The sequence below is a fragment of the Halobacillus sp. SY10 genome, assembly GCF_045401165.1.
Taxonomy (GTDB): Bacteria; Bacillota; Bacilli; order Bacillales; family Halobacillaceae; genus Halobacillus; species Halobacillus aidingensis.
This window is the reverse complement of the sequence record NZ_CP174345.1, coordinates 3,780,749-3,896,091: the sequence shown is the minus strand read 5'-3', so window position 1 is coordinate 3,896,091 and position 115,343 is coordinate 3,780,749. Positions and strand designations below refer to the sequence as shown.

Annotated in this window: 111 protein-coding genes (2 of these 111 running past the window's edge); 94 read left to right on the top strand and 17 right to left on the bottom strand. The window is 45.0% G+C overall.

Going from position 1 to position 115,343, the window contains the following annotated elements:
• The 9 genes from ribD to ACJA3J_RS19645 all read left to right on the top strand — a co-directional run.
• On the top strand, positions 1 to 635 hold the 3' portion of the coding sequence (gene ribD, locus ACJA3J_RS19685) for a bifunctional diaminohydroxyphosphoribosylaminopyrimidine deaminase/5-amino-6-(5-phosphoribosylamino)uracil reductase RibD (RefSeq protein WP_406946335.1). 442 nt of this gene lie to the left of the window's left edge; only the last 635 of its 1,077 coding nucleotides appear in the window; its start codon lies beyond the left edge, outside the window; the stop codon is at positions 633 to 635.
• On the top strand, positions 635 to 1,285 hold the full coding sequence (gene ribE / locus ACJA3J_RS19680; protein WP_089653602.1) for a riboflavin synthase: 651 nt from the start codon (positions 635 to 637) through the stop codon (positions 1,283 to 1,285). Before ribD ends, ribE (ACJA3J_RS19680) begins: the two co-directional genes overlap by 1 nt.
• Before the next feature lie 12 nt (positions 1,286 to 1,297).
• Positions 1,298 to 2,491: a bifunctional 3,4-dihydroxy-2-butanone-4-phosphate synthase/GTP cyclohydrolase II gene (locus ACJA3J_RS19675; RefSeq protein WP_089653599.1), complete on the top strand. Its 1,194-nt coding sequence runs from the start codon at positions 1,298 to 1,300 to the stop codon at positions 2,489 to 2,491.
• Between the two features lie 16 nt (positions 2,492 to 2,507).
• The gene (gene ribE, locus ACJA3J_RS19670) at positions 2,508 to 2,975 is read left to right on the top strand and encodes a 6,7-dimethyl-8-ribityllumazine synthase (RefSeq protein WP_089653596.1); all 468 of its coding nucleotides are present in this window, start codon (positions 2,508 to 2,510) and stop codon (positions 2,973 to 2,975) included.
• Positions 2,976 to 3,163: 188 nt separating this feature from the next.
• Positions 3,164 to 4,588: a cryptochrome/photolyase family protein gene (locus tag ACJA3J_RS19665; RefSeq protein WP_406945066.1), complete on the top strand. Its 1,425-nt coding sequence runs from the start codon at positions 3,164 to 3,166 to the stop codon at positions 4,586 to 4,588.
• Positions 4,589 to 4,662: 74 nt separating this feature from the next.
• Positions 4,663 to 5,904, top strand: coding sequence for an aminopeptidase (locus tag ACJA3J_RS19660; RefSeq protein WP_089653591.1), 1,242 nt, complete (start codon positions 4,663 to 4,665; stop codon positions 5,902 to 5,904).
• A gap of 170 nt (positions 5,905 to 6,074) precedes the next feature.
• Positions 6,075 to 7,091 (top strand): acyltransferase family protein, encoded by a 1,017-nt coding sequence (locus tag ACJA3J_RS19655; protein ID WP_089653589.1) that lies wholly within the window; start codon positions 6,075 to 6,077, stop codon positions 7,089 to 7,091.
• A 59-nt stretch (positions 7,092 to 7,150) separates the two neighbouring features.
• Complete coding sequence (locus ACJA3J_RS19650; RefSeq protein WP_089653586.1) at positions 7,151 to 7,972, top strand: GNAT family N-acetyltransferase; 822 nt, start codon at positions 7,151 to 7,153, stop codon at positions 7,970 to 7,972.
• Positions 7,973 to 8,020: 48 nt separating this feature from the next.
• Positions 8,021 to 8,686 carry a type 1 glutamine amidotransferase domain-containing protein gene (locus ACJA3J_RS19645; RefSeq protein ID WP_406945065.1) on the top strand — a complete coding sequence of 222 codons (666 nt, stop codon included), beginning with the start codon at positions 8,021 to 8,023 and terminating at the stop codon, positions 8,684 to 8,686.
• Positions 8,687 to 9,336: 650 nt separating this feature from the next.
• Here ACJA3J_RS19645 and ACJA3J_RS19640 read toward each other — a convergent pair.
• Positions 9,337 to 10,689: a YjiH family protein gene (locus ACJA3J_RS19640; RefSeq protein ID WP_406945064.1), complete on the bottom strand. Its 1,353-nt coding sequence runs from the start codon at positions 10,687 to 10,689 to the stop codon at positions 9,337 to 9,339.
• Positions 10,690 to 10,885: 196 nt separating this feature from the next.
• On the opposite strand from ACJA3J_RS19640, the gene ACJA3J_RS19635 reads away from it, so the two are divergent.
• Positions 10,886 to 11,854: a YbgA family protein gene (locus ACJA3J_RS19635; protein WP_406945063.1), complete on the top strand. Its 969-nt coding sequence runs from the start codon at positions 10,886 to 10,888 to the stop codon at positions 11,852 to 11,854.
• Between the two features lies 1 nt (position 11,855).
• Here ACJA3J_RS19635 and ACJA3J_RS19630 read toward each other — a convergent pair whose 3' ends face one another.
• The 3 genes from ACJA3J_RS19630 to ACJA3J_RS19620 all read right to left on the bottom strand — a co-directional run bounded on the left by ACJA3J_RS19630 (position 11,856) and on the right by ACJA3J_RS19620 (position 15,982).
• On the bottom strand, positions 11,856 to 12,722 hold the full coding sequence (locus ACJA3J_RS19630; RefSeq protein WP_406945062.1) for a fructosamine kinase family protein: 867 nt from the start codon (positions 12,720 to 12,722) through the stop codon (positions 11,856 to 11,858).
• 15 nt (positions 12,723 to 12,737) lie between these two features.
• A complete protein-coding gene (locus tag ACJA3J_RS19625; protein WP_406945061.1) occupies positions 12,738 to 13,637 on the bottom strand; it encodes a GNAT family N-acetyltransferase in 900 nt (299 codons plus the stop codon).
• 227 nt (positions 13,638 to 13,864) lie between these two features.
• Entirely contained in the window at positions 13,865 to 15,982 is a 2,118-nt protein-coding gene (locus ACJA3J_RS19620; RefSeq protein ID WP_406945060.1) for a choice-of-anchor J domain-containing protein, read from the bottom strand.
• A gap of 224 nt (positions 15,983 to 16,206) precedes the next feature.
• Here ACJA3J_RS19620 and ACJA3J_RS19615 point away from each other — a divergent pair, with 224 nt between their 5' ends.
• From ACJA3J_RS19615 to ACJA3J_RS19595, 5 genes are all read left to right on the top strand, one after another.
• A complete protein-coding gene (locus ACJA3J_RS19615; RefSeq protein WP_406945059.1) occupies positions 16,207 to 17,871 on the top strand; it encodes an ABC1 kinase family protein in 1,665 nt (554 codons plus the stop codon).
• Entirely contained in the window at positions 17,868 to 18,176 is a 309-nt protein-coding gene (locus tag ACJA3J_RS19610) for a phasin family protein (RefSeq protein ID WP_089653560.1), read from the top strand. The genes ACJA3J_RS19615 and ACJA3J_RS19610 overlap by 4 nt, the downstream gene beginning before the upstream one ends.
• A 314-nt stretch (positions 18,177 to 18,490) precedes the next feature.
• The gene (gene coxB, locus ACJA3J_RS19605) at positions 18,491 to 19,189 is read left to right on the top strand and encodes a cytochrome c oxidase subunit II (protein WP_089653557.1); all 699 of its coding nucleotides are present in this window, start codon (positions 18,491 to 18,493) and stop codon (positions 19,187 to 19,189) included.
• Positions 19,190 to 19,213: 24 nt separating this feature from the next.
• Complete coding sequence (ctaD, locus tag ACJA3J_RS19600; protein ID WP_406945058.1) at positions 19,214 to 21,121, top strand: cytochrome c oxidase subunit I; 1,908 nt, start codon at positions 19,214 to 19,216, stop codon at positions 21,119 to 21,121.
• Positions 21,118 to 21,690 carry a cytochrome c oxidase subunit 3 gene (locus tag ACJA3J_RS19595; protein ID WP_406945057.1) on the top strand — a complete coding sequence of 191 codons (573 nt, stop codon included), beginning with the start codon at positions 21,118 to 21,120 and terminating at the stop codon, positions 21,688 to 21,690. The genes ctaD and ACJA3J_RS19595 overlap by 4 nt, the downstream gene beginning before the upstream one ends.
• A 750-nt stretch (positions 21,691 to 22,440) precedes the next feature.
• Here ACJA3J_RS19595 and ACJA3J_RS19590 read toward each other — a convergent pair.
• Entirely contained in the window at positions 22,441 to 23,157 is a 717-nt protein-coding gene (locus ACJA3J_RS19590; protein WP_406945056.1) for a TIGR02206 family membrane protein, read from the bottom strand.
• A 73-nt stretch (positions 23,158 to 23,230) separates the two neighbouring features.
• On the opposite strand from ACJA3J_RS19590, the gene ACJA3J_RS19585 reads away from it, so the two are divergent.
• The 4 genes from ACJA3J_RS19585 to ACJA3J_RS19570 all read left to right on the top strand — a co-directional run bounded on the left by ACJA3J_RS19585 (position 23,231) and on the right by ACJA3J_RS19570 (position 26,349).
• On the top strand, positions 23,231 to 23,449 hold the full coding sequence (locus ACJA3J_RS19585; RefSeq protein WP_406945055.1) for a uracil-DNA glycosylase: 219 nt from the start codon (positions 23,231 to 23,233) through the stop codon (positions 23,447 to 23,449).
• Between the two features lie 129 nt (positions 23,450 to 23,578).
• Positions 23,579 to 24,922, top strand: coding sequence for a sodium-dependent transporter (locus ACJA3J_RS19580; protein ID WP_406945054.1), 1,344 nt, complete (start codon positions 23,579 to 23,581; stop codon positions 24,920 to 24,922).
• Positions 24,923 to 25,668: 746 nt separating this feature from the next.
• Positions 25,669 to 25,968, top strand: a complete 300-nt coding sequence (locus ACJA3J_RS19575) for a YwdI family protein (RefSeq protein ID WP_406945053.1) — start codon at positions 25,669 to 25,671, stop codon at positions 25,966 to 25,968.
• 12 nt (positions 25,969 to 25,980) lie between these two features.
• Positions 25,981 to 26,349, top strand: coding sequence for a DUF423 domain-containing protein (locus ACJA3J_RS19570; RefSeq protein WP_406945052.1), 369 nt, complete (start codon positions 25,981 to 25,983; stop codon positions 26,347 to 26,349).
• A gap of 2 nt (positions 26,350 to 26,351) precedes the next feature.
• On the opposite strand, the gene ACJA3J_RS19565 is transcribed toward ACJA3J_RS19570, so the two are convergent.
• From ACJA3J_RS19565 to hemQ, 4 genes are all read right to left on the bottom strand, one after another.
• Entirely contained in the window at positions 26,352 to 26,600 is a 249-nt protein-coding gene (locus ACJA3J_RS19565; protein ID WP_115823551.1) for a hypothetical protein, read from the bottom strand.
• Positions 26,601 to 26,689: 89 nt separating this feature from the next.
• Positions 26,690 to 27,145, bottom strand: a complete 456-nt coding sequence (gene gerQ, locus ACJA3J_RS19560) for a spore coat protein GerQ (RefSeq protein WP_406946334.1) — start codon at positions 27,143 to 27,145, stop codon at positions 26,690 to 26,692.
• A gap of 81 nt (positions 27,146 to 27,226) precedes the next feature.
• Complete coding sequence (locus ACJA3J_RS19555; protein ID WP_089654939.1) at positions 27,227 to 27,649, bottom strand: cell wall hydrolase; 423 nt, start codon at positions 27,647 to 27,649, stop codon at positions 27,227 to 27,229.
• A gap of 763 nt (positions 27,650 to 28,412) precedes the next feature.
• Positions 28,413 to 29,150: a hydrogen peroxide-dependent heme synthase gene (gene hemQ, locus ACJA3J_RS19550; protein WP_406946333.1), complete on the bottom strand. Its 738-nt coding sequence runs from the start codon at positions 29,148 to 29,150 to the stop codon at positions 28,413 to 28,415.
• 256 nt (positions 29,151 to 29,406) lie between these two features.
• On the opposite strand from hemQ, the gene pta reads away from it, so the two are divergent.
• Positions 29,407 to 30,378 (top strand): phosphate acetyltransferase, encoded by a 972-nt coding sequence (gene pta, locus ACJA3J_RS19545; RefSeq protein ID WP_089654941.1) that lies wholly within the window; start codon positions 29,407 to 29,409, stop codon positions 30,376 to 30,378.
• A 103-nt stretch (positions 30,379 to 30,481) separates the two neighbouring features.
• On the opposite strand, the gene ACJA3J_RS19540 is transcribed toward pta, so the two are convergent.
• Positions 30,482 to 31,324: a biotin/lipoate A/B protein ligase family protein gene (locus tag ACJA3J_RS19540; protein WP_406945051.1), complete on the bottom strand. Its 843-nt coding sequence runs from the start codon at positions 31,322 to 31,324 to the stop codon at positions 30,482 to 30,484.
• A gap of 232 nt (positions 31,325 to 31,556) precedes the next feature.
• Here ACJA3J_RS19540 and ACJA3J_RS19535 point away from each other — a divergent pair, with 232 nt between their 5' ends.
• The 7 genes from ACJA3J_RS19535 (at position 31,557) to ACJA3J_RS19505 (ending at position 37,484) form a co-directional block, all read left to right on the top strand.
• Entirely contained in the window at positions 31,557 to 32,852 is a 1,296-nt protein-coding gene (locus ACJA3J_RS19535) for an HD domain-containing protein (RefSeq protein WP_406945050.1), read from the top strand.
• Positions 32,853 to 32,865: 13 nt separating this feature from the next.
• The gene (locus tag ACJA3J_RS19530; RefSeq protein ID WP_089654944.1) at positions 32,866 to 33,366 is read left to right on the top strand and encodes a YwgA family protein; all 501 of its coding nucleotides are present in this window, start codon (positions 32,866 to 32,868) and stop codon (positions 33,364 to 33,366) included.
• A gap of 102 nt (positions 33,367 to 33,468) precedes the next feature.
• On the top strand, positions 33,469 to 35,496 hold the full coding sequence (locus ACJA3J_RS19525; protein WP_406945049.1) for an ABC transporter permease subunit: 2,028 nt from the start codon (positions 33,469 to 33,471) through the stop codon (positions 35,494 to 35,496).
• Complete coding sequence (locus ACJA3J_RS19520) at positions 35,493 to 36,056, top strand: GNAT family N-acetyltransferase (RefSeq protein ID WP_406945048.1); 564 nt, start codon at positions 35,493 to 35,495, stop codon at positions 36,054 to 36,056. Before ACJA3J_RS19525 ends, ACJA3J_RS19520 begins: the two co-directional genes overlap by 4 nt.
• Positions 36,057 to 36,142: 86 nt before the next feature.
• Positions 36,143 to 36,685, top strand: coding sequence for a YwhD family protein (locus ACJA3J_RS19515; protein ID WP_089654947.1), 543 nt, complete (start codon positions 36,143 to 36,145; stop codon positions 36,683 to 36,685).
• A 102-nt stretch (positions 36,686 to 36,787) separates the two neighbouring features.
• Positions 36,788 to 37,015 (top strand): hypothetical protein, encoded by a 228-nt coding sequence (locus ACJA3J_RS19510; RefSeq protein WP_089654948.1) that lies wholly within the window; start codon positions 36,788 to 36,790, stop codon positions 37,013 to 37,015.
• 124 nt (positions 37,016 to 37,139) lie between these two features.
• Positions 37,140 to 37,484: a YolD-like family protein gene (locus ACJA3J_RS19505; RefSeq protein WP_244199402.1), complete on the top strand. Its 345-nt coding sequence runs from the start codon at positions 37,140 to 37,142 to the stop codon at positions 37,482 to 37,484.
• A gap of 442 nt (positions 37,485 to 37,926) precedes the next feature.
• Here ACJA3J_RS19505 and ACJA3J_RS19500 read toward each other — a convergent pair whose 3' ends face one another.
• Positions 37,927 to 39,978, bottom strand: a complete 2,052-nt coding sequence (locus ACJA3J_RS19500; RefSeq protein WP_406945047.1) for a transglycosylase domain-containing protein — start codon at positions 39,976 to 39,978, stop codon at positions 37,927 to 37,929.
• Positions 39,979 to 40,115: 137 nt separating this feature from the next.
• Between ACJA3J_RS19500 and speE the strand changes: the two genes are divergently transcribed.
• From speE to ACJA3J_RS19470, 6 genes are all read left to right on the top strand, one after another.
• On the top strand, positions 40,116 to 40,946 hold the full coding sequence (speE, locus tag ACJA3J_RS19495; protein ID WP_406945046.1) for a spermidine synthase: 831 nt from the start codon (positions 40,116 to 40,118) through the stop codon (positions 40,944 to 40,946).
• Between the two features lie 5 nt (positions 40,947 to 40,951).
• Positions 40,952 to 41,824: an agmatinase gene (speB, locus tag ACJA3J_RS19490; protein ID WP_406945045.1), complete on the top strand. Its 873-nt coding sequence runs from the start codon at positions 40,952 to 40,954 to the stop codon at positions 41,822 to 41,824.
• A gap of 97 nt (positions 41,825 to 41,921) precedes the next feature.
• A complete protein-coding gene (locus tag ACJA3J_RS19485) occupies positions 41,922 to 42,368 on the top strand; it encodes a hypothetical protein (protein ID WP_115893408.1) in 447 nt (148 codons plus the stop codon).
• A gap of 84 nt (positions 42,369 to 42,452) precedes the next feature.
• Positions 42,453 to 42,893, top strand: coding sequence for a DUF1934 domain-containing protein (locus ACJA3J_RS19480; RefSeq protein ID WP_115893407.1), 441 nt, complete (start codon positions 42,453 to 42,455; stop codon positions 42,891 to 42,893).
• Entirely contained in the window at positions 42,890 to 44,557 is a 1,668-nt protein-coding gene (argS, locus tag ACJA3J_RS19475; protein WP_406945044.1) for an arginine--tRNA ligase, read from the top strand. The genes ACJA3J_RS19480 and argS overlap by 4 nt, the downstream gene beginning before the upstream one ends.
• Positions 44,558 to 45,317: 760 nt before the next feature.
• The gene (locus ACJA3J_RS19470) at positions 45,318 to 45,497 is read left to right on the top strand and encodes a XapX domain-containing protein (protein ID WP_089654841.1); all 180 of its coding nucleotides are present in this window, start codon (positions 45,318 to 45,320) and stop codon (positions 45,495 to 45,497) included.
• Positions 45,498 to 45,502: 5 nt separating this feature from the next.
• On the opposite strand, the gene cls is transcribed toward ACJA3J_RS19470, so the two are convergent.
• On the bottom strand, positions 45,503 to 46,687 hold the full coding sequence (cls, locus tag ACJA3J_RS19465; protein ID WP_089654842.1) for a cardiolipin synthase: 1,185 nt from the start codon (positions 46,685 to 46,687) through the stop codon (positions 45,503 to 45,505).
• 210 nt (positions 46,688 to 46,897) lie between these two features.
• Between cls and ACJA3J_RS19460 the strand changes: the two genes are divergently transcribed.
• The 8 genes from ACJA3J_RS19460 to icmF all read left to right on the top strand — a co-directional run bounded on the left by ACJA3J_RS19460 (position 46,898) and on the right by icmF (position 58,414).
• Positions 46,898 to 49,030 carry a heterodisulfide reductase-related iron-sulfur binding cluster gene (locus tag ACJA3J_RS19460; protein WP_406945043.1) on the top strand — a complete coding sequence of 711 codons (2,133 nt, stop codon included), beginning with the start codon at positions 46,898 to 46,900 and terminating at the stop codon, positions 49,028 to 49,030.
• 171 nt (positions 49,031 to 49,201) lie between these two features.
• Entirely contained in the window at positions 49,202 to 50,389 is a 1,188-nt protein-coding gene (locus ACJA3J_RS19455; RefSeq protein ID WP_406945042.1) for an acetyl-CoA C-acetyltransferase, read from the top strand.
• Between the two features lie 13 nt (positions 50,390 to 50,402).
• Positions 50,403 to 51,254, top strand: coding sequence for a 3-hydroxybutyryl-CoA dehydrogenase (locus tag ACJA3J_RS19450; protein WP_406945041.1), 852 nt, complete (start codon positions 50,403 to 50,405; stop codon positions 51,252 to 51,254).
• Between the two features lie 21 nt (positions 51,255 to 51,275).
• Positions 51,276 to 52,421 carry an acyl-CoA dehydrogenase gene (locus tag ACJA3J_RS19445; protein WP_406945040.1) on the top strand — a complete coding sequence of 382 codons (1,146 nt, stop codon included), beginning with the start codon at positions 51,276 to 51,278 and terminating at the stop codon, positions 52,419 to 52,421.
• 12 nt (positions 52,422 to 52,433) lie between these two features.
• Positions 52,434 to 53,573 carry an acyl-CoA dehydrogenase gene (locus tag ACJA3J_RS19440; RefSeq protein WP_406945039.1) on the top strand — a complete coding sequence of 380 codons (1,140 nt, stop codon included), beginning with the start codon at positions 52,434 to 52,436 and terminating at the stop codon, positions 53,571 to 53,573.
• Between the two features lie 12 nt (positions 53,574 to 53,585).
• On the top strand, positions 53,586 to 54,524 hold the full coding sequence (gene meaB / locus ACJA3J_RS19435; protein ID WP_406945038.1) for a methylmalonyl Co-A mutase-associated GTPase MeaB: 939 nt from the start codon (positions 53,586 to 53,588) through the stop codon (positions 54,522 to 54,524).
• A gap of 2 nt (positions 54,525 to 54,526) precedes the next feature.
• On the top strand, positions 54,527 to 55,153 hold the full coding sequence (locus tag ACJA3J_RS19430) for a TetR/AcrR family transcriptional regulator (protein WP_089654849.1): 627 nt from the start codon (positions 54,527 to 54,529) through the stop codon (positions 55,151 to 55,153).
• 15 nt (positions 55,154 to 55,168) lie between these two features.
• Complete coding sequence (gene icmF / locus ACJA3J_RS19425) at positions 55,169 to 58,414, top strand: fused isobutyryl-CoA mutase/GTPase IcmF (RefSeq protein ID WP_406945037.1); 3,246 nt, start codon at positions 55,169 to 55,171, stop codon at positions 58,412 to 58,414.
• Positions 58,415 to 58,579: 165 nt separating this feature from the next.
• Here the strand turns inward: icmF and ACJA3J_RS19420 are convergent, their stop codons facing one another.
• A complete protein-coding gene (locus tag ACJA3J_RS19420) occupies positions 58,580 to 58,894 on the bottom strand; it encodes a hypothetical protein (protein WP_089654851.1) in 315 nt (104 codons plus the stop codon).
• A 251-nt stretch (positions 58,895 to 59,145) separates the two neighbouring features.
• On the opposite strand from ACJA3J_RS19420, the gene rpoE reads away from it, so the two are divergent.
• The 48 genes from rpoE (at position 59,146) to ACJA3J_RS19180 (ending at position 106,533) form a co-directional block, all read left to right on the top strand.
• Positions 59,146 to 59,691 (top strand): DNA-directed RNA polymerase subunit delta, encoded by a 546-nt coding sequence (gene rpoE / locus ACJA3J_RS19415; protein WP_089654852.1) that lies wholly within the window; start codon positions 59,146 to 59,148, stop codon positions 59,689 to 59,691.
• Between the two features lie 309 nt (positions 59,692 to 60,000).
• Positions 60,001 to 61,605 (top strand): CTP synthase, encoded by a 1,605-nt coding sequence (locus ACJA3J_RS19410; RefSeq protein ID WP_089654853.1) that lies wholly within the window; start codon positions 60,001 to 60,003, stop codon positions 61,603 to 61,605.
• A 917-nt stretch (positions 61,606 to 62,522) separates the two neighbouring features.
• The gene (locus tag ACJA3J_RS19405) at positions 62,523 to 62,894 is read left to right on the top strand and encodes a response regulator (protein ID WP_089654863.1); all 372 of its coding nucleotides are present in this window, start codon (positions 62,523 to 62,525) and stop codon (positions 62,892 to 62,894) included.
• Positions 62,895 to 63,052: 158 nt separating this feature from the next.
• Positions 63,053 to 63,916, top strand: coding sequence for a class II fructose-1,6-bisphosphate aldolase (gene fba / locus ACJA3J_RS19400; protein ID WP_075037173.1), 864 nt, complete (start codon positions 63,053 to 63,055; stop codon positions 63,914 to 63,916).
• A gap of 121 nt (positions 63,917 to 64,037) precedes the next feature.
• Positions 64,038 to 64,679, top strand: a complete 642-nt coding sequence (gene fsa, locus ACJA3J_RS19395; RefSeq protein WP_115893401.1) for a fructose-6-phosphate aldolase — start codon at positions 64,038 to 64,040, stop codon at positions 64,677 to 64,679.
• Between the two features lie 67 nt (positions 64,680 to 64,746).
• The gene (locus ACJA3J_RS19390) at positions 64,747 to 66,033 is read left to right on the top strand and encodes a UDP-N-acetylglucosamine 1-carboxyvinyltransferase (protein WP_115823374.1); all 1,287 of its coding nucleotides are present in this window, start codon (positions 64,747 to 64,749) and stop codon (positions 66,031 to 66,033) included.
• A gap of 57 nt (positions 66,034 to 66,090) precedes the next feature.
• On the top strand, positions 66,091 to 67,059 hold the full coding sequence (glpX, locus tag ACJA3J_RS19385; RefSeq protein ID WP_406945036.1) for a class II fructose-bisphosphatase: 969 nt from the start codon (positions 66,091 to 66,093) through the stop codon (positions 67,057 to 67,059).
• Between the two features lie 461 nt (positions 67,060 to 67,520).
• Complete coding sequence (rho, locus tag ACJA3J_RS19380; RefSeq protein ID WP_089654858.1) at positions 67,521 to 68,807, top strand: transcription termination factor Rho; 1,287 nt, start codon at positions 67,521 to 67,523, stop codon at positions 68,805 to 68,807.
• Between the two features lie 177 nt (positions 68,808 to 68,984).
• On the top strand, positions 68,985 to 69,230 hold the full coding sequence (locus tag ACJA3J_RS19375) for a type B 50S ribosomal protein L31 (RefSeq protein ID WP_089654859.1): 246 nt from the start codon (positions 68,985 to 68,987) through the stop codon (positions 69,228 to 69,230).
• A 297-nt stretch (positions 69,231 to 69,527) separates the two neighbouring features.
• Complete coding sequence (locus ACJA3J_RS19370) at positions 69,528 to 70,151, top strand: thymidine kinase (protein WP_089654860.1); 624 nt, start codon at positions 69,528 to 69,530, stop codon at positions 70,149 to 70,151.
• 377 nt (positions 70,152 to 70,528) lie between these two features.
• Positions 70,529 to 71,212 carry a DUF2294 domain-containing protein gene (locus tag ACJA3J_RS19365; protein WP_406945035.1) on the top strand — a complete coding sequence of 228 codons (684 nt, stop codon included), beginning with the start codon at positions 70,529 to 70,531 and terminating at the stop codon, positions 71,210 to 71,212.
• Positions 71,213 to 71,227: 15 nt separating this feature from the next.
• Positions 71,228 to 71,518: a hypothetical protein gene (locus tag ACJA3J_RS19360; protein ID WP_406945034.1), complete on the top strand. Its 291-nt coding sequence runs from the start codon at positions 71,228 to 71,230 to the stop codon at positions 71,516 to 71,518.
• Positions 71,519 to 72,599: 1,081 nt separating this feature from the next.
• Positions 72,600 to 73,001 carry a lipoprotein gene (locus ACJA3J_RS19355; protein ID WP_115893399.1) on the top strand — a complete coding sequence of 134 codons (402 nt, stop codon included), beginning with the start codon at positions 72,600 to 72,602 and terminating at the stop codon, positions 72,999 to 73,001.
• Between the two features lie 222 nt (positions 73,002 to 73,223).
• The gene (prfA, locus tag ACJA3J_RS19350) at positions 73,224 to 74,294 is read left to right on the top strand and encodes a peptide chain release factor 1 (protein WP_406945033.1); all 1,071 of its coding nucleotides are present in this window, start codon (positions 73,224 to 73,226) and stop codon (positions 74,292 to 74,294) included.
• A gap of 1 nt (position 74,295) precedes the next feature.
• Positions 74,296 to 75,159, top strand: a complete 864-nt coding sequence (gene prmC / locus ACJA3J_RS19345) for a peptide chain release factor N(5)-glutamine methyltransferase (protein WP_406946332.1) — start codon at positions 74,296 to 74,298, stop codon at positions 75,157 to 75,159.
• An 84-nt stretch (positions 75,160 to 75,243) separates the two neighbouring features.
• Positions 75,244 to 75,840, top strand: coding sequence for a stage II sporulation protein R (spoIIR, locus tag ACJA3J_RS19340; protein WP_089654977.1), 597 nt, complete (start codon positions 75,244 to 75,246; stop codon positions 75,838 to 75,840).
• A 54-nt stretch (positions 75,841 to 75,894) separates the two neighbouring features.
• Entirely contained in the window at positions 75,895 to 76,206 is a 312-nt protein-coding gene (locus ACJA3J_RS19335; RefSeq protein ID WP_089654978.1) for a hypothetical protein, read from the top strand.
• Between the two features lie 223 nt (positions 76,207 to 76,429).
• On the top strand, positions 76,430 to 77,470 hold the full coding sequence (locus tag ACJA3J_RS19330) for an L-threonylcarbamoyladenylate synthase (RefSeq protein WP_406945032.1): 1,041 nt from the start codon (positions 76,430 to 76,432) through the stop codon (positions 77,468 to 77,470).
• Positions 77,471 to 77,539: 69 nt separating this feature from the next.
• A complete protein-coding gene (locus tag ACJA3J_RS19325; protein WP_309545144.1) occupies positions 77,540 to 78,067 on the top strand; it encodes a manganese efflux pump MntP family protein in 528 nt (175 codons plus the stop codon).
• Positions 78,068 to 78,138: 71 nt separating this feature from the next.
• Positions 78,139 to 78,747: a low molecular weight protein arginine phosphatase gene (locus ACJA3J_RS19320; RefSeq protein WP_089654981.1), complete on the top strand. Its 609-nt coding sequence runs from the start codon at positions 78,139 to 78,141 to the stop codon at positions 78,745 to 78,747.
• 713 nt (positions 78,748 to 79,460) lie between these two features.
• Positions 79,461 to 79,901, top strand: coding sequence for a ribose 5-phosphate isomerase B (gene rpiB / locus ACJA3J_RS19315; RefSeq protein ID WP_160913978.1), 441 nt, complete (start codon positions 79,461 to 79,463; stop codon positions 79,899 to 79,901).
• A gap of 156 nt (positions 79,902 to 80,057) precedes the next feature.
• Complete coding sequence (locus ACJA3J_RS19310; protein WP_406946331.1) at positions 80,058 to 80,621, top strand: TIGR01440 family protein; 564 nt, start codon at positions 80,058 to 80,060, stop codon at positions 80,619 to 80,621.
• 23 nt (positions 80,622 to 80,644) lie between these two features.
• Complete coding sequence (gene glyA / locus ACJA3J_RS19305) at positions 80,645 to 81,901, top strand: serine hydroxymethyltransferase (protein ID WP_089654984.1); 1,257 nt, start codon at positions 80,645 to 80,647, stop codon at positions 81,899 to 81,901.
• Positions 81,902 to 82,601: 700 nt separating this feature from the next.
• Complete coding sequence (gene upp, locus ACJA3J_RS19300; RefSeq protein WP_089654985.1) at positions 82,602 to 83,234, top strand: uracil phosphoribosyltransferase; 633 nt, start codon at positions 82,602 to 82,604, stop codon at positions 83,232 to 83,234.
• Between the two features lie 30 nt (positions 83,235 to 83,264).
• Positions 83,265 to 84,413: a non-hydrolyzing UDP-N-acetylglucosamine 2-epimerase gene (gene wecB, locus ACJA3J_RS19295; protein WP_115825170.1), complete on the top strand. Its 1,149-nt coding sequence runs from the start codon at positions 83,265 to 83,267 to the stop codon at positions 84,411 to 84,413.
• Positions 84,414 to 85,115: 702 nt separating this feature from the next.
• Entirely contained in the window at positions 85,116 to 87,275 is a 2,160-nt protein-coding gene (locus ACJA3J_RS19290) for a S8 family serine peptidase (RefSeq protein ID WP_406945031.1), read from the top strand.
• A 292-nt stretch (positions 87,276 to 87,567) separates the two neighbouring features.
• On the top strand, positions 87,568 to 87,786 hold the full coding sequence (locus ACJA3J_RS19285) for an AtpZ/AtpI family protein (protein ID WP_089652065.1): 219 nt from the start codon (positions 87,568 to 87,570) through the stop codon (positions 87,784 to 87,786).
• Between the two features lies 1 nt (position 87,787).
• Positions 87,788 to 88,156, top strand: a complete 369-nt coding sequence (locus ACJA3J_RS19280) for an ATP synthase subunit I (RefSeq protein WP_089652064.1) — start codon at positions 87,788 to 87,790, stop codon at positions 88,154 to 88,156.
• 24 nt (positions 88,157 to 88,180) lie between these two features.
• On the top strand, positions 88,181 to 88,903 hold the full coding sequence (atpB, locus tag ACJA3J_RS19275; RefSeq protein WP_089652063.1) for a F0F1 ATP synthase subunit A: 723 nt from the start codon (positions 88,181 to 88,183) through the stop codon (positions 88,901 to 88,903).
• A gap of 50 nt (positions 88,904 to 88,953) precedes the next feature.
• Positions 88,954 to 89,166 (top strand): F0F1 ATP synthase subunit C, encoded by a 213-nt coding sequence (atpE, locus tag ACJA3J_RS19270; RefSeq protein ID WP_014644824.1) that lies wholly within the window; start codon positions 88,954 to 88,956, stop codon positions 89,164 to 89,166.
• A 232-nt stretch (positions 89,167 to 89,398) separates the two neighbouring features.
• Positions 89,399 to 89,920 (top strand): F0F1 ATP synthase subunit B, encoded by a 522-nt coding sequence (gene atpF / locus ACJA3J_RS19265; protein ID WP_089652062.1) that lies wholly within the window; start codon positions 89,399 to 89,401, stop codon positions 89,918 to 89,920.
• Positions 89,917 to 90,465 carry a F0F1 ATP synthase subunit delta gene (locus tag ACJA3J_RS19260; protein ID WP_406945030.1) on the top strand — a complete coding sequence of 183 codons (549 nt, stop codon included), beginning with the start codon at positions 89,917 to 89,919 and terminating at the stop codon, positions 90,463 to 90,465. Before atpF ends, ACJA3J_RS19260 begins: the two co-directional genes overlap by 4 nt.
• A 15-nt stretch (positions 90,466 to 90,480) precedes the next feature.
• Positions 90,481 to 91,989: a F0F1 ATP synthase subunit alpha gene (gene atpA, locus ACJA3J_RS19255; protein WP_089652060.1), complete on the top strand. Its 1,509-nt coding sequence runs from the start codon at positions 90,481 to 90,483 to the stop codon at positions 91,987 to 91,989.
• Between the two features lie 33 nt (positions 91,990 to 92,022).
• Positions 92,023 to 92,886: a F0F1 ATP synthase subunit gamma gene (locus tag ACJA3J_RS19250; protein WP_089652059.1), complete on the top strand. Its 864-nt coding sequence runs from the start codon at positions 92,023 to 92,025 to the stop codon at positions 92,884 to 92,886.
• Between the two features lie 41 nt (positions 92,887 to 92,927).
• Positions 92,928 to 94,337 carry a F0F1 ATP synthase subunit beta gene (gene atpD, locus ACJA3J_RS19245; protein WP_089652058.1) on the top strand — a complete coding sequence of 470 codons (1,410 nt, stop codon included), beginning with the start codon at positions 92,928 to 92,930 and terminating at the stop codon, positions 94,335 to 94,337.
• A gap of 72 nt (positions 94,338 to 94,409) precedes the next feature.
• Positions 94,410 to 94,814: a F0F1 ATP synthase subunit epsilon gene (locus ACJA3J_RS19240; RefSeq protein WP_089652057.1), complete on the top strand. Its 405-nt coding sequence runs from the start codon at positions 94,410 to 94,412 to the stop codon at positions 94,812 to 94,814.
• Positions 94,815 to 95,019: 205 nt separating this feature from the next.
• Positions 95,020 to 95,253: a DUF1146 family protein gene (locus ACJA3J_RS19235; protein WP_115893391.1), complete on the top strand. Its 234-nt coding sequence runs from the start codon at positions 95,020 to 95,022 to the stop codon at positions 95,251 to 95,253.
• A gap of 102 nt (positions 95,254 to 95,355) precedes the next feature.
• Positions 95,356 to 96,063, top strand: a complete 708-nt coding sequence (locus ACJA3J_RS19230) for a YwmB family TATA-box binding protein (protein WP_167356045.1) — start codon at positions 95,356 to 95,358, stop codon at positions 96,061 to 96,063.
• Between the two features lie 34 nt (positions 96,064 to 96,097).
• Complete coding sequence (murA, locus tag ACJA3J_RS19225) at positions 96,098 to 97,408, top strand: UDP-N-acetylglucosamine 1-carboxyvinyltransferase (protein WP_406945029.1); 1,311 nt, start codon at positions 96,098 to 96,100, stop codon at positions 97,406 to 97,408.
• A gap of 127 nt (positions 97,409 to 97,535) precedes the next feature.
• Complete coding sequence (gene spoIID, locus ACJA3J_RS19220; RefSeq protein ID WP_115893388.1) at positions 97,536 to 98,561, top strand: stage II sporulation protein D; 1,026 nt, start codon at positions 97,536 to 97,538, stop codon at positions 98,559 to 98,561.
• A gap of 373 nt (positions 98,562 to 98,934) precedes the next feature.
• A complete protein-coding gene (locus ACJA3J_RS19215; protein ID WP_244199424.1) occupies positions 98,935 to 99,831 on the top strand; it encodes a M23 family metallopeptidase in 897 nt (298 codons plus the stop codon).
• A gap of 355 nt (positions 99,832 to 100,186) precedes the next feature.
• The gene (spoIIID, locus tag ACJA3J_RS19210; RefSeq protein WP_089652051.1) at positions 100,187 to 100,468 is read left to right on the top strand and encodes a sporulation transcriptional regulator SpoIIID; all 282 of its coding nucleotides are present in this window, start codon (positions 100,187 to 100,189) and stop codon (positions 100,466 to 100,468) included.
• Between the two features lie 254 nt (positions 100,469 to 100,722).
• Positions 100,723 to 101,721: a rod shape-determining protein gene (locus ACJA3J_RS19205; RefSeq protein WP_089652050.1), complete on the top strand. Its 999-nt coding sequence runs from the start codon at positions 100,723 to 100,725 to the stop codon at positions 101,719 to 101,721.
• 31 nt (positions 101,722 to 101,752) lie between these two features.
• Positions 101,753 to 102,577 (top strand): flagellar hook-basal body protein, encoded by an 825-nt coding sequence (locus tag ACJA3J_RS19200; protein WP_406945028.1) that lies wholly within the window; start codon positions 101,753 to 101,755, stop codon positions 102,575 to 102,577.
• A 17-nt stretch (positions 102,578 to 102,594) separates the two neighbouring features.
• On the top strand, positions 102,595 to 103,416 hold the full coding sequence (locus tag ACJA3J_RS19195) for a flagellar hook-basal body protein (RefSeq protein ID WP_406945027.1): 822 nt from the start codon (positions 102,595 to 102,597) through the stop codon (positions 103,414 to 103,416).
• A gap of 21 nt (positions 103,417 to 103,437) precedes the next feature.
• Positions 103,438 to 103,773, top strand: a complete 336-nt coding sequence (locus ACJA3J_RS19190; protein WP_089652047.1) for a DNA-directed RNA polymerase subunit beta — start codon at positions 103,438 to 103,440, stop codon at positions 103,771 to 103,773.
• Between the two features lie 337 nt (positions 103,774 to 104,110).
• Positions 104,111 to 105,442: an FAD-dependent oxidoreductase gene (locus ACJA3J_RS19185; RefSeq protein ID WP_406945026.1), complete on the top strand. Its 1,332-nt coding sequence runs from the start codon at positions 104,111 to 104,113 to the stop codon at positions 105,440 to 105,442.
• Positions 105,439 to 106,533, top strand: coding sequence for a class I SAM-dependent methyltransferase (locus ACJA3J_RS19180; RefSeq protein WP_115893384.1), 1,095 nt, complete (start codon positions 105,439 to 105,441; stop codon positions 106,531 to 106,533). The genes ACJA3J_RS19185 and ACJA3J_RS19180 overlap by 4 nt, the downstream gene beginning before the upstream one ends.
• Before the next feature lie 45 nt (positions 106,534 to 106,578).
• Here the strand turns inward: ACJA3J_RS19180 and ACJA3J_RS19175 are convergent, their stop codons facing one another.
• The gene (locus tag ACJA3J_RS19175; RefSeq protein WP_115823967.1) at positions 106,579 to 106,725 is read right to left on the bottom strand and encodes a lmo0937 family membrane protein; all 147 of its coding nucleotides are present in this window, start codon (positions 106,723 to 106,725) and stop codon (positions 106,579 to 106,581) included.
• Positions 106,726 to 106,871: 146 nt separating this feature from the next.
• On the opposite strand from ACJA3J_RS19175, the gene fabZ reads away from it, so the two are divergent.
• Positions 106,872 to 107,294, top strand: a complete 423-nt coding sequence (gene fabZ, locus ACJA3J_RS19170; RefSeq protein ID WP_089652044.1) for a 3-hydroxyacyl-ACP dehydratase FabZ — start codon at positions 106,872 to 106,874, stop codon at positions 107,292 to 107,294.
• An 848-nt stretch (positions 107,295 to 108,142) separates the two neighbouring features.
• Positions 108,143 to 108,448: a hypothetical protein gene (locus ACJA3J_RS19165; protein ID WP_406945025.1), complete on the top strand. Its 306-nt coding sequence runs from the start codon at positions 108,143 to 108,145 to the stop codon at positions 108,446 to 108,448.
• Positions 108,449 to 108,689: 241 nt separating this feature from the next.
• On the opposite strand, the gene ACJA3J_RS19160 is transcribed toward ACJA3J_RS19165, so the two are convergent.
• Positions 108,690 to 108,869, bottom strand: coding sequence for a YjfB family protein (locus ACJA3J_RS19160; protein ID WP_089652042.1), 180 nt, complete (start codon positions 108,867 to 108,869; stop codon positions 108,690 to 108,692).
• A gap of 209 nt (positions 108,870 to 109,078) precedes the next feature.
• Here ACJA3J_RS19160 and ACJA3J_RS19155 point away from each other — a divergent pair, with 209 nt between their 5' ends.
• The 3 genes from ACJA3J_RS19155 to ACJA3J_RS19145 all read left to right on the top strand — a co-directional run bounded on the left by ACJA3J_RS19155 (position 109,079) and on the right by ACJA3J_RS19145 (position 114,509).
• Positions 109,079 to 109,699, top strand: a complete 621-nt coding sequence (locus tag ACJA3J_RS19155; RefSeq protein ID WP_406945024.1) for a hypothetical protein — start codon at positions 109,079 to 109,081, stop codon at positions 109,697 to 109,699.
• A 398-nt stretch (positions 109,700 to 110,097) separates the two neighbouring features.
• Positions 110,098 to 111,432: an efflux RND transporter periplasmic adaptor subunit gene (locus ACJA3J_RS19150; RefSeq protein WP_406945023.1), complete on the top strand. Its 1,335-nt coding sequence runs from the start codon at positions 110,098 to 110,100 to the stop codon at positions 111,430 to 111,432.
• Positions 111,432 to 114,509 (top strand): efflux RND transporter permease subunit, encoded by a 3,078-nt coding sequence (locus ACJA3J_RS19145; protein ID WP_406945022.1) that lies wholly within the window; start codon positions 111,432 to 111,434, stop codon positions 114,507 to 114,509. The genes ACJA3J_RS19150 and ACJA3J_RS19145 overlap by 1 nt, the downstream gene beginning before the upstream one ends.
• 148 nt (positions 114,510 to 114,657) lie before the next feature.
• Here ACJA3J_RS19145 and ACJA3J_RS19140 read toward each other — a convergent pair whose 3' ends face one another.
• Positions 114,658 to 115,029, bottom strand: a complete 372-nt coding sequence (locus ACJA3J_RS19140) for a PilZ domain-containing protein (protein WP_406945021.1) — start codon at positions 115,027 to 115,029, stop codon at positions 114,658 to 114,660.
• Positions 115,030 to 115,121: 92 nt separating this feature from the next.
• Positions 115,122 to 115,343, bottom strand: partial view of a CBS domain-containing protein gene (locus ACJA3J_RS19135; protein ID WP_406945020.1) — the end only. It continues 501 nt past the right edge of the window; 222 of the gene's 723 nt are visible here — the last part of the coding sequence; its start codon lies off the right edge, out of view; the stop codon is at positions 115,122 to 115,124.

Sequence of the window (115,343 nt, the reverse complement as noted above, 5' to 3'; positions counted from 1 at the left end):
CTATGAGCCTTGATGGGAAAATTGCAACCTCTACAGGTGAGAGTCAGTGGATTACAGGTGAAGAAGCACGCCTGGATGGTCACCATTATAGACACCGCTCAGATGCGATCTTAGTCGGAATCAACACGGTGCTGATGGATAACCCTAAATTGACGACACGAATAGAGGGGGAAGGCCACCACCCGATAAGGGTCGTGCTTGATACCCATCTCAGAATGCCGCCTTCCTCTCAATTGATCCAGGACGACTCGGCACCAACATGGATCTTCGTAGGGGATCATGTGAAGAAAGAAGCTATGGATACCTTTGAAAACTATCAACATGTCACCATCATCCCGCTTCATGGTGAACAAGTTTCCATAGAAGAAGTTCTCCGTTATTTAGGAGAACAAAAAGTCACTTCTTTGCTAGTTGAAGGAGGAGCGACGATTGCTGATGCGTTCGTACGCGCGGGGAAAGTCGATGAAACCGTGACGTATATGGCACCTAAGTTAATCGGTGGAAAAGAAGCCTTGACGCCTGTGGGCGGAAAAGGAATACAACAGCTAAAGAATGTAAGCTCCTTTGAAATCGTCTCGATTGAAAAAATAGGGGATGACATTAAAATTGTTTCCGTTAAAAAAGGAGAATCTTAATGTTTACTGGGATTGTTGAAGAAATAGGAACATTAAAGTCAGTGAAAAATAAAACAGAAGCACTCGAAGTGAACCTTTCAGCTAAAGAAATATTAACAGATGTCAAATTAGGCGACAGTATATCCGTCAATGGCGTGTGTTTGACTGTAACAAACTTTACGGGAGAAACCGTCTCTTTTGACGTCATGCCTGAAACTTACAGAGCTACGAACATTCATGAACTACAGCAGGGGGACCCGGTGAACTTAGAACGGGCGATGGCTGCAGGCGGGCGGTTCGGTGGCCATTTAGTATCCGGGCATATTGATGGAACCGGTAAAATCGTTTCAAAAAAGCCTGAATCCAATGCCGTTTATTATGAAATTGAACTACCTGAAGAACTTATCCAATATTTCGTTTATAAAGGTTCCATCGCTGTGGACGGCACTTCCCTGACTGTGTTTGGTGTCGATGACTCCAGAGTGACAATTTCACTTATTCCTCATACGATGGAGCACACGGTGCTCGGCGCAAAAGGACCTGGAGACAGTGTCAATATTGAGTGCGACATGATCGGGAAATACGTAGCTCATTTTTTGAGCGGACAAAATAAAGAAGAGCCGAAGTCGAGATTGTCCAAACAGTTTCTTTCCGACAACGGCTTTGCATAAGAGGGTGAAATGATGTTTGATTCAGTTGAAAAAGCGATTGAAGATTTAAAACAGGGGAAACTCGTCATTGTATGTGATGACGAAGATCGTGAAAATGAAGGAGATTTAATAGGGATTGCTGAGTATGCTTCCGCTGAAATGATCAATTTCATGATCAAGCATGGTCGAGGGCTTGTCTGCGCTCCCATTACGAACGACCTTGCACAGGACTTAGAACTTGTACCTATGGTCGATAACAATTCGGATCCCAATCAGACGGCCTTTACCGTAAGTATCGATCACAAGGATACAACGACGGGGATCTCTGCAGACGAAAGGGCATTGACGATTAAGGAAATGTTGAATCCGGAAACGACGGCTGCGGACTTTCAGAAACCTGGACATATCTTTCCTTTAATTGCGAAAGAAGGCGGCGTCCTGCGTCGAGCAGGGCATACAGAAGCGTCTGTAGATCTTGCTCAACTTGCTGGAGCACGTCCGGCTGGTGTCATTTGTGAAATCATCAAAGACGATGGAACGATGGCGCGTGTGCCTGACCTTAGGAAAATGGCGGATGAGTTTGATCTTCCAATGATCACGATTGCAGACCTTATCCAATACCGTCATAAAAAAGAGAACCATGTCAAACGCGAAGTGGAAGTGAAAATGCCCACCGAATACGGTGATTTCCGTGCGATCGGTTTTTCCAACGATATTGATTTCAAAGATCATATCGCGCTGGTCAAAGGGGAAATCAACCCGGATGAACCGATGCTTGTCCGTGTCCACTCTGAATGTTTGACAGGAGATGTGTTCGGTTCTTACCGATGTGACTGTGGTCCGCAGCTCCATAATGCGCTGAGACAAATCTCTGAGAACGGAAGCGGCGTCCTTTTGTATATGAGACAGGAAGGTCGTGGCATCGGACTCATGAACAAACTTCAAGCATACAAACTTCAGGAAGAAGGTTTAGATACGGTAGAAGCGAATGAAAAGCTGGGCTTCGGTCCTGATTTAAGAGATTACGGAGTAGGAGCACAAATTCTCAAAGATCTCGGAATTACAAAGCTTCGTCTTCTCACAAACAATCCGAAAAAGATCTCCGGTCTAGGAGGTTTTGGATTGGAAGTCGTGGATCGCGTTCCAATCCAAATGGAATCCAGAGAAGAAAATGAAAGATATTTAAAAACAAAGCAATCGAAAATGGGACACTTATTTCACTACTAGAAGGGATGAATAAAACATGGTAAAAACGCTAGAAGGTAATCTCGTAGGCACAGGATTAAAAGTTGGGATCGTTGTAGGTCGTTTCAACGATTTCATTACAGGAAAGTTATATGAAGGGGCAGTTGATGCTTTCAAGCGTCATGGTATTGAATTGAATGACGTTGAAGTTGCTTATGTACCAGGAGCTTTCGAAATACCACTGGTGGCGAGCAAAATGGCGAACTCAGGAAAATACGATGCTGTCGTTACACTTGGAGCGGTGATTCGCGGCTCTACCCCACACTTCGATTATGTATGTAATGAAGCGGCCAAAGGTGTATCGCAGGCCTCACAACAAAGTGGCATTCCGGTCATCTTCGGAGTCATCACGACAGACACCATCGAGCAAGCGATTGAGCGCGCGGGTACGAAGGCAGGGAACAAGGGCTGGGAAGCAGCTACTGCAGCCATCGAAATGGCAACCCTACTCAAAAACTTCGAATAAATGAGGAGGAGCTGACCAGGATGCTGGTCAGCTCTTTTTTGAGCGAAGGGGGATCCGATTTAAGGATGCCTTTCGCTGATAAAAGAGCATAAGACTTCACGGGAAATTGTCCACATGTGGATAAGTGGTTATCGGTAGTTTATATCCACAAGTAAAAAGGAAGGGTAAGGAATGAAGGAGGGGGAAAGATGACAAGGAGAGCTGTATGGTTTAGGAGAGATTTAAGGTTGAATGACCACACCGCTTTAGCCAAAGCGTTGGAACATACAAAAGACGACGATCAAATCGTGCTGTTTTTTCATATCCATCCATCATTGAATGAATCATTTACATCGAGACATGATTATTTTTTCCAAACTTTAAAGAGTCACGTAGACAGGGCAGAGGAATTGAAGGCTCCTATCCATTTCATTCATGGAGAGACGGAAGAAGCGTTCCGCCATCTTATCGACGATTTGAATGTGGAGATGGTTTATTTTAATAGAGATGAAGTCGGATTTGGAAAAGAGCGCGATGAATCGATGACCGAATACTTAAGTGATCATGAAGTGGAAGTCTATTCTTACATCGATCATCATCTTCACGGGGCCGATGAAGTGAAGAAAAACGATGGAGGGTTCTACAAAGTTTTTTCCCCATATCTTAAAAAATGGAAGCAGCTTCAGATGCCGGCCATTCAACGGGTGGATCTCGATAAATTATCACTTGTAGCCATTGATGAGCGGGAGGCATTTTCTAATGGCCAGAAAGCATATGATGATTTGATCAAAAAAACAGGTGAAGCGTATGAACGCGTCGGAGAGAAAGATGCGTTAAAACGACTGGAACATTTTCTGGATGAGGACATTTACGACTATGATGAGCGTAGAGATTTTCCTGCCATCGATGGGACGAGTCTGATGTCTCGTTTTCTACGTACAGGGGCGATATCCATCAGAACCATCTATCACAAAATAGAAGAGGAAGTCGATTTTAGGAAAAACACGTCCGGGGTGGATACGTACATCTCGGAGCTTGCCTGGCGGGATTTTTACAACATGATTTACCATTACTTTCCTGATGCTAATTCTACAGAAATGGTGGAAAAATACAGAGGGATTCCGTGGAACAATGATGATGAATTGCTTGAAAAATGGAAAGAGGGTCAGACAGGATTTCCGCTTATCGATGCAGCCATGCGTCAATTGAACGAAACAGGATGGATGCATAATCGCCTGCGCATGGCGGTCGCTTCATTTTTAACGAAAGACCTGCTTATGGATTGGCGGGAAGGGGAACGATACTTTTCAGAACGGCTCGTGGATTATGATCCCGCTTCAAATATTGGGGGATGGCAATGGGCTGCCTCTACGGGCACCGATCCTGTCCCGTACTTCCGGGTTTTCAACCCGACGCGGCAGTCCGAGCGTTTCGACCCCCATGGTCGTTTTATAAAAGAATGGCTTCCTGAACTTGAAAACGTGAAAAAGAAACACATACATGAACCATCTAAAATGACAGAAGAAGAGCAGCAGGAAGCGGGATGTATCATCGGAGAAGACTATCCAGAACCGATCGTCGACCATAAAACGATGAGAGAACGAGCAATTGAAATGTTCAAAGATAAATCATGAAGACGTTCGTTCTAGGAAACAAGACCAGGATATGAAATAATAGACAGATAATGAAGAAGTTGGAGGGTTAGACATTGAGTAAACATCAGAAACAATTAGAAAAGTATGCAGATCTTGCTTTAAAAAAAGGTGTGAATCTCCAAAGAGGACAAGGATTAATCATCAATGCTCCCATTGAAGCGGCTGAGCTCGTCCGCACCATCTCAGCTAAAGCTTATGGCAGAGGAGCGAAGAATGTCCACTTGGAATGGAATGATGAAGTTCTCAGTTTCATGAAAATGAAGAACGCTCCTATGGAAGTGCTTGAGAATTTCCCTAAGTGGAAAGCAGAAGGCCTGGAAGAGATGGTCAAGGATGGGTATGCGCTTTTATCCATTTATGGCCCGAATCCTGATTTATTCAAGGGCATCGATTCGGAGCGGATTGCGAAGGCGAATAAAGCAAGTGGAGAAGCTCTCACGAAGTATAGAGACTATATTATGAACGATAAAACCACATGGTCGATCATTGCCTACCCGCAGGAAGCATGGGCTCAAAAAGTATTTCCAGATCATTCGCCTGAAGAAGCGCAGGATAAATTATGGGAACAAATTTTCCATATCACTCGCATCGATCAGGAAGATCCGATCAAAGCATGGGAAGATCATAACGAAAAGCTTCGGCAGGCTCGAGAATACTTGAATCAGAAACAATACAAAAAGCTTCACTATAAGGCACCAGGCACAGAGTTGTCGATCGAACTCGTCCAGAACCACATTTGGCATGGTGGTTCAACGACTTCAGAGAAAGGGACGGAATTCAATCCGAACATTCCGACCGAAGAAGTGTTCACAATGCCTCACAAAACAGGGGTCCAAGGAAAAGTCACAAGTACGAAACCTCTCAATTATGGAGGGAACCTGATTGAAAACTTCACACTGACGTTTGAAAATGGAAAAGTCGTTGACTATCAAGCTGAATCTGGAGAAGAGACTTTAAAACATCTGCTTGAAAGTGATGATGGAGCCAAACGTCTTGGAGAGGTTGCTCTTGTTCCGAATGAATCTCCAATTTCTAAGTCAGGGCACATTTTTTACAACACGCTTTATGATGAAAATGCTTCCTGTCATCTGGCTTTAGGAAAAGCTTACCCGACCAATATCCGTGGGGGATCTTCCTTTAATAAAGAACAGATGGAGTCCCATGGGGTCAATGACAGCTTGATTCATGAAGATTTTATGATGGGTTCCAAGGAGTTGGACATTGACGGTGAAACAAAAGAAGGGGAATTTGAAGCGATCTTCCGTAAAGGTTCATGGGCCATCGACTTTAAATGATTGTAGTGAGGCATCCGTAGAGGGTGTCTCTTTTTCAGCCATAACAATTCATAACAAAAGATAACAATTGGTTTACATATGGTTTAAAAATGAATAAAAGTGCCTTAAAAAGCACAGGAATGTGGTAAACATGAGGTAGAGGTTTAATCGATAATGAAGGGTGAGACAACATGAAACGTGATGCCTTTTTTGATAATGCCAAGCTCGTACTGATTTTTCTCGTCGTCTTTGGTCACATCATTCAGCCGTTTACAGACGGATCAAGGCCGATGTACACATTATATACTTGGATTTATACGTTCCACATGCCTGCATTCATCTTTCTTGCTGGGTTCTTTGCGAAAGGATCAGGGGAAAAAGACTACATCTTACAATTAGCTAAAAAATTGATCTTGCCTTATCTCATTTTTCAACTCGTTTATACGGGATACTATTTCTTCATCGGAAAAGGAGCGACCTTAAGCGGGATCTTCTATCCACACTGGTCTCTATGGTTTCTGTTCAGTTTGTTCTGCTGGCATATCCTGCTTTATTGGTTCAAAAAGATTCCTCCATTCCTTGGAGTGGCCATAGCCGTGCAAATCGGGGTGCTCGTCGGGTACTTCAGTGACATCGGGCATCATTTCAGTTTGTCCCGGACGTTCGTTTTCTTCCCATTTTTCCTTGTGGGTTATTGGTTGACGAAAGAACATGTACACAAATGGAGAACACGTCGGGTGAAAGAAGCAAGCCTTGTCGTGATGGCGATCGTTGCCTCCGTCATCGCTCTATTTCCAGAATTCAGCTCAGGCTGGCTGCTCGGATCTAAATCGTATGAGGTGCTTGGGAGCCCTGAAATGGGAGGCGTGTTCCGTCTAGGTGTTTATGTGCTTGCAGCCGTTATGACTATTAGTGTTTTTGCATGGGTTCCGAATACCCAATACCGGTTAACATACCTTGGTGGAAGGACATTATATGTTTACTTGCTGCATGGGTTCTTCATCCAGTTTTTCCGCCAGGCCGATTGGTTCAAAGTCGACCACGTGTTTGATGTCTTAGGTCTTGCTATCGTAGCTGCGGCGATTGTGTATGTGTTATCGAGCGGAATCATCCGCACGTTGACGCAGCCATTTATAGAGGGGCGCATACAGCTCTTGAAAAAATGGTGGCACCGGGTCAATCATAAAGATTCTTCCTTTCAGTCTTAAGAAGGGATTCTCTCCTCTATAGAGAATGTTTAAGTAGAAATAATAGGAGGGGAAGCCTTATGGAAATCATCTCTATGAAGAATTGTTCGTTTGAAGATGCTCTTACATCATGGAATGAGGGGTTTCAAGATTACTCGGTCCAAATTCAAATGGAGTTGGATGGATTTTTAAAAATGATGAGCTCTAAACGATTGTCTCCGGCTTATTCATTTATCGTGTACGATAGGGAAAAGCCTGTAGGGATCGTTTTGAATGGCATCCAAGAAATCGACGGAATAAAAACGGCATACAACGGAGGGACAGCTGTACACCCTTCGTATCGTAAAAGAGGAGTGGGGCGCTTGCTGGTTCACTCCTCTTTATCTATGTATGAAAAAGAAAACGCCTCTGTAGCTACATTAGAAGCGCTATCAGAAAACCAATCCGCTATTGCTTTATACGAAGCGTATGGATATCAGATCGTGGATCATTTACATATTATGAGATCCACACCTGGAGGCAACAGAGGAGAACGCCTGAACCGTTTAGAATCCATGGATGAACGTGAATGGAAGGAGCAAATGTCCAAAGGGGGATACCCGTGGCAGAATCAACCTTTCTCCATCGAAAAGGGGGAATTTTTCAAAGTCACGGATGGTGAAGCAACCTTCGGGGGCTTGGTCTTCACTCGGAATGATAAGGGGCGGATCACATTATTTCAGCTACAGTCTGAAAACAAGGGGAGGCAATGTCTGAAAACCCTTCGTTCAAGTTGTCCGAATGCCATCATCACTGCTTTCAATATACCTGAAATAAGCCCAGCCTATGAAGCATTGAAGCAAGAAGGGTTCGAAACTCAATTGCAGCAGGTTTGGATGAAGAAAGTATTGGGATTGAAATGACTTCATTTGTAAATAATAGGAGGGATATGTACAAGGAGGTTGCTGATCATGGATCAAAAGATATTAATGATTGTGACGAATGCGGACCAATTGGACGGAAAACATGAAACAGGATTGTGGCTTCAAGAATTTGTCGAGCCTGCAACCGAATTCCAGGAAGCAGGTTATGAAGTCATAGCAGCAAGTCCCGAAGGAGGTCGTCCTCCCATCGACCCGAACAGCTATAGCAATAGACTGCCAAAGGTTTGGGACGGGGTCATGGAACCAATAAATAAAACGGTCCCCCTAGCCGAAGTAGACCCAACAGAATTTGCAGGGATTTTTCTTTGCGGAGGACACGGAACGATGGTCGACTTCCCGGAAAATGATGAACTGGAAGAATTACTCCGACACTTTTTAACAGAAGGAAAAGTCATAGGTGCTGTATGTCATGGGCCTGCTGGTTTTGTAGGAGTAGAAGACCATAATGGCCGCCCCCTCGTAGAAGGTAAGAAAATCACCGGCTTTACGAATGAAGAAGAAAAAGATACCGGACTCGATTCCATCGTTCCTTTTATGCTCGAAGATCGGTTGAAGGATGCGGGGGCAGAGTTTGATCCTGGTGAGGCCTACTCTGATCACGTCATCAGCGACGATCCCTTCGTCACCGGACAAAACCCACAGTCCAGCCTGTCAACCGCACAAAAAATGCTCGAACTCCTAAAAAACCGCTAAGCCCCCCAAAGCTTAGCGGTTTTTCCATATAAGCTCCCGTTTGTGAAAAACTCAGTTTCGAGATAATCCGGGGTTCGTTTGCCGTATTTGGAGGCAGGGGTGGTCGGGAAGCCACTCGCTTTCCTGTGGGGGAGTGGCGAGCTTCCTCGGGCTACCGCCCTGTGGGATCTCGCCTATCTCCTTTCTCCCACGGGAGTCTCGCAACTTCCCAACCACCCCATTCGATGTATGTGAGAAACGAACCCCTTTACCAAGTTGGATTGTCTTCCACCATCCCACTTTTAGAAGTATAAAGCGCTCTACATCAAGCTTTCATGCTCGAAATGATCACTGGGAATCGTTTATATTATCCCATTGACTTGCATACAAGCAGAGTTTCTGAGAGGTGGTTTCGAGACACTCACAAGGTAAAGGGCGGAGGGGAATGGGGAGACTCCTGCGGGAAAAAAGTGCATGGTGAGACCCCGCAGGACGCAGTCCGAGGAGGCTCACCGCGCTCCCGCGGAAAGCGAGCCATTCCCCGCAGCCCCATCCACTTACACAAAAGTCTCGAAACTGAGTCTTCCACAATCCTGCCATTTACTACAATAAGGGATGGGGATTTGATTGGATATAAAAAGCACTTCCTCGTTGGAGGAAGTGCTTTTGCTTTAGAACAATAGATGAGCGATTAGCGTAATGATCGGCAACGTGATGATTGTCCTTAGAAGGAAGATGATGAAAAGGTCTTTGATATTGACTGGAACTTTAGACCCTAGCAATAGACCACCGACTTCAGACATATAAATCAACTGAGTTACAGATAGAGATGCAATGATAAAACGGGTCATTTCACTTTCGATAGAGGATCCGATAATCGCAGGAAGGAACATGTCCGCGAAACCAACAAGGATGGTTTCAGATGCTTCCTGTGCATAAGGCACCTGCATCAGTTCAAGAAGTGGAATGAACGGCATGCCGATCCATGTGAAAAATGGAGTGAATTCGGCAATGACGAGTGCAATGGTACCCAGCGCCATAACGATTGGAGCTACACCCATCCACATATCCAGGATGTTCTGGGTTCCCTGCTTTAGGAAGTTCCCGATTCCGCTAGCTTTGCTGCCTCGTTCGACGGCTTTTGTATAGCCGTAGGTAATCAAGTTGTGGTGTTCTGGCACTTCTTCTTTTTGATCGCTTGGTTCTTCCGTTACATACGTATCTGCTTTTCTAGAAAGAGGGGGGATTCTCGGCATGATCAAAGCGGCAATGAAGCCTGCAATCGCTACGGTTAAGTAAAACTGACCGAACATATCTCCAAGACCGACCTCTTGAATAACTACGAGGCTGAAGGTAATGGATACAACGGAAAAGGTTGTCCCGATAACAGCTGCTTCACGCTTTGTATAGTAACCCTCTTCGTATTGTTTACTTGTAAGAAGGACACCGATGGTTCCATCCCCTAACCAGGAGGCTAAGGAATCGATGGAAGAACGTCCCGGCAATCGGAAAAGGGGACGCATGATTTTTGTTAAGATGACTCCGAACAGTTCCAGAAGTCCGTAGTTCAAAAGCAATGGTAAAAACAAGCCTGCAAATAGAAAAACGGCAAAGAGAACATGGAGTAGGGAATCAAGAAGCAAGCCGCCTGTATTTGCACTTGTGATCGCTTCAGGTCCAATTTGGAAGTAAACCATGATGGCAAAAATCATACCTAAAAGGCGAGTAATCACCCATACCGGTGGAACATTAAATAAAGATTGGAAAAATGGTGAACCATTCAGAGCTTCTTTGCCAGCTGCTTTTGCTATGACCGTCCCAATGGCTGTAATCGAAATAATGATCGTCATGATCAAGGATAAATAGTCGGCAAGCCATGTCTCAACCCAACCGGCAAGAATTGCAATTGGAATGGTTACGGCCCCGTCATCTCCGAAGATCGGAAACATAAATAGGAATATTCCGATCAAGGATGGAATTATGAACTTTAAGTGTGATGATGCTTTGAAGTCTTTCGCTCTCATCCAAAATCTCTCCTGACGTTGTCTGATTTTTTTATTTATAAATACTTGAGAATAATTATGCAACACTATTTATTCTATTACGTTTTCGGTAAAAAACCAATAGGAAATTTGTAGATGATAGGCGGATTGTGTTTATGGAAGTAGAAATTGAGGAAAGTTTGCTAGTACTTGCATTTGTCAGAAAGGGGAGAAGGAAATGCGGCATTTCCCTACACCGAAAGTTGTTGTCAGCCGTTGTTTGGAATTTGCAGAAGTCCGCTATAATGGAGCCGTGATTCCAGATAAGGCTGTTCAGCGTATGCAGTCCCATGTGGAATTCATACCCGTTTGTCCAGAGGTTGAAATCGGGCTTGGAGTCCCACGGGAAGTCATTCGTATTGTGGATGGGGAAGAAGAACAACTCGTCCAACCAAAAACAGGGGAGAACCTTACGGACACTATGAAGGAGTTTTCTCAAGGGTTCCTTGATCACTTGACTGACGTGGATGGTTTCTTATTGAAAAACCGTTCTCCCACGTGCGGCATGCATGACGTAAAAGTTTATCATAGTGAAGGAAACTCTCAAGTGGTAGGAAAGACGTCAGGTTTTTTCGCAAAAGAAATCCTTGATCGCCATGGGGGTCTGGCCATAGAAGAAGAAGGCAGGTTGAAGAACTTCACTTTGAGGCATCATTTTTTAACGAAGTTGTTTACTTTAGCTGATTTCCGCGAGGTGAAGAAGATAGAAGGAATGAAAGGGTTGCAGCAATTCCATGCCCGTAACAAATACCTATTCATGGCTTATCATCCGGGTACGCTCAAGAAAATGGGACAAACGGTCGCGAATCATGATCACCTTGATTTTGAACAGGTCATGGAGAGCTATGAACCGTTGCTGCATAAACTCATGAGCAAGCCTGCAAAACCGAGTGCCCACGTGAACGTATGTCAGCATATTGCAGGATACTTCAAAAAGGATTTATCCAAAGAGGAGAAAGAAAGTTTCCAAAGCCTCCTGGAACAATATAAAGAAGAGAAACTCCCCTTGAGTGCTGTGTTGAGTGTGTTAAATTGCTGGGTTGCACGTTTTCAAAGTGAGTATCTTAAACAGCAGACCTACTTTGAACCCTATCCGCTTGAGTTGGTGGAAATATCGGATTCAGGAAAGGGGAGGGCCTACTCCTGAATCAACCGACATGGGTTTTCAATATCCGGTCCACCTGCGATCCATACATTTCCCCGAAGATATTAAGGTGGACAAGCAAATAGAAAAGCTGGTAGATGGGTTTGGTATCCTGATAATCATCGGGAAGCTCAAAATACGCGTTGTACTGATCTAAAAAGTTTGATGGGAATCCCCCAAACAGCTCGGTGAAGGCAAGTTCAAACGCATGGTCTCCGTACAGGATAGACGGATCGATTAAAACAGGTTCACCTTCACGGGAGACCATCCAATTCCCACCCCATAAATCGCCGTGTAGGAGAGAGGCTTTTGGTTTTTCTGGAATGAACTCCTCAATTCGGTCCATCAGTCTTTTCAACCGTTCTTCGCGATGGCCTGAAATTGTGCCTTTCGCTGTTCCGGTTTCCAGTTGTCCCCCTAACCGATAACGGCGGTAATACTCGGTCCAAGCTGTACACCACTCATTCGGTTGATTCAGCTCACCCACGAACGTCGGTTTTCCATATCCGTACTTCTCGGATGTATGCTGATGCATGTGAGCTAAGCTCTTTCCGAGGGAATGGGAAGCATCTGAAGAACCTTTTTCGATCCATTCCATGACAAGAGCTGCTTTTTCATCACCTTCAGGGCGGTCATAATGGTAAACGTCAGGCACACGTATGGCTGCCGTATCCTTGATCAGTCGTAATCCCTCGGCTTCTGCCTGGAAAAAGTGGCTCGCGACCTTTTCGTTGATTTTAATAAAATAAGGACGATGGTCCGTTTCTACATAAAACGATTGATTGATATCTCCTCCGCTGACAGGCTTGATGGAGTTTACGGTGGTGGTGTCGTTGACTTTTTCTAATGTCTCACGAATGAAAAGCTCCATGGGATCCCTCCTTAATTAATGGATGGTTGTGGAAAGCGGCGTTTCTGGTTTCATTTCTTTTTGATAGGCATAAATGGTGTGAATTTCTCTAAACCCGAATTGTTTATACAAGGCTTCTGCCTGTTGATTCTCTGTTCTGACTGAGAGAGTGACAACATCCAGTTCAAGGGCATAGAACGCATACTGCAACGCATGATGGATGAGCTCTGAACCGACACCACTGCTCCGGTGATCAGCGTCTACATTCACAAAGCAAATTTCTCCCTCATGGCCGGAGATGATGGTTTCGAAGTAAATGTACCCAATTAACTCTCCATTTTGCTGGTAGCCCCAAAGATAATTGCCCTCATCTCTGGATAGATACAGCATTTCCTTTGTCGTGTAATAAGCGGCTGAAGGATGGATGTCATCCAAAGCCTCATAATCTTCCTCACTCAGACCGACAATCGGCGTGTCTTTAGTCTCATTGGCTTCATAAGAGGATTTATGGACAGCTAACGTCCGTTCCACATTGTACATTTGAAACTGATGTCTCTCTGAAAAGGAAACGAGTGCTTCATTTGCAGCAAAACAGGCCACCTTCACGACATCAAAGTGCAACTGCGCCGTTAAAGAAGCTTTGTCCCATAAACATTCAATGACTTCCTCCTGATCCTTGATAGCGAAAGGCCCTAGCAGGCGGCATAGTTTCTGTTCGAAAAACGGGAGGATACCAAGGAAACCGATGATCTCGTCCCCTTCCCAGGCGACATAGGCAAGAGGTTCTTTGAACTGCGTCAACGTCCAAATCTGTTCGAAGATCTCATTTTGTTCAGAAGCCATCCAGGCCACATAATGGTGATCTTGTTCGTTCACTTTAAACAGCCATTCGGCAACGGTATGTAACTCTTTGACTTCCAATTCACGAACATGCATGAGCAACACTCCTTTGTATAGTAAATTTTCACACAGTTGGTATAGAAGGCGCAACTATTAGGAAAACGTGTGAGGGGGAATCTTTCATATGGAATAGAGAATCTCCCAAATTGCTTGAGTTTTCTATCCAATCCAGTTGGAAATCACTCAAAGGGAGAAGAGAATCAAATAAACTTTAAATCTAACCATAAAAAGAGCCCCCAATCATCCGATTGGGGAGAAGAAGTTTATTTATTCTTTTTTGGACCTTTTTCTTTGTATTCCACTTCATATTCGAATTCAACAGGGTTCAAGCTGTCCTGAGGAGCCGCATAGTAAGTCGTCATGTACGTCTTACCAGGGCGGAACACTTGTTGAAGCTCCAATGCATCCTCTTCTGTAATATTGAATGGATCGACCTCAACCACTTGGTACTTCCCATTGTTCTTCTCTTTAATGAACGTAACACCATAGTCTACATAATTTCCAAGGAGTTCCGCTTTGGACATGAACGGTTCTTTTGTACTTCCATCATAACTTAAACCGATTTCCGGAACTTCGATGTTATCAATGAACCAGCCCGCGTCGTTGTAACCCCAGTCCGTCAAGTAACGGAAAGAAATGTGGACTTCCTGTCCTGCATACTCAGAAAGGTCGAAGCTCTCAGACTGATAATCCTCAAAGTGTCCAGTAAAACCAGGGACATTTTCTTTGATTTTCGGATAACCTTCTTCAACGACATCAGAACGAGTATTTTCATTTTCAAGGGATGTCCATGTTTGTCCATCGTCTGTGGAAACTTGAACGACACCATAGTCCCAGCTCTCTTCAATGTCCACATAATGGTCGAAGTTCAATGTCGCATCCTCAACATCTGTTAAGTCCGCTTTAAAGATCAAATTGTTGTCCAATTCGTCTCCTTCGCCTGCCCAAAGAACTTCATTATCACTTCCTAAAGGATCAGTTAAGCTTTCCCAAGTGTTATCTTCAAAATCTACGCCATTAAACTTGAAGGATTCTACGTTTTCACCTGGTTCAAATTCGAACTCTTTAAAGTCTGTACCCCAGGCAGGGACACCTTCTTTTTCATAGTCTTTCGCTTTTTCGAAATTGACGGTTTTCCCGCGTGTTTCCCCATCCCCGACAGGAAGGTTGCGAAGATCAATGTTTTCAAAACCATATTTTCCGCCTTTGAATTTCGGATCATCAACAACTAAGGCTGTAGAGAAGTCCTGATATACCTCATTGAATGTCACGTTTAATCCAAAGTCTTTATAAGCTTGTTCGAAGCTTTCAATACTGTTCAGCTCATCTTTGGCTATATGACGAATGAATTCCTGTCCAAATCTTTCATAGTTATAAAGCGTAAACAATTGAACCAGACCATAGTCGGCAATCGTTTCAGGACCAGTTTCCGCATTGCGATGGTCATCCCAATTTGTCAACGAGTTTTCCGGGTGATCGAGCAGGAAGTTGATCGATCCAGAATCCAGTCCATAGCCGCCTAAGTATTCAGAGAAAGTCGACATTCCTTCATTTAACCAGGAAGTTTCGTCACCGTCGTTATCTGCGTGGATCAAGTGTTGCAACTCATGGATGGTTGTTCCAAAGAACGTGCTTTCCAGGCGTGTATCCCAGTCTCTTGAATCAATGGTGATGATGTTACGGTCCATATAATTTTCTAATGTCTGCCAGAAGAATCCAGCAACAAAGAATGGATAAGTTGGATCTGTATAATTGTCATCTTGCACGTTATCGACAAGGATGATGACCTTGTCTCCATCTCCCTGATAATAACCCTCAGGAACAATTCCCAAATCTTCAAGTTGAGCATTTGTTCCGTCCAATGTATCTGGAGAGCCAAAGAAATCAGTGGCTACAGGATACATGTTTTCATCGAATTCTTTCGCCATTATGTCTGCTTGCTCTGGTGTGACTACATGAGCCGGACGCTCATCCCCTTCAGGGAAAGATAGGTCATTGGCTACCCATACTTCCGCATGTTCTCCTACGCTTTGAAGAGTGAACTCTTTAAAAGCTAAATCCCGAGTGAGGAATTGTTTCGTTTCACCGGTGGCAGAAGTACTTGAAGCTTCTTCGTTTGATTCAGATTCGCTTCCTTCATCTCCATTAAAGTTTACTTTAGACGCATTATCCTTAATGGTTTGTTTCGCTTGGCGCTGGAAGCTTTCGCTTTCATCCAAGCGCTGCAATTGACCATCAATATCTATCTTTTCGCTATACCGTTCAACATTCCAATTTTCCTGTACTTTGCTTGCGCTTACTTCCGTCACCGCAGCTGGAGAAAGCAATGACAGGGTCAAAGCCCCTGCTGAAAGTAAAGCTGTTAGTTTCTTATTCTTCAAAATATGATCCCCCTAATGAAAAAAATGTAAAAACACCTAAGTATTATTATGTAGAATATTCTAAAAAATTAGAATAGTCATTTCGTATGGAGTTTCGGAACCCGAAACAAATAATTTGAGTAAAAAGTTTTAGGTCTATTTTCCTTAAGGGCTTAAAAATTTTCATGATTGACGAGAATAAGAGAAGGGAAGAATAAAGTACAGAAGTATGGAGGGGGAGGAAAATGGGAAAACGGTTGAAATACATATCTATATACAGAATTTCTATCATCGTCTGGATGGCGTTGAAATTTCTTATACAAATTTTCTGGTTTGAAAAAAGACACCGGATCTGGGATCAGGATACAAAACGGAAATGGGAGGAGATGCTGGCAGGGCAAGCGGAAGAGTATCGGAAAAAGGCGGTCTTGTTAGGTGGTCTTCTGATCAAATTCGGGCAATTCTTAAGCTCAAGAGGAGATTTATTGCCACAGTCGTTCATTAAAGAATTAGAGGGACTCGTCGACAGAGTCGAACCGGTTCCTTTCCAGTATTCTAAACAGACCATAGAGGAAGATTGGAATGCATCCCTCGATGAACACCTTTCAGACATCAATGAAAATTCCGTTGCTTCAGCTTCTATCGGAGAAGTCTATAAAGCTCATTTAAAAGACGGTACACCCGTAGCGGTCAAAGTCCAACGATACCGGGTTCGCGATACATTCCGGATGGACTTCAAAGCATTGAAAATTGTATTTTGGATGCTGGATAAGCTTACTGTTTACGGAAAAAAAGCAGATTTGCCCGCTTTGTATCGGGAAGTCGTCCGAGTGATCAGCAACGAATTGGATTTCACCATGGAGCTTGAAAACGGTAATCATTTCAAAAAGAGGTTTGCAGATTTTGATGATGTTTACATTCCTGATTATTATTCAGATTTATCGACGAAACGTGTCCTTGTCATGGAATGGATTGAAGGAACAAAAATTACGGACTTATCTTTTATTAAAAATCATGGCATCGACCGGGAAGGAATCGCTCGGACGTTGTTTGATTTGTGTGTCGAACAGTTTCTATATGCAGGAATGTTCCACTCCGATCCTCACCCCGGAAATCTGATGTTAAAAGAAGATGGTACGGTGGTTGTGATCGATTTCGGGATGGTCGGGGAAATCAAAAATGAAGATGCGAATTCAATCCGGAAAATGATTCAAGGCTTCATATTAGATGATTACGACAGAGTGATTGAATCGCTGCAGGAAATGGATTTCTTACTTCCTGATGCGGATACAGAAAAAGTGAAGAAACTGTTGAAGCAGACGACGGACATGTACTTGGATGGGAACTTTGACAAGTTGGATGCGCATATGATGAATGATATGCTGGGCGATTTGCAAGAGTTTGTGAAAGAACAGCCGATTCAGCTCCCTGCCGATTATGCCTTTTTGGGACGTGCGACTTCAATCATCGTAGGGGTTCTCACAAGTGTGTATCCTCAAATCGATTTAATCCGGTGGGGCAGACCAGTGATCAAAGAATGGATGTCAGGAGAAGCTTCCAGTTTTTCTCTATATAAAGAAATCGCGAAAGAGACAGCTCGACCGCTCCTTTCCTTACCGAGAGCATTGGTCGAGTATCTCGAAGATGGAGATAAAGAGAGGGAATGGAAGAGTTATCATCAAAAAAACCATTTATTTCATCAATACTATTTATTTTATACGTTCTTTTCTCTCGTCATCGCAGGAATCGGTGCAGCCGCTTTATATTACACATTCATCGTTCCTGTCCTTCCGACTGTATGGATCGGGGGTGTCCTATCAGGAGTCGGTGTACTTGGGTTTCTCGTAAGTTCGTTCAATCATTTGAGGATGTTAAAACGCATCCATCACAATAGGAGGAATGAAGGATGAGTGATTTATTGAAGAAAGGATTCCATCTTGGTTTAGGCGCTGCCATCAGTGGCAAGGAACGTTTTGAAAAAATGGTCAACGAAATGGTGAAGCGCGGGGAAATCAGCCCTTCACAAGCAAAGACAATGGTCAACAATTGGATGAACCAATGGATTTCCAAAGGACAAAGCAAAGACAAAGAATGGAATGAACAAGCGAAAGCCAGATTCCAGGATCAAATGAAAGAACTGGGCTTCGTTTCAAAAGAAGAATATGAAAAGCTAGAAGCCCGCATCGAAAGGCTTGAAAATCTTCATGGAAGATAACAAATAAGCCCCCGTATCTGATTCCATCAGAAACGGGGGCTTTTCCTTGCTATATTATTGAACAAAAATTTGCGAATATTGGATGGATTGTAGAAGACTCTGTTTCGAGACTATTGTGTAGAAGATGGGGCGTCGGGGAATGGCTCGCTTTCCCGACCACCATTCCCTCACACAAACATCTAAACGAAGTCTTAAAGATAAGGTGCTTTTGTGGGAGGAAAAGAAGGAGTTTTGTTCTGTAAGGATTAGGTAATAGAGCATTACTAGACAGTCCTATAACTACAGATATCCAACTGGACGGGAGGGAAGAGTCGGTGAAGAAACTAGTTTTGTTCTTTTTCGTAATCGCTTTCTTATCTGGGTGCCAAATGAGAGTTCTTAATCCAAAAAGCGATACAGCTGATACATTGACGAACTTAATCTATCTTAGTTTCGGCATTATGATGCTTGTGCTGATCGTCGTATTTGTTTTATTCGTCGCCTTTCTTAGGAAGTTTCGGGAAAGAGGGAAGGCGAAATTCGATATTCCCCCAGATGAGAAGGAGAACAAATGGCTGGAAATCACATGGACGCTCGTTCCTCTTTTATTGATTGCAATCTTAGCTGTTCCGACGGTAAAGGCTACATATGATTTAACCTCGAAAGTGTCAGGTTCAGCAGAAGGATCTCAGGGAGACGCCATGACCGTTGAAGTGGTAGGCCAGCAATTTAACTGGAAGTTCACTTATGAGAACGGAAAAGAATCTTATGATGAGCTCGTTTTACCTGTAGATCAGGAAGTAGAATTCCGCCTCACTTCTAATGATGTCATCCATTCCTTCTGGATTCCGAATTTATCAGGGAAAATTGATGTTCTCCCTGGTGAAGAGACAAGGTTATCGTTTGAGCCACGTGAAGAGGGGACATATCAGGGGAAATGCGCAGAATTTTGTGGAGCGGAGCATACTTTGATGAGGTTTGAAACGAAAGTGGTGAGTCAGGAAGCATTTGAAAGCTGGTTGGAAAAAGAATAAACATGGGGAGAAGAGGTGAATGGGATGTATGTACCTTTCGTAGGGGAAGTACCTTCAGATATCGTTGTGGCCTGGATTGTATCCATTCTGTTGGGTGCCGCCTTATTATGGTGGATGACAACGAGAAAGAAATGGCCATTGGTTTGGGATTACATAACAACTACAGACAATCGGAAAATTGGAACGATGTACATTTTTCTTGCTATGGTTTTCTTTATCCGTGGCGGCATCGACGCGATGTTCATCAGGACGCAGCTGGCCATACCGGAAAATGATTTCTGGGTCTTCCAATCTCAAAAGTATAATGAAGTTTTTACGACGCACGGGACAGTGATGATTTTTTTCGTTGCCATGCCTCTTTTGATTGGCTTGATGAATATTGCTGTGCCTCTTCAGTTGGGGGCCAATGACCTTGCTTTTCCTTATTTGAATTCGATCAGCTTTTGGTTGTTTGTATCCGGCGGCATCATTTTCAATATGGCCTTTTTCTTCAATGCTGCCCCGAACGCAGGGTGGACATCCTATGCTCCACTCGCCACAGATACATTTACCACAGGCCCAAATAACAACTATTACATATTCGGTCTTCAAGTCTCAGGCCTTGGTACCATTTTTACTGCGATCAATATGATTGTCACCATCATCCGTCTTCGTGCGCCAGGGATGAAGATGACAAGGATGCCCTTATTCTCCTGGGCTACCCTCGTTACATCTTTTCTTATCCTGATTGCTTTTCCGGTCTTAACGGTAGCCCTATTGTTATTGATGTTCGACCGGATTTATGGAACGAGCTTCTTTCTTGGGGAATACGGCGATCCTGTGTACTGGCAGCACTTATTTTGGATTTTCGGTCACCCAGAAGTGTACATTTTGATCCTTCCTGCCTTCGGTATCTTTTCTGATGTGATTTCCACATTTTCAAGGAAAAGAGTGTATGGGTACACATCCATGGTCATTGCGATTGCTTTAATCGGACTTCTAGGGTTTATGGTATGGGCGCATCACATGTTTACAGTTGGACTAGGGGCTCTGGCCAATTCGGTCTTTGCCATCACTACGATGTTAATTGCCGTTCCGACCGGGATCAAGGTATTCAACTGGTTGTTTACGATGCGAAAAGGGGTTGTCCGGATTACGACTCCTATGCTGTTTTCATTAGGGTTCATTCCTACATTCGTCATTGGAGGAGTGACAGGTGTCATGCTCGCTGTAGCAGCGGCTGACTACCAGTATCATGATTCATATTTCGTCGTGGCCCATTTTCACTATACGATGATTGGTGGAACGATTCTTGGGGCATTTGCAGGCATTTATTATTGGTACCCGAAAATGACAGGGAAGATGCTTGATGAAAAACTAGGCAAATGGCATTTCTGGCTTTTCATCATCGGTTTTCATTTGACGTTCATGCCCCAGCACTTTGCTGGATTAAACGGGATGCCACGCCGCGTGTACACCTACACGTGGGAAGATGGTGTATTCCTATTGAATTTCGTCAGTACGATTGGAGCATTTTTGATGGGGGCGAGTATGCTTATTGTCTTATTGAATTTATATAAGACTCACCGTCTTACCGACCCCGTGGGTGCCGATCCGTGGGATGGGCGGACTCTGGAATGGACCGTCGGATCCCCAGCGCCTGAGCATCCTTTCCAACCTATTCCAAAAATAAATTCCATCGATCCTTACTGGTACAGCAAAGTGGAGAGAAAGAAGCTTCCAGAATCCGATGAGCCAAGACCTTCTCCAATCGCTATTCAAACGGTCGCTCCCGTCCTGCTAGCGGGTGTCTTGATTGTCATGAGTATCGGCTTTATATATGGATGGGTTTGGATACAGGTAATGGGTGGAATCGCTGCGCTAGGTTTCTTCATCTACCGTGTGTTTAATGATGAAAGGAAAGCTGTGTACCGAAAGGAGGAAGAATCATGAAACAGACATCAGAGGTTTTATTCAATGACAAACGACTCGGTTTCTTCCTCTATTTAGTCGTTGAAGCCATCATGTTTGCGACGTTGTTCGCCACCTATATCCTTTACACCCCTTCACCGCGGGGAGCCGATCCTACAGAAGTCTACGAGCTGCGAACCGTCGTATTGACATCCGTTTTCCTTCTTTCAAGCAGCGGTACCTTACTAATAGCGGAGAGTGGGTTGGGAAATTGGAATCGTCTCAAGATCTGGATCGGACTGGGGACGACTTTCCTGCTCGGGAGCATTTTTATGGGATTGGAAGTTCATGAGTTCTACAAGTACTGGAGTGAAGGCTACACCCTTACGATGAACAATTTCCTCGCTTCCTTTTATGTACTTGTTGGACTTCATGCGTCACACGTTGCGTTTGGGCTGGTGTGGATGATTCTTTTGATGGTCCAGTTCAAGCAGACGATGCCGAAGTCCTTGTTCATAGAAAAGCAAAAAATCTTCAATTATTACTGGCATTTCGTCGATGTCATCTGGGTACTGATCATTCTAATCGTATACGCACCCTATCTATTGTGATATCGAATCATTTCTTGTAGATAAGCTCCCTTTTCTGGAAGACTCAGTTTCGAGATGTTTCCAGGGTTCGTTGCATGGTTGAGCGTTAGGGGTGGCTGGGAAGCAACTCGCTTTCCTGTGGGGGAGTGGCGAGCCTCCTCGGGCTAACCGCCCTGCGGGATCTCGCCTATCTCCTTTCTCCCACGGGAGTCTCGCAGCTTCCCAACCACCCCATTCCATGTGAAAGAGATACGAACCCCTATACCGAGAGTGGATGTCTTCCAATCATCATGGGATGTAGGTAGAACCGCCCTATATCAGCAATAGGGAAATAAATACCTGGCACAGGTGCTCCAATTAAAAACCTACATCCAGTTGGAAATGAGATGATTCTTGAAGTGGTTTCGAGAGACTAATACGGCAAAAGGGGCGGAGGGGAATGGGGAGACTCCTACTTTAAGTGTGCAGGCGCCTCGATCAGCGGCGTATGGACAAGCCTTGAGCTGGCGGAGATAAAGGAAACACGAAGGACGGAGTGATTCGATGTTGACTTATCGTACAGAAGCGAGGGAAGTCTCACTAGCCGCTAGGCGCCGAAACCGGATATAGAAGAGGAAAAAAGTGATTGGTGAGACCCCACAGGACGCAGTCCGAGGAGGCTAACCTCGCTCCCACGGAAAGCGAGTCATTCCCCGCAGCCCCCATCCACTCTACAAAAGTCTCGAAACTGAGTCTTCAAGAATCCTGCCCTTATATTGAATAACAAGGGGACTACCTAGTTTTTTTGATGAGCTTGTAAAGGAAATACATAAGGGAAAAAACAAAAAGTGCTGTTAAAACTAGACTGATATAATACATAGCACCTTCCCCCATCCAGTCAAGAGGGGTACCTGCAATGGGAGGTCCATTCAAATACAAATAATTGGTCTCGAAGTAAATATTGAAAATGAAGATGAACACACTGTAAATGATCAAATAGAAGAATGTTTCCAACAAGTCTTTTCCTTTAATCGTGACTTTTGTCGATATGATTAAAAAAAGACTGGTCCAGGAGATGGCCATGTGATGCACAAAAAACTTCCAAAAGCGGAAGTGCTCATATCCATGAGGGATATCGGGAGTGATCAAGGCAATGGCTGCGGGCAGAATACCTATAAAAAAAGTGATCTTAATCAGTTTAGGGTGATAGGTAATGAGCGCGGCAACACCTAATAAAGAAGCGATCCCGCATAAATGGAGGGGGAGGTGGCTCCCTTCCATCCAGAGACCGTGCATGATTGTCCATGTTTGATAGCTGATTTCCGATATAATTAACAGAAATAATAGACTGTAGCGCACAATGTTATGCAGTACGCTGGAATTTTTCAAGGTTTGATGCATCAAAAGGATTACTAAAGAAACAACCAAGTAAATAGAGAGCATCCATGTATGGCTGGTACCGAATGTAGTAAAAGTTTGGTCAATTTGTTCACTAAACCATGCTTCCATAATAGCCTCCTAGAGAACGGGCTTTAGCTGTGCTATGATTCTACCATATCATTTGGCAGGAGAGAGGGTCGATATGAAAAAGGTCAACTGCTTCCGTTGCAAGCATTTTCGTACAACATGGAACCCAGCTTTTCCGAGAGCGTGCGAGGCTTACGGGTTCAAAACGAAAGAAATACCTTCTGCATTCGTTTTGAAATCTACAGGCACAGAATGCTTGCAATTTGCTGAAAAGAAGCAAATAAAGAAGAATAATCAATCTGGAACTTCTTCCATGATCGATTACCGACTGTAAATTAAATGAAATTTCAGAATATGTATTTACACTCGCTCATTCTATGGTATGCTGATGAATATTTCACTAAGCCGAATAAAAAAAGAGAGCGGCTGAATTAGATGAATGAGTGAGAGGAGTGTAGTGAGTATGGCGAGAGAACAGTGGGGGACGAAGCTGGGCTTTATGCTTGCCGCAATGGGGTCAGCTGTCGGACTAGGAAATATATGGAGGTTCTCCTTCGTAGCAGGTAATAATGGCGGAGGCGCCTTTTTAATCTTGTATTTATTATTCGTACTTTTAATTGGAGTACCCCTGTTATTGACTGAAGTCAGTATCGGAAGGAAAGCGCAAAGTGATGTTGTGGGTTCATTTCAGAAGTTGGCTCCTAAGACGCCTTGGTATTTGACGGGATTCTTTGGTATTGCCAGTGCTTTCTTAATTTTAGGGTTTTATGCTGTGGTAGCTGGATGGGCGATCTTTTATTTCTGGAATTATATTAATGGATCATTCTTTACTTCGCCTGAAGTTGGTTATGAAGGGGCGTTTGGCCAATTTATCAGCCACTCTTGGCATCCGATTGCCTGGACAGCACTATTCATGATCTTAACCATTGTGATTGTGTTGAGTGGTGTTAAGAAAGGGATTGAAGCAGCAAACAAAATTTTCATGCCATTGCTTGCCATCATTTTGATCGGTCTTGCGTTCTTCAGTCTTTCCCTGGAGGGAGCTTCAGAAGGTTTGAAATTTTTGTTCCAACCTGATTGGACAGCGTTTAGTAAACCGTCCATTTATATAGCAGCCCTGGGTCAAGCCTTTTTCTCCTTGAGCCTTGGAATGGGAGCCATGTTGACGTACGGCAGTTATTTGAAAAAAGAAAACAAACTGCCGAGTGCGACGCTTGGGATCGGCATCATGGATACATTTTTCGCCATCATCTCAGGTGTTGTGATTTTTCCGGCTGTGTTTGCGTTTGGAATTGATCCAAGTTCAGGCCCGCCACTTGTGTTCATTACACTTCCAAGTATTTTTGAGCAGATGCCATTTGGAGGAATCATCGGACTGGTGTTCTTCTTCGCCTTAATTCTGGCATCCTTATCATCATCTGTATCTATACTGGAAGTACCGACAGCTTACTTTATGAGAGCTTTCGGTTGGACGCGTTTTGCCACGAGTGTGTTGGTGGGCTCCATTATGTTTGTACTCGGAATTGGCGTTTCCCTTGGCTTTGGCTTATGGTCCGGCGTCACCCCGATTGGAGACTTGAATATTCTCGACTCAATGGATTATATCGCCTCCAACATCTTGCTTCCACTTGGAGGTCTGTCTATGGCCCTTCTTGTAGGATGGTACTTCAAGAAATCCGAAGCATTGGAAGCCACCGATATGAAAAAAGGGCTGCTTGGCAACGTATGGTTTACAATCGTTAAGTTCATTGCCCCAGTCATGATTGTTTTGATCTTCTTAAACCAAATCGGTGTCATCTCTCTATAAATTTAGAACCCAAGAACCCCGACCATTTGTCGGGGTTCTTTTTTACATGTTGGAATTTTTAGAGTGGATATTAAAGATATGGCAGGTTTGTTGAAGACTCGATTTCGAGACTTTTTGGGGTTCGTTTGCCTTGTTGAGCGTTAGGGGGTGGCTGGGAAGCTACTCGCTTTCCTGTGGGGGAGTGGCAAGCTTCCTGGGAATTCGTCCTGCGGGATCTCGCCTATCTTCTTTCTCCCACGGGAGTCTCGCAGCTTCCCAACCACCCCCTTTACTGTGGGAGGGGGACTTCCACTATCCTTGTGTTATATGCATAAAGCGCTACATAACAAGCTTTCCGCACCCAGAATAGAGTGCCTTCAAGTTCGTACCCTCCATTAAATCTGTGCATAAAAGCAGCTTATTCTGGAAGTGGTTTCGAGACACTTATATGGCAAAGGGGCGGAGGGAAACGGTGAGACTCCTATGGGACGTGTGGGACAGGTGAGACCCCGGAAGGCGTAGCCTGAGGAGGCTCACCGACCGCCCCATGGAAAGCGAACCTTTTCCCGCAGTCCCTAAACTCACACAAAAGTCTCGAAAGTGATTCTTCCAGAAAAGGGAGCTTATCTGGAATAGTGGGTAATTGAATTCAGCGAGGTAACTTTTTAACATTTGTTGAAACTGCTGGAGAGAAAAGGACAGGGGAGAGGGGAACGTGTTAAACTACGACAGAGAACCATCTTATATCGAAAAGGAGAAAACGATCTATGGCAATTACCAACAAAACGGTCTTGAAAAAGATGTCCAGTGAGATACAGGAAGCGATGCTGCAGCATGGAAATGAGCAAAAAGTGAGGGAGCATGTGCGTTCTGTGAAATTGCTTGCTGACTTACTGTTAGAGGAAGATACCAGTCCGCAAAGTTCACCGGCTGCGGTCCAAGAACCAACAGTCGAAGAAATTAGCAAGATGATGGGAGCAGGCAACCCTGAGCCCGTCCAGAAAGAGGATAAAGAAACGAAAATTGACCATGATGAAGCCAATGGGTCTTCTATTTTCGATTTTTAAGGGGGAGAAAAAATGAAGCTTTTTTTAATTTTAGCCGTAATCAATGGATTTTTATCCGTCGCTTTAGGTGCGTTCGGTGCTCATGGACTTGAAGGCAAGGTCTCCGAAAAAGGACTGGATCAATGGGGGAAAGCCGTTGATTATCAAATGTTCCATACGATGGCTTTATTTGTCACAGCTCTATTGATGAGCAAAATCCAGACCGGTGCGATGACAGGTGCAGGTTGGTTTTTCTTAATTGGAATCCTGCTTTTTTCCGGAAGTCTTTACATCTATGCTACGTCTGGAATCAAAGTGTTTGCTATGATCACTCCACTCGGAGGTCTGTCATTTTTGATCGGCTGGATTTTGCTGGGTTACGCTGTCATTAAATCTATTTAATACTAAAAGTAAAGGATCGTCGTGAAAAACAGAAGAATGACCGCCCTAACCAGTTGAATGATGGCATTCACTTTTTGCTGGCGTTTCATCTCGACCATACCTTCTAGGGCAAAGCTCGCCGCTAGAACATAAAACATGAGTAAGATGATCCATTGGTGTTCGAGCTGGAATAAACCGACCACGGCAAGAACTACAGCTAACAAAAGGGCACCTAACTGGGCTCTCTGGTAACTCTCATATGGAGGTCGCATTTGTACACCCTTTTCTTTTGGCGTATAGCCAGTAATTTTGAATATGGAAATGAAAAACTCGCTACCGAAATAGCGAGTTTTTTGCTTCATTAGCGGGGTTGATAATTGCCCATTCCCTGTCCGCCGCCATACGGGTAGTTATAGTTGATTTCTTCGTCGAATGTAATGTAATCAAGATAGACCATCAAGAGTAAATAACGTTTCCCTGTTTGAGGATCGCTGAGAATGATATGGTCTCTTCCTGCGGCTTCAACGATTCCTTTGAAAACTTTGGCGTTCCACTGGTCGTTGTTTTCAAAAGTCATATACACTGTGGCAGGTTTTCCTGCATTCAACCGTAAAATGTTTTCAATGTATGATTCTTCGGAAGGAAGCATATTCGGAGGGTTTACTCCTTTTGATTGGGCTTGCTGCATTTGCGGCACTTGTAGACCACCTTGCTGACCTTGCGGCGGCTGGGTTCCTTGGATTGGCATCTGTGCACTTGGGTAGTATTGCATATACGGGTTTTGGCCGTAATAGGGGGAGGATTGGCTGCCGTACATCGGCTGTCCTTGACCTTGCCCCTGACCCTGTCCGCCCATTTGCGGTTTCTTTTGTGCCAATTGAATCACTCCTTATTGGAATTAATAAACACTAGGACAGTCAGACCGAATCGGAGAATAGAAGCAGTGGGATTTGAACCTGCCCGTATTCCATTGGCCGAACCATTGAGCTGGACAGTCTCCAGAAGGCTTGAAAAACCAAAGTGAATTTGTGGCAGGGTGGAACCGCTCACCGTTGATCGTCCTTCTTGCAAGCCGTTTGTCTTTTTCCCGTGCCCTTTGGTAGAAGTATCCCTTTTGAGTAGCCTCAAAGCCGCCGGGACTCTGGAACACCATCTTACGAATCGTATCGATCTCCGTAAAATCGATGCAATTCCCTCGCACACGGTTGACTCCTGTATTTCCGACCATAAGCATGCCTAGTTTACCTTCTCCTTCAGCCTCTGCTCTCATAAGCCTCGCTAATAATTTGACATCGGCCTGATTGAAGGGGACAACAGCCATGCGGTCACCTCACTTTAATAAAGGCATGATTGCATGTTCTTTAACACTATATGTTGGACGCCTATGGAGATATGATTAAAAATATTTTCTGATGGACAACAAAAAGGACTTCCCAAGAAGGGATAGTCCTTTTACTGTTCCTAAACAATATGGCAGGATTGTGGGAGACTTGATTTCGAGATGTTTGTGGGATTCTAGGGGCTCCGGGAAAAGGTTCGCTTTCCGTGGGCGAGTGATGAGCCTCCTCGAGCTAACGCTCTGCGGGGTCTCATCTACCACGCACTTCCCACAGGAGTCTCACCGTTTCCCTCCGCCCCTTTACCATATGAGCTTCTCGAGATCCCCCTACCAGTAACCTGCCGAGCTCTGAAATAAAGGCATATTCACCCACGCCGTTATAGAGTCTTTTTAACCATTCTGCACGAATAAGGCGTGGGAGCAGGGTCTGGGAAACGTCCGCATGAAAAACGAATGGAGACACGAACGTGGGTGTTTTTCTCCTGACTGAACCAAAACACCGCAAATCATCGTTTCCCTGACCCCGTATCCATGGCCAGGAATGGTCATTTATTATTTCAACTAGGCAAGGCTTCCTTTAAGGATGCGTGGTATGTGCTCCTTGCTCTCCCATGGAAAGCGAGTCATCCCCCTCAGCCCCTATCCACTTAACAAAAGTCTCGAAACTGAGTCTTCCATAAACGGGAGCGTTAGTGAAAGAAAGGGGATATAAAAAAGCTGCCAGATCATCTGGCAGCTTTCTTATTTATACTTGTAAAAATTGTTCGACAGCATCTGGCTTGAGGATGTTTCCGATATAGAAAGATCCGAAATCGCCATAACGTGAAGTTACTTCATCAAAGCGCATTTCATAAACGAGCTTTTTGAATTGAAGAACATCATGAGCAAATAGTGTAACGCCCCATTCCCAGTCATCAAAACCGATGGAACCGGTAATGATCTGACGGATCTTGCCGGCGTATTGACGGCCTGTCATCCCGTGGGCATACATGAGTTTGGCACGTTCATCTTTTTCAAGGACATACCAGTTGTCATTTCCTTGCCTGCGCTTGTCCATCGGATAGAAGCAAATGTGGTTCCACTTCGGAAGGGTAGGGCGTAAGCGTGCCTGAATTTCAGGATCATCCTCATTCGTACTCCCCATGTAATTGGAAAGCTCAACGACAGAGACATACGAATAGGAAGGCTTCGTGAATTCTGCCAGCTTGGATTTATTGAAGGCCGTTTCAATTTCGTTCAGCTCTTCCATTGTCGGACGTAAAATCATCATCATGAAATCTGCTTTTTGACCGACAATTGTATATAAAGCATGACTACCTTCTTTGCTGCGTTCTGTTTCTTCCCATTGACCGATCAATTCTTTGAATTCATTGATCGCTTCTTCACGGTCTTCGTTTGATGCATACTTCCATGCTGTCCAGTCGACAGAACGAAAATCATGCAGACAATACCAACCGTCCATGGTAACTACTGCTTCTGGCATGGGATCGATCGCTCCTTTTACATTGAAGTATTGTACTAATAAAACATCCTCCATAAATATAACACATTTACATTTGGATAGATAACGATGCGGGTATGACAAAAGAGTGAACAGTTGGAGAAGTATCATCTGTAGAGAAATAGGGTAAAGTTATAAAATGAAATCGCTTCAAACGGAAAACTTGATTCGAACCACTTTCATTTGAACACAAAAGGTCTTATCATGTATAACAGAATGAAAAAATGGAGGGTTAATCATGAGTAACCTATTTGATACTTTGAAGTCTAAAATTGATGGAAAAGGCAAGAAAGTCGTATTTCCAGAAGCATTAGATGAAAGAATCCTAACAGCAGTGAGTCAATTGGGTGCTGACGGAATGTTGACACCTGTATTAGTCGGTAATAAAGAAAAAGTAGAACAGAAAGCATCTGAATTGAATGTAGATATTTCCGCTGCAGAAATTCTTGATCCTGCAAACTACGATGAGTTTGATGAAATGGTCGCAAGCTTTGTCGAGCGCCGTAAAGGAAAAGCGACAGAAGAAAAAGCACGTGAAATCCTGCAGGGCGGAAATTACTTCGGTACAATGCTTGTCTACATGGGTAAAGCAGACGGGCTTGTCAGTGGTGCCGCTCACTCTACAGCAGACACTGTGCGTCCAGCTCTTCAAATCATTAAAACGAAGCCCGGTATTAAGAAAACTTCTGGCGTGTTCATCATGGTCCGTGATGAAGAGAAATATGTATTTGCTGACTGTGCTATCAACATCAACCCTGACAGCCAGGACTTAGCAGAGATCGCTTTGGCAAGTGCAGAAACAGCCCAGCTATTCGATATCCATCCAAAAGTCGCTATGTTAAGCTTCTCAACGAAAGGGTCCGCCCAGTCCCCTGAAACGGAGAAAGTGACACAAGCACTTGAGATTGCCCAAGAACAAAACAAAGATCTATTAATTGATGGCGAATTCCAGTTTGATGCGGCGTTCGTGCCATCTGTAGCTGAGAAAAAAGCTCCGGATTCTCCACTAATGGGTGAAGCGAACACGTTCGTATTCCCAAGCCTTGAAGCAGGAAACATCGGTTATAAAATTGCCCAGCGCCTGGGTAACTTTGACGCCGTCGGTCCGATTCTGCAAGGTTTGAACCAGCCGGTAAACGATCTATCCCGCGGCTGTAATTCTGATGACGTGTACAAGCTCGCCATCATCACTGCTGCTCAAGCTCTATAAAGAAGTGAAAAAGCTCGCGGACAACGTCCAGCGAGCTTTTTTACTCAAACCCGGAGAAGAATCGCTCAAACCCGGAGAAGAAATAGAAAAGCGCTCGACAACCTTATTCCAGGTTGTCGAGCGCTTTTTCGTTTCGTTTGATCATTTGCTCAAACCGCTTATGAAACCAGTCGATTTCGTCCCCTTCTAAAGCATGGGTGACAAGGTGACCCGAGAGTTCATGTAGTTTCATCAATATACGGTCACGTACGTCGGCAACACTGAGGTTAGTGCCCAGTAATTCGTTTAAAGATGCCATGACGCTTGGATCGATATCAGGATAGCTGAAGCGGGTCTCTTCGTCGCGTTTGCCCAGTTCATAAAACCGCTTCAAAAGCGCCGCACGTTCTGCGCCGCTTCCACTTACGTCAAGATAGATCTGTACAGCGGAACCGTTTTTAACCCGGCGTTGTGAGATGCCGGCGAATTTTTTGCCATTGATACTCAAATCATATGTCCCTGGACAATAGGATTGGGTGATTTCATAAGCTTCAATGCCGTTCGTCAAATCGGAAAAGAGTTGGCGGATAAACGAAACCATCGCCTCATAACCGTCATGGATATTTACCTGTTTAGAATCAGGGAAGATGAGGGAAAGGTTCAAAACACCGTCATCCAACACGACGGCGAGACCACCGGAATTACGGACGATCACATTGTAACCGTTCGACTTCAAATGTTGGATGGCTTGTTTTATATAAGGAAGGCGGGCATCCGGAATCCCGAGTACAATCGTATCGTGGTGGACCCAGAGTCTTGCCGTTGTCGGGCTCATACGTTCACCGACACTTATGGATAACGCATCGTCCATAGCAAAAGACTGTAAAGCCGAAAATCCAGGGCCTAAATTGCTTTGGTCGATGAAGCGATACGTTTCTGGTTTTAATAATGGATGTAGTTCATTCATAGCATTCGTTCTCCTTTTCGGTAGCAACGTCCATTATACCAAAACTCGCCTCTTGCATGAATGGAAGATCGATTGTAAAATTCTCTGATGGATAAAAAATCATATCGAAAGTTAGAGCGCTTATAGACAGGTTTCTCGGAGAACACCTGTCAATTTCTGTCTGTCAAGATGTTTTTTTGTCGGAATTTAAGGTATATAATAGATAAAAATGTCGTGTAGAAAGGACAAACTGATGGCCTATCGTGATGAGAAGTTAAGTGAAGAAAAGGTTTTTAAAGACCCCGTACATCGTTATGTCCACGTTCGAGAACGGGTGATTTGGGATTTGATCGGGACCGCTGAATTTCAGAGGCTCCGTAGAATCAAACAGCTCGGCACATCTTATTTGACGTTCCATGGAGCTGAACACAGCCGTTTCAACCACTCTTTAGGTGTTTATGAAATCGTGAGAAGGATCATCGAGAACTTCAAGGACCGTCCGAACTGGAATCAGGAGGAGCGGTTGCTTTGTCTTTGTGCTGCGCTATTGCATGATCTTGGTCATGGACCTTTTTCGCATTCCTTTGAAAAAGTGTTCAAGCTGGATCACGAAGATTTCACTCAGGCAATCTTACTTGGAGATACCGAAGTGAACAAGGTACTCAGCAAAGTGGAAAAAGGCTTTCCTAAAAAAGTATCCGACGTTATTAATAAGACGTATGAAAACAAGCTCGTCGTCAGCTTGATATCCAGTCAAATTGATGCGGACCGAATGGATTACTTGCAGCGGGATGCTTATTTCACAGGAGTCAGCTATGGTCATTTCGACATGGAAAGAATTCTTCGAGTGATGCGGCCGATGGAAGATCAGGTCGTTGTCAAAGAGAGTGGCATGCATGCCGTCGAAGATTATATTATGAGTCGTTACCAAATGTACTGGCAGGTGTATTTCCATCCTGTAACGAGAAGTGCAGAAGTCATTTTAACTAAAATTCTCCACCGTGCGAAGGAACTGTACGAAGAAGGGTACAACTTTGAGCTGAAACCGGTGCATTTTCTGTCCTTCTTTTCTGGTGAGCCTACCCTTGAAGAATATTTGGCGCTGGATGAAGCGGTCGTTCTCTACTATTTCCAGACGTGGATGAAAGAAGAAGACGCGGTACTGAGTGATTTATGTCAGCGTTTCGTAAACCGTAAACTTTTCAAATATATCGAGTTCAATCCGAATTCCCAGATGAATGAATGGATGGAACTCTATAAACTGTTCACTAAAGCTGGTTTGAACCCTGATTATTATTTAGTCGTCGACTCAAGTTCGGACCTTCCGTATGACTTTTATCGCCCGGGTGAAGAAGGGGAGAGGCTGCCCATTCACCTTCTGCAGCCAAATGACGAGTTGAAGGAACTGTCCAGGCTTTCCGATATTGTCGAATCGATTTCGGGAAAAAAACGGACGGATCATAAATTGTACATTCCTCTTGATCGCCTCGAGGAAATGTCGAATCGAAGTAAAACGAAGAAGCGGATTATGGAAATTTTGTTTGGATAAGGAGTGAACCTCCATGTTGGAGAATCATGCGAAGTTGATGCAGTTTTTCTCAAGCACCGATGAAATTGTAGGCCGAAAGAAGTTGCAGAAGATGATTTACATACTGAAAAAGTGTGAAATCCCTTTTGAAGAGCGTTACCAGTTTCATTTTTATGGTCCCTATTCAGAGGAACTGACACTGAGAGTCGAAGAAATGTGTAATCTTGGTTTCATTAGTGAAACGAAAGAAGAAAAGAAGAATTATTATCAATACCGTTATCAACTAACCGATAGCGGCAGAAATTTCCTGACCCATTATGAGATGGACCTCCCCCCATTGAATGTCCACATTGAAGAAATGAATGGACGTAGTTCACGTTTCCTTGAGCTCGTTTCTACGATGCTTTTCTTTGAGCACTTACCGAAAGAAGAAATTGCTGAAAAAGTGTTCACGGTTAAAAGCGCTCAAAATTACACACAAGAAGATATCGATGAAGGATGGAAATTTATTGAACATTTGCGTTCCATTCATTAAGATAAAATGTAGGTGTACGACGATGTACACCTTTTTTCTTGTGTATTTATGTCAGATAATTGAAAAAACGTAAATCGAAAGTAGAGTGGGGGGTCAATACACGTGCGTTTCATTAAATTTTTCGCTTATTATGTGTTCGGTGTCGTTGGTATTCTATTGGTTAGTACTACGCCGGCTTTGTTCAGGCAAGGAGCATTTTTAGATCTGGGAAATTACATAAAAGAGTTGAATCATTTGCTTGCCTCCGTAGTGAATCCGGGAGAGTGGACCTATTTATTCAAGGGACGCCCTGTACCAATTCTGGAATACTTATGGGACCCTTATCAATACTCTATGACCGTCTTCTTTGGTGGTATTTTATTAGGTTTCGTTCTCGCATTTGCAGGTGCATTCTTCACTGTTTTTTTACCGAAGTGGCTGCGTTCAGTCGTCGACCGTATTCTTGGCTTGCTCGAGAGCGTACCCGATTTATTGTTGGCTTTTTCTTTACAGTTGTTCATCGTTTGGTTTTATAAACAGACGGAAATCCTGCTTATTTCCTTTGCATCTCTCGGACAGGATAAAGTCTACCTGCTTCCGATGTTTGCCATTGCTGTCCTGCCTATGGTGACGATGTACAAAATCATCCTCGCATTGATCGAAGAAGAATGGACGAAGTCTTATATACAAATGGCCAAGGGAAAAGGGTTGGAGAAAGCGGCCATTTTGTGTGTACATACCCTTCGGAACATCGGGAAAAGTACGTTCTACCATTCGAAAATCATTGTATGGGGGGCGTTGTCGAGTCTGTTAATCATTGAATATATCTTCAATATGAATGGGATTACGACGGCATTTCTCGATGATTTTCGGCCGATCGTTTCAAGTTTTATCCTTTTCATGCTATTTACACCTTTTTATATCATCTATCAAGGCACAGAACTGTTCCTTTTTAAGGATGAAAAGAAGTCCGTAGAAGTCGCTACACGTATGAACAGTTTTGTAGGAGGCGTCTCTTTCAAAGGGGGCAGAGGGTGGCTTTCTCATGCGTTGTCAGAAATCGGGGCTCATTTTAAAAATATAAAGTTTCTCTTAGGTTTTACAGTCATTACGGGAGCTATCATTATCAGTATCGCTTATACCATGACCGCAGAGCCGCTGATCGATCAGCATCGACTGATCTACGATGATGAAGGGACATTAGTCAGTTCGATGCCCCACACGCCGGAGTATGTATTTTTGGGTACCGATGCTCTTGGTTTTAGCGTGTTTGACCAAATCATTGTCGGTGCGAAATACACGATCATTTTCGGTCTTGTGATTGCTTTCTTACGAATGGGTATTGGCTTCCTTTTAGCTATTCCTTATGCTTTCTTTCTACCGAAAAGGGTACAGCTGGTTTTTGAAAAATTCGTAGACAGCATGCATTTTTTACCGATGACCATCATTGCCTTTTTGCTATTGAAGCCGGTGTTATGGATGCCTCCTGGTGGGTTTACGACGACAGAAATAGAGAGGATCCTTTATCAGGGGATCATTTTGACACTTTTAGCTGTTCCGCTTGTGATAACGTTGTTCGGCAATGAAATGAAGTTGATTATGAAAGAAGAGTTCGTAACAAGTACAAAGGTGCTTGGAGGCAGTTCTGTTCATCTGTTGTGGAAGCATTTGATGCCGCATTTAAGTGCCAGAATGGGGATTATTTTTGGCCAGCAGTTTATCCAAACGTTGCTTATTTTCATTCACCTTGGCGTATTTGACATTTATTTTGGAGGGACAAAAGTAAGCTATGATTTTGTGGCAGACCCACCAACGAGTACCACCTATGAATGGTCCGGGATGATCGGAGCAGCCAAAGATTCGTTGATGACAGGGCGTTGGTGGCTCATTATCCCTACACTTCTTTGTTTCATGGCAATCATTGTCTCGATGCAGTTGATCATCCAGGGGATTAAGGAAGTGCAGCAACGTCGTGTGGGAGTACCTGTAGAACAGAACACATGGCTCAAGAGGGTGTTCCGTAGAAAAGAAACGCATAGAGAAAAAGATGATTCACTCAAGGAAGCGGATTTTGTCTTCGTTCAAAGTTCGAAACAAACAGGCGGATCTGATTCCCGAGACGATCACAGGGACAGGAGAAAGTCTATATGAATCATATTCCTGTGTTTGTAATGGAAAAGATAAAGATGAGAGGTTTAAAAATATCCGACGCACCCTCCTTGTTCCAATTCATGAGCCGGCCGGATACGATGAAATACATCACTCCTCACCCCGTTCTGTTTTTGAAGGAGATGGAAGTTTACGTAGAAGAAAGACTGGCTGGCTTTCGTAAGCATAAAGAAATACCATGGGTGATTGAGAACGAAGAAGGGGAATGTATTGGCTTTTTCCGTTTTCACAAATGGAATCTTTGGCATAGGAAAGCAGAAATGGGAGCGGTCATTCATCCAAAGTACCAAAAGGCAGGCATCATGACAGAAGTTTTACTTAATGTTCTCCCCTATGCGTTCGACACACTGAATCTGAACCGGATTGTCGGAGACATTTTTGCTGAAAATGAGGGATCACGCAGGCTCTTGAATAAGTTTGGCTTCCGGGAAGAGGGAGTATTAAGGGAAACAGATTTTGATGGAGAGAGATTTCAGGATACCGTCGTGTTTTCCATGCTGAAAAAGGAATACGAGCAGGTTAAACAAACGTTTGACCAATGAATCATGAAGCATCTCTTCTAACAAGAACTGTTTTGTATGTTAAAATGGGACAAAATAAGAGGACGATTGAAGAGGAGGATCGCTTTATGAAAGAGTTCGATCAATTTAAAAACAAAGGTGAAAGCAACGATAAAAAGAAGAACCAATTCACAATCATTAAAGATGATTCGACCGATGGTCATGGAGGATATGGTGTCGGTTCCATCAGTTTGGAGAACATGACCCCGGTCATTGTGGACCCGAATGAAGACGAAGCTTATGTCGATATGGGTGCGCTTCACGCGCGTAGTAAAGTAGAAAAACGGATCAAGTTCATTACCGACCGTGAAGTCGTTAAAAACGGACTGAAATATTGGATCGCATGGGTAACGGTGGATTACCAGGAAGGAAGACCGTGTTACCACGGCGTAGCTGCCAGTGAGATTGTCGTGGACAGGTCCATCAAGCGCGGATACAAATTGATGCCTGAACACGTGAACCACATGGATAAATCCTTGAAGGGTCGCTTTGTCGTCGATCATCTTGATGAAAAGTCGAAAAAGCTGCTCGGAGGATATTTGCGTGATTTCAAACCAGAACTATGGGAGAACACAGCACAGGAATTGAAAGACTCTCTAGGTGTACAATAATTCATGATTGCAAGCTCATAGCATCGTTATGAAGAGAGGGGAATCTGCTGGGTTTCCCTCTTTCTCATTTGATTTTTTTTGTAAAAGAAAGGAGTGGATCCTATGAAAAGGATTTTAGAAGATGATGTAGTATTTCACTTTGTGATTGCTCTTGTGGGGTTGATTTCAGGAATTCTTCATTTCCTGTTTAAATGGTCTTTTTATGCAGAACATGAGTATTTAACATCAGGGTTATGGTTTGTTTCAGGCGCGTTCGTGATCTATGTGAGTTGTATTTTTGTGTTCGGTTATCAGAAGAAGGCAAACGCAGGTAACAAAGAAATGGAGTAGGATAAAGCGTACACTCCTTTTTCTAGACAAGAGAGACGCCCATTTAGCTAAGTATGAAAATTCCAGTTTACGATTCCCTCTTTTATGATAGAATAAGAACAAACGTTCGTGGTGGAGGGAGCCAATGATGGATAACCGGAATCGTGATCGCGGGACGATCAAGTGGACATCGCTCATGTTACCGGAGCATGTAGAGATGGTGAAAAAACTTTGGAAAGAAGATCAGCGGGTAGAAAAAGGAATTATGGATGAGCAGAAAGCTGTCGAGATTGACTTTCTTTTGCAGAGGGCACTAACGGACAATCTTACTGTCCAGGTTAGAGTCCACAATGGTTTCGAGTATGAAGATATAAGGATGAAGGTGACCCATGTGAACCGTAATAATCACACCGTATCAGGGGTTGATGGACAGACGAAAGAGAAGATCCGCATTCCCCTGGATGATATCGCTGACCTTGCCATTTTGTAAGGTGTTCACGATTTGTTCACAAAATGTTCATGAAAAAAGTGTAAGAATTCAGACGCCCAATCTTGACGAATCAGCGATTAGGGTAATATATTAAGTAACACATGGATTATACATGTTTACTAGGACAGAGAAAGCGACCGGTTCCCCCGGTCGTTTTCTCTGTCTTTTTTTATTGTGTGATAAAGCAGTTAAAAAAAGCGAAAGGTCATCCGTTGTGAGGATGACCTTTCGCGCCAAAGAGAGCATGAATCGCGCCAAAGAGAGCATGAATCGCGCCAAAGAGAGCATGAATCGCGCCAAAGAGAGCATGAATCGCGCCAAAGAGAGCATGAATCGCGCCAAAGAGAGCATGAATCGCGCCAAAGAGAGCATGAATCGCGCCAAAGAGAGCATGAATCGCGCCAAAGAGAGCATGAATCGCACCAAAGAACCGAGAATCGCATTAAAAGAACCAGTCCACTACATCTTTGAACCAAGGATCATCTTTGAATTCATCATCAACATCCTTGCTTTCGTCTCCGCCACAAACATCCTCAGGAATATCAGATTCTTCCATGTAAACTAACCGTTCCTGCGGACAGTTGGGACCTGCGACATAGCCGGTTTCCGGGTCGATGTAGACCCCTTTCACCCCTGGGGGCGGGATGAAGGCTGCTGTAGGTTCTGTCTCGTGTATTTTCTCCATCGTATCGGCCCAGATGGCTTTCGCATACCGATGGTCGTTGAAGTCTTTGAGCGGCTTACTGCCTTCATCATATCCGACCCATACACCGGAGACGTACTGAGGGCTGAATCCGATCATCCAGCTATCATTGTCGGTGGTTCCGGATTTCCCTCCATACATGCGTGTCAGCTTCCCTTTAATTGGAGTACCTGTAACCGATGCATAATCGGCATCTAAGATCGGATCGAACATCCCTGTCATCATATGGGTCACAGTGAACGCCCGTACTCGATCGACAGCATCGTCTTTATTGTAAGCCGGTTGGTATTCATACAGAACATTCCCGTGTCGGTCGGTAATTTTAGCGATTGTATGGCCCTCGATGGATTCTGTTCCTTTCACCATTTTCCCATAGGCACTGACCATATCGAAAAGGGATATGGAGGAGTATCCTAAGGCAAGGGAAGGATGGGGCTTGAACGTTTCTTCTACACCGAACGTCTTCATCGTTTTCCCGAGCTTTTCCGGTCCGATATCCATGTGGGTTTTCACCGCATAAATATTATCGGAAACGGCAAGGGCTTGAGCCATGGAAATCGGTTCTTCTGCATATTGGCCATTGAAATTGGATGGAACATAGGGTTCCGTTTTACCTTCTACCTCAATTTCAACAGGCTGCGTCTCTTTCATCGTGACAGGGGAGTACCCTTCCGCGAGCGCTGCATAATACAGAAAAGGTTTGATGGTTGAACCGACGGAACGTTTCGCCTGAGTGGCTCTATTGAACGGACTTTCTCCATAATCTTTACCACCGACAAGGGCCGTAATTGCTCCAGAATGGCTGTTCATAACAGCAGATGCGACTTGGATTTCTTCACTCCCTGGAATGTTTCTTTTCACCTGCTCTTCCAAAATCCGTTGATGCTCTTCAATCAGCGTGGTGTGAATATGATAGCCGCCTGTCTGGACACTTTCTCTGTCTACTTCAAGCAGCTGAGCCGCTTCTGTAACGACTTGGTCCTGAAAATAGGGAGCAATCTCCTGGGTGGCATCTTCTTCACCGTCAGCATAGGAGATGCTCGCTTCTACGGCTGCTCTTTTTTCAGAGGAAGTGATATAGCCGTTCTGTTCCATTTCAGCTAAGATTTGTTGTTGTCTTGCTTCTGCTCGTTCAGCGTTCGCCAGTGGTGAATAATAGGTTGGGCCTTTAGGAATGCCTGCTAACATGGAAGCTTCTGTCAAAGTAAGATCAGCCGCGTGTTTATTGAAATATTGCCGGCTGGCAGCTTCAATTCCATAAGCCCCGTGGCCGTAATAGATGGTGTTCAAATAACCTTCCAATATTTCATCTTTGTTATAAAAAATTTCTAATCGTAGGGCATAGAGAGCTTCGTTTAGTTTCCGCTTCCATGTTTTATCATGGGAAAGGTATAAGTTTCTTGCATACTGCTGGGTGATGGTGCTGGCCCCCTCGGCCATTCTCATCTGCTTAAGATCCGTAAGTGCCGCTGCTGCAATTCGCTTCACATCGAAACCGAAGTGGTTATAGAAACGCCGGTCTTCAATGGCAAGGGTAGCGTCTTTGATAGATTCGGGCATTTCCTCTATGTTAATCCAGTAACGTTCTTCGGCCCCTTGCTCTTCTCCTATGATTTCCCCGTCTGTCCCATAGAAGACGGTATTCTGTTCAGTCATCAACGATGGAGGTCCCTGAGTGATGGCATAGATCAACACGCCGATAATTCCGACAATCCCTACGATTGTCCCGAAGACGGCGAGTTTCATACCGCGGATCGTCCATCGATAAGTCGTTCTGAAAAATGATCGCATCCTTTTATACTCCTAACTGTTACGAATGTATAAAGACTGCTATTATTATGTGAGAATACGTAGTAAAATAAACTTCTTGAGTGAAACAATCGTATAGAATGAAAGTTATTTCATAGATGAAAAAGGAGAAATGCAGCATGGGTACATGGTTTACTGAAAAACAGACCGATCATTTCGGGATTACAGCGAAGGTCAATCGCTCCCTCCATAGTGAGAAAACAGACTTTCAAGATTTAGAGATGCTGGAAACAGCGGAGTGGGGGAATATGCTCGTCCTTGATGACATGGTCATGACGACAGAGAAGGATGAATTTGTCTATCACGAAATGGTTGCCCATGTTCCATTGTTTACCCACCCGAATCCGAAAAACGTTCTTGTCGTGGGTGGCGGTGACGGTGGCGTCATTCGTGAAGTGTTGAAACATGAAAGCGTAGAAAAAGCAACGCTTGTGGAAATCGACGGGAAAGTCATCGAGTATTCGAAGAAGTATTTACCTTCTATTGCCGGAGCTCTTGAGGATAACCGTGTCGAAGTGAAGGTGGGCGACGGTTTCATGCACATCGCAAAAAGTGAAAACGAGTATGATGTCATCATGGTCGATTCCACCGAACCCGTAGGTCCTGCTGTCAATCTTTTTTCCAAAGGTTTCTATGAGGGCATTGCCAAAGCATTGAAAGAGGACGGTATTTTCGTTGCCCAAACGGATAACCCATGGTTTAAAGCAGATCTTATCCGCCAGGTGTATAGCGATGTGAAAGAAACCTTCCCGATCACAAAAGTGTACACAGCGAACATCCCGACTTATCCAAGCGGGCTTTGGACATTCACAATGGGAAGTAAAGTCCACGATCCACTCAAAGTCAACGAGGAACGGTTTACAGATATCGACACCAAATATTACACAGACGAAATTCATCAGGCGTGCTTTGCACTGCCGAAGTTCGTCAAAGATCTCACGAAGGAGTGACCATCATGCGTTTCGATGAATCCTACTCTGGAAAAGTATTTATCATGAGCCGGGCGACGGAGGAGGAAGCGGATGCTGTCATTTACGGCATGCCGATGGACTGGACCGTCAGCTTCCGCCCGGGATCACGCTTCGGGCCGAACCGTATTCGTGAAGCTTCCATCGGACTGGAAGAGTACAGCCCGTACCTTGATCGACACTTGGAAGAAGTGAACTATCATGATGCCGGCGATTTGATGCTGCCATTCGGAAATGCGGCGCGTAGTCTTGATATCATCGAAGGATATTTGGATGAACTGCTTGAAAAAGGAAAATTCCCCCTCGGTCTTGGAGGAGAGCATCTCGTCACATGGCCTGTCATTCAGGCCATGTACAAAAAACACCCGGACCTCGCTATTATTCATATCGATGCCCACGCGGACCTTCGTGAAGAGTATGAAGGAGAAGTGTTGTCCCACTCGACGCCGATTCGTAAATCGTGTGAGCTGCTAGGAGCAGAAAATGTCTACTCATTCGGCATCCGCTCCGGCATGCGTGAAGAATTTCAATATGCAGAAGAATCCGGTATGCATATGGCCAAGTTCGAAGTGTTGGAACCTTTGAAAAAAGTGCTGCCTGAGCTTGCCGGCCGTCCAGTGTATGTCACCATTGATATAGATGTCCTCGATCCTGCCTTCGCACCTGGAACAGGGACGGCAGAAGCGGGCGGCATCTCGTCGAAAGAACTGCTCGCAAGTATCCAGGCCATAGCCGGCAGTGATTTGAACGTTGTAGGCGCGGACCTTGTTGAAGTCGCTCCAGCGTATGACCCGACAGAGAAGACACAGATTGCGGCGAGCAAGTTCATCCGCGAAATGCTTTTAGGGTTCGTCAAATAAATGATAGAATGGAACAAGCCACTGTGAGAGTCTTCATAGTGGCTTTTCTATATGGATAGAGCTATAAGAAAAGACACGATACAAAGGAGCTTTTGTTTTGGATAAAAAGACGATGGGAGTGGCGGGGATCTATGTATTGATCATGCTCCCCCTGCTGCTTCTCACTTACGGAGCAAACTGGAACCCTTCCAACATCTCGTATGAGTTGAATGGAGACACACTTGTGATTAACGAAGGAATAGGGAAAGAGGAAGTCGCTGAGGTGAATGTGGAAGACCGAATGAACGACCTTCTGCAGTTCACTTTGGCTATCTCTGTGGAAAATAAACAGTGGGGGACAGATGTATGGGTGATCGGCCTCCTGCTTCCATTTTTACTTTTCGCGATTGTCCCGGACCGCCGTCCGTTTAAAAAAAATCTATCATTCAAGTGGTACTTGACGATTGTTTTGGCTATCCTAGTTCTATACGCGGCTTATTCTATTCCGAATCATGTCGCCCAAGTGAAGGAAGTGCACGAATACGTTGACCTTCTTATTGAATGACGCTTGCGTTTTTCTGTTCGAATTCTTATAATATATTAGTTATATCTTGTACGTAAAAATGGCGATAGAAAAGGTGGAGGGAAGATGCCAAGTAACGCAAAAGATGTCCAGGTGCAGCTTGTTACGGAAATACAGGATGGGGATCGTAAAGAGACGATGAAGATCCACGAACCGGGACAGTTTTTCAAACGAGGCGATACGCAAGTGCTCACCTTTATCGAGCACCCGGAAGATGGAGAACCGGTCAATACGATGGTGACAATCAAGCCCGAACATGTCAGCATCAAACGGAGCGGTGGCGTGGAAATGCGCCAGGTTTTCCAGACATCCACGGAAACGGAAAATTTATATCATCATACGTATGGTGATTTTCATATGAGAACATTTACAGATAAAGTGGATTTTCGTTCTTTGGAAGAATCCACACAGGGCCGACTGTATTTAAGTTATACCATGACTTTAAACCATGAAGTGACTCAAGCCCACCGCTTGACGTTGACGTTTGAGGAGGAGAGCGATTCATGAATATCGTTGAACAAATGGAACAGAAACTGAAGGATGAAATCGTACGCTCAGTCCTGGCTGCTGAACTTGCATCCGAGGATGAGATGCCGGAAGTAATCCTTGAGCAGCCAAAAGACAAAGCGCACGGAGATTATGCTACTAACATGGCGATGCAGTTGGCGCGCGTAGCCAAAAAGAACCCACGTGCCATCGCGACTGATCTTGTGGAGCAGTTCGACAAGTCCAAAGCATCCATCGAGAAAATTGAAATCGCTGGACCGGGGTTCATTAACTTTTACATGAACAATCAGTATTTGACTGAATTGGTACCTACGATTCTGAATGCTGGAGAAGAGTATGGACGCGGTAAAAGTGGAGAAGGGCACAAAATCCAGGTAGAGTTCGTTTCTGCCAACCCTACAGGTACGCTTCACCTAGGGCACGCACGTGGCGCGGCTGTCGGTGACTCCTTATGCAACGTTTTGGATGCCGCAGGATATGATGTGTCCCGTGAATACTATATCAATGATGCCGGAAATCAAATGGCGAATCTCGCAAAATCTCTGGAAGCCCGCTACATGCAAAATCTCGGAAAAGAGTGGAGCATGCCGGAAGATGGCTATCATGGTCAGGATATCATCGGTTTAGCTGAAAAGCTCGTCAGTCAAGATGGGGAGAAATGGGTCGATGTTGCGGAAGAAGAGCGCCTTCAGTTTTTCCGTGAGTACGGATTGAAGTTCCTATTGGATAAAATCAAAACAGACCTGGAAGAATTCCGTGTTCCATTTGATGAATGGTTCTCTGAAACTTCTCTGTACAACGATGACCAGATTACAGACGCCCTTGCCGTTTTGAAAAACCAAGGCTATGTATTCGAAAAAGATGATGCGACATGGTTTGAAACGACGAAGTTCGGCGATGACAAGAATCGCGTACTGATTAAGAATGACGGAACGTACACATACTTGACGCCGGATATCGCCTACCATAAAAACAAATTGGACCGTGGATTTGATACACTGATCAATATTTGGGGAGCCGATCACCATGGTTACATTCCACGTATGAAAGCGGCCATCCAGGCGCTTGGGTACGAGAAAGATACGCTGGAAGTAGAAATCATCCAAATGGTCAACTTGTTCCAGGACGGCGAAAAGGTGAAAATGAGTAAGCGTACAGGTAAAGCGGTCACCCTTCGTGAACTGATGGAAGAGGTAGGAATCGATGCCATGCGTTACTTCTTCTCCATGCGCTCCAGTGATTCTCACCTGGACTTTGATATGGACCTTGCCCGTTCAGAATCGAACGAAAACCCTGTGTATTACGTCCAATATGCACATGCCCGCATTTGTACAATGCTTAAGCAAGCAGAAGAAAAAGGGCTGGTGAAAGATTCGTATGACGGAAGCTATCTCACAGCTGAAAAAGAAGAAGACCTTCTTAAGCGTCTTGGAGAATTCCCGCAAGTGGTAGCGGATGCCGCAGAAAAACGCACGCCACACCGCGTGACACAATATGCATTCGATCTCGCATCCAATCTGCATAGCTTTTACAATGCTGTCAAAGTACTTGACGATGAAAATCCAGAACTGACAGCAGCAAGAATTGCCTTGATGAAAGCTGTCCGTACAACGCTGAATAATGCACTTCGACTAATCGGAGTTTCTGCACCAAAAAAAATGTAATTCCATATACTAGGAAAAGGGCGTCTTTGCTAATAGAGCATGGGCGCTCTTTTTCTATGTTTAGAAATAACATTATTGAAGTAGGATTCTTTAAGACTCAATTTCGAGACTTTTTTGGGAATTTAGGGGCTCCGGGAAAAGGTTCGCTTTCCGTGGGCGAGTGATGAGCCTCCTCGAGCTAACGCTCTGCGGGGTCTCATCTACCACGCACTTCCCACAGGAGTCTCACCGTTTCCCTCCGCCCCATGACCATATGAGGTTCTCGAAACCCTTCTTAAAGTAAACATCCGAGGGTGGAACCGGATTCCTGATAAACCATGTCGTCTTTATTAGCTTCGACCATAGACACACCGCATATCAGGCTAGGAAACAGGGGCGGGGAAACGTCCGCATATAAAGCGAAATGAGACAGGAACGTGTGTTTATTCTACTGACTGATCCAAAACACTGAAAATCGTCGTTTCCCTGACCCCGTATCCATGGCCGGGAATCGTCATTCATTACATCAACCAGACAAGGATGCTTTTATGTATTGTTGTAGGTGCTCTTTGTACTTCCGTAGAAAACAAGCCATTCCCCGCAGCACCCATCCACTCAACAAAAGCCTCGAAACTGAGTCTTCCACAATCGCGAGCTTGTATGGGAATCTATTGTGTTATTAGATGGAGGGGTTTCGTAACATAAAAAGAAGCTTGCATGACAAGGGGCATGCAAGCAAAAACTATTGCTGTGTCCTACATATCGAAAGGTTGTGGAAAAGATGAAAGAAGTCATTCTTGCATTGATTACAGGATTCATCGTTGGACTCGTTTTTGCAGGATTCAAACTGCCGATCCCGGCTCCGCCTGCTTTTGCCGGAGTTGCAGGAATCATCGGGATTTACCTCGGATTTAAAGTCATGGCATGGGCGGGCCCGATGTTTGCTGAATTTTTTAAGTGAAATAATTACAAGAAAGGCCTCAACAATACAGCGATTCTCTGGTTCAGGCGCGTAGTGAATGAACGGCGCTTGAGCCAGTGTTCATCGAAGGCTATGGCATCAGCGGCATCCTCGAAGTAAGCCGTTCTCAAGTCACCAATGAACTCCTCATCATACACGAAAGTATTGACTTCCTTGTTTAAAAAGAAGCTTCGGCGGTCAAAATTGGCCGTTCCGATATCTGCGAATGTTTCGTCTACCATGACGACTTTAGAATGATAAAAGCCTGCATCAAACAGCCGGATGGTGGCTCCCTTTCCATAAAGCTCTTTTAAATACGGGATAGCTGCCGGCTTTACAAATGGATGATCGGCCTTCATTGGAATCATGATGTGAAGCTCGACCCCGCGGTCAATCGCCTGCTTTAAGCCCTTTTGTAATTTATCTGTCGGAATGAAGTAGGGGGTGCCGATCAAGATTTCTCGTTGTGCAGAATCGATCATCTTCGCAAATTCTTTTTCCAGCTCGACCCCGTCCGTTGCTAAAATGTTCATTTTATGGTTTCCGTCTTCAGAAGGTTGACAAGGAGAAAGCGTTTCTCCTGAAGCCAAGTACCAATCATCCAGCATCACTTTATGGATTTGTGAAACGACAGGGCCTGTCAAACGCAGGTGATAGTCTCTCCAGTCTCCGAACTTTGCTGATTCTCCTATATAATTCTTTCCGATGTTGAAGCCACCCACATATCCTACTTTTCCGTCAATAACCGTAATTTTTCTATGATTTCTCCTATTTAATCGATAAAAAAAGAAGGGGAATCCGGGAGTTTCGGCGAAGTAGAAGGCAACCCCTGCGTCTTTTAGTTTCTTTCTAGTTGACTTATTAATTTTGTACCCTCCGAGCCTGTCGACAAGAAGACGGACAGGAACACCATTTCGAGCTTTGTTCTTCAATACGTCTAAGAAGTTTTCACTAATATAATCGTTATCGATCAAGTAGAAGTAGATGTCGACTTGTTTTTTCGCTTCGGAAATTTCCTGGAACATCTGTTCATAAAGGACCGAACCATTTTTATATAGTTTGTAATTGCCGCTTGTTTCCGGCAGGGGGATGGGTCTATGGTTTTTTCTATGTTTCGCCCGTCCCCATTTGAAGTCAAGGACAAGTAATAAAATGAACAAAATGATGAATAGAATAATGGTGACGAGCATCTCCGTACCTCCTAAAAAATATCTTCCACATAGTTTCCCCGTTTTTAAAGGTTTCAAAAGGAAAAACATGAAAATGTGTTGACTGAATGCTCATTCATAATTTATAGTAAAGCTATAAGATTCAGAAAATTATAAGATTACTTGTCGATTTTCTGATCGGAGAAAAGGGAAGTCGCCATCGCGCGACAACAACAAAGAGGGGGAGAACCAATGAATCCGTTGTTGGTGGCAAACTGGATTTTATTCCTTGGCGTCCTTGTCTACGGCCTGTACTTGTTCGTCCGTGTCGTTCAGACCCGCGTCGCTTACATTAAACTGGGGAAAAAATTTGAGTATGACAGGCAGCTGAAGAGGCGTTTACAGAAGATTTGGATTTACGTATTCGGACAAAAGAAGCTTTTGAAAGATAAAAAGTCGGGCATCATCCACGTCATGATGTTTTATGGATTCATCCTCGTACAATTCGGGGCGATCGACTTTATCTGGAAGGGACTAGCTCCAGATTCTCATCTGCCTTTAGGGCCTTTCTATCCAGGCTTTACCTTCTTCCAGGAAATCGTGACACTGACGATCCTTGTCGCTGTCATTTGGGCGTTCTACCGCCGTTATATTGAAAAGTTGGTTCGCTTGAAGCGTGGCTTTAAAGCAGGACTTGTCCTTATTTTTATTGGAACGTTAATGGTTACCGTTCTTGTAGGAAATGGCATGGGTCTCATCTGGCATGGACATGAAGGTGCATGGACGGAACCTGTTGCGTCCGGAATTGCAAGCGCTTTCGGGTGGCTTCCTCCTGCGGCAGCTGCGACTGTATTCTTCATTATGTGGTGGATTCACTTGCTTATCCTGCTAACATTCATGGTTTATGTGCCTCAATCGAAGCACGCTCACTTGATCGCTGCACCGGTCAACGTATTCTTGAGCCGTGAAGAACCACCAGGGAAACTGAAGGCGATTGATTTTGAAATCGACGAAGATGCCGATGAAGAAGACGTATCCTTTGGAGTTGGAAAAATCGAAGACTTCAACCAACTGCAAATGATCGATTTTTATGCCTGTGTGGAATGCGGACGCTGTACCAACGTCTGCCCGGCTTCAGGCTCTGGGAAAATGCTTTCACCGATGGATCTGATCATTAAATTGAGAGATCACCTGACGGAAAAAGGAGCGGCTGTGACCGGCCAATCTCCATGGGTGCCAGCTTATGCGTTTTCCGGGACAGAAGGAAATACGCTCGCACAAATGTCACGCTCCCAAGGGTCAGATGAAGCAGCAGCTACGCTTGATGCAGTGAACAATAAGAGTTTGATCGGAGATGTCATCACAGAAGAAGAGCTTTGGGCTTGTACGACTTGCCGTAACTGTGAAGATGCCTGCCCGGTCATGAATGAACACGTCGATAAAATCATAGACCTTCGCCGTTACTTGGTTTTGACAGAAGGAAAGATGGATGCCGACGGACAACGGGCGATGATGAACATCGAGCGTCAAGGGAACCCGTGGGGACTTTCCAAGAAAGAACGTGAAGACTGGAGACAGTTGGATGAGGACGTTCAAATCCCTACTGTGAAAGAACTGAAGAAATCAGGAGAAGAATTCGAATACTTATTCTGGGTCAGTTCTATGGGATCTTACGATAACCGCAGCCAGAAAATCGCAATGGCTTTTGCAAAGCTGATGAATGCAGCGGATATTAAATTCGCTATCCTTGGTAACAAAGAGCAAAACTCCGGGGATACGGCTCGCCGTATGGGGAACGAATTCCTTTTCCAGGAGCTTGCTGAAAAGAACATGAAAGAATTCGAAAAACATAATGTGAAGAAAATCATTACGATTGATCCGCACGCCTACAACATTTTCAAAAATGAGTATCCAGACTTTGGACTTGAAGCGGAAGTGTATCACCATACGGAGATGCTTGCTGAATGGTTGAAAGAAGGACGCTTGAAACCAGAAGGGGTCGTAAACGAGAAGATCACTTACCACGACAGCTGCTACCTCGGCCGCTACAACGAAGTATATCAGCCGCCGCGTGAAGTGCTTGAAATGATTCCTGGAGTAGAAGTGGTGGAAATGAAGCGTAATCGTTCGAACGGCATGTGCTGTGGAGCGGGAGGCGGAATGATGTGGATGGAAGAGAAATCCGGAAACCGGGTCAACGTCGCACGTACCGAACAGGCGCTTGAAGTAGAACCGACGATGATCTCCAGCGGTTGTCCATTTTGTCTGACGATGCTTTCTGATGGAACAAAAGCGAAAGAAGTGGAAGAGGAAGTCAGCACGATGGATATTGCCGAAATCCTTGCGAAGTCCATGTTTGATAAAACCGAAGAAAAGACAGCTTAATCAAACGTTTGACCAATATTTTGACTGTCGAACAAGCATGTTAAAAGAAAAAATAGTATGAAAATTGTGGAAAGTGTACAGCGTTTTATGTACACTTTCCTTATGGGGCGATTTTGAGCGAGCGTTCAATCGTCAATTTTGAAAGCGTTATCAATAAGAGGAGGAATAAACATGCGTAACACCGTAATTGTTGCTGGAGCCCGTACCCCTTTTGGGAAATTCGGAGGATCCCTTGCACCTTTGACAGCTGCAAAGCTTGGAGGCATTGCAATCAAAGCAGCTTTGGAACGTGCCAATGTGAAAGCGGAAGATGTGGATGAAGTCATTATGGGGACCGTCCTTCAAGGCGGACAGGGGCAGCTGCCTTCCCGGCAGGCCTCTAGAGAAGCAGGCATCCCTTGGGATGTAAAAACAGAAACCGTCAACAAAGTATGTGCCTCTGGTATGCGTAGTGTGACGATGGGCGATCAGTTCATTCGTTTAGGGGAAGAGGACATCATTGTTGCTGGTGGAATGGAAAGCATGAGCAATGCTCCTTACTTTATGCCGAAAGCCCGCTGGGGATTCCGTATGGGCGACGGTGCCGTAAAGGATATGATGGTGCATGATGGGTTGACATGTTCTTTTGAAAACGTCCATATGGGCAACTACGGAAACCGTACGGCTGAAGAATTCGAATTAACGAGAGAAGCGCAGGACGAATGGGCGTATCAAAGCCATCAAAGAGCAGTGAGAGCTATTGAAGAAGGGAAGCTTGGCGAAGAAATTACAGCGGTCGAAGTCCCTCAACGAAAAGGCGATCCGAAAGTCGTCGATACAGATGAAGCGCCTCGAAAGGATACAACGGTCGAAGCCCTGGCAAAACTTCGCCCTGTTTTTGATAAAACGGGAACCATCACGGCAGGAAATGCACCGGGAGTCAATGACGGAGCTTGCGCCATGCTGCTTATGTCTGATGAGAAAGCAGAAGAATTAGGTGCGGAGACACTGGCTACGATTCTTGCGCACGACGAGATTGCAGTTGAAGCCCAGGACTTCCCACAGACACCTGGACTTGTCATTAATAAATTGTTGAAAAAAGCCGGGAAATCCATTGAAGAGATCGATCTATTTGAAGTGAATGAAGCTTTTGCTGCCGTTTCCTTAGCGAGTGGCAAGATTGCCGGGCTGGATCACGAAAAAGTGAATGTCAACGGTGGAGCTGTTGCGCTTGGACACCCGATTGGAGCGAGTGGGGCGCGTATTCTTCTCACGCTTGCTCACGAATTGAAGCGTCGCGGTGGTGGACTTGGAATCGCAGCTATTTGTTCTGGCGGAGGTCAAGGAGACGCCGTATTGATCGAGGTACCGAAACAATAAGGAGGAATGCGGGATGACAATTAATCAAGTTATGGTCATTGGAGCAGGACAGATGGGGGCTGGGATTGCCCAGGTTTTTGCTCAGGCCGGATTGAACGTAAAAATGAATGACATGAGCCAGGATGCCTTGGATCAGGGGCTTGCAGGTGTTGAAAAGCGCCTGAAGCGGTCGGTTGAAAAAGGAAAAATGACCGAAGAAGATCAAAAGGCGACTTATGGCCGCTTACAGACGACGACCGACTTGAAGGACGCCTCCGACTGTGACCTTGTCGTGGAGGCCGTCGTTGAGAACATGGATGTGAAGGTGAGCGTTTTTCAACAGCTGGATGAGATTACTCCTTCACATGCTATTTTGGCAACGAACACATCATCCTTACCGATTACGGAAATAGCTGCGGCGACCAAACGTCCAGAGCAAGTGATCGGCATGCACTTCATGAACCCTGTACCGGTTATGAAATTAGTCGAAATCATCCGTGCCATCCAAACGAGTGATGAAACGTATCAGGCGGTTGAAGATATGACAAAGAAATTGGAAAAAACGCCTGTCGAAGTCGAGGACTTTCCAGGGTTCGTTTCCAATCGCATTTTAATGCCGATGATCAACGAAGCGATCTATACCGTTCACGAAGGAGTAGCATCGCCCGAAGATGTGGATGCCGTCATGAAGCTTGGCATGAATCACCCGATGGGACCACTTACCCTTGCTGACTTTATCGGCCTTGATACGTGTTTATACATTATGGAAGTCCTTCATGAAGGATTTGGAGACAGCAAATATCGACCATGTCCGCTTTTACGGAAATATGTCAAAGCAGGCTGGCTCGGGAAGAAATCTGGACGCGGTTTTTACACCTACGATTAACGTGTAAAGGGGAGAACGAGAATGAATTTGCAGTTCACGGATGAACAGGAAATGATGAGGAAAATGGTTCGCGATTTCGCAGAAAAAGAGGTGGCTCCTGCTGTGGAGCGAATGGAGCAGGAAGATCGATTCCCTTCTGAGTTGTTACCGAAGATGGGAGAGCTTGGGTTGATGGGGGTGCCGATTCCGGAAAAGTACGGCGGCGCCGAGATGGATTACATCTCCTATATCATCGCGATTCACGAAATCTCAAAGGTGAGTGCGACGCTTGGGGTCATTTTATCTGTCCACACCTCTGTCGGAACGAACCCGATCCTGTATTTCGGTACAGAAGAACAGAAGAACAAATACATTCCTAAACTGGCTTCAGGCGAATTTTTAGGTGCCTTCGCTTTGACAGAACCGAGTGCAGGTTCCGACGCCAGCAGTCTGAAAACGCGAGCAGTAAAACAGGAGGACCGTTACATTCTTAACGGCTCTAAAGTGTTCATCACGAATGGAGGAAATGCAGATACATTCATCGTTTTCGCCCGTACGAATCCAGATGTGGAAACGAAGAAGGGTTTGAGTGCGTTTATCGTTGAGCGCGACACCCCTGGTTTTTCCATCGGTAAAGCAGAGAAAAAGATGGGGCTTCATGGCTCCAGTACCGTTTCGCTGAACTTTGACCAATGTGAGGTTCCCGTTTCCCAACGGCTAGGGGAAGAAGGGGAAGGATATAAAATCGCGCTTGCCAATTTGAACATCGGGCGAATCGGCATTGCCGCACAGTCCCTTGGAATCGCGGAAGCGGCGCTTGAGCATGCCGTCTCTTATGCCAAAGAACGCGAGCAGTTCGGACGTCCAATTGCACACTTGCAAGGCGTTTCGTTCAAGCTCGCGGATATGGCAACAGAAGTGGAAGCTTCAAAGCTTCTCGTATATAATGCCGCTTCTCTGCAGGCGGCCGGTAAAAAGTGCGGAAAAGAAGTATCTATGGCCAAACTGATGGCTTCAAAAACAGCGGTGAAAGCGTCGATTGAAGCCGTACAGGTGCATGGTGGATACGGTTATACCGAAGATTATGCGGTCGAGCGCTTTTTCAGGGACGCTAAGGTTTGTGAAATTTATGAAGGTACGAGTGAGATCCAAAAAATCGTCATAAGCAATCATCTGATCAGAGACTAGGAGGATGACAGAATGAATTTTACTTTAACAGAAGAACAAGAAATGCTTAGAAAAATGGTGCGTGATTTCGCCAAAAATGAAGTGGAACCAACGGCTGCTGAAAGAGATGAAGAGGAGCGCTTCGATCGTGAAATCTTCGATAAAATGGCGGAGCTTGGTTTGACGGGGACTCCGTGGCCCGAAGAATATGGCGGCATCGGATCTGATTTTGTCAGCTATGTGATCGCGGTGGAAGAACTTTCCCGCGTTTGTGCTTCTACAGGGGTCACGCTTTCTGCGCACATCTCTTTAGCAAGCTGGCCGATCTATAAGTTCGGAACAGAAGAACAGAAACAAAAGTATTTGACTCAACTCGCTTCAGGTGAAGCGCTGGGCGCTTACGCTTTGTCAGAACCAGGAGCAGGTAGTGACGTGTCCTCTATGCGCACGCAGGCGAAACTTGATGGCGACCATTATGTGCTGAACGGAAGCAAAGTATGGATTACGAATGGCGGCGTGGCGGACATCTATGTCGTTTTTGCCAAAACAGATCCGAATGAAGGCAACCGTGGCATCAGCGCCTTCATCGTAGAGAAAGATACGCCAGGGTTTACGACAGGCAAGAAAGAGAAAAAGCTCGGCATTCGTTCATCTCCGACAACAGAACTGATCTTCGAAGATTGTAAGATTCCGAAAGAAAACTTGCTCGGCGAAGAAGGCAAAGGATTCAAAGTGGCGATGATGACCCTCGATGGAGGTCGTAACGGCATTGCCGCCCAAGCTGTTGGAATTGCACAGGGGGCGCTGGATGAATCCGTAAACTATGCGAAAGAGCGTGAACAGTTTGGGAAGCCAATCGCACATCTGCAGGGGATTTCCTTCAAGCTCGCTGATATGGCGACAGAAATTGAAGCCTCTCGTTTGCTCACATATCAGGCGGCTTATTTAGAGTCGGAAGGACTGCCTTATTCCAAAGCTTCTGCCATGGCTAAATTATTTGCTGGAGATACAGCGATGAAAGTGACGACAGAAGCTGTGCAGGTTCACGGAGGGTATGGATACACGAAAGATTATCCAGTCGAACGATATATGCGTGATGCGAAGATCACTCAAATCTATGAAGGAACACAAGAAATCCAAAGGCTCGTTGTCGGCCGTATGGTCACCCAATAGAAGGTCAGCGTTATGCATCCACTGGCTGAACGAATCCAAAAGCAGGATATGAGGGCGTTGGCCCGAGCGATTACGTTGATCGAAAATGAAGATGAAGAAAAACTTTCGCTGATGAGTGATATTTTTTCTATCCAAAAACAAGCGCATTACATCGGTATTACAGGTTCACCGGGAGCAGGGAAAAGCTCGCTGATCAATCAATTGCTCACCTATTTGAGACAGCAGGATCTCACAGTCGCTGTCATAGCGGTTGATCCTACCAGTCCATTCAGTGGAGGAGCATTGCTTGGAGATCGTACGAGGATGAACCAGCATTTTCTCGACCCCGGAATTTTCATACGCAGCATGGCGACAAGAGGAAGCCTCGGGGGATTAGCCCGGGCGACGAAAGACAGTATCCGTGTATGTGATGCTTACGGATTTGATGTCGTTCTCGTAGAAACGGTCGGGGTCGGTCAGTCCGAGCTCGATATTATGAAAGTCGTGGATACGACAGGACTGGTGCTGACACCGAATAGTGGAGATGTACTGCAAATTTTCAAGGCGGGAATTATGGAAATTGCAGATCTCTTCATCATTAACAAAGCAGATTTGCCAGGAGTAAGAAAGCTGAAGTCCACACTCGAAGAATACATGATGATCGTCCACCCCGAGGGATGGGAACCGCCGATCGTCCAAACAATCTCGACCGAAGCCAAAGGGATGGCAGAACTCTATGAAAGCATGAAAAGCCACCGTGAGTTTCTGTATGAGACGAACAAAGGGGCGGAGCGTCGTAAACAACAGCTACAGCTGGAAGTGTACGATTTAATCCGGGAAGAAATCTGGCGGGAAGTCAAAGGTGAGATTGAAAGAGACGCGCAGAAGCTCAAAGTTTTTCAAAACCCGGATGCGGATCCCTATGAATTGGCTCGGTCCTGGTTTCGTGAATGGGTAAGGAAGGGGGAGTGAGTTTGCCTGAAAAACAAGTACCTTCAACCATTAAAGATGAAGCGCTCGTCTCCAAGCGTAGGAATCAGATGATCAAGGGCGCGGTCACTCTTTTTATTGAAAAGGGATTCCACAAGACGACAACTCGGGAAATTGCCAAGGCTTCCGGGTTCAGTATCGGAACCCTCTACGAATACATTCGAAAAAAAGAAGACGTTCTGTTTCTCGTTTGTGACTCTATCTATCAGCGAGTCAAAGAACGGATGGAAGATGCGATTGACCCTCACCAGACGAGTGTGCAAAGTCTGACCCATGCGATTCGCTCCTACTTTCAATTGATGGATGATATGCAGGATGAGGTGCTCGTCATGTATCAGGAAGTAAAATCCCTATCCCGTGATGCTCAGGATTATGTTTTGCAAAAGGAGCGCGATATGGTGGCGATGCTCGAACAAGTCATCGTCAACAGCCTCCCTGGAGAGCACCCGGAGGAAGAAATCAAACTGATCGCCAACAACATTTTTGTTCAGGGCCAGATGTGGGGATTCCGCCGCTGGATTCTTCAGCGCACGTTTACTATTGAAAGCTACACCGATACGCAGATTCAGTTGTTATTGAAAGGTCTCGATAAAGAAGAAACACTTCAATAGAAAGGATGATCGGATATGGAACAACCGACAATCTATAAGCCGAAAAACCCTGTTCGCTTCGTGACGGCCTCGAGTCTCTTTGACGGTCATGATGCATCAATCAATATTATGAGACGGATTCTTCAGGCGACAGGGGCCGAGGTTATTCACCTCGGCCATAACCGTTCCGTTGAGGAAGTGGTCAACGCGGCGATCCAGGAAGATGCTCAAGGGATCGCGATATCTTCGTACCAGGGAGGACATGTGGAATACTTTAAATACATGGTCGACCTGCTTGAACAGAAGGGCGCAGGACACATCCGCGTCTACGGTGGAGGGGGAGGAGTCATCATCCCTCGCGAAATCAAAGAGCTTCATGAGTACGGGGTAGCACGCGTATTTTCGCCGGAAGATGGTCGTACACTAGGCCTTCAGGGCATGATCAACTTAATGATCGAAGAGTGTGATTTCCTACCGCCTCTTGATGTGGAGAAAGGAGTCGAAGGCCTCTCATCCGGAGATCATCAGTCCATTGCGCGTTTCATTACTTACGTTGAGAATACGCCGAAGAAAGAAAGGGAAGCCGTTGCAGCATTTGAGAGCGCTGTTGAAAAAATACAGAAAAAAACGATTCCCGTTCTTGGGATTACAGGTACAGGGGGAGCGGGGAAAAGCTCGCTTACGGATGAATTGATCCGCCGCTTCGTCAATGAAATTCCTGATAAGAAGATTGCGATCCTATCTGTCGATCCGACGAAAAAGAAAACAGGCGGGGCTTTACTTGGCGACCGCATTCGCATGAACGCGATTTTCAACCCGCGTGTTTACATGCGCTCCCTTGCAACAAGAGACGCCCGCTCCGAGCTTTCGACAGCCGTGGAAGAAGCGATTCAAGTCGTCAAAGCAGCTGGTGTTGATTTTATCATTGTAGAAACAAGCGGCATTGGTCAAGGGGATGCAGCGATCACCGATATTACTGACTTGTCCATGTATGTCATGACAGCAGAATTCGGTGCACCATCACAGCTTGAAAAAATTGATATGATCGACTTTGCCGACTTTATCGTCATTAATAAATTTGAACAAAAAGGATCCGAAGACGCCTTTAATCAGGTAAAAAAACAGTACCAGCGCAGCCATATGCTTTTCCATGAAGACGACAGCAAGTTCCCGGTTTATGGGACGATTGCGAGCCAATTCAATGATCCTGGTACAAATACGTTGTTTGCGGCGATCGTCGATCAGCTGAACGATAGATTTTCCTGGGAAGATGAAACCTCTTTTTCCGGTATTGAAAAAGTAGAAAAGCAGAACGTCATCATCCCGAATGAGCGCAAGCAATATTTGCGTGATCTTGCTCTAGCTGTCCGCAATTACCATAAGGAAACAGAAAATCAGGCAGACCAAGCGCGTAAACTTTATCAGCTGAAAGGTACGTTTGAGCTTGTGGAAGATGAAGCGACAAAAGAAAGCCTTCAGCGCTTGATTGAAGATTACGAACGGCATCTTTCTCGTGACGCAAAAGAGAAGCTGGAGGACTGGGACGCCCTTCATGAACGTTATAGCGGAGATTCGTACACATTTAAAGTGCGTGACAAGGAAATCACGATGGATATCACGACCGAAAGCCTGAGCGGGACGAAGGTTCCAAAAGTCGCGCTTCCGAAATATACCGACTGGGGCGACCGCCTGTCATGGCTGTTACGTGAAAATGTTCCGGGTGCTTTTCCTTTTACCGCGGGAGTATTTCCGTTCAAGCGGAAAGGGGAAGATCCGAAGCGTCAGTTCGCAGGAGAAGGAACACCGGAACGGACCAACCGCCGCTTCCACTATTTATCAGAAGGAGACGAAGCGAAACGTCTCAGTACAGCTTTCGACTCTGTTACCTTATATGGAGAAGATCCGGATGAACGTCCGGATATCTACGGGAAAGTCGGAGAAAGCGGCGTCAACATTTGTACACTGGAAGATATGAAGAAACTGTACGACGGATTTGACCTCGTAGACCCGTCCACCTCCGTTTCCATGACGATCAACGGTCCGGCGCCGATTATTCTTGCCATGTTCTTCAATACCGCGATTGATCAACAGCTTGAAAAGTTCAAGGAAGAAAACGGCCGTGAGCCGAATGCCGAAGAGGCGTCTTCAATCAAAGCTAAGACCATCAATGTTGTCCGTGGTACGGTCCAGGCAGATATTTTAAAAGAAGACCAAGGACAGAATACATGTATCTTCTCTACAGAATTCGCGCTTCGGATGATGGGAGATATTCAGCAGTATTTCATCGACAACGAAGTACGCAATTATTATTCTGTTTCCATTTCCGGTTATCATATCGCAGAAGCAGGAGCGAACCCGATTACACAGCTCGCTTTCACACTTGCCAACGGATTCACCTATGTTGAGTACTACTTGAGCAGAGGAATGGACATCAACAAGTTCGCACCAAACTTGTCCTTCTTTTTCTCCAACGGTTTGGATCCAGAATATACGGTGCTCGGACGTGTGGCCCGCCGAATTTGGGCTATCGTCATGCGTGATAAATACGGGGCCAACGAACGAAGCCAGAAGTTGAAGTATCACATTCAAACATCCGGCCGCTCCCTCCACGCCCAGGAAATTGACTTTAACGACATTCGTACAACATTGCAGGCACTGATTGCCATCCAGGATAACTGTAACTCCCTGCATACGAACTCCTACGATGAAGCGATTACGACACCCACAGAAGAGTCTGTTCGAAGAGCGATGGCCATTCAGATGATCATCAGCAAAGAGTTCGGCCTGACGAAAAACGAAAACTCTCTGCAAGGATCCTATATCATCAGAGAGCTGACCGACCTTGTCGAAGAAGCGGTATTGCAGGAGTTTGAACGTATCAATGACCGAGGCGGAGTACTCGGTGCGATGGAACGTCAGTATCAACGAGGCAAAATCCAGGAAGAATCTCTTTATTATGAAGGGAAAAAACATTCCGGCGAACTTCCAATCATCGGCGTGAACACATACTTGAACCCGAATCCGCCTTCCGAAGAGGAAATCGACTCCATGGAACTCGCCCGTGCGTCCAAAGAGGAAAAAGAACACCAGATTACAGAATTACGCAACTTCCAAACATCGCATGAGAGTGAAGCCGAGGAAGCATTGGAACGCTTGAAACAAGTGGCGTCTGGCGGAGGAAACATTTTTGAAGAATTGATGGAAACCGTCAAAGTCGCGAGTCTCGGCCAAATTACGAACGCGCTTTATGAAGTAGGCGGGCAGTATAGAAGGAATATGTAATGGTTGCTAATATATTGGTGTGAGTCGCTAATATATGAAGGAAAGCCGCTAATATCAAGCCGAAACCTGCTAATATATGGTGAAAAGCCGCTAATATTTCACTGAAACCTGCTAATATGTAGGAGCAGAAAAAAAGCCCTCGCTAACTTAGCGAGGGCCATTCTATTAGTGACCGCCGACTTGATCATCGTCATGGGCTTGATTCACTTCGGTTACATAAGGTTTTTTCATTCCATACCATTCATAAGTAAGGTTATACGTTTCGCCTTCTTTTAACAGCATCCATGTACTCGTATCTTTGACGTGGATTTTTTTGTCATCTACTTCTACAAAGTAACCTTCATCATTATGAGTTTTTGATGTGATTTCTGCTTCTTCTTTATGTTCCTCATGGATCATACCGAAGCTTGTAAATAGCCAGATGCCTACGGCTAAGGCGGCAATAATGGTGGCCACCCAGTTAAAAGGATGATTTTGCACAGTTCGTCTCTCCTTCTCTCGATCAATTCTACCTTTATTTTAAAATAAAATAGCTGGAACACCAACATATATGTCTAACCTCTATTTTATATCGAAAGTTTAAATTAATGTAGGTTTGTCTACAAAAGGTAAGGAAGACTCTATTTGATTTTTGCAAAGCCAACTCATATAATGGATGGTATGATTAAATGTGATTCGTATGCCCATGAGGTCACTTATTCTATTTTGTTTATATAAAGGAGTGCTGGACCGTGAGCTTAAAACAAATGAGCCGAGAGCAAATTGAAGAAACTTCCATGATTGTACTGGCTACTAAAATCCTAGAAGAAGAACGTGAAGCGATTGACTTTAATGAAATCTTCAAACGTATCGCAGACATGAAAGGTTTTACTGATGCACAGAGAGAACAATACATCGCTCAGTTCTATACGGACATGAATATCGACGGTCAATTCATGACAATCGGAACGAACCGTTGGGGCTTGAAAAAGTGGTACCCCGTAGAACAAATGGAAGAAGAGATTGCCAACCTTCCACAAAAACGTAAAAAGAAAAAGAAGAAAAAGAAGAAGCCTTCCAAGCTGCTTGAAGATGAATTGGGTGTATCCGAATTCGATGATGCAGAAGAGGACGAGCTTGAGGATGATCTTGAGCTGACAGATGAAGATTTAGATCTTGATGACGACGATGACTTCGAAGGTGATTATGAAGATGATGACCTGGATGAAGAAGAGGAAGAAATCGTGGAAGATGACATCAGCTTCATTGGAGATGACGACGAAGAAGAAGATAAATAAGGTGGTTGACTTTTAAAAGTCAAATGAGTAGAATCTTATTTGGGCTCTTTAATTTCCTGAAACGAAATTTCCAAACGCTCCCCGAGAGAGGGGAGCGTTTTTTGTTTTTTTATACGATCAAAAAGAGGCGCCTTGGTTATGGCTAAGGCGCCTGTGCATTTGTATCATTCGGCGTCTAAGATCTCCAGCGCGCATAAAGTTTCGCCATGGAGGTCTTCGGACGCTTGTGCTTTTATGTAATTGCCCCTTATCAAAACAGAAGGATTAGTGAATAACTAAATAAGACAAATAGAGAAAGAGGGATTCAACGTGGCAACAAAATACATTTTCGTAACTGGCGGTGTCGTATCATCCTTAGGAAAAGGGATTACGGCAGCATCTTTAGGACGTTTGTTAAAAAATAGAGGCATGAAGGTAACAATCCAAAAATTCGACCCTTACATTAACGTAGACCCGGGGACGATGAGCCCATATCAACACGGGGAAGTTTTCGTAACCGATGATGGAGCAGAGACAGACCTTGACCTTGGTCACTATGAGCGTTTCATCGATATTAACCTGAATAAATTCAGCAACGTGACGACAGGTAAAGTTTATTCCAACGTCATTAAAAAAGAGCGTCGTGGTGATTATTTGGGAGGTACGGTCCAAGTTATCCCTCACATTACGAACGAAATCAAAGAACGTGTCTTCCGTGCTGGTCACGAAACGAACGCAGATGTCGTCATCACGGAAATCGGTGGTACTGTTGGGGACATCGAATCCCTTCCATTCCTTGAAGCGATTCGTCAAATCAAGAGTGATATCGGCCGTGAGCATGTGATGTACCTGCATTGTACGCTTGTTCCTTATTTGAACGCAGCGGGAGAAATGAAGACAAAACCGACACAGCATAGTGTTAAGGAACTTCGCTCCCTAGGTATCCAGCCTGATGTCATCGTTCTTCGTACAGAAATGGCGATCTCTGAAGATATGAAAGAAAAGATCGCTCTGTTCTGTGACATTAATAAGAATGCTGTTATTGAAGCGCGTGATGCCGATACGCTTTACCAAATTCCGATTACATTACAGGAACAAAAGTTGGACGAGCTGACATGTAAGCACTTCGGCTTAGACCTGCCACCGGCTGACATGACAGAGTGGAACAAACTGATTGACCAAGTTAAAAACCTTCAGCACAAGACAACCATTGCGCTTGTCGGTAAGTATGTAGAGCTTCCGGATGCTTACATCTCCGTAGTAGAAGCACTAAAACATGCCGGTTACAGCTACGATTCCGATGTAGAAGTGAAATGGGTGAATTCTGAAAACCTTCACGCACAGAATGTTGCAGATGAACTGCAGGGCGTAGACGGAATCCTTGTTCCTGGAGGCTTTGGGGACAGAGGAATTGAAGGTAAAATCGACGCTATCCGTTATGCTCGTGAAAACCATGTGCCTTTCCTCGGAATCTGCCTTGGTATGCAGCTGGCAACCGTCGAATTTGCCCGTAACGTCCTTGGACTAAAAGGCGCACATTCCGCAGAAATCGATCCTTCTACGGAGCACCCGATCATCGACCTTCTTCCAGAACAAAAAGAAGTGTCTGATCTTGGTGGTACCCTTCGTCTTGGGATTTATCCATCCCGTCTGCAACCAGGCACCAAAGCGATGGAAGCTTACGGAGAAGAAGTGGTGTATGAGCGTCACCGTCACCGTTTCGAATTCAACAACCATTACCGCGAACAAATGGAAGCGGCAGGGTTCAAATTCTCCGGAACAAGCCCGGACGGCCGTCTTGTTGAAATCATCGAGGTGGAAGATCACCCATGGTTCGTAGCCAGCCAGTTCCACCCAGAATTCAAATCACGCCCGACCCGCCCCCAAGAACTATTCCACGGCTTCGTCGGCGCAGCAATGAAAACAAATCAATAATAAATGAAAGAGAGCCGATGTCCCTGACAGGGATATCGGCTCTCTTTTTTTATAAAGATTTTCAAGTATATGGAAGGATTGTGGAAGACTCGATTTCGAGATGTTTCAGGGGGTGTTTGCCGTGTTGAGCGTCAGGGGGGGGTGGGAAGCAACTCGCTTTCCTGTGGGGGAGCGCCGAGCTTCCTCGGACTACGTCCTGCGGGATCTCGCCTATCTCCTTCTCCCACGGGAGTCTCGCAGCTTCCCAACCACCCCATTCCATGAAGGTGAGAAACGACCCCCTTTACTGTGGGAGCGGGCCTTCCGCTATCCTGGTGTTATAAGCATAAAGCGCTCTATACCAATCTTTTCGCATGCAGAATAGCGTTTTTAGGAGTTCATTCCCCTCCAATTACCATGTGCATAAAAGCAGCTTATTCCGGAAGTGGTTTCGAGATCCTTATATGGCAGAGGGGCGGAGGGGATTGGCGAGACTCCTATCTTAGTGTGGAGGCGCCTCGATCAGCGGCGTATGGACTGGACTGAGCTGGCGGAGATAAAGGAAACACGAAGAGCGCAGCGATTCGATGTTGACTTATCGTACAGAAGCGAGGGAAGTCTCACTAGCCGCTAGGCGCCGGAACCGGATACCTAAGAGGAAAAAGTGCAGGGTGAGACCCCACAGGACGCAGTCCGAGGAGGCTCACCGCGCTCCCGCGGAAAGCGAGCTATTCCCCGCAGCCCCAACCACTCAACAAAGGTCTCGAAACTGAGTCTTCCATACTCGGGAGTTTTAGTGAAAAGAGAATTTTTTACAGAAATTTTGACAAACAGAACATACGTGTGCAGGAATACGCCATTCATGTATAGAAAATACATGATAGAGAGATAGTGAGAGGAATTTAAACTAAAAGATGATAGAAGGGAAGGTAAAAAGCATGGCAAATCGAATCCTAATCGTGGACGACCAACCAGGAATCCGACTTCTGTTAGAGGAGATTCTCAAAACAGAGGGATACGAAATCGTAAGCGCAAAAACAGGCCGTGAAGCATGTGACTTTGTGGAAGAACAGGACATGGATCTCATTATTATGGATTATAATCTTCCTGTCATGCATGGCAAAGAAGTGTTGCTCTACTTAGAAGAAATGCACTTTGGCTCACCTGTCATCATCATTACAGGGGCATCCAAGGAATCAATCGAGAAGGAAGCAGATTTTCCTTTTGTAACAGATATCATAGCTAAGCCATTTGACATCCATAAATTGAAAGAAATGGTTAATGGAACCCTTGTTCACAGCCGTTCATGACTTTTTTCTCGATGTAAGCGCTATATAATCCTCCTGCTGTTGCACCATAGAAAGGGTATTGGTATTCTAATACTGTAACCAAACTTACATGGTGTGTTTTCGTATGGAAACAGACTTGTAAATACAATGCAGTACGCTAACTAAAGGAGGATTCTTTCATGCCACTAGTATCAATGAAAGAAATGCTAGAAAAAGCTAAGGAAGAACGCTACGGCGTAGGTCAGTTCAACCTTAATAACTTAGAATATGCTCAAGCGATTCTTCAGGCTGCTGAAGAAGAGCAGTCTCCAGTAATCCTGGGTGTATCTGAAGGTGCAGGACGCTACATGGGCGGCTTCAACGTTGTTGTCGACATGGTAAAAGCACTTATGAAGTCTTATGGTACAACAGTACCTGTTGCGATTCACTTGGACCATGGTTCAAGCTTTGAAAAATGTGCAGAAGCGATCCACGCTGGATTCACTTCTGTCATGATCGATGCTTCCCACGATCCACTTGAAGAGAACATTGCTGTTACTCGCAAGGTTGTTGAACTTGCACACATCCACGGTGTTTCTGTTGAAGCAGAGCTTGGCCGTGTAGGTGGACAAGAAGACGATATCATCGTTGATGATGCGGAAGCAGCATACGCAATCCCTTCTGAGTGTAAGCAATTGGTCGACGAAACAAACGTTGATGTATTCGCACCAGCGCTTGGTTCTGTACACGGACCTTACAAAGGTGAGCCGAACCTTGGCTTTGACCGCATGGAAGAAATCATGGGACTTGTTGACAAGCCACTTGTTCTTCACGGTGGTACAGGCATTCCAACAGCTGATATCAAGAAAGCTATTTCTTTCGGTACAGCTAAAATTAACGTAAACACTGAGAACCAAATGGCTCAAGGTAAAGCCGTTCGTCAAGTTCTTGCTGAACAGCCTGAACAGTACGATCCACGTAAATACCTTGGACCTGGTCGTGATGCGATCAAGGAAACGGTTATTGGCAAGATGCGTGAATTCGGATCTTCTCAAAAAGCGTAAAAATAGTTTGGAGGAAGCCGCTACACTGTAGCGGTTTCCTTTTCATCATGTGTGAAAACGCCATCATTCGACTTTTTTCATCAACTTGGAGCAACAAAAAGAAGCGAAGAGGAGTGGGGATATGAAATTTTTCATTGATACGGCAAACATAGAAGATATTCGGGAAGCGAACGCACTTGGGCTCTTAGCGGGTGTAACGACAAACCCGAGCCTTGTAGCGAAAGAAGGAGTATCTTTTCATGACCGTCTGAAAGAAATCACGGATGAAGTAGATGGGTCTGTCAGTGCAGAGGTCATCTCTGAAGATGCGGAAGGGATGATTCAGGAAGGGAAGGACCTTGCTGCTATTGCCCCGAACATTACTGTGAAAGTACCGATGACGCTGGAAGGTCTGAAAGCAGTGAAAGCTTTCAGTGATTTGAACATCAAAACAAATGTAACTTTGGTTTTCTCAGCCAATCAGGCGTTGATGGCTGCCCGTGCTGGTGCTTCCTACGTATCACCATTCCTTGGAAGGCTTGATGATATCGGCCATAACGGAATGGAACTTGTTGCGCAGATTTCAGAAATCTTTGACCGCCATGCCATTGACACGGAAATCATTGCAGCATCTGTCCGCCACCCCGTCCATGTAACAGAAGCGGCTATCCACGGGGCGCACATTGCTACAATTCCTTTCAAAGTTTTGAGCCAGATTGTTAAGCATCCATTGACGGATCAGGGGATTGAAAAATTCTTGAATGACTGGAATAATCAAAAATAGTCGTGTGTTTTGGAAAATATTGCACATACTAAAATCATAATCTTCACCTTAAAGCGAGGAGTTTCACATGCATAAACTATTAGTGGAAGGCGGAAGACCATTACGTGGACAGGTGCGGGTGAGCGGTGCTAAAAACAGTGCTGTAGCCTTGCTGCCAGCGGCAATTTTGGCAGAAACCCCTGTGACGATCGAAGGTCTTCCGGACATTTCTGATGTCGGGATCTTGTCGGACTTGTTGGAAGAGATCGGTGGCTCGGTGCGTAAAGACGGAAGAACCGTACATATCGATCCTTCTGAAATGGTCGACATGCCCTTGCCGAATGGGAAAGTTAAAAAGTTGAGAGCTTCCTATTATTTTATGGGAGCGATGCTTGGCCGCTTTAATAAGGCTGTTATCGGCTTGCCTGGTGGCTGTCATTTAGGCCCAAGGCCGATCGACCAGCACATTAAAGGGTTTGAAGCTCTTGGTGCAAAAGTGACAAATGAACAAGGCGCGATTTACCTTCGTGCAAGAGAACTTAAGGGTGCCCGTATTTATTTAGACGTCGTCAGTGTCGGAGCCACGATCAATATCATGCTGGCTGCCGTCCGTGCAAAAGGGAAGACGGTTATCGAGAATGCGGCGAAAGAACCTGAAATCATTGATGTTGCCACCCTTTTGACAAGTATGGGGGCGAAAATCAAAGGTGCAGGTACAGACGTCATCCGTATTGAAGGTGTGGATACACTGAAAGGCTGTCTTCACACGATTATCCCGGACCGCATTGAAGCAGGGACATACACGATTATGGCCGCTGCTCAAGGTGAGGAGATGATCATTGATAACGTCATTCCGCAACACTTGGAGTCACTTTTAGCGAAACTGCGGGAGATGGGAGTCACCATTGAAGAGAATGATGAACAGCTGTACGTCAAACCAGGAAAAGACTTGAGGAGCGTCGATATTAAGACACTCGTTTATCCGGGCTTTCCAACAGATTTACAGCAGCCGTTCACATCCTTACTCACACAGACGCAAGGCACGGGTGTAGTCACAGATACCATCTATCAGGCCCGTTTCAAGCATGTCGATGAATTGAGGCGTATGAATGCTTCAATTAAGGTCGAAGGTGGTTCCGCGATTGTGACAGGTCCTTCTAAGTTGCAAGGAGCGAAAGTGAAAGCGACAGACCTTCGTGCAGGAGCAGCTCTTGTCATAGCTGGATTGATGGCTGATGGTGTTACCGAGATTACAGGTGTCGATCACATTGAACGAGGATATGAAAACATTACGAACAAGCTGATCGATTTAGGTGCAAAAGTCTGGTATGAGGAGATGTCAGACGAAGAAATCGAGCAATTCCAAAATTCGTAGCTACATGATTTCCATGGGGAGATGAGGGAAAATCTTTGTTTGATTGGGGAGATCACCATGGAAAGAAGTCTATCGATGGAATTAGTAAGAGTCACGGAAGCAGCTGCATTGTCATCTGCGCGTTGGATGGGGAGAGGAAAAAAAGAGGAAGCCGATGATGCGGCGACCTCAGCCATGCGCGATGTGTTTGATACGATCCCGATGAAAGGGACCGTCGTGATCGGAGAAGGGGAAATGGATGAAGCGCCTATGCTTTATATTGGTGAAAAACTAGGCAATGGGTACGGAGCAAGAGTTGATGTAGCTGTCGATCCACTCGAAGGGACAAACATCGTGGCTCAAGGAACGTGGAATGCCCTTGCTGTCATAGCGATCGCTGATCATAAGCAGCTTTTACATGCCCCTGACATGTATATGAATAAAATAGCCGTCGGTCCGGAGGCTGTAGGGAAAGTGGATATCAACGCCTCCATTACAGAAAACCTGCAAGCCGTCGCTGAGGCGAAAAAGAAAGATGTGGAAGATGTCGTTGCCGTCGTCTTGAATCGCGAACGCCACCAGGGGATCATTGAGGAGATCCGCGAAGCTGGCGCAAGAATCAAGCTGATCCCTGACGGTGATGTCGCCGCAGCGATCAATACAGCCTTCGATCATACAGGTGTAGATATTCTGTTCGGAATAGGCGGGGCCCCTGAGGGAGTGCTTGCAGCCGTCGGACTGAAATGCCTTGGAGGTGAAATCCAAGGAAAGCTTCTACCTGCCAATGATGAGGAACGTCTCCGTTGTGAACAGATGGGGATTGAAGATGTCGACAAAGTCCTTTACATGGAAGATTTCTGTGGAGGGGATGATGCCATCTTCGCAGCCACCGGTGTCACCGATGGGGAACTCCTTAAAGGCGTGCAATTTAAAGGACAGAAAGCGACGACTCAAACGTTAGTCATGAGGGCTAAATCAGGGACGGTCCGTTTCATTGACGGAGACCACAGCCTGAAGAAAAAGCCGAATTTGGTCATGAAACCATAGTGAAAACAACCTTCATCAAAGAGAGAGGAAGCTGTGTTCAAACCAGCTTCCTCTTCATCTACAAAAACCCACCTTCTTAAACATTTCACAAATTAGCATTGAAACTGTAGAAAGACAGGAGTACAATAAAGATTGTTTGATTAGGATAGAAGATAATGACACACGTCTCCTTATGCTTCTATTTACTGACTTCACTTAACTTCTTCTCATTCTTCTAACAAAAAAGTTCTGCTGAAGGAATGTTTTCCTTTGTTAGGAAGCAGATCCTCTATTAATGCAGGGCCATTCAATAAATCCTTTAGAGAAGTTTTTAATTCTATATGTAATAAAAGGGTGTCATGTCCGAGTTTTTTTAGCCTTTCCATCTTTAGGGTTGTAAAAAACATGATGTCCCCCAAAGATTTTATGCGTTCGTCTGCATGACTTGAAAATAAAGAAAACTAATAAAAAGTGGTGATCACGTGGCGGATTTAACAATCTCCAATTTAGAAACAATGACATTGAAAGGGCTTTATGCTAAAGCTAGACAATATAAAGTCTCTTACTATGCAAAATTGACAAAGCGCGAATTGATTTTCGCGATTTTAAAAGCCCAGGCTGAAAAAGATGGTTTCCTTTTCATGGACGGAATCCTTGAGATTATTCCTTCAGAAGGATTCGGTTTTTTACGACCAATCAATTATTCTCCAAGCGCAGAGGATATTTACATTTCTGCCTCACAAATCCGTCGTTTTGACTTAAGAAATGGGGACAAGGTATCCGGTAAGGTACGTCCCCCGAAAGAGAACGAACGTTATTATGGTTTGCTGCACGTAGATGCCGTAAACGGTGAGGACCCAGACTCTGCGAAGGAGAGGGTACACTTCCCTGCGTTGACCCCATTGTATCCGGATCGTCAAATGAAGCTGGAAACGGAGACGAAAAAGCTTTCCACACGCATTATGGATTTGATGGCGCCCGTTGGTTATGGTCAGCGTGGTTTGATTGTCGCTCCACCAAAAGCAGGAAAGACGATGCTTTTAAAGCAAATGGCCAACAGCATTTCTACAAATCACCCCGATGCAAAGCTCATCATTCTGCTTGTCGATGAACGTCCGGAAGAGGTGACAGATATTGAGCGCTCCGTAGCGCCGGATGTGGATGTTGTCAGCTCTACGTTCGATGAAGTTCCAGAAAACCACATCAAGGTTTCTGAACTAGTGTTGGAAAGAGCGATGCGTCTTGTAGAGCATAAACGCGATGTTATTGTTCTCATGGACAGCATCACTCGTTTAGCTCGCGCCTACAACCTAGTCATCCCTCCAAGTGGACGTACATTGTCAGGAGGAATCGACCCCGCTGCCTTCCACCGTCCGAAACGATTCTTCGGGGCTGCGCGTAACATTGAAGAGGGAGGGAGCTTGACGATTCTTGCCACCGCCCTTGTGGACACAGGTTCGCGCATGGATGACGTCATTTATGAGGAATTCAAGGGGACAGGAAACATGGAGCTGCATCTTGATCGCAGTCTTGCTGAGCGCCGGATCTTCCCTGCGATCGATATTCTTCGTTCTGGAACAAGAAAAGAAGAATTGCTTCTGCCTCAGACGCACCTTGATAAAATCTGGGCCATCAGGAAATCGATGTCTGATTCGCAGGACTTCACGGACAGGTTCCTGCGTCGCTTGAGAGCATCGAAAAATAATGAAGAGTTTTTCGATCTCATGGATAAAGATATGAAAGGGAAAGCAACAGCCGCCCGTCGTTAAGAAGGATTCATGGTTTCACCGATTGTATGTTTCTTGAAACTGGATGTTGCATCAGGGGGGAGCCCCTGTTATAATCATTCTATGTGAGTTTCAGTACAAGGTGTTATCACGAACCTTCGACGGCTCTTACAATAACTCTGTTTCCAAAGGATTCAGGGCAAAAAGGAGTGGAAGAACATGAAAGCAGGAATTCATCCAGAATACCGTAAAGTCGTATTCCTAGACACAAGTTCTAATTTCAAGTTTCTAACAGGGTCTACTAAGTCTTCTGAAGAAACAATCGAGTGGGAAGATGGAAACACTTATCCATTGATCCGCGTAGAGATTAGTTCTGCGTCTCACCCGTTCTACACAGGTAAGCAGAAAGCTGACAAAGCTGGCGGCCGTGTGGATCGCTTCAAGAAGAAATATAACCTTTCATAATAATGATACCCTCTCTCTTGAGAGGGACTTCATCATTTTGAACAAAAACAGGCAAATTGTCTCAGATGTTTGCCTGTTTTTTTGTCAAAAAATAGGGGTATAAAAGCTCTTGTTAGAAAGGTGCTAAATTATACTCTTCAAAGGACTCATCAATATGGGGAGCTGTCCTTGGTGATCAAAGCCGCCGTTAAATCGGTGTCATCAAGGGCGCTCTTTTTTGTTGAAATAAAGGGGAGGATACCGGATGATCCCCCCATATTTGAAGCTTGATCGAGTGAGAAGGGAGCGACAGTAGACGTGTATGTAATGAAACAAAGTGGATGGGTCGAGCTCATCTGCGGAAGTATGTTCAGCGGAAAATCAGAGGAGTTGATCCGTCGCGTCAGGCGCGCGACTTTCGGTAATTTGACGGTCCGTGTCTATAAACCTGCGATTGATGACCGGTACAAAGAAGATGCGGTTGTATCTCATAATGGCACTTCTGTGATGGCTCGTCCTGTGAAAAGCTCGCTGGATATCCTTCAGCATGTGACGGATGAAGTGGATGTCGTAGGAATCGATGAAATGCAGTTTTTTGACGAGCATATCGTTGAGGTCGTAGAGTGTTTGGCAGACAAAGGCATACGCGTCATCGTCGCTGGACTGGATACCGACTTCAGAGGTGAACCTTTTGGTAAAATGCCGGATATGATGGCACTGAGTGAAAGTGTCACAAAATTAAACGCCATCTGCCCTATTTGTGGTTCACCGGCCAGCCGTACTCAACGCTTGATCGATGGGGCGCCCGCTTCCTATGACGATCCAATCATCTTAGTGGGTGCATCGGAATCATACGAACCGCGTTGCCGCCATCATCACGAAGTACCTAACAAGCCCAGGCAACAAGAAGTAAAAAAGGTTTACGCTGAAAAAACAACATAAACCACTACTCAGACAGCTGATCCCAGCTGTCTTTTTTTACCTACCGAAAACCCAATTCCTTTTCTTACAATAAATCTCCCTTTTCTCAGACTCAGTTTCGAGACGTTTGAGGGACTGTTTTCTACTATCCCAATGCAATACGAAGAAAGCGCTCTATATCAAGTGGCTGAGATCTAAATATCTGAGCCGGGTGCTTAAACGACTCACCCCCATCCACTCAACAAAAGTCTCGAAACTGAGTCTTCCACAATCCTGCCAGTCACTTAAATAAATGTGCTGTCAGATATCCTCGATGTGCTAGAATCCGTTTAATACCGCGTAGTTTGTGATACTTTATATTGTAGATGTAGATAAACGTTTGGTCTGGGGGGATAGGAATGGATAAGCAGTCCATGCAGTCAGAAATGTCGAGCTATATTGGCAAGCTGCTGCGTGACCACTTCGGAAAAGGACCCTCTTCTGTATTCGTCTCCATAGAGGGGGAATTTCTTACCATCTACCTGAAAGATTTCCTTGCGCCAATGGAGCGGGTATTAGTCGGGCAGAAAAATGATAAAAAAGTGGATGAAACGCGAGACCTTATGATGAGAGAATTAATTCCTGATATAAAAGCAACTCTTCGTGCCGATACAGGTATAAATGTCGATACACTATATTATGACTGGTCTTTATCTAGACAAACCGGTGTACTTATCGGAGTGATTAAAACGGACAACCCTGACAAGGAAGGTTTAAAATCCTATAAACATAAAGACGCGGTACACGAAGAAGTGGAAAAAATGAGCCGCAAAGCAGAAAAAACACCGGCTTCCATTCGATCGTTTTTGTTGAATGAACGGACACTACTGATAGAGCGTAACGGAATATTAGTTGCTATTGAAAAGGAAATGATCAATGCTGGATATGAACAGCCTCTGAAGATTTCCAAACGAAGGCTGGAAAAGCGACTTTTAAATCTTGCCTCATTAGAAACGATTCTTGGCACAAGTATAGAAGATGTCTTTGTAGACTGGGATTTTAATAAGGATCGTAGTTATATGGTTCTCATATTGAAACCATAAAGAGGGGGATGTAGAATGATCGGCGAAAAGGACACAAAGCTGCTGGAGGAGACATTATTGCTTGAAGAATGCATGAATGCCTATAAGTACGCTGTGGAAACTGTTCAGAAAAACAGCCCGGTTATGGATGAAATGGCGGCGTCATGTGCGGAGGTTTGCAGGAAGGCTGCAGAAGAGTGTTTAACTCTAGGAGAAATGGAAAACGACAGAGTCTACCTTATGTGTTTAGAGTATGTTCAATTATGTGAAGAGCTTGAGGGATATCAAAGGATTCGGCAACAAAAGGACATGAAAAAATCAGTTTAAGCAGACCTGTTTTCATTTCGTCCATTCTGTACTATAATAGTGATTGGGATGAAACGGAGATGTTTGATCCTTACTCGTGCTTAACCATTGAACGAAGATAACATTTTTATATATTATTCGGTAACATTGATCTGGACAATAGAGCTAGACAAAAGCCGAAAAGTATCTTTCTTTCCACAAGTGGATACTTTTCGGCTTTTTTGTGTTTTTCGAGCTGATTATGCTCAACGAAAGGAGTATGCGCTCTGTATCGTATAGTTGGATTAGATAGCCACCGTGTCGTTATTGAATTTAGGAAAGATAACAAGGATTTGGTTTTTGATAAATATGCAGAAGCTGAAGAATACTTGAAAAAAATCAAGCAGGAAGACATCATTCCTAGAAAATATCAATTACTCATCCAAGATTAATCCCCCAAACCAAGCGGATCCCCCGCTTGGTTTTTTTACGCGAATTTCACTAATGCTCCCTTTAGTTGAAGACTCAGTTTCGAGATGTTTTCGGGGTTCGTTGCCGTATTGGGCGTCAGGGGTGGTCGGGAAGCTACTCGCTTTCCTGTGGGGGAGCGCCGAGCTTCCTCGGACTACGTCCTGCGGGATCTCGCCTATCTCCTTCTCCCACGGGAGTCTCGCAGCTTCCCAACCACCCCATTCGATTTAGGTGAGAAACGAACCCCTTTACCCAGGAGGACTGTCTTCTACTCTCCCAATGCAATACGAAGGAAGCGCTCAAGTGGCTGAGATCTAAATACCTGAGCCAGGTGCTTAAACGGCTCACTTCCATCTAGTCGGAAATGAACTGTTTCCAGAAATGGTTTCGAGACACCTACATGGTAAAGGGGCGGAAGGGAATGGGGAGACTCCTGTGGGAAAAAAGTGCATGGTGAGACCCCGCAGGACGCAGTCCGAGGAGGCTCACCGCGCTCCCACGGAAAGCGACTCATTCCCCGCAGCCCCCATCCACTCAACAAAAGTCTCTAAACTGAGTCTTCCACAATCCTGCCATTATGTTGAATAACTAATGGAGCATAAGTGGAGTAGTTTCGGAGACAATAACCGTAAAAAGAGAAGAGGTGCAAAAGATGAGACGATTCTTATTAATGGCGGGAATGGCCGTATTTTTGTTGAGTGCTTGCGGGTTGCAGGGAGAAAAATACCAAGGCATGACAAGTCGTGATGATGTAGAGAACATGGGCTACAATAATGAAGTGACTCGAGGACAGGAGAGTCCACGCTCCATGAATAAAGTCGGAGATACGTGGGGCCTTAAACAAGATCGGGAAAATATTGAAAAAGCTGCCGAGCAACTTCCTGGAGTGGAAGTGAAAAGGGTCACGCTTGAAGCAAACCAGGTGTGGGTAACGGCACATTTGGAAGGGGATGAGAAGCTTTCCAACGAAGAAAAAGCCGACTGGGAAAGCCAAATCCGAGAAGCCGTTTATCAAGCAGTCCCCCGATATGATATTCATGTAAAGGTTAAATAACCTTTTGGCAACAACAATAAGTCCATTCCTTAAGAGGAGGGGACAACTAAACTCCGGCCTATGATGGCTTGAGAAAGTTGTTTCCCTTTTCTGACTCTATGGAAGACTGTAGAGACTTAACAATTTCCGTGGACCATCTTTTTTGAGGAATAGGTTGAGCGGTTGTAACCATGACCTCTCTATAATATAATTAGAATGTTATGGAGAAAGAGGTGCATACCATTGATCGAACGTTTACAAACATTAGAAGATCGTTATGAAAAGTTGAACGAATTACTTAGTGATCCTGAAATTATTTCTGATACGAATAAACTGCGTGAGTATTCCAAAGAACAATCTGGACTGCAGGAAACCGTGACTGCTTATCGTGAGTATAAAGAAGTGACAGAGCAGCTGGATGATGCAAAAACGATGCTTGACGACAAAATGGATGCGGATATGGTGGAAATGGTCAAAGAAGAAATTCATGAACTTTCCACACGCAAACAAGACCTTGAAGAACGCTTGAAGGTCCTCATGCTTCCTAAAGACCCGAACGATGATAAGAACGTCATCATGGAAGTGCGCGGGGCAGCGGGTGGAGATGAAGCTGCTCTATTTGCAGGTGATCTTTACCGTATGTACGCGCGCTACGCAGAGGCGCAGGGGTGGAAAACGGAAGTCATTGAAGCGAATGCAAGCGACGTCGGAGGTTATAAAGAAATCATCTTTATGGTGTCGGGAAACATGGCTTATTCCAAGCTGAAGTTCGAAAACGGCGCTCACCGCGTCCAGCGTGTACCTGAAACGGAATCAGGAGGACGCATTCATACTTCTACCGCGACTGTCGTGGTCATGCCTGAAGCGGAAGAAGTCGAAGTGGAGCTGCATGATAAAGATATTCGAGTCGATACCTTCGCATCAAGTGGACCGGGAGGACAGAGTGTCAACACGACCATGTCCGCTGTACGTTTGACGCACGAACCGACGGGAACTGTTGTATCTTGTCAGGACGAGAAATCTCAAATCAAGAACAAAGAGAAGGCAATGAAAGTTCTTCGTGCCCGTGTTTACGATAAGTTTCAGCAGGAAGCACAGGCAGAATACGATGAAAACCGTAAATCTGCTGTAGGTACAGGGGACCGCTCCGAGCGAATCCGTACGTATAACTTTCCGCAAACACGTGTGACAGATCACCGAATCGGTTTGACGTTACAGAAGCTTGATCAGATTCTCCAGGGAAATATGGATGAAATCATTGATGCTCTATTAATCGAAGAGCAAACGAAAAAAATGGAGCAAATTGGTGAATAGTATGCAGCCTACTTTTACGTCGATTCGGGAAGCCCGCCGCTGGGCTTCTCTTTTTTTACAACAACATCACCGGGAACCGAGGGTAGCTGAATTATTACTGGAACATTTTTTGAATTGGACTCCGTCCCAACTTCTAGCTTTTGACGATGAAGCTCTCCCTGCTGAAGTGGAAAAAGATTTCGTACAAGCTGTCAGAAAGCATGCCGACACAGGCATTCCTGTTCAGCATCTTACAGGAGTCGGTCATTTTTATGGACGGGAATTTCAAGTCAATGAGAACGTTTTGATTCCAAGGCCTGAGACTGAAGAGCTGGTCCTTGGCGTTATGGATTATGTACGTGATGAAAACTTGAAAGCTCCTAGTATTGTCGACCTTGGCACTGGAAGTGGTGTCATTGCGGTTACGCTTGCGACCGAACTTCCGGACAGTGATGTAACAGGTGTGGATCTGTCAGAAGAAGCTCTTCGAATAGCTGAAACGAATGCCGCGCAGCATGGTGCTGATGTTCAATTTTATCATGGGAACTTTCTGGAATCGCTGCTTGAGGAGCCGTTCGACATTATCGTTTCCAATCCACCGTATATTGCTTTTTCAGAAAAAGAAAAAATGGATGATACCGTGGTGGATTTCGATCCTGCGATGGCTCTATTTGCTGAGGGAGAAGGGTTGGCTGCTTATAAAACCATCCTTACCCAAATCTCTCATATGAAACAAAAGCCGAAATGCATCGCTTTTGAAATCGGTCATCAGCAAGGGGGAGCGGTATCTGCACTCATCCATGAGCTGTTGCCGGAATTTCTTTCAGAGGTACGAAAAGATATAAACGGGAAGGATCGCATGGTCTTTGCCTTTTCCAGTTTATAAATGAAAGATTGATAGATTTATGGTTTAAAGTCTACGCTCCCTGTCCATACTAGCGACTAGTAGAGGGACAGGGAGGAAAAGAAAATGAAAAACAGTTGGCTCTTATTATTATCTTTATCTATTATTGTTGCAGTCCTTCCATGGGGACAACAATCAAATGCGCAACCTGAATTTCGAGTGATTCCGGATGAAGCCATCCGTCTTCGTATACTAGCGGATAGTAATGATGAGAAGGACCAGACAGTCAAACGTATGGTGAGAGATGAGGTCAATGCTGAAATTACCGAATGGGTAGCCGAATTAACTTCCATCGAAGCAGCCCGGGAATTGATTCAGAGTCGTTTACCAGAGCTCCAGGAAATTGTAGGGCAAACCCTTGAGAAAGAAGGGATCCAACAGGATTATACCGTCGACTACGATTCCACTGTCCAATTTCCAACGAAGCTATATGGTTCCTTCGTCTATCCGGCCGGAGAATATGAAGCAATTCTTATCACATTGGGAGAAGGGAAAGGCGATAACTGGTGGTGTGTATTGTTCCCGCCTCTATGTTTCCTTGACTTTTCAAATGGTACGAGTGTAGCCGAAGCAGAAGAAGTGACGGAAGAAGAAGTAGAGGAAGAAGAGGAAGAAGAAGTGCAGTTCTTTGTCGTTAAAATATGGGAAAGCATCTTTTCCTAGCATAGAATCCACAACCCTTTTCATAGAGTAGAACAAAGGGGTGTGGATTCTATTATGTATATCGAACAAGTAGAAGATGAGCTGTATCAGTTGAAAAAAGCCGGTCAGCCGATTGGATCTTTCCGGTTGATCCAATTATCCAGGGGAGCAGGCAAGCTTGAACAGCTTCAAGTGAAAGATCATATTTCTCCCGGTAGGATCTTAGAGGTATTCGAAGTGATTCAGACCTATGTGGAAAAAGTAGGGTTAAGAGAACTGCATGTGGAAAGCCATTCCGACACACTCGACTTTCTTCTCCAACACCAACAGTTCAAGAAAATGGATGTCGAAAAAAGATTGTGGATATATGAAGTTAACCACAGTTAATTGTGCATAAGTCGCTTATTTATTCACAAAAAGGCTATTATTTGTTAATAACTTGTGAATGAAAAAATTTCACCCTCAAAATTACTAACGGATTCTTTGGATATGTGGGTAATATTGTGGATAACTTGAGGACATCTTGTGAATAATGTCTAAATTTGCGATATTTTGTAGAATTAATCATAATAGACAATGACAACAGATACGGAATAAAGGGGTACGTACGATGAGTATGGAAACGAAATGGTGGAAACAAAGGAAAAATCCAAGAGATTTGGATGCTCAAGTTCAAGAAGCTTCAGCACTTCTAAAGGAAAAGCAGGTGGTCGCTTTTCCGACGGAAACAGTCTACGGTTTAGGTGCGGATGCAACGGAAGAAGAGGCAGTACAACGGATTTTTGAAGCTAAAGGTCGACCAGCAGATAATCCTTTAATTGTTCATGTGGCGGATGAGGATCAAGTGAGTCAATTAGTTTCAGAGATTTCCCCTGTCGCACGGAAACTGATGGACGAATTTTGGCCTGGACCGTTAACTCTTGTTCTTAAGAGTAATGGGACAGCCGCTGAAAATGTGACGGCGGGATTATCCACCCTTGGAATTCGAATGCCAGATCATCCCCTTGCCCTTTCCTTGCTTCGTAAAACAGGAAAACCATTAGCTGCTCCAAGCGCAAATCGATCAGGCCGACCAAGCCCGACAACGGCCGATCACGTCTATCAAGATTTGGATGGTAAAATTGCCGGTATCCTGGACGGAGGTCCGACAGGGGTGGGAGTGGAATCGACCGTCGTGGACTGCACGACTGAAATTCCTATCATCTTAAGGCCGGGCGGGGTAACGAAGGAAGATTTAGAAAAAATTCTCCCGCAAGTCATGATGGATCCTGCTCTGGCTGATGAAAAACAGAAGCCTAAATCACCGGGGATGAAGTATACGCACTATGCGCCGGAATCACCGCTTTGGCTGGTGGATGGCAATGATGATTTCTTTTCCGATCAACTTCAACATTTGAAGGAAGATGGAAATAGAGTCGGAGTGATTGCAAGTGATGAACTAGCAGAAAAACTCGACCATCACCCCCTTATACGCTGTGGTTCAAGGTTTCAACTTGATCAAGTAGCAGAAAAACTTTATGGAGCCTTAAGGGAATTCAAAAAGTCTGATGTGGACCTGATTTTATGTGAAACTTTTTCTGAAACAGGGGTAGGAGCGGCTATTATGAATCGATTAAATAAAGCCGCTGTAAAAAGAATCCAGACCTACTGACATACGACCCTCCTCCCATGCATACGATGATATAGCATGTCCGGGGAGGGGAACTTTCAGTTGGAGCATATGACATCATTAATCTTGTTATCGATTGCTTTAGGTCTCGACGCATTCTCTGTTTCTTTAGGGATGGGGTTGCAAGCAGTAAGGTTAAGGCACGCATTTTTCACTGGGATTGTCATCGGGGTTTTTCATATGTTCATGCCAGGATTAGGAATCCTACTTGGAAAATGGCTTTCTGATAGTGCGGCAGAATGGGCTGAATTGTCGGGAGGAGTCATGTTGTTCGGCTTAGGAGCTTATGCGGTCTTTGCTTCGTTTACTGAGAAGCATTCGGTTTCATACCGAATGACGGGCATCGGACTGTGGTTATTCGCATTAAGCGTAAGCATCGATAGCTTTCCAGTTGGATTCAGTTTAGGCTTAAGGGAAGCGGAAATGTTTATATCTGTTCTTTCCTTCGGTGTATTCAGTATGGTGTTGACGTGGACAGGCTTCATTATTGGACGTCGAGCAGGAGGTTTGCTTGGAACATACAGTGAACTTCTTGGAGGAAGTATTTTGTGTGCCTTAGGATTGAATGCCATTTTTTAACAGGTTTTCCGTCTGATTTGTACCTATGGTACTATATAGAAAATGGACTATCGATGAGGGGAAGATTGGCTATGAATATATTATTTGTCTGTACTGGAAATACATGCCGAAGTCCAATGGCTGAAGCATTGCTAAAATCGAAATTGGAAGAAGGAAATGTTCAATCCGCGGGAATTTTTGCGGGAAAAGGCGAGCCTTTGGCTAAGAATTCAGAACTCGTTCTTCGGGAAATCGATTTAAATCTGAACCATCAAACAAGGCCCATCGATTCAGATCTTCTGGAATGGGCAGACCTTGTTCTCACCATGACAGATCGACATAAACAAACCCTCGCACTCCAATACCCGGACCATCAAGAAAAATACTACACGCTCAAAGAATACGTGCTCATTGATGAAAATCAATGGAAACATTTAAAGAACCTTTATGCAGCCTTTGAAGAAAAGCGTTTATCCATCTTGAATGAATTTAAAGGTAAGGTCGATGAGCAGGAACTGGAACAGAAGTTGTTCGATGAACTTGAAGAAGAAATAAAAGAAATTGACCAGCGAGAGAAAGAACTGCCAGATTTGAATATCATAGACCCTTTCGGCGGGAATATCTCCATCTATCGGAATACCCGTGACGAGCTGGACCACTACATTGAACGTCTCGTAGAAAAACTTCGCGACGAGGAATAAACCGGTTTCCCCAAGCGTAACATCCTCGTCGTCCTACGTTTTTATAACTGCAATTATACATATACAAAAATCCCAGAGACCCCTCTGGGATTTTTTATATCCTCCTCTTCCAGAAAAGCTCCCGATTGTGGAAGACTCAGTTTCGAGACTTTTGTGTTAGAGATTCGGGGCTGCGGTGGATGACTCGCTTTCCGCGGGAGCGCGGTGAGCCTCCTCGAGCTTCGCTCTGCGGGGTCTCACCATGCACTTTTTCCCCGCAGGAGTCTCGCCATCCCCCTCCGCCCCTTGCCGTAAAATATTCTTGAAACTAACCTTCCACCAACAGGGGATTTTATGGTTAAGAATCCTATATCGACACGGTTTAAGCAGGATTAAAAACAATTTTAGGCAGGGTACTATAAGAGGGATTTCGAGTACCTCATATGGCAAAGGGGCGGAGGGAAACGGTGAGACTCCTGTGGGAAGTGCGTGGTAGATGAGACCCCGCAGAGCGTTAGCTCGAGGAGGCTCATCACTCGCCCACGGAAATCGAACCTTTTCCCGGAGCCCCTAGAATCCTACAAAAGTCTCGAAACTGAGTCTTACACAATCCTGCCAAATACTTTAATAAAAAAGCAGGGTCGGTAGATGGGAAGAGTGGGATGGAGAGCATTGACATGGGGGAGGGAAACTGTCACGATAAGGTTGATATTAGAAGACGGGAGTGTCTATAGATGAAAGTGATCCTTGCCTCCGACCATGGCGGAGTGAATTTACGTAAAGAAGTAGCAGACGTTTTGAATGAACTTGAAGTAGAATTCGAAGACATCGGGTGTGATTGTGAAAGTTCCGTCGACTATCCAGACTACGCAATCCCTGCAGCGGAACGTGTAGCAAACGGAGAATTTGATAAAGCGATCCTCATCTGTGGAACGGGAATCGGTATGTCGATCTCCGCTAATAAAGTGAAGGGAATTCGTGCCGCATTGGTGCATGACCTTTTCACGGCTAAAGTCACTCGTGAACATAACGACTCGAACGTCTTATGTATGGGCGAGCGCGTCATCGGACCAGGTCTAGCCCGTGAAATTGCGAGAACATGGGTGTCTACAGACTTTGAAGCAGGCCGTCACGAAAGACGTGTAAGTAAGATTGCCGAATATGAAAATAAGTAATACAATGGGATATAGAAAAGCTGAAGCTTTTTAATAGCTGATGCTGACAATTGAAGGAGGAGCCTGACGCTTCTCCTTTTTTTGTAAAACAAACCGCTTATAGGGAGATTTCCCCTATTTGTGCTGACACATAGAGGAGGTAGAAAAGTGACGGATGTGAAGAAGATTCAAACGGATGTCCGTTCTGTTGTAGATCAGCTAATGGAAACAAGCAGCCTTCAACCGGGTGTATTTGTCATTGGCTGTTCGACAAGTGAGATTGCAGGGGAAAGAATCGGTACTTCAGGAAGTGAAGCCATTGCTGAAGTGGTTTTCAGTGAACTGCAAAACCTTTCGGAGCGCTCCGGCGTTCATCTCGCTTTCCAGTGTTGTGAACATTTGAATCGTTCATTAGTGGTCGACCGTTCAGTGATGGAAGAGCACCGTTTGACAGAAGTTTCTGCTATTCCTGTTCCGACAGCGGGCGGTTCGATGGCCTCCTTCGCTTATAAGCATATGAAAGATCCAGTGCTTGTGGAGCAGATAGAAGCCAAAGGTGGACTTGATATCGGTGACACACTTATCGGGATGCATTTGAAGCGTGTAGCCGTTCCACTTCGCATGGCTCAGAAAAACATCGGCCACGCCCACATTACGGCAGCGAAAACCCGACCTCCTCTCATTGGTGGGGCACGTGCGGTTTATGTAAGTCAAGAAGAAGCAGGTTCTTGTGATCATTAGGAATGGAAAGGGGAAGCTAGACCATGAATCATGTAAAATCAGCAGATGCAGAAATTTTTGCAGCCGTCCAAGATGAAAGACAACGCCAACAGGATAATATTGAATTGATTGCTTCAGAAAACTTCGTTTCAGAAGCGGTTATGGAAACGATGGGTTCTGTGCTTACGAATAAATATGCGGAAGGCTATCCGGGCCGTCGTTACTATGGTGGTTGTGAACACGTAGACGTTGTTGAAAACTTAGCTCGCGACCGCGCGAAAGAACTGTTTGGCGCCGATCATGCAAATGTTCAGCCACACTCTGGTGCACAAGCAAATATGGCCGTATATTTCACCGTGCTTGACCATGGAGATACAGTCCTCGGTATGAATTTGAATCATGGCGGTCACTTGACCCATGGCAGCCCCGTTAACTTTAGCGGTAAGTTGTACAATTTTGAAGAGTACGGTGTGGACGAAAAGGATGAAACGATTGATTATGAGGCAGTACTTCAGAAGGCCAAAGAAGTGCAACCTAAATTGATCGTAGCAGGTGCCAGCGCGTACCCGAGAGAAATCGATTTTGCTAAATTCCGTGAAATCGCTGATGAGGTTGGAGCTTACCTCATGGTCGACATGGCACATATCGCAGGGCTAGTCGCTACAGGTCTACATCCGAACCCTGTACCACACGCTCATTTCGTTACAACAACGACCCATAAAACATTGCGCGGCCCTCGTGGTGGAATGATTCTTTGTGAAGAATCTTTCGCTAAGAAGATCGACAAAACTGTGTTCCCAGGCATGCAAGGCGGACCTTTGATGCATATCATTGCAGCAAAAGCTGTTTCCTTTAAGGAAGCTTTGCAGCCGGAGTTCAAAGAATATTCCCGTCAAATCATCGCCAATGCGAAGCAACTGGGTGAATCCCTTGTTGAAAAAGGGGTAGACCTCGTTTCTGATGGCACAGACAACCACTTACTCTTACTTGACTTACGCAGCAAAGGCTTGACCGGCAAAGTTGTCGAAAAAGCTTTAGACGAAATCGGTATTACGACAAACAAAAATGCCATCCCGTTTGATCCTGAAAGCCCGTTTGTCACAAGCGGTATCCGTATCGGTACAGCGGCGGTTACAAGCCGTGGCTTTAAGGAAGCGGAAATGGAAGAAATTGCAGATCTGATCGCGTTCACTCTAGACCATCACGAGGATGAAGCGAAAATGAAAGAAGCGGAAAAACGCGTACGTGAATTAACGTCCCGCTTCCCGTTATATCAGACACTCAACTTTTCTTCCATTTAATGAATGGAACCACCCAGAGCCACTAGATCAATCTAGTGGCTCTTATTAAAGAATCTGGCAGGATAGTGTAAGACTTGATTTCGAGATGTTTAGGGGTTCGTTATCATGTTGAGTGTCAAGGGTGGATGGGAAGCTACTCGCTTTCCTGTGGGGGAGCGCCGAGCTTCCTCGGACTACGTCCTGCGGGATCTCGCCTATCTCCTTCTCCCACGGGAGTCTCGCAGCTTCCCAACTACCCCATGCAACGTATGCGGGTAACGAACCACTACACCGGGGGAGACTGTCTTCCACTATCCTGGTATTATATGCATAAAACGCTCTATAGCAATTTTTACTCCCCCAAAATAGCCAACGTGGGAGTTAGTTTTTCTTCTGTTTTAACTGGGGTAAAAAGCTGTATATTCTGGATGTGGTTTCGAGAAACTTATATGGCAAAGGGGCGGAGGGAAACGGTGAGACTCCTATGGGACGTGTGGGACAGGTGAGACCCCGGAAGGCGTAGCCTGAGGAGGCTCACCGCCCGCCCCATGGAAAGCGAACTGTTTCCCGGAGCCCCTAAACTCCAACAAACATCTCGAAACTGAGTCTTCAAGAAAAGGGAGTATTTCTGTAATAATTCGTAATACGATCATAGGTTGCGGAGAGGGTTCTTTTTCTGTACAATTTAAAGGATGTAAATTTTCAGAAGGAGTGAATGGCAATGGCAAACGTTTATGTACTGGATCACCCATTGATTCAACATAAGTTGACGTACATACGTAAAAAAGAGACAGGGACGAAAGACTTCCGTGAATTAGTAGATGAAGTAGCAGCGCTTATGGCCTTTGAAATCACCCGAGACCTTCCACTAGAAGAAGTGTCGATCGATACACCAGTCGTAGAGGATGCGAAGGCAAAAGTACTGACAGGGAAAAAGATCGGACTTGTTCCTATTCTAAGAGCTGGGCTTGGTATGGTGGATGGAATTATCCAATTGATTCCAGCTGCAAAAATCGGACACGTGGGACTTTATCGTGATCCAGAAACATTGCAGCCCGTCGAATATTATGTGAAGCTTCCAAGTGATATCGAAGAACGTGAACTGATTGTCATCGATCCGATGCTTGCGACAGGCGGATCAGCCAATGAAGCAATCCACTCCTTGAAGAAACGTGGAGCACGACAAATTCGTTTGATGTGTCTAGTAGCTGCCCCGGAAGGTGTAGAAGCTGTGCAGGAAGAACATCCTGATGTGGACATCTATCTTGCCGCTCTTGATGAGAAATTGAACGAAAAAGGATATATCGTACCAGGTTTAGGAGATGCAGGAGACCGTTTGTACGGAACTAAATAAAACCACTTCCTCATTAAAGGAGGAGCACTCATGACAGAAAGAATTAAAGTAATGACGATATTTGGGACAAGACCGGAAGCTATAAAAATGGCACCGCTCGTTCTTGAATTAAAAAAACGTACGGAACAGTTTGAACCAATTGTTGCTGTAACCGCTCAGCACAGAGAAATGCTGGACCAAGTGTTGAATATTTTTGATATCGAACCTGATTTTGATCTTGATATCATGAAAGCCCGCCAGTCACTTGCTCAGGTAACCACTCGTGCTTTGGAAGGTTTAGATGAAGTGATGAAAGAAACGAAACCGGATGTAGTTCTTGTCCATGGGGATACGACGACAACATTCGCCGCTTCTCTGGCTGCCTACTACAACCAGATTCCTGTGGGCCATGTGGAAGCAGGACTGCGGACATGGAACAAGTACTCCCCGTTCCCTGAAGAAATGAACCGTCAGTTAACAGGTGTCATGGCAGACCTTCATTTTGCACCGACGAATAAATCAAGAGATAACCTTCTTGCTGAAAATAAGTCGGAGGACAACATTTTTGTAACCGGGAATACAGCCATTGATGCTTTACAAACAACGGTAGCGGAAGACTACGCCTCCGAGGTGCTCGAGGAAGTAGGAGATAAACGTCTTGTCCTCATGACGGCCCACCGCCGTGAAAACCTTGGAAACAACATGAAGCAAATGTTCCGCGCCATCAAGCGCCTTGTACAGGAACATGATGATATTCAGGTCGTCTATCCGGTTCACTTAAATCCGGTGGTCAAGGAGACAGCCGACGAAATCTTAGGAAATGACGATCGAATCAAGCTGATCGAGCCTCTTGATGTCATCGATTTCCACAATTTCGCATCAAGAGCCCATCTCATTTTGACCGATTCAGGCGGCGTCCAAGAAGAAGCTCCTTCCTTGGGTGTCCCTGTCCTCGTCCTTCGTGACACGACAGAACGTCCGGAGGGAATTGAGGCAGGTACATTGAAGCTTGCAGGAACGGAAGAAGATCACATCTTCCATCTGGCTCATGAATTGTTATCTGATGACCAAAAACATGAAGCGATGGCCAAAGCCTCCAACCCGTATGGAGACGGACAAGCTTCTGCCCGCATTGCAGAGGCGATTCGTTACTTCTTCAAACATCGCGAAGACAAACCAGCGCCATTCGAAATTGAATAAGAATCACAAAAAGGACGAGGTCACCCAGACCCCGTCCTTTTGCTTTATCATAAAACTAACCTTCTTCCATAATATCTCCCTTTAGTTGAAGACTCAGTTTCGAGATGTTCCGGGGTTCGTTGCCTGGGTTGTGCGTCAGGGGTGGTTGGGAAGCTACTCGCTTTCCTGCGGGGATGACGGCAAGTCTCCTCGTGCTTCACACTGCGGGGTCTCGCCAGCCAATCCATTCCCGCGGGAGTCTCGCAGCTTCCCAACCATCCCATTCGATGAATGTGAGAAACGAACCCCTTCGACAAGTTAGATGGCCTTCCACTATCCCACTTTTAGAAGCATAAAACGCTCTACATCAAGCTCTCATGATCGAAATGACCAATGAGGTTCGTTTATATTATCCCATCCACTTGAGCATACAATCAGAGTTTCCGAGAAGCGGTTTCGAGACACTTACATGGTCAAGGGGCGGAGGGAAACGGTGAGACTCCTATGGGACGTGTGGGACAGGTGAGACCCCACAGGACGAAGTCCGAGGAGGCTCACCGCCCGCCCCATGGAAAGCGAACTGTTTCCCGGAGCCCCTAAACGCACACACAAACATCTCGAAACTGAGTCTTACACAATACTGCCATTTTATTTAAGATCCTTTAAAGCTTTCGCATAAACGTGTAGCTATGACAAATGCTATGGAAAAAGGAGCACAAGCTTATGCGATATGGGATTATCTTTTTTACATGCCTATTTATATTGACCGGATTCAGTGCTCCTGAACCGAACGATGAAGTGACCATCATTGTCGAATTAGACGAATCACCCGAGAGTTTCTTAAAGGAAGTAGAACGAAGGCTTCCGCGGCTTGAAGTAGTGACGAGTTACGATACGATTTTTTATGGAGTAGCGATTAGAGGGACAGCAGAAGAGTTGGAAAAAGTGGCGAGGATGGAAGCTGTGAAAAATCAGTATCCTGTCCACACCTACGAAGCACTAGAGGTGGAAGAAGGTGTGTCTTTTTCTACTGAATCCATCAGAAATCAAATGCGCCATCCGCAAACAGGGGAAGGTGTGAAGGTTGGAATCATAGATACAGGGATCGACTACAACCACCCAGATCTAAAAGAGAATTTCAAAGGTGGCTATGACACGGTTGATTTTGACGATGATCCTATGGAAACCGAGGAGGAGGGGGCGACGATTCATGGCACGCACGTCGCCGGTGTTGTAGGGGCGAATGGAAAAATGAAAGGAATTGCACCAGATGCTGATCTTTATGCATACCGCGCGTTAGGGCCTGGAGGGGTAGGGTCGTCTGTACAAGTCATTGCAGCGATAGAAGAAGCTGTCAAGGATGGGATGGATGTCATCAACCTTTCTTTAGGAAATGACGTGAATGGTCCAGACTGGCCAACGACCCACGCTGTTAATAAAGCCATAGAGTTAGGAACAGTTGTTGTTGTAGCCGCAGGCAATTCTGGGCCGGATGGTTGGACGATTGGTTCTCCCGCTACTTCTTCAGACGCGATCACGGTAGGGGCTTCTGCTTTATCTATGAAGTCCCCTGTTCTGAAGGTCCCGGGTGAAAGGGAAAAGGTTTTGATTCAAACGATGTCTGGATCCGTTCCTTGGGAATTAACGAAAAAATATCCGGTCACCTATGCAGGGACGGGGGAAGCAGAGTATGGTGATGTGCGTGGAAAGATTGTCTTGTTTGAAAGAGGTGGCATTCCTTTTAGCCATAAAGCTTTAAAGGCCTACCAAAAAGGTGCGGTCGCTGTACTGATCTTCAATAATGAAGAAGGCAATTTTCAAGGAGGATTAGATGGAGTGAAACTGCCCATTCCTGTAGCCTCTCTATCGAACGAAGCCGGAAACTGGTTGAAGGAAAAAGTCATACAACAAAATCAATGGGTTGAAACAATAAATGTTTCTTTAGGTGATCAGGTTGCTCCCTTCAGCTCGAGAGGGCCAGTCACAACGAATTGGGAAATCAAACCGGATATTCTGGCACCTGGGGTCGATATATACAGTACAGTTCCAGGAGGTTATCAATCGTTGCAAGGGACAAGTATGGCTGCCCCTCATGTGGCGGGGATGGCGGCGTTAATCAAAGAGGCCCATCCGGATTGGAAACCTGCAGAAGTCAAACAGGCGCTGACAAGTACAGCGGATTTAATCCTGACAGGAAAACAGCCTTTTCCACCTACAGAACAAGGGGCTGGTTATGTCGATCTTAACGAAGCTCTGAAACCTGAACTGCTCATCGAGCAAAGCTCACTCTCTTTCGGAAAAATCGAAGATCGTATTTACCGTAAACAATTGCCTTTAACGATAAAGAACTTAAAAGACGAACCTGTTACCATTTCAATTGAAAAGCCGGTAATGGAAAGTGGAGTTTCTTGGACGATGCCAATGTCGGCAAAAATAGATCCTGGACAAACGGAGGAACTGTCTGTTGAACTCCGTGTATCTGCCGCTTTTTTAGAAGATGGGGTTCATGAAGGTTTTCTTAAAATCCAAGAGAAAGAAAAAGTGTACACCATCCCCTATGTGTATGTAAAAGAAACATCGAGTTATGAGATTGTATCAGGGTTTGAACTGGAGACGTCCTGGCAAAACGATCGGGTGGCGGCTTATCGTTTTCACTTAGCTGAAGATGTAGATGAATTGAGAGTCGATTTATACCGGGCAGGTACGATGTTAACGGCGGGTACTCTATTGGATGTAAAAGATTTGCAACCCGGACTGATTGAAGGTGAAGTGAATATTGATGACCTGAACTTAGAGGGAAGTTATCTTGCCATCATAACCATTGGGAAAGATAAAAAAGAGTCGATCTATCCATTTCCTATTTATATAGAAGGAAGCCGGTAAAAAACGCTGCGCATAGAAGCGCAGCGTTTTTAAATGAGGGAAAAGATGGTGTGTAGAACGAGAGTTGGAATAGATAATATTTGTATTGTGTTCCATATATTTGAATGGTGTGTAAATTCGACGTAAATGTGACGAAAATGTGATCGAATTTTGTCTTTCATTTGTACTTTTACTCACAAACTCATTGACATCAAACCACCCCTATTGTATTCTTACATAGTGTGGAATGATAAGGTTTTCATAGGTGACATACAAGGTTTTCAGCCACTAGAAAATTGTGGAGGAAGAGCGGATGAAACAGACCGAACCACCCTTCAAAGCAATGGCTTTAACCAGCATGATCACATCCCAACTCGCAGGCGGCCCTTTAGCCGGCGTTTTCCTCGGGAAATGGATCGATGGTCACTATTCCACGGAACCCATTTTCTTAATCATAGGATTACTCCTCGGGTTAGGGGCAGGTACATATGGGACCATTCATTTAGTACGGACGTACACGGGAGACGATTGACATGCAAGGATATCAACAGATGATGACCCGTCAGCGAAAATGGATGTTCTACCTTCTGGCTATATTTGTACTTGGTTGGGGCATCACCCCTTGGCAACCGATTTTCCTCGGACTTCTGTTAGGAAGTGCATTGAGCTTCTACAACCTCTGGCTCATGCAAAGAAAGATCCGCAAGCTCGGCGAAGCTTCCGCAGATAACCGCTCCGTAAGAGGAATTGGTACGTTTACGCGACTGGCTTCCGGTGCATTAGCCGTAGTCATCGCCCTTCAGTTTGAAGAATATTTCCATTTGATTTCAGTAGTTTTGGGCTTAATGGCAGCCTATATTGTCATTTTAATAGATTATCTGTTCAATAAATCAACAGTTTAGCATGATGGAAGGTAGGTGAACAGTTTGAATCACGAAGCACCGATGTGGGAGGATGCGTTTGGAATCTCTTGGTTGGATTTCAACTTATCAAACGTTTTGATGATGTTTGTCGCGTCATTGATCGTATTCATCCTCGGCGTAGCGGCGACAAGAAACATGCAGCGATATCCGACAGGTTTTCAAAATTTCATGGAATGGCTGATCGATTTCATCAAAGGAATTATCGGTTCCAACATGGATTGGAGAACAGGTAGGCTCTTTTTACCGCTGGGACTGACATTATTCGCCTACATTTTCGTAGCGAACATGCTCGGGGTTGTCACCAACGGTGTTGTTGGACACACACTATGGTGGAAATCACCGACAGCTGATCCGGGGATCACTTTGACACTCGCGACACTAGTCGTCGTTTTGTCCCATTATTATGGAGTGAAACTGCGGGGCGGTAGAGAATATGCAAAAGGATTTGTACGTCCATTGCCATTTTTGCTGCCCTTCAAGATTATTGAAGAGTTCTCAAATACGTTGACTCTTGGTCTGCGTCTTTACGGGAACATTTACGCAGGTGAAATCCTATTAAGCTTGCTCGTTGGACTTGCAGCGACTGGCGTAGGAGGATTTATCGGAGCGACCGTTCCGATGATTGCATGGATGGGCTTTAGTACTTTCATTGGTTTCATCCAGGCGTTTATTTTCGTTATGTTAACGATGGTTTACTTGTCTCACAAGGTGAGCGAAGACCATTAATATAAAGCATTATATTAATTTTTTTAAAAATATTGAGGAGGATTTTCATTATGGGTCTTTTAGCAGCTGCAATTGCAGTAGGTTTAGCGGCACTAGGTGCTGGTATTGGTAACGGTTTGATTGTTAGTCGTACAGTAGAAGGGATTGCGCGTCAACCAGAATTGCGCAGTGCACTTCAAACAACAATGTTCATCGGTGTTGCCCTAGTAGAGGCGATTCCTATCATCGGCGTTGTTATTGCATTCATCGTAATGGGACAATAATTAGGACGAGCATATACGCTTATGGCGAAGTTCAACTCCATCGATCTTCGCCTTTCCTTTATACCTTACGAAAACTTTATACCCGAAAGTCACGGTAAGAAAACTTCGACGGAAGCTGTATTTACAGCGGAAGCCGGGTTTTTCGCTTGTCTAGCCCTAGCACCAATGAAAGGGCTGCGGAATTAATGAAGTGTAAACCTGTTACGAGATGGTGTGGAGAGGAGTGAAAACTGTGCAAGGATTCACAGAGAGTCTGGTCCTCGGAGCTGGAGGGCTTAATATAGGTGACATGATCATTCAGCTTGTTTTCTTCCTTGGTTTACTTGCTCTTTTAGGTAAGTTCGCATGGGGACCATTGATGAACATGATGAAAGAACGTGAAGATTACGTAGCAAATGAAATCAACACGGCCGAAAAAAGTCGTGAAGAAGCGCAGCGCATGCAGCGTGAAGCTTCTGAAGAGTTGAAAGCGACACGCCAGGATGCACAGAATATCATTGAGGATGCTCGTAAAACAGCAGGCCAGCAAGAAAGAGATATTCTTGAGTCAGCACGTGCTGAAGCTGAACGCATCAAGGAATCTGCTCGTCAAGAAATCGAGCAGGAGAAAGAAAAAGCTGTCCAGGCCCTTAAAGATCAAGTGGCAACCATGTCTGTCATGATTGCATCGAAAGTCATTGAGAAAGAACTTTCACAAAAGGATCAAGAGGCGCTGATCAACCAATATATCGATGAGGCAGGCGAAGAGCGATGAGTCAATCTATCATTGCTAAACGCTATGCAGACGCACTTTTTCAACTTGGAAAAGAAAAGGCGAAACTAGAACAATTTGAATCCGAATTGGTAACTTTACGTGATGTTTTTCGCGGCAATAAGGAAATCATCTCATTCCTGAACCACCCACGGTTCTCCATGGGACAAAAGAAGAAGTTTGTTAGCGATTCTTTTCAGTCTTTTTCTGCTGAAATCGTTAATACTTTAAAGCTGTTGGTAGAAAGGCACCGTGAGGAAATCATTGTTGATATGATCGGATTTTATATCGAAATGATGAACGATGCAAAAGGTATTGCAGATGCGGATGTTTACTCTGTAAGGGAACTTTCTGAAGCTGAAAAACAGCGCATTTCAGAAACATTTGCACCGAAAGTAGGTAAACAATCCTTGAACCTTACGAATATCGTAGACCCTTCCATCCTCGGCGGTCTTCGCCTGAGAGTCGGTAATCGCATATTTGATGGTTCTGTCAGTGGAAAACTTCGCCGCATAGAGCGCAAGTTAGTTTCTGCGAACAATAGATGATAGGGGTGAAATGGCATGAGCATCAAAGCTGAAGAAATCAGTGCGCTGATTAAGCAGCAAATTGAAAACTATGAATCAGATATAGAAGTCAATGATGTGGGAACCGTAATCGAAGTTGGTGACGGTATTGCCCGTGCTCATGGTCTTGATAATGTCATGGCTGGTGAGCTTGTTGAATTCTCTAATGGTGTCATGGGATTGGCACAAAACTTGGAAGAAAGTAACGTTGGTCTTGTCATTCTAGGACCATATACAGATATTAAAGAAGGCGACGAAGTACGTCGTACAGGACGCATCATGCAAGTACCCGTCGGGGAAGAAATGCTTGGTCGTGTCGTAAACCCACTCGGACAACCGGTCGATGGACGCGGACCGATTGAAACGACAAAAACACGCCCAATCGAATCTCCGGCACCAGGGGTTATGGATCGTAAATCCGTTGATGAGCCACTTCAAACAGGTATTAAAGCTATCGATGCTCTTGTACCAATTGGACGTGGTCAACGTGAATTGATCATCGGGGACCGTCAGACAGGTAAAACATCTGTCGCAATTGATGCCATCCTGAACCAGCATGACCAGGATATGGTTTGTATTTATGTAGCGATCGGTCAAAAAGAATCAACCGTTCGTGGGACAGTAGAAACTCTACGTCGCCATGGTGCACTTGACTACACGATCGTAGTAACGGCAAGTGCTTCTCAACCTGCCCCATTACTATACCTTGCACCATATGCTGGTGTAACCATGGGTGAAGACTTCATGTACAACGGCAAGCACGTATTGGTTGTGTATGATGATCTTTCCAAACAGGCGGCTGCCTACCGTGAACTTTCTCTACTCCTACGTCGTCCTCCAGGCCGTGAAGCCTTCCCGGGAGACGTATTCTACCTACACTCTCGTTTGCTAGAGCGTGCAGCGAAGCTAAGTGATGCGAAAGGCGGCGGTTCCCTGACTGCACTTCCTTTCGTAGAAACACAAGCTGGAGATATCTCTGCATACATTCCGACAAACGTAATTTCCATTACTGATGGTCAGATATTCTTGCAGTCTGATTTATTCTTCTCCGGTGTACGTCCAGCGATCAACGCAGGTCTTTCTGTATCTCGTGTTGGTGGTTCCGCACAAATCAAAGCGATGAAGAAGGTTGCCGGTACGCTAAGGCTTGACTTGGCTTCCTATCGTGAATTGGAAGCATTCGCTCAGTTCGGTTCTGATTTGGATAAATCCACTCAGGCCAAATTGAACCGTGGTGCTCGTACGGTTGAAGTCTTGAAACAAGGTCTTCACCAACCACTAGCCGTTGAAAAACAAGTCATGATCATTTATGCGCTGACAAAAGGGTTCTTAGATGAAATTCCAGTCGGAGATATCACTCGCTTCGAATCTGAATTCCATAACTGGTTGGACAACAACCGTAAAGAGCTTCTGGCTCAAATCCGTGAGACAGGCAAGCTTGCAGAAGACGAAGATATGAGTGGTGCTGTGAAAGAATTCAAGAAAACGTTTGTCGTTTCTGAATAAATGAATCATAGCTAGAAAGGGTGGTGAAACAGCGTGGCATCCCTTAGAGATATTAAAGGTCGGATTACGTCAACGAAAAAGACGAAGCAAATCACGAAAGCGATGGAGATGGTATCTGCCTCCAAGCTGAACCGTGCCGAGCAGAATGCGAAAAAGTTTGTTCCTTATAGTGAGAAAATCCAGGAAGTTGTGGCAAGCATCGCCCAAGGTGGCGGAGATGCGAGTCACCCGATGCTTGAAGCCCGTGATGTCAAAAAGACAGGGTATCTCGTCATCACTTCTGACCGTGGACTTGCTGGAGCATTCAACAGCAGCATTCTTCGTAAGGTGTACCAGCAAATCCGAAGCAAGCATACGTCAGCGGATGAATACACCCTGATTACAATCGGACGTATCGGGCGTGACTTTTTCCGTAAACGGAACATGCCTGTCGATATGGATATCACGGGAATATCTGATCAACCAGATTTCTCTGATATTAAAGATATTGCTTCAGATACTGTACAGCTGTACACAGATGAGCGAATAGATCAGTTATATATCTATTACAACCATTATGTCAGTGCCATCACTCAAGAAGTGACTGAGAAGAAAATTCTTCCTCTGACAGACTTGAATAAAGAGGGCAAAGCGAGCCAAAGTTCGTATGAGTATGAGCCGAACCAAGAAGAGATTTTGGAAGTCTTGCTTCCTCAATACGCTGAGAGCTTGATTTATGGCGCTTTACTCGACAGTAAGGCCAGTGAGCATGCAGCACGTATGACGGCAATGAAGAGTGCGACAGATAATGCTGATGATTTGATCGGAGATCTTACTCTTTCTTATAACCGTGCCCGTCAAGCTGCTATTACCCAGGAGATTACCGAAATTGTCGGCGGTGCAGCTGCCCTCGAATAGGATCTCTCGGATTTTTGAACAGTAAGTTAGGAGGGAAATCGATGAGTAATGGACGCGTGACCCAAATCATGGGACCCGTTGTTGACGTAACGTTCGATGATGGACATCTCCCTGATCTTAATAACGCATTGCACGTAAGTTACGAAGCGAAAAACGAAAACGAAAAGAGCGTCGATCTTACATTGGAAGTTGCCCTTCACTTGGGTGACAATACCGTTCGTACCGTTGCCATGTCATCTACGGATGGTGTCATGCGTGGTACCACAGTTACGGATACAGGTAAGCCGATTTCTGTACCTGTAGGGGAAGTAACTCTTGGACGCGTATTTAACGTAGAAGGCGACACGATCGACCTTGATGAGCCACTCGGTGATGTCCGCCGTGACCCAATTCACCGTGAAGCTCCTAAATTTGAAAACCTGGCTACAGAAACTGAAATTCTTGAAACAGGAATCAAAGTTGTAGACCTTCTAGCCCCTTATGTAAAAGGTGGTAAGATCGGTTTGTTCGGTGGTGCCGGTGTAGGTAAAACCGTACTGATCCAGGAATTGATCAACAACATCGCACAGGAGCACGGTGGTATTTCCGTATTCGCAGGTGTTGGTGAACGTACACGTGAAGGAAACGACCTATACTATGAAATGACTGACTCTGGAGTTATCAAGAAGACAGCCATGGTATTCGGACAGATGAACGAGCCACCTGGAGCACGTATGCGTGTGGCCCTATCTGGACTAACGATGGCCGAGTACTTCCGTGATGAAGAAGGACAAGACGTTCTATTCTTTATCGATAACATTTTCCGTTTCACCCAAGGTGGTCTTGAAGTGTCTGCCCTACTTGGACGTATGCCGTCAGCCGTTGGTTATCAGCCGACGCTTGCTACAGAGATGGGTCAGCTTCAGGAGCGAATCACATCGACAGACAAAGGATCCGTTACTTCCATCCAGGCGATTTATGTCCCTGCCGATGACTACACGGACCCAGCGCCTGCGACAACCTTCGCCCACCTGGATGCAACGACAAACCTTGAGCGTAAGCTGTCTGAACAAGGAATCTACCCAGCCGTGGACCCACTTGCTTCCACTTCTCGCGCTCTAGACCCTGAAATCGTCGGCGATGAGCACTATGAAATTGCCCGCGAGGTTCAGCGTACGCTTCAGCGCTATAAAGAGCTTCAGGATATCATTGCGATTCTAGGTATGGATGAGCTTTCTGATGAGGATAAATTGACGGTTTCCCGTGCACGTCGCGTTCAGTTCTTCCTTTCTCAGAACTTCCACGTTGCTGAACAGTTCACTGGCCAACCTGGTTCTTATGTGCCTGTTTCAGAAACGGTTAAAGGCTTCAAGGAAATCCTTGACGGCAAATACGACGATATTCCGGAAGATGCGTTCCGTCTTGTTGGACGAATCGAAGAAGTCGTTGAAAAATCAAAACAAATGCAATAAACAGGTCTGGTGGATAGAGGGGCTTGAATAAAGTTCCTCTTCCTCTTCATGATCAGCCAAGGAGGAATACGAATGAGCACACTGACGGTGAGTGTAGTCACTCCTGATGGCCCGGTGTTGGAAGATGCATTTGAAATGGTCAGCTGTAAGGCGGAAAGCGGTGAACTTGGAATTCTTCCAGGTCACATTCCGATGGTCGCGCCTTTGACGATCAGCGCTGTTCGTCTTAAAGGGGAAGGCAAATCAGATCGTATCGCGGTAAGTGGCGGTTTCTTGGAAGTTCGTCCAGATAAAGTCACGATTCTTGCTCAATCTGCTGAAAAACCAGCGGATATTGATATCGATCGTGCCCGTATGGCCAAAGAACGTGCCGAACGTCGCCTTCAGGACAAACAAGCCGACATTGATTTCCAACGGGCTGAAATGGCACTCAAGCGTGCCTTGAATCGCTTGAATGTTTATGAGAACAACTTTTAAACTGCTTTCTTTATGAGAGCAGTTTTTTTGTGAAAACTACCAGCTTTTTTCGCTAGCGAAATTTGGATAGTCCCGTCAAAAAGATGTTAAATGTCTATTATTACCCGGGAAATGGAGTGGAATATTTCCTCTTTTGTCAGTTTATCTTGATTAGTTGATGAAGAAATGAGGAATCTCGACATACACCAGGGAAGGAGCAACACCTATGGAACAATACTTCGCGGAAGAAGCGATTCTTAGCATGATCTCACATTTGATATTCATTATCATTACCTGGAGGGTTTTGCAGTCGATTAATTTTGATGCATTCTTCAGGAAAAACAAGGTCTTTGAAGCAAGAGCCTTGTTAATTATAGTAACCATCGCTCTGGGTACAACAGTCAGCAATTTCTTTCTTGATTTTATTAAGTGGTCAAACAGCCTTATTTATTTATTTTAATGATGATAGGCAAATGTCTAAAGTTGTTAGGAAATGTTTCGTATGAATGTCCTCTTCTCAGGTCACACTTATAGTAAGAAAATGCTTGGGGAGGCATTCAAAATGAAAAGTGTTTTGGCTGGAATCATTGCTCTATTTATTATAGGAACAGGTGCTTATCCACAGGAAATGACAGGAGCTCAAGAAACCCTCATGGAGTTTTCGTCATTTGCTGCGGATAAGCAGCTTGAAGTGAGTGGCTGGACGATAACGCTGAAAGAAAAGGTGTCTAGAAAAAAGGCGGACCAATTGAAAAAGGATCTCATGAATTTTTGGTCTGATCCTGTCGTTACGGAAGAGATTACAGTGAATGCCGTGAAGTACACCGTCAAAAACAGTCATAAAAACGAACAAATCATCGAAAGGTTTAGCATGATTGTTCCAAAAAATGCGTGGAGCGATGTGGAAGTGGTTTATACCACTGAAGGACAGGGAACACCTTCATTAACAAGCATTAATCAAACAAACATGAATGAAATATCTCGTCGATTTTTCTCAAAAAATGTCACTAAATTCTCTTGTATTAAGGCCAAGTTTAGTGGTATTATTGATGATGTTTTAGTGTATAAAAAATTCAAACAAGCTTTCGACATAACAACAATAGATGAAATCGACGAAAACGGTTGGACGAGCAGGACCGGATACACCAAAAAGTGGGATCAGGCCATTGATGCTGGGGATCGAATGATGAACGTTCAATTCGCAACCCGAACTTTGGGCGGGGAGACAAACATCACGATTGGCACACCCATAATAACTGCTGAATATTAATAATAGTGAATATGGACGCGGAGGAGAATGAACCTTGGAAAAAATCATCGTCCGTGGTGGGAGGCAGCTGAATGGTACCGTTAAAGCAGAAGGTGCCAAGAATGCCGTACTGCCTGTCATCGCAGCAAGTATTATTGCAAGTGAAGGAAAAAGCGTACTGCACGAAGTACCCGCTTTAGCTGATGTATATACGATCAATGAAGTGATCCGACATATGAATGCAGATGTAAATATGGTGGGGAATACAGTCACGGTAGATGCTTCTAGTGAATTGGAAACAGAAGCACCAATAGAATATGTAAGAAAAATGCGCGCCTCTGTTCTTGTATTGGGACCACTTTTGGCCCGGTATGGCCATGCTAAGGTTGCTATGCCAGGAGGATGTGCCATTGGTTCACGTCCGATTGATCAGCACTTGAAAGGCTTTGAGGCAATGGGAGCTGAAGTAACCGTTGGGAACGGCTATGTTGAAGCTGAAGTTAAGGGCCGTTTAAAAGGTGCTAAAATATACTTCGATGTCCCAAGTGTTGGTGCGACAGAAAACGTCATGATGGCTGCAGCTCTTGCAGATGGAAAGACGATTCTTGAGAATTGTGCAAAAGAACCGGAAATTGTCGACCTGGCAAACTATTTGAATAAAATGGGCGCAAACATTGTCGGTGCAGGAACAGAAACCATTCGCATCCAAGGTGTTGAGAAGCTTGTGGGTACGACTCATACCATCATTCCAGACCGTATTGAAGCAGGTACATTCATGGTAGCTGCAGCGATTACTGGCGGGAATGTTCTCGTACAAGGTGCGATGCACGAACATTTACGTCCCCTTGTTTCCAAAATGGAAGAAATGGGCGTCATCATTCAAGAAGAAGAAAGTGGTTTACGTGTGATCGGACCAGATATTCTACAAGCAACAGACATTAAAACGATGCCACACCCTGGCTTCCCGACAGACATGCAATCTCAAATGATGGCTCTCATGCTGAATGCAGCAGGCACGAGCGTCATTACAGAAACCGTCTTTGAAAATCGCTTCATGCATGTGGAAGAGTTCCGTCGTATGAACGCGAATTTGAAAATCGAGGGTCGCAGTGTCATCATTGAAGGACCATCATCCTTACAAGGTACAGAAGTCGCCGCAACCGACTTGAGAGCCGGAGCAGCCTTGATCCTAGCTGGTTTAGTTGCCGATGGATACACAAGGGTAACGGAGCTTAAGCACCTGGATCGCGGATATGTGGATTTTGCTGAGAAATTAGCTACACTCGGCGCTGATATTGAGCGTGTTAGAGAAGAAGAAGTTTATTCAGAAGACCACGAACCAAGCGAATCAGTATCGACATTATAATATATACATCTTTATAGCTTGCCTGTTTCAATATTTTTGAAATAGGTAAGCTTTTTTAGTTCTATCATCTTCTATTTCTGGATACATTTTTAGTAGAGGGATTTACTTTGTAACCAGGAGGATGCGGATGAAAAAAAACAATGGAATTGGAATACTTGCTGTATGTGGTTTATTTGCAACAATACTTATCCTACCAACGATAATCGTCGTCCCATTTACGAATTCCGGGGGTACGGAAGAAGTGAAGGAAACCCCGCAAACAGAAAAAGTAGCGAGCGTGGAGGACTCTCCATTTGCTGTCAAAGTATTGCGTAGCACCACAAAAGAGATCGAGGAAGTGCCTTTAGAAAGTTATGTTGCTCGAGTCGTTGCTTCTGAAATGCCCGTAAACTTTGAAATGGAAGCATTGAAAGCCCAGGCCCTCGCCGCAAGGACTTATATTACCCGCCACTTGGTCCAGGGTGAAAAAGTTTCATCAGAAGCAGACGTTACGGATACGGTCAGCCACCAAGTTTATAAAGATGAAGATCAACTCCGAAGTCAATGGAAAGACAATTATGAAGAGAATATGAAAAAAATCACAGAAGCTGTCAACGCGACAAAAGGTGAAATCATTACGTACGATCAACAGCCCATCACGGCAGCGTTCTTTTCAACGAGCAACGGCTTTACAGAAAACGCAGGAGATTATTGGGAGCATGACATTCCATACCTTCAAAGCGTAGAAAGTCCATGGGATCAGGAATCACCGAAGTTCGTCGATCAAAAAATCATTACCGTTGCTGAACTTGAACAGACCTTAGGTGTAAGCATAGGATCAGGAATCCAACAGACAACGATGACGAAGACAGAAGGAAACCGAGTAGATGAAGTCCATTTTGGGGATCATACGTTTTCCGGAAGAGAAATCCGTGAAAAAATCGGGTTGCCCTCCAGTGACTTCAGCATCAAGCAAAAAGGGGAACATGTCATCTTCACAACGAAAGGTTATGGTCATGGTGTAGGAATGAGTCAGTACGGGGCCAATGGCATGGCGAAATCAGGTAAGGATTACAAAGAAATCATTCATCACTATTATCAAGACACAGAAATCGCCCCACTAAGCACACAAACAGCTTCGTTAACCATTGAAAAAGAAGACACCGTAAACTAAAGAGCTGCCCTAAGCAGCTCTTTTTTCTTTGTTTAAAATGTATCATCTTAAACAATATGTCAGGAATGTGTAAGACTCGAATTCAAGATGTTTCGGGGTTCGTTGCCGTGTTGGGCATCAGGGGTGGATGGGAAGCTACTCGCTTTCCTGCGGGGTTTCGCCAGCCAATCCATTCCCGCGGAAAGCGAGCCATTCCCCGCAGCCCCCATCCACTCAACAAAAGTCTCGAAACTGAGTCCTTAACAATCGGGAGTTATTGTGGAAGACGAAGTCTAGGATTTAATAAATTTTTCCTTTGGATGTATATAATCCCATAGAAGTGTTCAGAATGGTTTTTGAGGTGATGAACATGAAAGAGGAAGGTAAGAAAAGCGTGACTAAATTAAAGTTCAAACGCTTGATGCGCAAGAAGTGGTTGTATCCAGCATTGTATTTGTCAGTGGCTGCATTAGTACTTGTCGGAGTGTTCTGGTATCAACAAGGAGCTAGTGATTTGGAAGACCAAATCGCAGAGCAACCAGATTCCAAAGTCCAGGACGAATTTTTGACGGCGGATAACGAGAAAGATACTGTACCAGTAATGGAACATCAGGAAAACTTGGAAATGCCTGTTGCTGATGAAAAGGCAGCATCCATTGTCACTAAATTCTATGATTACGACGCTTCCGAGCAAGATCAAGAAAGTGCACTGGTCCTATACAACAATAAGTATTACCAAAGCGAAGGCGTAGACATTACTAGAGAAGATGGAGAAGCTTTCGAAGTTACCGCAGCTTTGTCAGGAACAGTCACTGAAGTTAAAGAAGATCCGCTATACGGCAATGTTATTGAAATCACACATGATGAAAACATTTCAACTGTGTATGCTAGTTTAGAAGATGTCGATGTATTAGCAGGATCTGATGTAGCACAAGGCGATGTACTTGGTTCAGCAGGTAAGAACTCCTTTGGTCAAGCAAGTGGTGTTCACGTACACTTTGAAGTACGCAGTGATGGACAGCCTGTCAACCCTGAAGAGTTTTTCGGTCAGCCAATGAGTAACATTATTGAGAATGCTGGACAAGAAGTTCAGGAAGAAGAAGATCCTCCAGCAGAAGAGCCACAAGAAGATGGCGAAGAGCCTTCTGAAGGTACAGAGCAATCTTCTGACGATGCAGAGCAGTCTACGGAAGAAGAATTAAATACGGATGAAGATCCAGCTGGTTCTGAAGATGAAGAGCAAACACCAGATGAAGATAGTGCCTCTTCCATCTCTACCACACAGACTTAAAAAATGAGGGTTCTGCCCTCATTTTTTTATTTGTTTGAATGATTACGGTGAAGCTGGTATCTGTTTGTCAGGGCAATGCGTTTAAGCATGTATGAAGCCTTATGTGTTACATAAGATGAAGAAATGATTTTCAATGATGTGTATCAAGCATAAAATTACAAGAAATCACACCAGCCCATGCATCATCTGGCATATCTTAGAACTTTTATTAATACAATGAGGATAACCGAGCACTCGGTAACATCCAGGGTGATCCAGCATGAGTTAACTTCCAGAATACACCCACACAACACAATTGAAACGCTTTCCTAAGAATCCCACCCCCTTGGATAGTCAATCACAGGAGGCGAGTGGAGTGCATGATTACATCAAAGAGAGGACCATCAAGATTGGAGAGCACATTATCGAAACGAAAAAAACGGTGAGAGTGATTGCCAAAGAGTTTGGTGTTTCAAAAAGTACGGTCCATAAAGACTTGACTGAAAGACTTCCGGAAGTGAATCCCGAACTTGCCAAGGAAGTGAAGAAGATCCTCGATCACCATAAAGAAATACGCCACCTCAGAGGTGGAGAAGCGACCAAGAGAAAGTACAAAGCCCAATTTGTGGATGATCAACCTGTTCAACCTCTAGCATGAACTCTGATTTCCTCCCTTTGTCACATTTCCTCGATATTTGGTAACTTTTTTCATATCTCAAGAGACGGATGTCGTAATTTTGTGATAGAATAAAGAACTAGATGTGCATGATTTAAATCGAAAATAGAACTGAAACAATAGGGAAATATAAGTTGAGGGAGATTGATCTCCATTGCCGGTGTAACGTAACGGATTACGAGGGTCCTGTACGTTACTTGGATTATGTTTTTTACAATAGGGAGGATCTACAGAACATGTTTGCTAGAGATATAGGAATTGACCTGGGTACAGCGAACGTACTCATCCACGTGAAAGGCAAAGGAATTGTATTGAACGAACCGTCCGTGGTTGCCATGGACCGTAACACTGGGAAAGTGCTCGAGGTAGGTGAAGAAGCCCGCCGGATGGTCGGACGTACGCCAGGCAACATTGAAGCCATCCGACCGTTGAAGGACGGTGTCATTGCAGATTTTGACGTTACTGAGGCGATGCTGAAGCACTTTATCCAAAAAACGAACGTGAGAGGATTCTTATCTAAACCGCGCATGTTGATCTGTTGCCCTACGAACATTACGAAAGTGGAGCAAAAAGCGATCAAAGAAGCGGCTGAGAAATCCGGTGGTAAAAAAGTATATTTAGAAGAAGAGCCTAAGGTAGCAGCGATTGGTGCCGGTATGGATATCTTCCAACCAAGCGGGAACATGGTTGTCGATATCGGAGGTGGCACAACGGATGTCGCTGTTTTGTCCATGGGCGATATTGTCACGGCTTCCTCAATTAAAATGGCCGGTGATAAGTTTGATCATGAGATTCTACAATACATTAAAAAAGAGTATAAATTGTTGATCGGAGAGCGGACAGCTGAAGACATTAAGATCAGCGTGGCGACGGTTTTCCCTGGGTCAAGAAACGAGGAAATCGAAATTCGCGGTCGAGACATGGTGTCCGGATTACCACGTACGATCTCCGTCAACTCTGAAGAAATTGAAAGATCTTTACGTGAGTCTGTACAGGTCATCGTTCAAGCAGCGAAACAAGTGCTGGAACGTACACCACCTGAATTGTCCGCGGATATTATTGACCGTGGAGTCATCATGACGGGCGGCGGGGCTCTTTTACATGGGATTGACCAACTGCTCGCCGAAGAGTTGAAGGTTCCTGTTCTTGTAGCAGAATCTCCGATGGATTGTGTCGCTACAGGTACAGGCATCATGCTTGAAAATATCGATAAGCGTATTTCAACGAAGCTATAGATTAAGATGGGACGGAAGGAGTGAAGACACCTTGTTAAGGGGATTTTACACAGCAGCAGCAGGTATGATGGCCAACCAGAGGATGCAGGAAACGTTGTCGAATAATATGGCGAACGCGTACACACCAGGGTACAAAGCAGACCAGGGAACGATGCGTGCTTTTCCAGAGCTATTGATAGAGCGGATGGGAAGCAAGACGATCCCGACGAAGAATGGATTCAAAATACCTGATGGCGGCTATGTAGGATCCCTTAACACAGGTGTGTATATGCAGGAAGCGATTCCTTCTTTTGTTCAAGGAGACGTGAAAGAAACTGGGGTGGGGACAGATCTTGCCCTTGTACAAAATGCAGTACCTGATGAATCCGGTTCTCTTTTCTTTCGTGTCCAGAATGAGGATGGGGAAGAACGGTACACGCGTAACGGGAACTTTACCGTAGATGGCGAAGGTTTCTTGACGACAAATCTCGGGTATTATGTTTTGGATGGAAACGGAGATCCGATCGATACGGGTGGCATGGAGTTTAATGTTTCACAAACTGGAGAGCTTACGGTGGATGGACAGGCATTCACACTCGGGCTGTCTTATACACCGGATGCTTCTCAAATGGTCAAAGAAGGAAACGATCTATTTCGTCTTTCTGAAGAGGGGGATATCATTGTAAACCCTGGAGCGGAAGAGGGAGTGGGTTACTCGATCCTTCAACACCATCTGGAGCGTTCAAATGTCGATCCAAACAGGACGATGACAGAAATGATGAATACATACCGTTCATTCGAAATGAACCAGCGTGTCTTAAAAGCTTATGATCAAAGCATGCAAAAAGCAGTGACGGAAATCGGAAGAATTAGTTAAGGAGTGTGGCATCTTTCATGAATCGTTCAATGATCCAATCGGCTGTGACGATGGGACAACTGCAGAAGAAGCTGGACCTTGTTGGAAACAACTTGTCCAACAGTGAAACGACAGGATACAAAAGCCGCAACGCCGATTTTTCTTCATTATTGTATCAACAAATCGACAACCAGTCTCATTCTGATGCAGAGGTCGGCCGGCTGACACCGGAAGGCATCCGGATTGGTTCAGGAGCAAAGCTTGGTCACACAAACCTAGACCTGACTCAAGGGAGCTTGAAAAATACGGGCAGGGAGCTGGATGTGGCTTTATTGGAAGACCGCCATATGTTCGGCCTTCGAGTCACAACGGCACAAGGGGAAGAAGTTCACTATACACGTGCAGGAAACTTCTATTTGAACCCGGTCGATGACGGTCAATTGCTGCTGACAGATGCGAATGGTCACCCTGTAATGGGAGCGGACGGTGAAATTATTATACTTGAAGACAACTTTCAAGCCATCAATATCGATCCAAATGGAAGAATTCTCGTCACAAGAGACCAGAACCAAGTGGTGGAAGGTACGTTGGATGTTAGTGAAGCTGTCCGACCTCGTATGTTAGAATCGGTAGGGGCGAATCGTTTCCGTATTCCTGACAATGTAGAAGAGGATGGAATTATGGGAGATGTGCTTTCTGGAGATGTGAAAATGCAGTCCCAGACGCTTGAAACATCGAATGTGGATGTCGCGAAGCAAATGACAGAAATGCTGATGGCTCAGCGTGCCTATCAATTCAACGCCAAATCCATATCCACAGGTGATCAAATGATGGGGCTTGTGAGTCAACTGAGATCATAAACGTAAGGAGTTTGACGGACCATGGCAACAGATCCTAAATCAAAAGGCAAAAAGCTAAATAAAGAGCAGGAAAGAGAAAAAAAGCGTCAAGCTTTAGATGAAGCCACGAAGCAGAAGCCTGCGAAAGCATCGTCCAAAAAGCAGGAATCGGGAGCAAAAGAGAAAGCTCCGAAAAAAGGACGGCGGCGAGTCCTGCCGATATGGCTGCGTATCATTCTTGTCCTTCTTTTCAGTGCGGCTGCCTTACTGATTGGATTGATGGTCGGATATGGAGTTATTGGTGATGGGAACCCGACAGACGCGCTTGAAATGGATACATGGCGCCACATTTGGGATATCGTTACGAAAACAGAATAATCTTTAGCTTGTACTTCATTTTATGATATAAGCCTATTCAATATGCAGAACACGAGTCGTTACGGCTCGTGTTCTTTTTGGTTACATTTGTGATTATTTGAACACAAAGCCTGGCATCTGTTTTTCCTTTCTCGGTACCAGGTACAGTAGAGGGGGAGTGGTGTACACGGTACCTATTTGCAGAATGCCGTACCTGTCACCAGACTATCTGTGCATGGTACCAGGTACGAATATTTCTCTTCTCGTACCGGTTAAGCGAAGCATCGAATGTTTTCAAGCTATGGATTAGGGAATTACATCCGTACAGAGAACAAAGCAGCGGGGAGGGATCATAATCATGAAGACAGATGTATTCATTGCAGGCGGTGGCGTAGGAGGGCTTGCTCTTGCGGCGAAGCTGGCGAGCCGTGGTGTTCACGTGGTCATAGCGGAACAGCTGAAAAGAGAATCTCCTGTATATAAAGGTGAACTTTTGCAACCGAAGACTTTGGCTATTCTTGAAAGGTTAGGCGTATTGGACGAAGTGGAAGAGAACGGTCATGTTATCGACCAGTTGCGTTTTCAGGAAGTTCATCGCAACCGCGGCAGTACTCCTGAAGAGATCAACCTGACAGAGTTGAGTTACAGCCGTGTGGCAAGCATTTACGATCACGCGTTGATGGTTCCGCATGAAAAAACAAAAGAGATTCTCAGGAATAAGGGGAAGGAGTTTGATGAATTTTTTCATTACCTCCCCGGCGCAAGGTTCATGGGGTTTGAAAAAGGGATGGCAAAAGTGAAGCGCAAGAAGGAGACATTCTACGTCCAGGCTCAAGTGTACATAGGGGCAGAGGGGCGGAGCTCACCGACGCGTGATGCGATGAATGTCCACGTTAAAAGAAAAGACTACAATCATCATTTTCTGACTGTGACTATTCCCCGGCCAGAATCATTCACAAAAGGGAAGATCATTACGACATCCAGTTGTTTTCTAGGGTTATTCCCTCTGCCTGATAATGAAGTACGGACCGTATTCTTAATCAAAGCGGGAGAGTATAAAAGAATCCAGGAAAAAGGTTTGGAGTCCCTCTATCAAGCTTACAGTGAACTTGAACCTGAGCTTGCAGAAGGGGTGCGGACCATTGAAGATTGGAAAACGGTCCAACTGATGATTCCGTTTACGTATCATGTCGATCGCTATTATTCCGGTAATTTAGCGATCATAGGGGACGCTGCGCACACCGTTCACCCCATGGCCGGAGAAGGGATGAACCTTGCCATTCAGGATGCTGATGTTTTAGGTGAGCTTCTGGCTTGGTGTAAGGAAGAGGGGAAAAACTACACGTATTACCTTCATTATTATGAAGATATTCGCAGACCCCGTGTAGAATTTTTACTCAACTTGAGTCATTTATCCGCTCTTGTGTATTCATTCCAATACGAATGGTGGAGGAAGTTCCGAATGAAAGCCGTCCAGAGAATCTATGATGATGACCAACTCCACGTCAAACAAATGTTGAACATATCAGGACTGGGAAAATGGGATTTCACTTTGGTGGACAGAGCCGTCCAAGGCAGTATGCTTCCACCGAGACAAAAAAGGGTATCAGATCAAAAACAGCGTCAGTATCTCTTTTCTGAAGCAGAAGATTATCCTTGGAAAAGAAACGAGAAAGGAAGGATATCATGAATGAATGGGTAACAGCGATGCAGGCAAGGAAATGGATGAAAAAGAACGAATCATTCTTACCAAGCTGGCACGCTTATGTGGGATCAGAACTCGGTCTTTTTGATGAATTCAGAACAGCACGGACGGTTGAAGCGATCAGTGAGAAAACGGGCTACCCTTATGACCTGCTCAGCTCCTGGGTTAAGGTGGGAGTGGCGGTCAAGCACATGAAGAAACGCCCGAACAACCGCTATCGAACATCAAAGAGAAAATGCGCAAGCTTGATGGGAGATGACCAATCACCTGGAGTCAAAGCCTTGCTGAAAGAAATGATGGAACTACACCTGCCGACATTGTTGAACTATCCAGACATCATGAAATCCCATGAACGGGCGGAATTCAATCATGAGCGCCATGGAGAAGTGGTAGCAGAAACGTCCGCTCTCCTTGAGCATTTTGCCATTAAGAAAATTAAGCGGATGATCAAAGATAAACAAGTGACTTCTGTCGTTGATTTAGGTTGCGGACATGGAGGTTATTTAAGGAAGCTCGCCATGGAATATCCACACCTGGAGATGATCGGGGTAGATATCAATCAGAAGGTCATTGAAAAAGCGCGTACCTTATCAGAAGGTTATCCGAACATCAGCTTCGAAGTCGGGGATATTAATGAGTGGAAACCACGTGAAGGTGAGAATGTGGATGTTGTTTTACTGCATAACATCTTTCATTATATCCATCCGGCAGACCGCAGGGATCTATTGAACCATCTCCACACCTACGTGAAAAACCAAGGGCTGATATCTGTAATTACACCGATCAATGAAACGGAACATGGAGAAGCATTCTCTTCAGCATTTAACAGCTTCTTTGTCGCTCACTCCAACCTTTTTGCTTTGCCAAACAAAGGAGAATTGAAAGAGATCTCTCAAAACTGCAAATATGAACTGTTCGACCTTGATCCAATTATTAAAGAGGGATCGTGGTACACGTTTTGGTTGACCCCTACGAGTCCGGTAAGGGAAATGAAACATACGCAGATGGCGGGAAGTAGTGAACAAACACTTTCTACAAGCACTTCCTCTACAAATGAACTGACACGCAGCTCATAAATAAAAACCGCTATGGACGCGTCCATAGCGGTTTATTTACATTGACTATAATCGCCCACGGCCTTGCACAAGACGGACAATGAGTACAACGAGGGCTACCACAAGCAAAATATGAATCAAGTTTCCTGCAATACCCCCGAGTAAGCCTAATAGCCATAGAACGAGGATAATAATTAAAATCGTCCAAAGCATCGCAGCGGCCTCCTTTTTTGTAATAAGTAAACTTACTAGTATATTTTCCCTTAAGTGCATATTTAAAACGGACCCTCAGAAAAAACTTTGTCCCTGGCTTGTGCTTCTTTTATAATGAAAGCATGGAATAGGAAAGGAGTCAGATTATGCTGGACATACAACAAATCAAAGAAATTATCCCACACCGTTATCCCTTTCTACTAATTGACCAAGTAGAAGAGATTGTAGAAGGCGAGCGCGCGGTCGGATACAAGAATGTAACAATGAATGAGCCGTTTTTCCAGGGGCACTTCCCTGATTACCCTGTCATGCCAGGAGTCCTGATTACAGAAGCCCTCGCCCAAATGGGTGCGGTCGCTATGTTGAAAAAGGAAGAAAACCAAGGGAAGCTGGCCTTTTTCACAGGAATCGACAAATGCCGTTTCAAGCGCCAAGTAAAGCCTGGTGACCGTTTGAAATTGGAAGTGGAAATCGTCCGTTTGAAAGGTCCTGTAGGAAAAGGAAAAGCAACAGCCTCTGTCGATGGAGAAGTCGCATGTGAAGCGGAAATCATGTTTGCTTTGAAATAACTAAGAAAAAGAATGCAGCCGCCGCTGCGTTCTTTTTTAGTATATGGCAGGATTGTGGAAGACTCAGTTTCGATACTTTTGTTGAGTGGATGGGGGCTGCGGGGAATGGCTCGCTTTCCGCGGGAGCGCGGTGAGCCTCCTCGAGCTTCGCTCTGCGGGGTCTCACCAAGCACTTTTTTCCTCTTAGATATCCGGTTCCGGCGCCTAGCGGCTAGTGAGACTTCCCTCGCTTCTGTACGATAAGTCAACATCGAATCACTCCGTTCTTCGTGTTTCCTTTATCTCCTCCAGCTCAGTCCAGTCCATACGCCGCTGATCGAGGCGCCTGCACACTTAAGGTAGGAGTCTCGCCATTCCCCTCCGCCCCTTTGCCATTTATGTATCTCGAAACCACTTCTCGGAAACTCTGCTGGTATGCTCAAGCGAAGTGGATCATATAATACTCTCCCCAGTGTGAATCCGAATGTGAAAGCTTGGTATAGAGCGTTTTATACCTACTTCTAAGTGGGGTGGGAGCCGCCCCAGTGGGTAAAGGGGATCGTTTCTCACATGCATCGAATGGGGTTGTTGGGAAGCTGCGAGACTCCCGTGGGAGAAGGAGATAGACGAGATCCCCCAGGACGAAGTCCGAGGAAGCTCGGCGCTCCCCCACAGGAAAGCGAGTGGCTTCCCAACCACCCCTGACACCAAATACGGCAAACGAACCCCGGTTATCACCAAACTGAGTCTTCCAGAAAAGGGAGCGTTACTGGAATAAGGGGATAGATGAAAAAATTTTAGTATATATGGATGAACTTACAGGATATGGACATACTAGTTTGGGAAATCATTAAAAGGAGGAAACATCGATGAAAGCATTACTTATGAAACTTTTGGTCGCGTTTTTTGCCGTATCCCTACTAGGAGCTTGTGCTTCTGAAGAAGAGCCTCAAGAAGAAGAGAACAACATGGAAGAAGAAGAAAATATGGAAGAAGGAAACAACAACGAAGAGGACAACATGGATGACGCTACGGAAGATGAAGGCGACATAAACGAAGAAGAAAAAGAACAAGATGATATGACTGACGGCGAAAATGGCGGAAATGGTGAAGACGGCCAAGACGGCATGACAGATGATGGTGCCACAACAGACGAAGAAAATAATAACGAATAAAAGAAAGCCGCCCTCTCAGCGGCTTTTTTTCATGGACAGAAAGGTGGCAATGGCAACCATACATATTCCTCCAATTGTAAAAACAGGGATGAAGAAATCCACAATGCTTAATGGTTGGAGGAGGTAGAGCCCTATGCCTACCATAAATAAAGTGAAACCGCTCAACGCTAATCCTTTCCCTATTGACATCACCCTCTTAAAGAGGAGCCAGTAGGAAAGTTTCCTACCAGCTCTAACTTTTTTATCCCTTTAAATCAATCCGGTTGCCGAGATCAGGGTGAGGAGCGGATTGGTTAAGCATTTCAACCATTTGGTTCCCCTTTTCTTCTGCATCCCCTTTTACTTTATCCATCAAAGCTAGACTGGATTGTTGCTTCAGGCTTGTTGTACTCATAGCCATTGATATTGCTGCGATGTCCATCTTATCCCTCCTTTTCTTATACCATCGGTTGGTTCTTCATAAACTCAAGCGAGAGAGGGGACGAACTATATCTTAGTCCGGATCTTTGAAAACCTTTGGAAAACGTTAGAATCTTATGTAGAATGGAAGTAGAAATATTCATAAAAACTTTACAATCAGGAGTTTTCAGGTTTCTCATGTGTGGAATAAGCGAATAGAGGTGATTATTGATGAAATACAGAACGGCAAGCGACCTGAAAGATTTGATCTTGGAAGACCATGAAAAAGTGGTGAACCGAATTCCACTGGAAAAATTGGATGTGTATCTCTATCTTCATACCGTCTTTCAAGATACTTATGTACCGGACGATACGCTCTATCAATTCATCTTTCGGCACTTCTTCCGCCTCGACAATCCAAGTCTGACGAAGGAGTTTGAAACGTACTATTTCAAACTGATGGAAGAACAACGTGGATATGAACGCCCGAACATCGTCCACATTACGAAAAGCCTTTATGAGGTGAAAAATCACAAAGGAAACCCGACGATGCAATTTCCATTAGCTGCTTCTATGCTGCATACCATTAATCCGAGTTTCCCAACGTACGATAGTGATATTGTCAAAGCATTCGACTACTCATCCACGTATCATTTATCAGGCTTTGATAAAAAGATGAAGCGTTATATCGGACAGTATCAACATACATTCCGGACTTATGAAGAACTACTGGAAGATGAAGCACTAGAACCAGTTTTCGCCCACTTTGATGAACGTTTTCCGGGCTATGAGCTCCCGAAGGTCAAAAAGTTGGACTTGATCGTCGCCCAGCTCGGTAATAATCTGCAATAATACGAAGAAGCTGAACCTGATCCAAGAGGTTCAGCTTTTTTGTGCACTTTTTTATCCCGTTGATTTAATAACTAACTATTCATAACCGGTACGAGGTGCATGTCGGTCGGTACCAGGTACAGCTTTTTATCCTGCCGTACCTGGTACCGGAAAAAGCAATGGAGGGGCCAGGTATGAAAACGAATCACTTCCAAAATTAGTCACAATTTTGTCATTTTCGTAGGAATACTACAAGTTGCATTACAAATCGCGATTTAGTAACATTAATCGTAATTATGACTACATGGTCAGTGCGTTTGAATAGGGTATCCTCTCATCGATTGAGGGGGAAAATAGAGAAGAAAAAGAAGATAAGTCCGGGAGATTTACGGGAGTCTGATATGGAGAGGAAGTCTTAGATGAAACGGTTGATTTTCATGTTCATGGTGCTCTTCTTTGTAACCGCTTGTAATCAGGAAGAAGCCAATGAAGAAATAGAGGAGCGGATCACGCCGGTCAAAGTGGAGTCCGTGAAAAAAGAAGATTTTGTCGTGGAACGTAAACTGGTGGCCCGTGCGACCGCTGCTGATACTTCACCTGTCCTGCCTGAAACCCCAGGAGAATTGGCGACCTTGAACGTTGCGAAAGGGGACAGAATAGAAGAAGGTGAAACAGTGGCCGTCGTCCGTCCAGGAGGCAATGCAGATAATCAGGTAGAATTGCAGCAAATCGCCCTGCGTCAAGCACAAACGCAGCTTGAAAATGCTCAGGTATCAAAAGAGCAAGCGGCACAGGGTGTTGAAAATGCGAAGGAGCAGGTCGACCTTGCTAAGCAGGCCTCGCAATCGGAGGCAAGTCAAACCGCTCAGGCAGCGGAAGCAGCGAAGCAACAATACGAACAAGCCAAGCAACTGGCTGATGAAACGAAAAAATTGGCCGATGAAGGGACCATTCCTGATGCGCTCTATCAACAAGCGAAGAACCGTGCTGATCAAGCGTATGCTCAATACCAGCAGTTAAATGGACAGCAGCCTCAGTCTTCGTCTGCAGTAGCGCAAGCAGAGGCGCAAGTCGATCAAGCAGAACAACAATTGGAGCAGGCGCGTGTAGCCGTTGAGCAGGCCGAGCTTCAGGTAGAACAAGCCAATGTTCAATTAAACCAGGCGCAGGAACAAGCCGAAAATGAAGCGATCCCTGCACCTACTTCCGGCGAAGTGTCGACATTGAATGCTAGTGAAGGGGATATGGTAAGCAACCAACAGCCACTTGCCACCATCGTCAGTCTGGATCCCATGACGATCACAGCTTCTGTCACCGCCGATCAACTCTCTCTTTTTGAAAAAGGAGCGGAGCTCACCGTCGATCTTCCTTCTTTGGAAGAACAGGTATCATCAACCATCAGCTACGTCTCTTCCGTTCCTGATGATACTGGACTTTACCCGGTCGAAGCAACGGTGAGTAATGGAGATGAAAAGATTAAACCGGGAATGATGGCGACTTTCTTACTTCCAGAAAATGTTGTGGAAAATACACTCATTGTCCCGACAGATAGTCTGGTAGAACAGAATGATGAAACCTTCGTCTATCAGGTTGTCGATGAAAAAGCAGTCCAGGTTCTTGTTTCAGTTTTAGAATCTCAGTCGGACTTTACAGCGGTGTCCGGAAACCTTCCTGAAGATGCGACGGTGATTACAACAGGGCAACTGACCCTGTCAGACGGGGATCAAGTCACCATCATGGAGGAGGATTCCTGATGAAGCTTGTAAACCTTTCCGTCAAAAGACCAGTCGGAGTCATTATGATCGTTGCTGCGATACTTGGTCTGGGATTTGTATCTCTAAGAAGTTTGACCATTGATTTATATCCGGAAATTGACTTGCCGATCGCAGTGGTATCGACTTCCTATGAAGGAGCAGCACCACAGGAGGTCGAAAAACTCGTCAGCAGGCCAGTGGAGTCTTCCGTCAGTAGTATTGAAGGACTCGAGGTGCTCCAGTCTCAATCACAGGCTGGGGCCTCGCTCGTTCTTATGCAGTTCAATACAGGGGTGAATCTTGACAGCACGCTCTTACAAGTCAGGGAAAACGTTGATCAGGTGACAGGGCTTTTACCAGAAGGGGCGTCAGATCCAAGTGTGCTCCGTTTTGATCCGCAACAGCTTCCAATCATGACGGTCGGCCTTTCAGGAGATACGCCGGATGAGCTACAAAAAGTAGCAGAAAACCGGCTGGTTCCTTTTCTTGAACGGCAGGAAGGAGTCGCCTCTGTCAGCATTGAAGGCGGACAGACGAAAGAAGTGCAAGTTCTCGTCGATCGCGCCCAAATGGCTACATACGGCTTGGATTCCCAAACGTTGATTCAGGCGCTGAATGCAGCCAATCAATCAGCCTCAGCAGGAACCATCGAGAAAGGGCAGAAGGATCTGCAAATTCGGATTGATGGAGAATTCACCTCTGTGGAAGATGTGAGAAACACAAGGATTCAATCTCCTTCAGGGGCACAAGTGACGCTTGATCAAATTGCTGAAGTGAACGATACACTTACCAATTCCAACACCATCAGCAAGGTCAATGGTTCGTCTTCTGTCGTACTTTCCATTTTGAAGAAGACAGATGCGAACACCGTTGAAACCGCCGATAACGTGAGGGAAGCGATGGATGAGCTGGAAGCCGATCTTCCTGAAGGTGTTGGCACAAGCATTGTTTTAGATACATCAGAATTTATTAAGATATCGATCAACAGCGTTGTATTGAACATCATCCTCGGCGGTATTTTTTCCGTCTTGATTCTGCTGTTGTTTTTGAAAAGTGTACGCGCGACGCTCGTCATCGGGTTGTCGATACCGATTGCAATCATATCGACATTTACTTTAATGTACTTCACCGGTGAAACATTGAACGTGCTGACGATGGGGGGACTCGCCCTCGGGATTGGAATGATGGTGGACAGTTCTATCGTCATTTTAGAAAACATCGTCAGCTACCGTCAGCGAGGATATTCGATGGTCGAAGCGGCTAAACAAGGGGCGTCAGAACTTGCCCCCGCTGTTGTAGCCTCAGCGACAACGACACTCGTCGTCTTTTTACCGATTATCTTCGTAGAAGGCATTGCATCTGAATTGTTCACACCGCTTGCGTTGACGATCATGTTTGCGCTCATTGCTTCCTTAGCGGTTTCTGTGACTTTGATTCCTATGCTGTCTTCGAAACTGTTAACAAAATCTTTGAAAGAAGAAGGACGCCGGTACTGGTTTAACCGCTTTTTAGAAAAAGTGAATGATGGCTACCGCTCGATTTTAAGGTGGGTATTGAAATTCAGAAAAACGACCATTGCGATTACATCTGCACTTATCGCAGGGAGTGTAGCCCTCATTCCATTGATTGGAACAGAATTCATTCCCCCTTCCGATCAAGGGCAGGTGGAAGTGCGAGTGAACATGCCTGAAGGGACATCTCTTGAGGAAACGGAAGCTCTCACAGAAGAAATTGACACAGAGATTGAGAACTATAGTGAAATCATAGATGTCAGCTACCTTTCTATTGGCGGAGGTTCGATGGGAAGCATAGGGAACGGCTCGTCTGACTTTGCTTCCTATACGATTCAGCTTGTCGAACCTTCACAGCGGGAAAAAACGACCCAAACCGTCATGGAGGAAATGAGTGAATCCCTCTCCAACATTCCAGGTGCTGAAATAGAAGTGAGTGAATTAGATGCTGGTCTCGGAACGGGTGCACCATTGCAAGTGCAAATCAATGGTGGAGAATATGAAGTATTGGACGAGCTTGCTGGCCAAGTCGCTTATTTGATGAATGAAATTGACGGGGTGCAAAATGCTACGTCATCGACGGATGAAGGACGCCCTGAAATGCAGATTGAAGTGGACCAGGATAAAGCGGCCCAATACGGCCTGACTGAGCAACAAGTGATCAGCCAGGTACAGCTCGGTTTCAATGGTCAGGTAGCGACGCGATATCGAAATGGAACAGATGAAATCGATGTGCGTTTTATCCTTCCGGAAGATGAGCGCCAGACGATTGCAGATTTAGAAGGAATGTCGGTCCAAGCACCGAATGGGTCACTCATTCCACTCGCCACCATTGCGGAGTTGAACCAAGTTCAGGGACCTGTGTCTTTGCTCCGTCAAAACCAACAGCCGCAAGTGAATGTGGAAGCGGAGATTTCTAATATTGATCTAGGGACGGCAACAGAAGAAGTGCGGACAGAGTTGGAGCGTCTGAATTTTCCTGACGGCTACTCCTACACCATAGGAGGACAGGCGCAGGATATGCAGGAAGCTTTTGGCGACTTGTCTCTTGCCTTGATTTTTTCGATTTTCCTTGTCTATGCCGTCATGGCGATTCAATTTGAGAACTTCTTGTTCCCATTTATCATCATGTTTTCTTTACCGGCAACCATTATCGGAATTTCAGGCGGTTTATTTGTGACCGGCCTTCCATTCAGCTTGCCGGCCTTTGTCGGAATCATTATGCTGGCAGGGATTGTCGTCAACAACGCCATCGTGCTTGTCGATTACATCAACATCCTGAGACGGAAGTCGTACGATCGTTATGAAGCCATATTAGAGGCGGGACCTAACCGCCTTCGTCCTATCCTGATGACGACCTTGACGACAGTACTCGGTATGGTCCCATTAGCGATCGGAATTGGACGAGGCGCTGAAGCACAACAACCTCTAGCGGTTACCATCATTTTCGGCTTGACCGTATCGAGCTTTTTCACGCTTGTACTCATCCCTGTCGTTTACACATACTTTGACGACCTATCCAACAAAATCACCGGCTTCTTCCGAAAAAGAGCCGAAAAAGAATAACTTACATTTTTTGGTGTACCAGGTCATCCAAATATTGGATGACCTGGTACACCATTTTTTTACATATCAACAATTCAATGGGTGCCAGGCACTCAAAAGCATTGGTAAAAGGAAACCAATCAATTAAAGCAAAATAAAAAAGCCTCCATTACGGAGACTTCGTTTCCATTGAATTATTCTGAACATCCTTAAGTGAATCCCCAAGCTTTGCAATGATCTCTTTTAGTTGATCTGGATATTCAAACACGTGTACACCACACGTCATATGCTGCTCTTCCGTTTTCATCCAAATGAGTCGCCCTTCAGCTGTAAATGTCTTATTTTCATAAATGAAGGTGAGGAACAACTCATCTTTCATAGACAATCCAGGTTGAGAATCACAAGAAAAACGTAATCCGTTCATACTGATGTCTTTCACTTCCATAGGACCTGACAAATGACTGCTGAACTTCTTGTTGTAAAAACCCGGGAGAGGTGTTTCGAATGGATACCGAAAGGGTTCATGTCTGCGTTCATTCATGCTTACATCCCTCTTCCTAAACTAGGATGGTTTTATCATATCCTCTCAAGGATGAACGTTCAATAATTTTAGCTATATAACTTCGAAAAAACTCAATCTTCCTCACTTTCACGTCTGTCCACCTTAATCAAATCCCATGTAGTCACAATTCCCATCGGCAGGTCATCAGGGCTTCCCGTTTCGGTCAAAATAACAGCCTTCAGTTTCCGGTTTTCATTTAAACTTCTCTCAAACCGTTCTTCCAGGTCAAATACAGTAGCACCCGCTTTTAAAAATTCTACACTACGATTCTTTTCAACGGGGAGGACGTCTGA

Bases quoted from the DNA above. Each gene is read 5' to 3' on its own strand.
- ribE (WP_089653602.1), top strand. From the start codon at position 635: ATGTTTACTGGGATTGTTGAAGAAATAGGAACATTAAAGTCAGTGAAA.
- ACJA3J_RS19675 (WP_089653599.1), top strand. From the start codon at position 1,298: ATGTTTGATTCAGTTGAAAAAGCGATTGAAGATTTAAAACAGGGGAAA.
- ribE (WP_089653596.1), top strand. From the start codon at position 2,508: ATGGTAAAAACGCTAGAAGGTAATCTCGTAGGCACAGGATTAAAAGTT.
- ACJA3J_RS19665 (WP_406945066.1), top strand. From the start codon at position 3,164: ATGACAAGGAGAGCTGTATGGTTTAGGAGAGATTTAAGGTTGAATGAC.
- ACJA3J_RS19655 (WP_089653589.1), top strand. From the start codon at position 6,075: ATGAAACGTGATGCCTTTTTTGATAATGCCAAGCTCGTACTGATTTTT.
- ACJA3J_RS19650 (WP_089653586.1), top strand. From the start codon at position 7,151: ATGGAAATCATCTCTATGAAGAATTGTTCGTTTGAAGATGCTCTTACA.
- ACJA3J_RS19645 (WP_406945065.1), top strand. From the start codon at position 8,021: ATGGATCAAAAGATATTAATGATTGTGACGAATGCGGACCAATTGGAC.
- ACJA3J_RS19640 (WP_406945064.1), bottom strand. From the start codon at position 10,689: ATGAGAGCGAAAGACTTCAAAGCATCATCACACTTAAAGTTCATAATT.
- ACJA3J_RS19635 (WP_406945063.1), top strand. From the start codon at position 10,886: ATGCGGCATTTCCCTACACCGAAAGTTGTTGTCAGCCGTTGTTTGGAA.
- ACJA3J_RS19630 (WP_406945062.1), bottom strand. From the start codon at position 12,722: ATGGAGCTTTTCATTCGTGAGACATTAGAAAAAGTCAACGACACCACC.
- ACJA3J_RS19625 (WP_406945061.1), bottom strand. From the start codon at position 13,637: ATGCATGTTCGTGAATTGGAAGTCAAAGAGTTACATACCGTTGCCGAA.
- ACJA3J_RS19615 (WP_406945059.1), top strand. From the start codon at position 16,207: ATGGGAAAACGGTTGAAATACATATCTATATACAGAATTTCTATCATC.
- ACJA3J_RS19610 (WP_089653560.1), top strand. From the start codon at position 17,868: ATGAGTGATTTATTGAAGAAAGGATTCCATCTTGGTTTAGGCGCTGCC.
- ctaD (WP_406945058.1), top strand. From the start codon at position 19,214: ATGTATGTACCTTTCGTAGGGGAAGTACCTTCAGATATCGTTGTGGCC.
- ACJA3J_RS19595 (WP_406945057.1), top strand. From the start codon at position 21,118: ATGAAACAGACATCAGAGGTTTTATTCAATGACAAACGACTCGGTTTC.
- ACJA3J_RS19590 (WP_406945056.1), bottom strand. From the start codon at position 23,157: ATGGAAGCATGGTTTAGTGAACAAATTGACCAAACTTTTACTACATTC.
- ACJA3J_RS19585 (WP_406945055.1), top strand. From the start codon at position 23,231: ATGAAAAAGGTCAACTGCTTCCGTTGCAAGCATTTTCGTACAACATGG.
- ACJA3J_RS19580 (WP_406945054.1), top strand. From the start codon at position 23,579: ATGGCGAGAGAACAGTGGGGGACGAAGCTGGGCTTTATGCTTGCCGCA.
- ACJA3J_RS19575 (WP_406945053.1), top strand. From the start codon at position 25,669: ATGGCAATTACCAACAAAACGGTCTTGAAAAAGATGTCCAGTGAGATA.
- ACJA3J_RS19570 (WP_406945052.1), top strand. From the start codon at position 25,981: ATGAAGCTTTTTTTAATTTTAGCCGTAATCAATGGATTTTTATCCGTC.
- ACJA3J_RS19565 (WP_115823551.1), bottom strand. From the start codon at position 26,600: ATGCGACCTCCATATGAGAGTTACCAGAGAGCCCAGTTAGGTGCCCTT.
- gerQ (WP_406946334.1), bottom strand. From the start codon at position 27,145: ATGTACGGCAGCCAATCCTCCCCCTATTACGGCCAAAACCCGTATATG.
- ACJA3J_RS19555 (WP_089654939.1), bottom strand. From the start codon at position 27,649: ATGGCTGTTGTCCCCTTCAATCAGGCCGATGTCAAATTATTAGCGAGG.
- hemQ (WP_406946333.1), bottom strand. From the start codon at position 29,150: ATGCCAGAAGCAGTAGTTACCATGGACGGTTGGTATTGTCTGCATGAT.
- pta (WP_089654941.1), top strand. From the start codon at position 29,407: ATGAGTAACCTATTTGATACTTTGAAGTCTAAAATTGATGGAAAAGGC.
- ACJA3J_RS19540 (WP_406945051.1), bottom strand. From the start codon at position 31,324: ATGAATGAACTACATCCATTATTAAAACCAGAAACGTATCGCTTCATC.
- ACJA3J_RS19535 (WP_406945050.1), top strand. From the start codon at position 31,557: ATGGCCTATCGTGATGAGAAGTTAAGTGAAGAAAAGGTTTTTAAAGAC.
- ACJA3J_RS19530 (WP_089654944.1), top strand. From the start codon at position 32,866: ATGTTGGAGAATCATGCGAAGTTGATGCAGTTTTTCTCAAGCACCGAT.
- ACJA3J_RS19520 (WP_406945048.1), top strand. From the start codon at position 35,493: ATGAATCATATTCCTGTGTTTGTAATGGAAAAGATAAAGATGAGAGGT.
- ACJA3J_RS19515 (WP_089654947.1), top strand. From the start codon at position 36,143: ATGAAAGAGTTCGATCAATTTAAAAACAAAGGTGAAAGCAACGATAAA.
- ACJA3J_RS19510 (WP_089654948.1), top strand. From the start codon at position 36,788: ATGAAAAGGATTTTAGAAGATGATGTAGTATTTCACTTTGTGATTGCT.
- ACJA3J_RS19505 (WP_244199402.1), top strand. From the start codon at position 37,140: ATGATGGATAACCGGAATCGTGATCGCGGGACGATCAAGTGGACATCG.
- ACJA3J_RS19500 (WP_406945047.1), bottom strand. From the start codon at position 39,978: ATGCGATCATTTTTCAGAACGACTTATCGATGGACGATCCGCGGTATG.
- speE (WP_406945046.1), top strand. From the start codon at position 40,116: ATGGGTACATGGTTTACTGAAAAACAGACCGATCATTTCGGGATTACA.
- speB (WP_406945045.1), top strand. From the start codon at position 40,952: ATGCGTTTCGATGAATCCTACTCTGGAAAAGTATTTATCATGAGCCGG.
- ACJA3J_RS19480 (WP_115893407.1), top strand. From the start codon at position 42,453: ATGCCAAGTAACGCAAAAGATGTCCAGGTGCAGCTTGTTACGGAAATA.
- argS (WP_406945044.1), top strand. From the start codon at position 42,890: ATGAATATCGTTGAACAAATGGAACAGAAACTGAAGGATGAAATCGTA.
- ACJA3J_RS19470 (WP_089654841.1), top strand. From the start codon at position 45,318: ATGAAAGAAGTCATTCTTGCATTGATTACAGGATTCATCGTTGGACTC.
- cls (WP_089654842.1), bottom strand. From the start codon at position 46,687: ATGCTCGTCACCATTATTCTATTCATCATTTTGTTCATTTTATTACTT.
- ACJA3J_RS19460 (WP_406945043.1), top strand. From the start codon at position 46,898: ATGAATCCGTTGTTGGTGGCAAACTGGATTTTATTCCTTGGCGTCCTT.
- ACJA3J_RS19455 (WP_406945042.1), top strand. From the start codon at position 49,202: ATGCGTAACACCGTAATTGTTGCTGGAGCCCGTACCCCTTTTGGGAAA.
- ACJA3J_RS19450 (WP_406945041.1), top strand. From the start codon at position 50,403: ATGACAATTAATCAAGTTATGGTCATTGGAGCAGGACAGATGGGGGCT.
- ACJA3J_RS19445 (WP_406945040.1), top strand. From the start codon at position 51,276: ATGAATTTGCAGTTCACGGATGAACAGGAAATGATGAGGAAAATGGTT.
- ACJA3J_RS19440 (WP_406945039.1), top strand. From the start codon at position 52,434: ATGAATTTTACTTTAACAGAAGAACAAGAAATGCTTAGAAAAATGGTG.
- meaB (WP_406945038.1), top strand. From the start codon at position 53,586: ATGCATCCACTGGCTGAACGAATCCAAAAGCAGGATATGAGGGCGTTG.
- icmF (WP_406945037.1), top strand. From the start codon at position 55,169: ATGGAACAACCGACAATCTATAAGCCGAAAAACCCTGTTCGCTTCGTG.
- ACJA3J_RS19405 (WP_089654863.1), top strand. From the start codon at position 62,523: ATGGCAAATCGAATCCTAATCGTGGACGACCAACCAGGAATCCGACTT.
- fba (WP_075037173.1), top strand. From the start codon at position 63,053: ATGCCACTAGTATCAATGAAAGAAATGCTAGAAAAAGCTAAGGAAGAA.
- fsa (WP_115893401.1), top strand. From the start codon at position 64,038: ATGAAATTTTTCATTGATACGGCAAACATAGAAGATATTCGGGAAGCG.
- ACJA3J_RS19390 (WP_115823374.1), top strand. From the start codon at position 64,747: ATGCATAAACTATTAGTGGAAGGCGGAAGACCATTACGTGGACAGGTG.
- glpX (WP_406945036.1), top strand. From the start codon at position 66,091: ATGGAAAGAAGTCTATCGATGGAATTAGTAAGAGTCACGGAAGCAGCT.
- ACJA3J_RS19375 (WP_089654859.1), top strand. From the start codon at position 68,985: ATGAAAGCAGGAATTCATCCAGAATACCGTAAAGTCGTATTCCTAGAC.
- ACJA3J_RS19365 (WP_406945035.1), top strand. From the start codon at position 70,529: ATGGATAAGCAGTCCATGCAGTCAGAAATGTCGAGCTATATTGGCAAG.
- ACJA3J_RS19360 (WP_406945034.1), top strand. From the start codon at position 71,228: ATGATCGGCGAAAAGGACACAAAGCTGCTGGAGGAGACATTATTGCTT.
- ACJA3J_RS19355 (WP_115893399.1), top strand. From the start codon at position 72,600: ATGAGACGATTCTTATTAATGGCGGGAATGGCCGTATTTTTGTTGAGT.
- prmC (WP_406946332.1), top strand. From the start codon at position 74,296: ATGCAGCCTACTTTTACGTCGATTCGGGAAGCCCGCCGCTGGGCTTCT.
- spoIIR (WP_089654977.1), top strand. From the start codon at position 75,244: ATGAAAAACAGTTGGCTCTTATTATTATCTTTATCTATTATTGTTGCA.
- ACJA3J_RS19335 (WP_089654978.1), top strand. From the start codon at position 75,895: ATGTATATCGAACAAGTAGAAGATGAGCTGTATCAGTTGAAAAAAGCC.
- ACJA3J_RS19330 (WP_406945032.1), top strand. From the start codon at position 76,430: ATGAGTATGGAAACGAAATGGTGGAAACAAAGGAAAAATCCAAGAGAT.
- ACJA3J_RS19325 (WP_309545144.1), top strand. From the start codon at position 77,540: ATGACATCATTAATCTTGTTATCGATTGCTTTAGGTCTCGACGCATTC.
- ACJA3J_RS19320 (WP_089654981.1), top strand. From the start codon at position 78,139: ATGAATATATTATTTGTCTGTACTGGAAATACATGCCGAAGTCCAATG.
- rpiB (WP_160913978.1), top strand. From the start codon at position 79,461: ATGAAAGTGATCCTTGCCTCCGACCATGGCGGAGTGAATTTACGTAAA.
- glyA (WP_089654984.1), top strand. From the start codon at position 80,645: ATGAATCATGTAAAATCAGCAGATGCAGAAATTTTTGCAGCCGTCCAA.
- upp (WP_089654985.1), top strand. From the start codon at position 82,602: ATGGCAAACGTTTATGTACTGGATCACCCATTGATTCAACATAAGTTG.
- wecB (WP_115825170.1), top strand. From the start codon at position 83,265: ATGACAGAAAGAATTAAAGTAATGACGATATTTGGGACAAGACCGGAA.
- ACJA3J_RS19290 (WP_406945031.1), top strand. From the start codon at position 85,116: ATGCGATATGGGATTATCTTTTTTACATGCCTATTTATATTGACCGGA.
- ACJA3J_RS19285 (WP_089652065.1), top strand. From the start codon at position 87,568: ATGAAACAGACCGAACCACCCTTCAAAGCAATGGCTTTAACCAGCATG.
- ACJA3J_RS19280 (WP_089652064.1), top strand. From the start codon at position 87,788: ATGCAAGGATATCAACAGATGATGACCCGTCAGCGAAAATGGATGTTC.
- atpE (WP_014644824.1), top strand. From the start codon at position 88,954: ATGGGTCTTTTAGCAGCTGCAATTGCAGTAGGTTTAGCGGCACTAGGT.
- ACJA3J_RS19260 (WP_406945030.1), top strand. From the start codon at position 89,917: ATGAGTCAATCTATCATTGCTAAACGCTATGCAGACGCACTTTTTCAA.
- atpA (WP_089652060.1), top strand. From the start codon at position 90,481: ATGAGCATCAAAGCTGAAGAAATCAGTGCGCTGATTAAGCAGCAAATT.
- atpD (WP_089652058.1), top strand. From the start codon at position 92,928: ATGAGTAATGGACGCGTGACCCAAATCATGGGACCCGTTGTTGACGTA.
- ACJA3J_RS19240 (WP_089652057.1), top strand. From the start codon at position 94,410: ATGAGCACACTGACGGTGAGTGTAGTCACTCCTGATGGCCCGGTGTTG.
- ACJA3J_RS19235 (WP_115893391.1), top strand. From the start codon at position 95,020: ATGGAACAATACTTCGCGGAAGAAGCGATTCTTAGCATGATCTCACAT.
- ACJA3J_RS19230 (WP_167356045.1), top strand. From the start codon at position 95,356: ATGAAAAGTGTTTTGGCTGGAATCATTGCTCTATTTATTATAGGAACA.
- spoIID (WP_115893388.1), top strand. From the start codon at position 97,536: ATGAAAAAAAACAATGGAATTGGAATACTTGCTGTATGTGGTTTATTT.
- ACJA3J_RS19205 (WP_089652050.1), top strand. From the start codon at position 100,723: ATGTTTGCTAGAGATATAGGAATTGACCTGGGTACAGCGAACGTACTC.
- ACJA3J_RS19195 (WP_406945027.1), top strand. From the start codon at position 102,595: ATGAATCGTTCAATGATCCAATCGGCTGTGACGATGGGACAACTGCAG.
- ACJA3J_RS19190 (WP_089652047.1), top strand. From the start codon at position 103,438: ATGGCAACAGATCCTAAATCAAAAGGCAAAAAGCTAAATAAAGAGCAG.
- ACJA3J_RS19185 (WP_406945026.1), top strand. From the start codon at position 104,111: ATGAAGACAGATGTATTCATTGCAGGCGGTGGCGTAGGAGGGCTTGCT.
- ACJA3J_RS19180 (WP_115893384.1), top strand. From the start codon at position 105,439: ATGAATGAATGGGTAACAGCGATGCAGGCAAGGAAATGGATGAAAAAG.
- ACJA3J_RS19175 (WP_115823967.1), bottom strand. From the start codon at position 106,725: ATGCTTTGGACGATTTTAATTATTATCCTCGTTCTATGGCTATTAGGC.
- fabZ (WP_089652044.1), top strand. From the start codon at position 106,872: ATGCTGGACATACAACAAATCAAAGAAATTATCCCACACCGTTATCCC.
- ACJA3J_RS19165 (WP_406945025.1), top strand. From the start codon at position 108,143: ATGAAAGCATTACTTATGAAACTTTTGGTCGCGTTTTTTGCCGTATCC.
- ACJA3J_RS19160 (WP_089652042.1), bottom strand. From the start codon at position 108,869: ATGGACATCGCAGCAATATCAATGGCTATGAGTACAACAAGCCTGAAG.
- ACJA3J_RS19155 (WP_406945024.1), top strand. From the start codon at position 109,079: ATGAAATACAGAACGGCAAGCGACCTGAAAGATTTGATCTTGGAAGAC.
- ACJA3J_RS19150 (WP_406945023.1), top strand. From the start codon at position 110,098: ATGAAACGGTTGATTTTCATGTTCATGGTGCTCTTCTTTGTAACCGCT.
- ACJA3J_RS19145 (WP_406945022.1), top strand. From the start codon at position 111,432: ATGAAGCTTGTAAACCTTTCCGTCAAAAGACCAGTCGGAGTCATTATG.
- ACJA3J_RS19140 (WP_406945021.1), bottom strand. From the start codon at position 115,029: ATGAATGAACGCAGACATGAACCCTTTCGGTATCCATTCGAAACACCT.